Below are 114,280 nucleotides of genomic sequence, written 5' to 3'. Positions count from 1 at the left end.
TGGAAAAGAGGGACGTCGTCCCCTGGGCTGAACCGGCCATAGGCGATCGCGCAGTGCGAGCGGAGGTAGATGCGAATGACCTGGCGCACGTTTTGCGTGGGCTGCCTGATGCCGCTGAAAAACTTCATCACCGGCGCGACCGACTTGTTCACGCAGGTGCGAACCATGGTGACCGTTTCGCTGTCGTAGAAGGTTTCCACCGTCTCGCTGTCCGATCGCTCATCCCCCACGACATCGGCATGAAGGAAATCGGCGTGCGTAAGGTCGATTAGGTTTTCGAGGCTGATCGGTGCAGCGCTCTCAAAGCGTACTGTCGCGGTCATGTGCCGCGGAAGTCCGCCGTCCGGCGGCAGGAACGGCAGGCTCGGAAGGTGTACCGGATCTGCTGCGAGCGGATTGCCGAACCAGACCCACACGACGCCGTAGTGCTCCATCACCGGATAGCACCCGCGGGCGTCGGTATATTCGCTCTTGTCGCGCGCTATCCGCTCGTTCGGATGGAATTCACTGGCGATCACGCTGCCATTCTCGCGCCAGAGAAACACCGGATGGGAATAGACCGCACGTCGGACGGGCTTGGCCGTCACGGAATAATTGTGCGCGACTGGAAACCACGTATCGCGCATGACGATATTGTGCGGCACCCAGCGGTTGATCGCATTCAGCGCGATCTGGCCGGTGCCGGTGCCGGAAGGGGGACTTCCGTCGTGTTCGGCGGAACGATCAGCGACTTCAAGCATCTCTAGGTTCTCCTTCAGGCCGCTTCGGTCTTGTCGCGCACGAGCGGGGTCTGTTCGAGCATTGCGCCGCGCAGGTCCTCGCCGTGCAGTGAGACGGTGGGTTTCGTGGCGCGCAGCCTGGATCCATCTACCGAAGACAGCACCGAAAGCGGATTGATGCCCCGCAGAATTGCGCCGTGCAGGCCGGGTTGGCGCACACCCAGTGCAGATCTCCAACGTACAGCCGTTACGCCCCGCGCCGAGGGAACGGGACACAGCACCGCTCGCACGAGCTCGTTGAATTGATCATCGCGCAGGATGAGCGTGGTTTGACCGGTCTGCGGGTGCGTCCGCGTCAGCAACGTCAGCGGAAATTCTGCCACAAAGTGCGATGGCCAGTGCGGCGTGCTCCACTGACAATTGCGCTCCATCACCAGCATGCCATCTTCTTCATGAAGTTCGGACATGAGATAAGGCGTGAAGCGGACGCCCCTGATCTTGAGGATCAGGCTGGGATCGTCATAGAGCGCATTGAGATACTCCTGATGGCTGCAACTCACGTTTGCAGTGCCGCAGTAGTTATACTTGTCCTCGGCTATTAGTGGAACTTTCGCCTTCGGGTCCAGGCACACACGTACAAAGCCGCCTTGTTCGAACACGCCGAACGCGTTGGCCTTGTAGACCGGCGGAAACTTCTGCTGGTCCTTCATGTTCGGGATTTCCTTCAGGCGCCCGGTCTCGCCGTCATAGCTCCATCCGTGATAGCCGCACTGAATCCAGCCATTGTCGCGGATGCAGCCGAGCGAGAGAGGAGCCCTGCGGTGCGGGCAGCGATCCTCGAGCGCGCGCGCAATGCCCTGGTTATCCCGCCACAGCACGAGCGGCTGATCGCCAATATCGACCGACAGGGGCTTCTGGGAGGTCACTTCCTCGGAACGGGCTACCGCCCACCAGAGATCATTCTCGAGACTCATAACGTCTATCCACTCTCCCTTTTGATTAAATTGACGCGTGACAATTTATAAGTCAATGACTTTTGAATATGGCCTTCCAGATGCTCGATAGACCTCAGCGCGCCCGCGGCCGTCCTGCCCAGAATGCCGACCTGGCGCTGGATGAGGACAAGCTTCTGGGCCTTGCGTTCGCCACATTTGCAGAGCGCGGATACGAGGCAACGACCTTGCGCGACCTCTCGAAGCGGCTGGGCGTCAGCCACAATCTCCTGAATGTACGTTTCGGACGAAAGGAGGATCTGTGGGTCCGTGCGGTCGATTGGCGGATGGCCCAGGCCTCTCCCTTCGTTGAAATTGCTTTCGACGAGCAGGCTGACGCCGAAGTGCGTCTGCGGCACCTGGTGGAGCGGTTCTGTCTGTGGGCGGCGAGAAACGGCGACATAGTCGCGCTTACCAACGTCGAAGGTTGCCGCTCGACCTGGCGACTGGATCACATCGTCGAGCACTTCGTGCGGCCATTCCAGCGCAGGCTGGACGATCTTCTCGATGCGGTTCGGCGCCAGCGGCCCGTCCACGGCCTTTCGACGGCTGCCCTGATGGCCCTGCTTGTGCAGGGCGTTGGATACTATTTCTGCGCGGTCCCGATGCAGCAACGATTGGGCGCCGGGCATGAGGTCGACGCGGACCACGCCGACCAGCAGGCAGCCCATTTGGCCACTTTTCTGCTGGCGGCCTTGCTCCCGCCTGTCGCGTGAACAACGCGGCGGGAGCAAGTGCAAATCACTTGTAGGGGTCGACGGGCTGCGGCACGTCGATCACACCGATGTCCTTGAGCATCGAGAGAACGTCCGAAATGCTGAAGATGCTGACGATCTTTTCGTCCTTGAACTTGACGATCGAGAACCAGTTCACCTGGAACTCGTTGCCGGTCGGTTGCACGCCCATGTACGGGCCGCCTACGTGCTTGCAGTAGTGGGTCGCATAGATCCAGATCTCGTCGTCGCCCTTGCCCACCGCGTCGATTGTCTTGTAGGCGGCGGGAAAGAAGGTCTTGTACAGCGCAACCGGCGAGGTCTTCCACTGATCGTAAGTCCCAAGATCCGGCCGGTTGGGGTTTCCATACCGAAAGTCGGAATGGAAAAAGCGGTCCATGCCATCGAAGTCACCCGCGTTCAGGGTTTCCTGAAGGTCGGTCCAGTGCTTGACCATCTTCTTCTGGGCATCGGTGAGCAACGGGGATGCGGACACGTCCAGTTGTTCGCGAATTGATTCTTTCCAGGCCACGTTTGTCCTCTCTCTCTTTCTCTGTTCAGTCTATTGGTATTATCAATCCTCGGGAGCGATGGTCACGGTAAGACCGGACAACGCATCCGTCATCATCAGCTGACACGACAGTCGTGACCTGTCGCCGCGGTGCGGCGACCCATCCAGCAAGTCGCTTTCATCCTCGGTCACCGGAGGCAGCGTCGCTGCAAACGAGGGATCGACGTAGACATGGCATGTCGCACAGGAGCAGCAGCCGCCGCAAAGAGCCAGAAGTTCGTCGAGGCCGCAATCGCGAATGGCTTCCATTACCGATGCATTCGCGGAAGCCGCGATCGTCTGCTGCGAGCCGTCACGGGTAATGACATTCAATTCAGGCATGGCATTCCTCTGCTGGAGTCTGGTCGATGCATGGCTGTTAGCGAGCGAGCCTCGGCTCACGACCTGCCGAAAGACAGGTCGCGGAAGGAAGTTACGTCACTTCAACCTCGACATCGAAGCGGTCGAAATAGAATCCGAACGGCCGGCGCAGCTCTTCCGCTGTGACAAGGAAATCTCGTTCCAGGTCGTAGACGATCTTTCCTTTCGATTGTTCGCCGTGCTCGGCGAGATAGCGATGGAGTTCAGCCAACGCTTCGTCCGTCAGCTCAACGCCTGCGATGCGATAAATCTCTCTCAGTATCCGGTCCGGGGCTTGCGTCCATTCATCGAAATAGACATCGATTGTCTGGTCCGCTGGCAGGACATCGCGGTCCCTGACGCAGGCACGCAGCAACCTCTGATACCGATCGGGCCAGTAGCCGAGCGGTTCCGCGATATCGACGGTCTTGCGCAGCATCCGGGCAGCGTAAGTGTACATCGTAAGCTGCGAGCGGATTGAGCCGACGGGATCGCGATGGGTCAGCACGAAAGTCGCATCCGGGAATGTCTTGTAGAGGGCCGGTAGCTGTTCCATGTGCTGCGGGCACTTGATGACCCACCGATTAGGGCCGTTAAGAAACGTCAGGATTTGCATGCATTTGCGCAAATAGGCGTAAGTTCCGGACTGATCGTGGCTGAGATAGTAGTCCCGCCAGCGCGGCACGAGGGCAAGCCATTCTATGAGATAGGAGGAGAAATCGACTGCCTGCAGCTCGATGTCCTCGCTGATGTGGTCGGGCGAGAATTCGTGCATGATCGCCATGTAGGGCAGTATCGATTCCATTGTGCGCCAACCTTGTTCGGCCTTTGTCCAGCGCGGGTTGGAATCTTGAGGTGTGGGCGTTTCATCGGGCGCTGCTACCGGCGCGATTGCCTCCCACCAAGGCAGGGAACGGAACCGGCGGTCTGCCGCAAGCAACCCCAGCAAGTGCGTCGTACCGGACCTTGGAAGGCCGGCAACAATGATCGGCCTCTCGATCGGTATTTCGAGAATCTCGGGGTGTCGCTTCACGATATCCTCGACGCGCAGACGTGTTGCTGCATAGCGGATCATCATCTGGAACAGATTTGCCCGTGTCACGGCAGAGGCGTTTTCGTCCTCGTCGATGGACTGGCACCAGACCGCCAGACGTTCCTGAAAGTCCTGGGCGCCGAAATCCGAAAGGCCCGTCTGCGCCATGGCGGCTGCCAGAATGACCTGCGGCTCGAACACAATATGCGCAGCGGCAGCTTCGGCGTCGGCGAGCACCTGCTTCTGGATTTCGTCGAGCACGGGGTGATGAAGGTCGGTGATATCTATAACGTTGGGGCGCGTTGCCCCCTTCTGAGCGGAATCGACCATGTCACTCTCCCTTGGCCTTTGCCGCATTTAAGGAGATGGACCCTGTCCTAGGCAAGGTGATCGGGCATCGCAGCTCTGCCAAATCCTGCTTCATAACGCCAGTCGCCGTGCGCGGCGGGTTTCGGGAAAGGGCGCCTGGGAGAGTTTGATGGACACTGTTTCACAAATCTACGACCTGCCAGCCACTCCGGAGATGGAGTGCAGGATCGAAGGACGCATCGAACTTCCTGGCGTGGTGATGGAACTCCATCGATACCGTTTTTTCGGGCGGCAGGAAGGCATCTTCACTTCGCATCGCGGGTTTCTGGATCTTGCCTTGTCGCCGCGGCCAGGCCGTCCGCGTGGCGGCTTTGAAAGCGGCGGGGAGGGAGCGCTGGGCGAAATTGTCTTCGTTCCTGAGGGAAGCAGGTTGCATACGCGCTGGGGTGACGGTGAGCAGAAATCCATCTGTTGCGGATTTGACGGAGCCGGTTTCGATCTCGCGGACGCGCGCCGTCCAACAGCCGATGTGGGTTTGGCATTGCTCGATGTTCGCAGCGCGGCGGTGCGCGCAGCTCTGAGGCGTATTGCGGGCGAAATTGCACAGCCCGGGTTTTGCAGCGAATTGCTGGTGCAGGCAATGTGGCTCGAGGCGGCTATAGAGTTGCAGCGGTATTTGCGGCTGAATTCGGGGGATCGAAGCGCGCGCAGCGCACTCTCGCGCCGTCAAATGGAGCGAATTAACGAGCGGATCGAAATGCCCGGAAAGCCGCCCTCAATTGCCGAAATGGCAAAAGATTGCGGTCTTTCCACGCGTCATTTCTTCCGATCGTTCCGAGCTGCCACCGGCGAAACGCTCACCAGCTACGTCACCGAGCGCAAAATCTTCAGAGCCAAGGAGAGGCTCAGCCAGACCGAGATGGCTATCAAGGTCATAGCGTGGGAGTGCGGTTTCGATAGTCCCGCCGCGTTCTCCGCCGCATTTCGCAAGGCGACCGGAGTGACCCCGCGGCAGTTCCGGGATGCCCTGATGCACTAAGGCCGTTTGGCGATGGCTTTGGCAGGGCTGCGAAAGTTCCGATTGTTGATGTGAAGGCCGCAACGGGCAATCTTTCGCCGAGCGGGCCAGACTTCAAAGCGGTCACTGGGAGATAGAGCGTGCCGGAGAACCTGTTCGACCTCAGCGGTAAAGTGGCATTGGTCACAGGGGCAAATTCCGGGCTTGGCTTCGGCTTCGCGCGGGGGCTTGCCCGTGCAGGCAGCGACATCGTGATCTGGGGACGCCGGCGGGAGAAGAACGAGGAGGCGGCTGCGGCCCTGCGCGCCTATGGAGTCCGGGTATTTGCTGACAGTGTGGATGTGGCCAGTGAGCCGGCCATCGTCGCCGGGTTCTCACGCGCGCTCGAAGCCATGGGGCGGATCGACACGCTTGTTGCCAACGCAGGCATCGCAAGCCAGGTGCCGTTCACCGAAATGGACGTCACACGGTATCGTCAGCTGATCGACGTCAATCTCGACGGTGCGGTCTTCACGCTGCGCGAAGGTGCACGCCACATGAAGGCCCGCGCTGAGGCTGGCGATCCGGGGGGCTCCCTGATCATTTGCGGCAGCGGCTCGATCTTCCAGGGTGTGCCGACAATGGCGCATTACGGTATCGCCAAGGGGGCGCTCAATGCGCTTGCCAAGGCGCTGGCAGCGGAGCTCGGCCACTTCGGTGTGCGCTGCAATGTCATAGCGCCCGGCTTCATCGAGACGGAAATGACGTTCGCGGACCCGGAGATCGGCCGAAAGATCGCCGATATCGTCGCATCGAAAGCGCCGCTGGGAAGGGCAGGAACCCCGGCCGACCTGGAAGGCGCTGTGGTCTATCTGGCGAGCGACATGGCAGCATACCACACCGGTGACACGCTCGTCGTCGATGGCGGGAAGATGTCGGCCAACTGACCGGACGGCAGGTGCGAGAGGGTATTTCGCCGCCAGTCTGGAGCCTAACATCAGGAGGATTGCATGTTCGCCCGGCCAAACAGCCTGCACAGTCAGGTCGCCTACGTCACCAATGACCTGCCCGCTGCCATGGCGAGGCTCAAGCAGGAATACGGTACGCCCGGCTTCTTCGAGATGTGCAACATCCAACCAGGGGAAGATCCCACAGGCAAGCCGGTGCTCAAGATCGCCATTGCGGTCGTGGGGGGCGTCGAAATCGAACTGATCGAGCCGGTGGGCGACACTGCGCCGCTGTTCAGGGATTTCCTGCCGCAAGGGGATGAGCTTGCTATCCGCTTCCATCATATCGCGACCCGGATCGGCGGGCCAATGGCGAATTGGGAAGCGCATCTGGGCTCGATCGATCAGGATCGCCACCCGGTGGTGTTCGAAGGCGCGGTCGGAGACATGCTGCGCTATGTCTATACCGACGAGCGCCCAACGCTCGGGCATTTCGTTGAACATGTCTGGATGTCTCCAGAATTGCTTGCACAAATGCGAACGCTGATCCCGAGCTTCCCCCCGGTGGAGGGCTGAGACGATGACCCTCGCGCTATCCCGCCTGAACTTTCGCGATATCGGCGGAACGCCTACCTCAGACGGCCGAAGGGTTCGGCACGGCATTCTTTTCCGGTCCGAGGGGCCGGCCAGTTTCGTCGAAGATCACCGCGAAGAACTGGTGAGGCTTGGTTTTCGCAGCGTTGCGGATCTGCGCTCGGACATTGAACGTCAATCGGCACCCCACGATTGGTGCGGACCGGATTGCAGGCTTCTCAATCTCGACATGAATACCGACCTGCGCGCGCAAGGGGAGGATATGTGGGCATCGCTCGGGCAGGAGCCGAGTGCCTCGCGTGCGTCGGAAGTAATGGCGCATAACTATGGCCTGATGCCCCAGGCTTTCCTGCGCCATTTGCCGACAATGGTTGAGGCACTTCTTTCCCGCGAAACACCGATGCTGGTTCATTGTACGGCCGGCAAGGACCGGACCGGGGTCGTCGTGGGACTACTCTTGGAACTGCTGGGCGTTCCGCGAGCGGTGATTGCCGAAGATTACCGCAAGTCCGATGTCTTCGGGGAAAATCTGCGCATGTCGGATCATCTCAAGCGTGACCTTGAAAAGACGTTCGGCTTCGTGCCGCCCGACGAAATGGTCGCAGTGCTGATCGGCGTTCAGGACAGTTTCCTCGCGCGCGCCTTTGACGAGATGGAGAGCCGGTGGGGCGGCGTCGACGGTTATTTTGCCGCTGCCGGAATCGATGAGGAACAGCGCGCGGCGCTGCGCGCGCTGCTTGTCACCGACTAGGCGCGAGGTTTGTGCGGGCATGACGACAATCGCGGCCTTGACGACGATGCCGGGAAGCGGAGCGACCCAAGGTGCAGCATGGATCGGTCGCAGAAAGGTGGAGAGCGATATGAGCGATAACGGCGTATTCGAATGGGAAGACCTTCTCGACCAGCTTCGTCCGCTGGGTCAGCAGATGCGCGATCGCATTCCCGAGCGTCTCCGCAGCGATCCGCATGTCATGCAGGAATCGATGCGGCTCTTGCTCTCCGGAGTGCTCAGGACCGCGAACGATGCAATCATGCACGATCGTAGTCATCCGATCTTCGTCCCCGAACTCAATATCTGCCAGAACATCTTCCAGCCCAACGCAGACACCATTTACAAGGCGGCGCTGATCGAGAAGGGCGGCACTTACCGCATTCGCGGCGATCGCGGCACCACGCGAATGATGATCCTGGCCCAGCTCGGTCCCGACACGCTCCGCACGGGGAAGCATCATCCCGCCCAGGATGCGAATGATTTCGACGACCTGCGGATTGCGCCTGACGGCAGTTTCGACGTTATCCTCTCGCCGCAGCGTCCAGCCGATTATGACGGCGACTGGTGGGAGCTCAAGCCCGAGACGGAAAAGTTGATGGTGAGGATCGTGGCCTGCGACTGGGGTTGTGAGCGCGAGCCTCGCTTCGGCATCGTCCGCCTGGATGCCGAACATGCCGCCAAGGGAAGACCAAGCCTTGCCCAGCTCGCGCACCGGTTCGCGGAGATTCCCATGACGGCGGCGGTATGTGCGATGGCATTTCCCGACAAGGTCCAGAAGCTGCGAGACGAAGGGCTGATCAACACTCTGAAAGTGGCTGATTTCTCGCAGATGACGGGTCTTGCTCGGCAGTCGTACTATGAAGGCGCCTACGAACTCGCCGAGGACGAGGCCCTCATAACCGAAGTGCGGATCCCGAAGGAGGTCGGGTACTGGTCCTTGATCCTGACCAACGAGCTCTACGAAACGACTGACTGGTATCACAATCAGTCCAGCCTCAATGCTGCGCAGGCCGTGGTCGACGTCGACGGCGTCTTTCGGGCTGTTATTTCCGCGCGCGACCCGGGCGTGCACAACTGGCTCGATACCTCGGGCTATTCCAGCGGCGCGGTGCAGGGACGGTGGTTCAACACTGACGAGCGTCCAACCCCCAGCATGAAGAAGGTGAAATTGAACGAGGTCCGCCAGTATTTGCCGGCAGGCACCGTTTTGGTGGCACCGCACGAACGCGCCGAGGCAATCCGCGAGCGGGCGCTGCGAGCGCATACCCGCATCATCTGGTGAAGGACGGACGCGATGAACGACGCACTCTCGATGCTGCTCGATTACGAGGCGATCCGCAACGTCAAGGCGCGCTACTGCCGCATGCTCGATACCAAGGACTGGGAGGGGTTCATCGACCTTTTCACCAGTGACGCGGTGATGGACGTACAGGAGGATACCGGACACGCGCCGATCACCGGCCATGAGGCGATACTCGACCAGGTGCGCTTTGCAGTGGCGGATGCCCGGTCGGCCCATCAGGTTCATTCCTCGGAGATCGATCTCAAAGGGGATGAGGCGAGCGTCGTGACTGCTATGCAGGACCGCGTCGTCTGGGCGCCGGGCAAGAGCCCAATACCCGGCGCGCAATCCATCGCCGGATTTGGTCATTACACAGAGCGTTATGTCCGCCAGGCCGGGTCATGGAAGATCGCCTCGCTCAAGCTGACACGTCTTTATGTCGAGGTTCATCCCGAGCCTGTCTTTTGACAGGTTGCCAATAGACGTCGCGGACGCAAACCTGCGGCGCATAACGAACCGAGAGGATTTCAATGACGCTGGCGGTGGAACCGGGAGCACAGGCGCTTTTCGACAGGTTCGGCACGTATGTTCTGCCGGGGCGTGTCAACGACCCACGGCGCGGCATCGAAGAAGCCCGGGAAGCCGAGCGGATCGGCCTGGGGTGCGTGTGGATCTCCGAACGCTATGCGCTCAAGGAACCGGCTGTGCTCGCGGGCGCTGTGGCTGAGGCCACATCGAAGATCCGCATAACGGGAACCATGTATGCGACGATGCGCCATCCGCTGGTGACTGCAAGCGTTGCGGACATGATGCAGGCGATGAGCGGGGAACGGTTCCGCCTCATGTTCGCCCGCGCGGTGCCGGCCTATATGAAGATGCTCGGATCCCCGCCCATCACGATGGAGCGGCTTGCCGATCTGATCAGGATCTGTCGCCGGCTCTGGGCCGGCGAAAAGGTCGATTACGACGGCATCCTCGGCAAGTTTCCGGCCATCAACCTGACCGATCGCCACGGAGGAACGCCCCCGCCGATCATTTTCACGGCGATCGGGCCAAAAAGCCTCGAATTTGCAGGCGAGCACTGCGACGGCGTGCTGCTTCATCCCTTCGTTTCGGCGCAGGGCGTGAAGAACAGCACCAGGATCGTCCGCGAGGCCGCGGAAAAGGCAGGGCGCGACCCGATGTCAGTGCGCATCTACCATAATATCATTGTCGCTCCCGACCTGCCCAAGGACGAGGAAGAGGCCGTGGTCGGCGGGCGCGCGATCACCTATTTCGAACTCCCCGGTTTTGGCGACCTGATCGTCGACATCAACGGCTGGGACAAGAAGGTGCTCGACGACATTCGCGCCCACCCCAAGATTGCAGGGCTCAATGGAAAGCCCGCCGACCAGGCCTATACGCGTCAGGAGCTGGTCGATGTCAGCCGTCTCATTCCCCAGCAGTGGCTGGACGAGGGGGCTGCAGTGGGAACGGCAGCGCAGTGCGCCGATCAGCTGGTGTCCTTCCTTGATGCAGGCGCCGACGAAATCCTACTGCACGGCTCCTCCCCCAAGGACATGGGTCCTCTCACGAGCGAACTGAAGCGCGCATTGGCTGCAAAGGGACTGTGATCATGGACGTGCTGACCCCCGATCGCATTACCGTCCAGTTGCAGGATTGGCTGGCCGGGCAGAAACCGCAATGGCGCCAGATCCATGTTCGCCCCCTCGACGTGACATTGGGGGCGGGCTTCTCTGCCGACATCTTCTTCGTGGAGGTCGACTATGTCGACGAGGCAGGCCCCCAGGCGCAGACACTTGTAGTGCGCCGCCAGCCGATGGACCTGGAAGTCGTCTTCGGCAGCAGTCTGGCCCTTCAGGGGAAAATGATGGCCGCGCTCGATGCGCGCGGAGATCTCCCCGTTCCGCCATGGATCGGGATGCACCTCGATCCCGAGATTCTCGGCCTGCCTTTCCTCGTGATGGGCAAAGTGGCGGGTGAATGCGCCAAGCAAACCCCGAACTACAATCTTGAAGGCTGGCTGGTCGACATGGCGCCGGAGCAGCGGCGCGCGGCCTTTACCAATGCCATATCGGCGTTTGCCAGCCTGGCGAGTATTGACTGGCGCGACGGGTTCGAATTCCTCGCACAACCCGAAAACGGTGAGCCGGGCCTCGATCAATACGTCGGTGCATTGGAGGCGTGGCACAAGGCCGCAGGACGCGGGCGGGCAATGCCCATTGTCGATACGGCGATGGCTTATGTGCGCGCCAACATGCCGCAAGATGCGGCCGTCAACGTACTGTGGGGCGATCCCACACCGTCCAACGTCATGTTCGCGCCCGATGGCCGCGTCAACGCGCTGATCGACTGGGAACTGGCGGCGTTGGGACCGGCCGAGCTCGACCTTGCATGGTGGCTTTACTTCGACGACCTGTTCGGTCGCCGGTTCGGCATTACCCGGCTTGAAGGGCTGCCCAGCAAGCAAGAAACGATCGCGATCTGGGAGGAGACCACCCGGCAGACGGCGAGAAACCTTGAATACTACGATATCGTCGTCGCACTGCGCATGGCGCTGGTGGCGATCGGCGCGTTCGACCGCCAGGTTGGTATCGGCAATATCCCTGAGACCAACAAGTCGCTGAACGACAACTTCATGACGCTCTACCTCGCGGAACGTCTGGGTTTGCCAATCCCGGAATTGGGTCCGGATTTCGTTGCTTTCATGAAGAACCTGACACCGGTCGAAGACAAGGCCTGAGCGACCGGATTCCATACCGGATCGCGGCACCTGGGAGAAGTACGGCAATGGCGCAGCACCGTGAAAAGCGGCCTGCATGAACGCGGGCGCTTGTGAACCGGCGGTTTTGGAACCGCAAACCCTGATCGCGCGCGCGCGCGATCTCACGGGCCTTACGGATTTCGGAAGCGACCTTTCGTTCATGGCCGGCTTTCACCGTCTGGTCGAGGCGGTGGAGACGATGGATCCGCCGCCGCAACTGCGCCAGACAGCAAGTGAGAAGATTGTCGGCCTGCTGGCGACCCGGCTGCGCTACATCGAGGATGAGAAACGCCACCCGGAGATTACGCAGCAGGATCTCGGCGACCCTCTCATAGTCTGCGGTCTGCCGCGCACAGGGACAACGATCACCTACGATCTGCTCTGTCTCGATCCGTCCGCGAGGGCGCCGCGCGAGTGGGAATGGTATATTCCCTGGCCCGCTCCTGAAGAAGCAAATTTCGAGAGTGATCCGCGCATCGGCCAGGTCCAGGCGATCTACGAGAATTGGCTTAAGCATGCCCCGCAGCTAGCCGACATCCAACGCATGGATTGTACCCAGCCCGGCGAATGCAATCATGGGATGATGCTGCATTTCGCCAGCACCAATTTTCCGGCCGAGCTCGGTGTTCCCGATTTTGCGCGCTGGCTGCAGGAAACCGTGCCCGAGGGACAATATCGCACGCACCGGAGAATGCTGCAGCAATTCCAGTGGAAAGGCCCGAAGGGACGGTGGACGCTGAAGTCGCCGCAGCATCTGATGGACCTGCCTGGCCTGCTGCAGGCCTATCCCGGTGCAATGCTGGTCTGGACCCACCGCGATCCGGTTCTCACCTTCTCCTCGCTCTCGAGCATGATTGCAGGTTTCCTTGCTGCTGTGGGCGGCGCAAACGACCTGGCGGCGATCGGGCGATCGGTCGTCGACACCTGGTGTGCGGCGATGGCGCGCGCGACAGAGGCGCGGTCGGGCGATCCGGCGTTGGAAGGGCGCATCCTTGACCTTGCTCACCGCGATGTCGTCAGCGATCCAATGGCTGCAATCGAACACATCTACAGCCGGTTCGATCTGCCATTTTCGGTGCAGCACCGCGATCGCATCGCCCGCTTTCTTGCCGAGAATCCCGCTGCGAACCGCTTGGGGAGGCATCGGCACAGTCCGGAGCAGTTCGGGATTGATCCGGCCGAGGTACACGCGCGCCTTGCCGGATACTACGCGCGCTACGGCCATCTTTTCGACCATTCATAGGCCTGACCTGGGGAACGAGACCATGGGCATTCTCGACCGTTTCCGCCTTGACGGGCGCACTGCAATCCTGACGGGCGTTGGTCCGGGAGTGGGGGAACATGTTGCACGGGCTTACGCCGAACTGGGGGCGAATGTAGTGATCTCCGCCCGTTCGGGGGATCGTCTCGAACGGCTGGCAGGAGAGATCAATGCGGCCGGCGGCGGCCGCGCTGCCGCCATTGTAGCGGACGCCGGGAAAAGGAGTGATCTTGAGCGGCTCGTGGCCTGCGCACGCGAAGCCTTCGGTCCGATCCACATCATCTTCAACAATGCTGCAGCCGGGGTCGTATATGCCACCGATGGCGGGCTTTGGGCGAACAACGACGAAGTGTGGCGCACCGCATTCGACGTCAACGTCATGGCGACCTGGTGGCTGGCCGAACTGACCGAAGCCGACATGAAGGCACATGGGAAGGGTAGTATCATCTCGGTGCAAAGCTGCGGCGGTTTCACGCCCATCCCGCCGGCTGTCGCCTATGGAGTATCGAAAGCAGCGCTCCACTTTCTGGTGCGGGAACTCGCCAAGTCGCAGGCCCCGCACACGCGCGTGAACTGTCTGTGCGTCGGTTCCATGAGCCCCGATGGCCAGGAAGCGGCCATCCACAAGGGTCTGGGGCTGGCAGAGCGGAACGCCATCAAGCGCTTCGGTGCCGCGGACGAAGCTGTCGGGGCGGCCATCCTGCTTGCTAGCGATGCCTCCAGTTACACTACGGGAAGCACGATCTTCGCTGAAGGCGGTAGAGTGGGAACGATATCATGACGGTCAATCCGCTATGGACGGAAGATCAGGCTTCAGCCGAGCGGCTGGCCCTGCGCCTCATCGAACGGCCTGACGTTCGCGCTGCACGCGAAAGCGCACGGCAGATTCTGCTTGGCGATCCGCTATCAAAGACGCTCGATGGACGAATTGGCCTCGATCGTGCGCTGGATCAATGGGTCCTCGGCCTTGCTATGCGGGAAGCTAACGGCGATCCCGCCGATCCCAAGGTCGTGTGGAATATCAGCAATGCGCCTCGGAATTGGTTCGGTCACATCTTTCCCGGCGCCGCCGTCGCGATCGATAATCCGGATAATATCAATCGCGAGATTCCGATCGACGGCGATGGCGGGTACGCGGTTCAAATCCGCTTCTCGTCTGATCCGCCCCAATTCAGCATCGTTGCAGAGGTCGAGCCCGAACACCATGCCGGCCTCGGTCGAAATCTCGGTGCGCTCACTCTGCAAGACCTGTTGCCGCTCTGCGATTCAAGTCGGCGCGTGACGGTCACGGTGGGGCCTGGGGACGGCGGGCCGGCCCATCTGAAAACCGAGCGCGGTGCGCGCATCCAGGTCTACACGCGCGACAGCCAATGCGGCTGGGAACAGGTACCCGCTGAAGTCAGGGTCAGTCGCCTCGACCAATTGCATGCATCGATACCACGCAGCGAGGAGGATATCGCCCGCATCATCATTGCCGACATGCCAGCCTGGGTGACGTTCTGGTCGCGCTTCAAGGACGACTTTCTCGGGTATCCGCAGCCCAATCGGCTAGTCGGACCTCAGGGGCGGGATGGTGGCTGGGGTTATCTTGCAGGAGGTCGTTTCGCGCTCGGGGACGGCGAGGGGCTGCTCATCACCATTGATCCAGCAGGAAGCCGTTACACGGGTATCCAGGTTGCCGACCCCTGGACAATATCGCCCGATCCAATGCTGCGCACGGTAAGTCTTGCTGGCTCACAGGTTGCGCCCTCCGCCGACGGCACGATCACTTATGTCCTCGCCGGCGTGGATGCCGGTATCGCCAACTGGATCGACACCGCAGGGCTTGGGGAAGGCTGGGTATTGCTGCGGTGGCAAGGCGTGCCGGAGGGAAGCGATCCTGCGGCATTCATCCGCGACGTGCGCGTCGTCGATCTCTCGACGCTTGGGGATGGTGAAGGACGGCTGCCGCCCTCGGATATCGCGCTGCGGCGCAGGCAATTGGTTGACCGGGCCCGCAGTCACGGGCTGCGGACCGCCGCAGCGAAGTGGAGTAAGGGCTGATGCAACCCAATGGCTCGATTCTCGAACTATGCCAGGTCGTACGCGACATGGACCGTGCGCTCGACCACTGGACGAGGGTCATCAAGGCAGGACCTTTTTTTGTCTTCGACGTGCCGGTGTTACCGGGCCAGATCTATCGAGGCGAGCCAACGCAAGTTGCACTGAAGGTCGCCTTCGGATTTTCCGGCGGCCTGCTGATCGAACTTCTTCAGCAGACGAACGAGAGACCATCCGTCTTCACCGAGATGCTGGATCGCAGCGGAGAGGGCTACCATCACGTCATGCTGCGGATTCCCTACGAGGAGGGCGTTCAGCGGCTCTCGGCTGAAGGTCATGAAATCGCTTTCAGCGGCACGATGCCTTCGGGTGAGCGCTTTGCATTGTTCGATACCCTGGCCGCCAACGGGGGGTTCATCGAATTGATGGAACTGTCGGGAGCCATGGAAGCATCGCTTCAGAGGATGCATGCAGCCCATCTCGAATGGGACGGCATCAGCCGGCCCATTCGCGCCATCGCCGATCTTGCGTGAACCTGCTGGCAAGAGCCTCGGCCCGTTCGCCTCAAAAAGTCATGGCTCGCGGCGAGACCGACCGGTAAATCCGCCTAGAGCTTCTTGATGTCGTCGGTCGACATGCTCGTTGTGACGCCCTTTTCACCGGCGGTCAGCGTGGCGACAGGGATCGTGATGAACTTGCCGCGGAAGATGATGCGCACAGCGGTCGCGGTACCGTCGCTATCCGTCAGGACCCGCTCAACTTTGCCGATCCGTGTGCCGTTCGCGGAATAGACCGCGTCGTTCCGCTTTACCGCTGCTCCGTCGGCAAGCGCAGGAACGGACAGGCCAAGTGCCATGAGTGCGATGATTATCTTCTTCATGCAATAAGATCCCCCCAATCAAGGTTGGCGGCGTGGTGGCGCAGGTCTTGCCGTCGATCAAGTGAAAAATGATACACTTGAGAGAAAAAGTGTTCTACCTGTCTCATGCGAGGCAAAAAGTCCGCCTAGGGAGAGCTGCCAAACCTATGCCCAGTTTCACGATGCGTGACCGTTGGTTTCTGCTGCTTCTGGGCGGAATCTACATGCTCAATTTCATCGATCGCACCATCATCGCGGTGGTTGGCGAAGCGATCCGCCGCGATCTCAAGCTCACCGATCTCCAGCTTGGAATGCTTGGAGGATTGGCCTTCTCGCTCTTCTACGCAGTCCTTGGAATTCCACTTGCCCGTCTTGCCGAGCGGTATAGCAGAGTGAAGATCATCGCGGCCGTCACTGTCATCTGGTCGCTGATGACGGCTCTTTCCGGCATGGCGGGGAGCTACGTTCAGCTCCTGATCTGCCGCATGGGAGTAGGGGTAGGAGAGGCAGGATTCACGCCGGCCCTCGTTTCCATGATTTCCGACAGGTTTGAGGCCAGCCGCAGGGCGGTCGTGTTCTCGCTCATTGCGCTGGGGGTCCCTATCGGCGGCGCGGTTGCCGCAATTGCGGGAGGGGCGGTCGCCCAGACATTTGGCTGGCGCCTTGCCCTGGTCTGCGTTGGATTGCCCGGGATTCTTCTGGCGGGCATGCTGATAACGACGATCCCTGAGCCCGCTCGGATTGATGCCGGCAAGAGCGCCGATACGCCAAAATTCGGCGCTGTACTGCGCAGGCTGGGCCGTTCGCCCGCTTTCCTCTTCCTTACCGCCGGGAGCGGATTTGTAGGAATGGTCGGCTTCGGTACCAACCTCTTCCTGATTCCGCTGCTTGTCCGGCGATATGAATTGTCCTTGTCGCAAGCCGGGCTCGTCTTTGCATTGTCGTTCAGCCTTGCCACGATGGTGGGACAGGCAAGCGGCGGATATGTCATCGCGAGCCTTCTTCGCCGCGACCTGCGTTGGGGAGGCTGGGCACCGGCGGCGGCCGTTGCTCTAGCCTTTCCACTCTATCTGCTCGCTATCTACCAGGACGACTGGCGCTGGCTCGTGGGCTTCCTGTTTGGTGCGACGGCCCTGCTTTATGCCTTCACGCCCGCAATCATGACAATAACCCAATCCCTCGTCGAACCCAGGATGCGCGCTTCGGCAGCGGCACTTCATTCCTTCGGCCAGACCGTGGCGGGGCTTGGACTGGGGTCGGTGCTCCTGGGCTATCTCAGCGATCACCTTGCCGCCTGGCGCTATGGGGCCGGTTACGCGAGCGATTGCGTGGACGCCGCGGGAGGTTCGATGACTCGAGCCTGCCTTCAGGCTGCGGCCGGCGGGTTGCAGCTCAGCATGGCGGCAACAGCATTTGTGCTGGTTTTGGCGGTCTTTCTATATTTGCGCGCCGCAACAAACCTCCCCGCCGAAGCAAATGCATCGTGAGAAGCTGTAAATTTGTCGCGTTTCGGCCAACGGGCAGCTGTCAGGATGACGTCGACGGCCCAGCTATGCCACGATTTGAAACATGTCGATCAAGTGGCCGAGGCGCCGCGCATGAGAGGTAGAAAATGGGAAAAGCAGGAGTCATCGGGTTGGGTCAGATCGGTGCCGGCGTTGCCATATGCCTGGCACGATCTAAGCAACTCGCGGCAGTCTACGACATCCGGCCGGATGCATCCGACACGCTGGACGGCGTGCCCGCGGTAGAGAGCTCCCCTGCCGCTGTTGCCGAGCAGGCCGACGTGATCGTCATCGCTGTCGTCGATGCAAAGCAGACGATCAGCGTGCTCACCGGCCCCGATGGAGTGCTTGCGCGGGCGCGTCCGGGCATGACCGTCGTTCTCGTGGCGACCGTCTCGATCGAGGACTTGAACGCCATCCGCAGGCTCACGGAGCAAGCCGGAGTGGAGTTGGTGGATTGCGGCGTGACCGGCGGCCCGAAATCGCGCGAACACGGGCTCGTCTGTCTGGTGGGCGGCAGCGATCAAGTGATTGACCGGGTTCGGCCGGTGCTTGACGGCTTTGCCAAGCACGTTGCCCATATGGGCGGTCCAGGTTCCGGCATGGCTGCAAAGATTGCACGAAACGTCATTGTCTTTGGGGGACTTCGCGCAGGATACGAAGCGTCGATATTGTGCCGCAACGCCGGCGTCGACATCCGTCAGCTCAACGAGGTGATCGAGGCCAGTTCCGACAGTGTAGGGGGGGCGCTGATGCTGGCCATTCGCGACGACCCGTCGTCGAGCAAGAGCGAAGCGGCGGTGCGCGAATATACCCGCTCACTGATGGTGAAGGATCTCGACGCCGCGATCGACCTTGCGCAGAGCTACGGGATTTCGCTTCCGCTTATCGAACTGACCCGCCGCACCGACCTTGCGGTTGTCGGCCTTGAAGCAGTATTGGGAGAAAAGGCATGAGTATCGACGAAACACAGTGGCAAAAGGGTCTCGAAACCTTTGATCAGGTTTATGGGCCGGGTTCCTCGGACATGGTGCTGCCATTCCGGAACTCATCGTTCAACCAGGAGATCGTCGGTAATCAGTTCGCCAACCTTTGGGCAAGCGATGTCCTGTCGATGCGCGAGAAGCGTCTGCTCGTGCTCGGTGCAACAGCCATGCTCGGCCGCACTGATCTCGTCGAAATTCAGATGAACGGCGCCTTGATCAACGGGGAGTTCACCGACGAAGAGCTCGATTTCATTCCCCTTTTCACGCTGTTCTATGCTGGCGCAGGCAATACCACGGCGCTCTTTAGGGGGATCGAGGCCGCCAAGGCCCGGCGCCGCGATCGCGTCGAAGCGGCCCAATAGGGAACAGAGATTTCAAGTTTTCGGGAATGGCCCGGCTCGCACGAGCCGGGCCATAATTCTTTAGGCGATTTGTTTCTTTTGCGCGCGGCGAATGGACCGCGATGCCAGCAACAGCACCAGTCCACCGGCAAAAGTGAACAGCATTGCCGTCCCTATGCCCCATGCGACTCCCACGGTCCCGCCCACGAAGTCGCTGACAGCCCCGATCAGATAGGTCCCGGCGCCAACACCGATCAGATTTGCGCCAAGTTGCACAAGCGATACGGCAAGACCGCGCAGGCGCGGGCCGGCTATCGTGACGATCACCGCATAGATCGGGCCGTTGTAGGAGGCGCTCAGGAAACCGCAGGCCATGAGGAGCGCTTGCATGGGACCAGTTTGTGAAACGACCACCGTGCCGATCCCGGTCAGGGCAGTAAGAATGGGGATCACCGCGCCAAAGAGGGCGGTTCTTGCCGGATCGAAGCCGCCGCGCTGGCGATTTATCTGATCGATTGCCCACCCGGCAAGGAAACCGCCCACCGAGCCGAGGCCGCCGTAGGCAATGGCGATGGTGATGCCCGCGCGCGAGATCGGCATACCATGAACGCGAATGAGGAACGTCGTAAGCCAGGTGCTCATCCCGTAGATGCCGGCCGCAATCAGAATGATGGCGGCTATGCACAAGAACAGTCCCGGCCGCGCGGCGAGTTGAAGGATGCGTTCGGCAAGACCGGGCTGGCCCTCGGCTGGCCGTGCAGGCACCGGATCGTCGTAGGCGCCTCGCTGCGGCTCACGAACGGTCAGGAACAGGATCGGCGCCAAAACAAGGCCGGGCAGTCCAGCTGCGGCAAAAGCCCATCGCCACCCACCGACCTGAACGATGGCCCCTCCAATCAGGAAGGCGAGGGCAAGACCGATGCCCGAACTCAGGTACCATATGCCGATAGCCGTTGCCCGCCGTTCCTCGCCGAAATAGTCGCTAAGGAGTGACATTCCGGTGGGAGAGCCGGCAGCTTCTGCGGTGCCGACCGCGGCCCTGCCGAGAAGCAGCGTCCAGAAACCGGATGCCAGACCGCATAGCGCTGTTGCGCCGCTCCAAAGCGCCAGTGCGATCGCCATCAGGTTGCGCCGGTTCAGGCTGTCCACCGCGATGCCGAAAGGCAGCGCGGCCAATGCGAAGAATATCCCGTATGCAAACCCGGCCAGAATGCCAAGCTGACCATCGGTGAGTGAGAATTCCTTGCCTACCGGTGCGAGCACCAGACCGATGATCGCGCGGTCGATCCCATGGCAAGTCTGCGATAGTGTCAAGATGCCAAGCACATACCAAGGGTAGCGATCGGCGGATTTGACTGGGTCCGGAGCTCTCATCGCACGGACCCGGTTTTGACCGAAAGGTTATGCATAGGTCTCCCCGTTGTGACGAGAACAGCCTAGTCCCCGGGAAACGTTCCGCCATCCACGGCCAATGCCGTCACTCGGCCAGATCGTGTCGCGCATGGGCCAACGGGATAAATTGCCGACAGCACTTTCGGGCATCTTGACGACCTACCCGAAGATAGAGGAATTGGAGGCGGCACAGGTATCTGATGCCCTCATAAAAAAAGAGAAGAGGCAGAGGTAACGATGTTTCGTCCGGAGAGCGATTGGACCGGCCAGGACAGGTTCGGCGTCGATGATTTCTACATCGAAGCGTTGGCATCGGTGAACGATGCCTGCGTCGATATCCGGCACTTCAATTGGGTGCGGCCCTGCAGCGGCGTGTTCAGCCCTGAAAAGCATTACCTCGACTATTCCCTCAATACCCAGCCACGTCGCAGCATGCTTTCGATGGGGCGTTCGGACGGGTTCGTGGCGAGTGGCGACATGCTCTACATGCCGCCTCACCGTCAGTACGTGGGTGAGCCGGCCCTGCAGGAACGTCATCTCGTTTGCGTCGCGCTCGGCGAGGCCTTCCTCGAAGAACTTTTCGATGGCGAACGCCCCTTCCACGGGCTGGAACCTTGTGCCGATGTTCAAAATATCGCGATGCGGCGCTTTTTCGAGGGGCTGGCGGCAGAGCTTCGTGTACCCGGATTCGCAAGCCAGGCCTTGATCGAATCCATGCTCATGGGACTTGCCGTGGAACTGGTTCGGCATGTGAGTCCACAGGAATTCGGCGCCGGCAGCCCACGTAGTACACGGCAAGTGCGCCATATCGTCGACTATGTGATGGATAATCTGGCGGCGCCGCTCGGAGTTGCTGACATCGCTCGTGGTTGCAATATGAGCGTGCGGCACGTGGCGCGCGTGTTCAAGGACGGTACCGGCGTAAGTCTGGGGGAATTCGTTGCGCGCAGCCGGATTGCTCTCGCCAAGGAACTGCTGCGCGGCGACGGCACGCGGATCAAGGAGATCAGCTGGCGCTGCGGCTTCAGCAGCACCTCGGCTTTTTCGGCCGCGTTCCGTGTGGCGACCGGCCAAACGCCCAAGGACTTTCGCTGCCAGCCGCGGCAGGTTCACTGACAGACGCCTGAACATATCGAGCGACGGCCAAAACATGTCGCGCCGCAGTCATTAACTCCGCAACCGCTATGGAGGAAAATCCCCCGCGCTTAGGTTCCTCCCCGCGTCAACGTGCCGAAACAGGCACGGAGCAAAACAAAAACGACGTGGGAGGAACGGATGACCAAGGCTGTCATACTGGCGACTATAGCGACAGGCGCGTTGATTGCTGCGTGGGGGCAACCCGCACACGCGCAGCAAACACAATCAAACGAAACTACCGGGATCCAGGACATCATCGTTACGGCTCGCCGGATCGAGGAGAGTCTTCAGACCACGCCGATTGCCGTAACGGCGCTCAGTTCCCAGGCACTGACGACTGCCAAAGTCGAAAACGTCGTGGATCTTCAACGTACGGCGCCCGGCCTGGTGATCGGCCGCGGTTCGGCGGGCGGCGATGGCATCGTGTTCGTGGCCATTCGCGGACAAGGAAACCTTCAACCGATCCTCGCCAACGATCCGGCAGTGGCGACATACGTCGACGGTGTCTACATTCCGCGCCCTTCGACCGGCATGACCGACATCCAGGATGTCGAGCGCCTTGAGGTGCTGCGTGGACCTCAGGGCACGCTCTTCGGGCGGAACACGACCGGCGGGGCTATCAACATCATCACCAAGGATCCAACCGACCAACGCGAAGGCAGATTCAAGGCGGAGTTTGGAAACTACAACAACCTCGGTGTTCAGTCCACGATCAACCTCCCCTTGGCCGAAGGGCTGGCGATCCGCGTCAGCGGCGCGATCAACGATCGCGATGGCTACGGGAACAATCCACTTACAGGTCGGGATTTTGCTGACAATAACAGCAAATTCCTGCGCGGTAAACTCAAGTACATTGGCAATGGCTGGGACGTCACTCTTTCCGGCGACTGGAACCGCCAGCGAAACAGCGGGCAGCAGATTGCTCTTTGGACCTTCAATCCCGCAATTGTCCCTGCTCCCTTTCAGCCGGGTCTCACCGCAGGTCTGCTGACCAAGGACAACTGGTGGGACAATACCGCTACCGGTACCTCGGTGCCGGCAGGTATTGGCAGACTCACGCCGCAGGCGCAGGCTCTCTATGGGGTGCAGCCGTTCAACACTCTGGAAGTATACGGTTTTTCCGGCACCGTTAATGTCGAACTGGGCCAACTCAATCTGAAGTCCATTACTGGCTATCGTCATTCGATGAACTACGGCCTGAGCGATACCGATAGTACCGCGGTTCCCTTGCTCGGGACCTTCGCTGGATCGGGGTCCTATTACCTTTCCCAGGAACTCCAGGTTTCGGGTAACGTAACGGACGGGCTCAGCTTCATCGCCGGTGCCTACGCCGGGAAAGAAAGCGGCTACGAGTTCAGTCGATCCCAGATCTTCGGCGGCCTCATTCGCGATTCCAATGCGGACGTTACCAACAAGACGTTCGGCTTGTTTGCGCAAGCCTACCTGGAGCTGACCTCGAGCCTGCGCGCCGTCGGTGGCTTCCGCTACACGTGGGACACCAGGGACAGTGTTTTGCACAATGCCCAGGTATATGGCCTGCCCTATGACGTGCCGGTCGCAGGCACGCCCACCGGCATCAATTGCACGGTCACTCCCACCGAACCGGTCACGGCCACGACCTGTAATCAGGACCAGAATGCCAAGTTCCACTATCCTGCATGGAACCTCGGTCTCGACTGGCAGGCAACGGACGATCTCTTCCTGTATGTCGCGACACGCGGCGCGGCGAAGGCCGGCGGCTGGAACCTGCGGGCAGGCGGGCTACCGGCATTCTCGCCGGAAAAAGTGAAGGATGTCGAAGGAGGTCTGAAGGTGGATCTCTTCGATCGGCATCTGCGCTTCAATACGGCGGTCTTCCATACTTGGAAGAGCGACAACCAGGCGATCGTCAACAGCTTCGTTCCCGGGATTGGCGTTACGCAGTATATCCAGAACAACGGCAAGGTGCGGATCTGGGGTGTCGAGGCCGAAGCAACTGCGGTTCCCTGGAAGGGTATGACCGTCAGCCTCAACGGGTCGCTTCAGGACGGCAAGTACGTCAAGGGCACATTTAACGAAATTCAGGTGGTCCCGGGCAGTGGCTGTACCAACGGATCGGGCGTGACAAACGGCTGTGTTGTCGACCTGAGCGGATTGCCGCTGCTGCAGCTGCCCAAGGAGCAGCTCAACGTCAGCGCGACCCAGAAGGTTCCGCTGGGTGCGGGCAGCTTCGCTGTTACGGGCGCCTATTCCTATATTGGGGCTCAGCATTTCGACGCGGTGAGGGCGGCCGATCAGGCATCCGCTGCGACCAAGGCCGCCTACGACACTGAGAACAGCCTCGGACGCGTGCCGGGATATGGTGTCTTCAACGGCCGGATCGCCTACCAGTTCGACAACCCCGACATCGAAATAGCCGTCTACGGACGGAACATCACCAACAACAAGTATCTGCTGCGAAGATTCCCGGATCTCTATCGGACCCTTGGAATTGTCGCAGCCTATGTCGGGCAACCGGCGACCTATGGGGTGGAATTGACGTTCAACTACTGATCGGCCGCGTCGAGGCGAACTATTGAGTAAGCGAGGGGACAACTTGGTCCCCTCGTACACGTCCGGGAGAATTGTGAGAGATGAAACGGCTAGAAAACAAGGTCGCAATTGTGACTGGCGGCGGCGGCGGCATCGGTACGGGTGTTGCGCGGCGGTTCGTTGAGGAAGGCGCGCTGGTCGTCGTCGCAGATGTTTCCGAAGAGGCCGCGGCGCGCACTGCTGCATCTTTGGGAGAAAAGGCGCTCGCCGTACAGTTCGACGCGGCCGCGCCGAAGTCGGTCAAGGCCATGGTCGACAAGACAGTCGCGCACTTTGGCAAGTTGGACATACTTCACAATAATGCGGCCATGACGGATCCGGTCAAAAGCCCGCAGGATACGACCGCAGTCGATATCCCGATCGAGATATGGCGCGAGATCCTCGACATCAATCTCACTGGCTACCTGCTCGGATGCAAATACGCGATTCCGCACATGGTGGCTGGTGGCGGCGGCTCGATCATCAACACCGCCTCGAATTCAGGCTCGGCAGGAGATCTGGCCCGTATCGCCTACGGTTCATCCAAAGCCGGTATCATTGGGCTGACCCGGTACATCGCGACGCAGCACGGACGCGACAACATTCGCTGCAACAGCGTGGCCCCCGGTGTCGTGCTGACCGAAGCGCTGGAAAAGACGGTGCCGGGTCTCAAGGAGATCATCCAGCGGCATATATTGACGCCCAATTTCGGAACACCTGAAGACATCGCTGCGCTTGTGGCGTTCCTGGCGTCCGACGAGGCTCGCTACATTACCGGTGAGAACATCTCCATTTCTGGCGGCGGCCTCGTCCATCAGCCGCATTATGCGGATCTGCTTGCCTTCATGCAGGCAGCGGACTGATCGATGCCCAAAACCCGCATTCGGACCAGGAAGCTTCTACCGGGCAGTCCGATGGAAGTATCTAATAGCCAACCGGCCGCCGGCAACTTTGTAGGTCTCGAGGCTGGTCAATCTGACCGTGCCGCTATCGGTCTGAAGGTGATTGGCGACATAGGCGGCGCCTTCCGTTCCATTGACTATCACATCAAGAAGTTCGGTGGTGCATTTGCCCCCGTATTCCTTCCACATGGCGGCCATCGCGGTGGGGCCGTCGACTGCGGAGGATCCGACATATTCGATCGTGAAACCGTGGGGCCCGAGCGAGCGAAAAAGCGCATCGAGGTCTTCGCGCTTGCCTTCGTTCCACAACCGGTAGTTGTCCCTGATCGCCTGCTCAAGATCCGGAGTGATTGCGTCGCCCATTTGCGTGGCCTCCATTGGCTGCGGATATTCCACCAAGCCGCATTCGCATCCGTGCAGCGGGCGACGCACCCATCTTTGGCAAGGGTTGCCACTTTCCGTTGAGCTCTGGAGAATACCATGACTTCACTCGCCAAATCTTCGCTCCCCGCCCATGTTCCGGCCGAATTGGCGTTCACGTTGCCTCTCTTTGCGCGCAAGGTCGTCTATGAAAATCCGCAGGAAGTTCTGATCCCGGCAATGCACGCCGAGCTTCCGCCCGTCTCTTACGTCACTAACATTTTTCCGGGGGATCAACCCGGCTGGCTGCTGAAAAACGCCGAAGATGTTCAGGCAATGCTCCGCGATCCGGACAACTTCACCAAAAACGGCATGGGAAAATGGGCTCAGAATATTGGTGAAGACTGGCTCGTGATCCCAACGGAAGCCGATCCGCCGATCCATACCCAGTACCGCAAGGCGCTGAACGGCCATTTCGCGCCGCAGAAGATGTTTGCAATGAAGGAACAGGTCCGTGAACGCGCGCGGTCTCTCATCGGCGCCTTGCGAGAGCGGGGACAATGCGACTTCATTGCCGACTTCTCGGAGAAGTTTCCCATCTACATCGTCCTCGACCTTTTGGGCCTGCCGCAGGGACGAATGACCGAGTTCCTGAAATGGGAGAAGGAACTGCTCCATTCCAACGACTGGGAAGTGCGCGGAAATGCCGTGCGAAAGGTAAAGGCCTACCTGCTCGAGGAAATCGCAGCGAGGCGCGAGCAGCCACGCGACGATTACATCACCAAGGTGCTCGACTTCGAAGTAGACGGGCGGCCCTGGAATGATGACGAGGTCTTGGGGCACTGCTTCAATCTCTACATCGGCGGCCTCGATACGGTCACGTCCCTGCTGGGCAACATCTTCAACTATCTGGCATCGCATCCGGAAAAGCAGAACGAACTCCGAGCCGATCCTTCGCTCATCGTTTTGGCTGTTGAGGAGTTCCTGCGCGCCTTCGCACCTGTCACCGTGTTTCGCATCGCGACCAAGGAGATCGAAATTCACGGCCAAAAGATCATGCCTGGAGACTATGTGGCCTTCAGTTCGCCGGTCGTGGGTCGCGATCCGGTATTTTACCATGAACCGCAGGAAATCCGGTTCGACCGCAAGGCGGCGCACATGTCATTGGGGAGCGGCATCCACAAATGCCTGGGCATGCATCTCGCCCGGCTGGAGTTGCAGATAGCAGTGGAGGAGTTTGTGACGACGCTGCCCGAATTCAGAATCAAGGACGGCTTCAAAGTCCCCTATTACGTCGGCAACATCTTGCACGTGCCCGATCTTCATCTTCAATGGGATAGCGCATCGGCCTGACAGCTGAGCGTCCGGGAAGCCTTGTTGGGCCTCCCGGACGCTCAGGAGTATCAGCCATCCAGCCTAATACTCTGCGCGTTCCGATAGCGAATTTTCCAGCCTAGAGTGGTTGATCCGACTGCATCGGATCAACCACTCTAAACTTCTGGTTTGGCGCGTTTTCCGAGTCATCAGGTGGTTCCACCTGATTAGAAAACGCTCTAGCGACCGATTGGGTAGAACACGGATTTCTGGTTCTGGTATTCGTGAAGCCAATCCGGACCATACTCGCGACCGATACCTGACCTTTTGTAACCCCCGATCGGCGCATAGGTCATCCGCCCGGTCCCGCCATTCAGCATGACGCTGCCTGCGCGAATCTGCATTGCCATCTCATACCCTTTGGCAGCGTCAGCCGTCTCGATGCCGCCGTTGAGACCGTATCTGGAATCGTTGGCGATGCGGATGGCCTCGTCATCATTGTCGAAACCGATCACGCAGCCGACGGGCCCGAAGACTTCCTCCTGCGCGATGTTCATCTGGTTGTCGACATCGTCAAAGATCGTGATCTCCGTAAAATAGCCCCTATCGAGCCCCGCCGGCCGTCCGCCGCCGTGAACGAGCCTTGCGCCTTGATCGCGGGCCTGCGCGATCATGCGTTCGACCTTGCTACGCTGGCTCTCGCGGATCAGCGGGCCCATCGTCACCGTTGGATCGCTGGGGTCGCCGATCCTGAACTGGCGGGCGACAGCGCAGACGGCCTCGACGAATTTGGCCCGCACACTGTTGTGCACCAGAAGCCGCGTGAGCAGAGCGCATCCTTGTCCAGCATTGACCGACAAGACAGCGGCGGCCATTGCCGCGGTTCGGCCAATATCGGCATCGTGCCTGACGATCAGCGCCGACTTGCCGCCCAGTTCCAGATGAACGCGCTTCAAGGTCGGGGCCGCCTGCGCCATGATCGCAGCGCCCACGTTTTCTGATCCCGTGAAACTGACAAGATCGACGCGCGGGTCGGTAGTCAACAGCGACCCCACTTCCGGTCCACCGGTAACGATATTCAGCACGCCCTTGGGCAACCCGATTTCTTGCGCGATCTCACCGAACAGCAAAGCGGAAAAGGGCGTAAATGGGGACGGCTTGAGCACCAGCGTGTTGCCTGCCAGCAAGGCAGGTACGATTTTCGCCAGGTTGAGCAGGAAAGGGAAATTGTAGCCGGTAATCCCTGCAACGACGCCAACCGGTTCGCGGACTACCGTCGTGCCGCCGATTTTCTTTGGACCCTGGGGATCAAATGGATCGGCGGTCACGTCGATCGGTAACCGGACACTATCGTCCCGTGCAGAGTGGTTCAGCGCGGCAAGCAAATGGTCGAGCGGGTTGCCGACCTGCATCGTATGGGTGACGCCTTGCGAACAGCCGACCTCTGCCACGATTAGCGTCGCGATCTGGGCTCGACGACCATCCAGTGCGGCATGCATCTTGCGAAGGTATTCCGCGCGCTCGGCCATCGCCATGCGAGGCCAGACACCGTTATCGAATGCATCTCGCGCCGCGGCGATGGCTGCGTGTGCCGCGATGCTATCGCCCACGGGTGCCCGGCCGATTACCGCCTCGGTTGCCGGATTGAGGATGTCGTCCCGATCGCCGGCGGCTTCGGCCCAGGCGCCGTCGATGTAAAGACCATCGAAACTGGTGAAGGGAATAGTCAAAGTCCATCATCCTGCTGGGGCCGCAAAATCATTTCCGCGGCGTTGAGAGCGATCGCCATGGCCGGCGCGTTGGTATTGCCCGACACGATGGTCGGCATGATCGATGTGTCCACGACCCGTAGACCGGTGACGCCGCGAACGCGCAGCTGCGGGTCGAGCACCGCACCCGTATCGCTTCCCATCCGGCAGGTCCCGCAGATGTGGAACGATGTGCCGCCAAGCCCGATGGCATTCGCGAGGATGTCCTCGTCGGTTTCGAGGCCCGCCGTGGCGCCGGTTTCCTCGATAATCCAGTCCCGCAAGGCCGGCTGCCGGGCAAGGTTGCGCAGCCACCTGAACAGAGCCAGGAACCGCTCACGATCGTTGGCGCTCGCAAGGTGATTGGCATCGATGGCAGGCGCAGCATCGGGATCTGCCGAGGTAATCCTCACTTCGCCCAGACTGTCGGGCCTCATGTAGTAGGCGATCACCGTCAGGCCGGGGAATGGGTCGAGAACGACCGCGCCCTTTTCATCGGTATGAAACGAATAGAGACCCATGCCCACTTGTGCGTCGGGTCGCTCGAGCTGCGCTTCTGTCTTGATGAAGCCGCCAACTTCGTGCGCCGAATGGGTGAGGGGACCGCTCGAGGCAAACAGGTAGCGAAGGAACGATGCGACCAGACCAGCGCCCGACAGTCGCTGGTTCAGACTTTGGCCGCGAACCCGGAAAGTGAAACCCAGATATCGGTGCTCCTGCAGGTTGGCGCCCACCCCGGGTGCATCGACTACGACCGGAATACCTAGTCCCTCCAGCAGGCGGCGTGAGCCGATGCCCGAGAGCTGCAGAAGTTTCGGACTCTGGATCGCACCCGCACATACGATTACTTCGCGCCGTGCTTGCACCTCGAAAGTTTGACCGGCCTTGCGCGCGACAATGCCGCAGGCCCGTTTGCCTTCGAACAGGATGCGCAGGACATCGGTGCCGGGCGTAACGTCGAGATTGGATCTCCCACGCACGGGTTTCAGAAATGCGCGCGCAGCCGAAAAGCGTTTGCCATTATGCGTCGTGGTCGGCTGATAGCCCATACCGCCGTCGGTGACCGAAGGGATGTCGTTCATGTCTGCGACCCGAGGAATTCCGGCTTGCTCACTGGCCTCCAGGAACGCTTCGCAAAGTGGATCGCCCGCGGGATGAACACTGACCTTCAGTGGACCGCCGGTGCCGCGCCATTCATTGGCACCAAGCGCGTGGTCCTCGAGTTCGACGAAATGCCGGCCCATTTCCGTCCAGCCCCAGCCATGACAGCCCGCCCGTTCCCACGCGTCGTAGTCGGCCGGAGCGCCCCGGACATAGACCATACCGTTGACGGAACTTGAACCGCCAACCGCTCGGCCCTTGAGCCACACTTCGTGTGACGCGTTCCCGCCCGGGGATACCTGATAGTCCCAGACATGCGGGTTTCCCGGGGCAAGCAGTTTGCCGATGCCGCGCGGCATCTTGATCAGAGGACTCTTGTCGTCAGGGCCCGCCTCGACCAGCAGCACCGAAACGTCGGGATCGGCAGACAGCCTGTTTGCCAGAACGCAGCCGGAGGATCCGGCGCCGACAATGATGTAATCATAGATTTTTTGCTGCATGGCGCGGAGTGAACATGCTGGCACGCTATGCCCACCTGTCTGAAGGAAGGTCGGCGTACCTTCTGTCCAAGAAGCGGAAGATTTGCGGGCCAATTTTTTGGCAGTCGCCATATTGAGGCGGCAGCATTGGCGTAAGCCGCCTCCCGCCGCCAAAGTGGAGAGGGCTGGGCCGGGCAACATGTTCCAGGCCACGATCCTGCGTTGGCATTCGCGGGAAATCTGACGAAATGGGGTGCACACCGATTCCCTGCGCCGGTGCGCAGGTCACGGTCTGAACGGCCCAAGTCTCTGGTTTAAAACGCCTATCAAACACTGACCGGAATGGCACAATAGGCCATTCCGGTTTGCTGCAGTTCGCATGCGGTGCGTCAGCTTGAGGCGGGCTTCGTAACTGGAACGGGTTCCACGCCCCGATAGTGCGTCAAGAACGCACAGCGTCTCTTAGTCCCACTGAAGTTCGAGGCGGGGCACGAAAGTGATATTGCCCACGAAATATTTCGGTTCGAAACCGTCTTTGAATCGAAATTGCGGAATTTCTTTCAGAAACAGTTCCAGGGCAGTCTGCAGTTCGAGCCGGGCGAGATGCATGCCGAGGCACTTGTGGATACCCCCGCCGAGCGCCACATGCGCGGCCTTGCGATCGAAACGGACCTCCGCTGGGTCTTCATGGATCTTCGGATCCTGGTTCACGACGGGCGTGCTGACCGAAACATATTCGCCCGGCATGATCTTCTGCCCGTGAATCTCGATTTCGCGCGAAGCGATACGGAATGCCGTAACTGGCCCGTAGACCCGAAGAAACTCCTCGACCGCCAGGACCATTCGATCCGGATTGTCGCGCAGTTCCTGCTGCTGATCAGGATGGCGTGCGAGATGTGCGAAGATATTGCCCAGCATGGTCGTGACCGTGTCGAGACCGCCGAGAAAAAGATTGAAGCAATGGCCGAGGACCTCTTCGTTATTCCACTTGCGGCCGTCTTCGGCTTCGAAGTCGAATATCTTGGTGATGTAGTCGTCCTGAGGAGTACGGCGGCGAGCATCGATCTCGGACTGCAGATATGCCACGACCTGGCGCACCGCGTTGCTGCGCACCTGCCAGTCATTGGTGTGCAACATCTCCTTTTCCCAGACCAGGAACTCGGCCATCCGTTCCTGCGGAAGTCCCAGGAGGTCGAGAACGATGAAGATCGGGTAGCGTTCGGAAAATTCGTTCACGAAATCGCAGTGGCCGCGGTCTTTGAATGCCGCGATGAGGTCGCTTGCGCGCCGCCGCAGCTCGTCCTTCATCGCGGCCATCTTCTGCGGCGAGAATTGGGGGTTCAGGGCCTTGCGGTAGAAACTGTGCATCGGAGGGTCCACCTCGGTGGGCACGACCAACCAGTCTGCGCCGATGCTCTGGGACCACTGGCCCATGCCGTTCTTGGTGAAATTGTCGGGATCGCGCAGCATGGCCATGGTGTCATCATAGCCGGTGAGCAGCCAGCCGGGCTTGTCTCCGGGGAAGATGTTGGTGACATACGTAATGGGTCCCAGCGTGCGGTGCATCTCGGGAATGAGCGTTTCCTGAGGGCAGTCCTTCACTTCCTCACGAGCGAAATAGGGCAACCACTTTGCCATCTCGGCCGGTACGTGGGGAGGAATTTCCTGTGTGGGTGCGCTCGCCATCAAATCTTCTCCGAATCCTCTTTGCCCCGCTGGCCAGACCGCTCGCCTGTGCGCTGCCGTTCTGGTTTACCGAAGCGTCTAGTCCTGTTTCGCGCTGCGATCAGACGACGGGAAATGCGTCAACGCCTGGCCTGCGCAACCTTCCATAAGATAGGCGCCGGTCCGCCGTTCGCTGCGAACCGGCGCCTTGGCGCGTTGCAGTCCGGTCAAAGCGGTTTGGCCGGTTGTTTAGGAAATACCGGCGGCTCGCATTCACAGGGGTCGTCGATGAAAGACATTGGCCACGCCCTTGGTGGCCGGGAGTACCTGCGCGGCGGCGCCGGACGAAATCTGCGAAAGCATCTCGCTTCACTGCTTCCGGTGCCTTGCGTGTCGGCACTTCGGCTACCCCTATCAGACCGCGCGACGACTATGGCGAATGGGCTGAGCCATATCCGATTGGTCGCCCGCGGCCTGGTTAGGGGCACTCAGGCGCCGATTGGTTGGCCCAGCGGATATTCCAGTCCTGATGTGGAAGCGGCGTTCTCCCGGATCAGTTCTACCATGGGCAGACGGACGCCGAAGCGAGCCGCCTCGGCAATCGCGACCTCCAGATCCTTCACCATGAGCATCTGGAAATATTCGCGAAGCTTTGTCTCGTCGGCATTCCCAGCCGCTTCGGGACGTTTCGCCATGGCAAGGGCGCCCTCAAGCCCGCCGCCAGCGGTCGGGTCGCCTGACAACGCGAGAGTGAGCTGATCGAGGCTGACGCCATAATTGCGCGCAATAACTGCCCCTTCGTAACCCGCTCTCATGCAGCCGAAGTACGTGGTGTTGCGAGCGATCTTGGCGGCCATGCCGGCTCCCGGGCCGCCCATGTGAAGGACCTGCTGCGCGAATCCGTCGAATACGGGTTTGGCGGCCGCCAGATCACCGTCTTCGCCGCCGGCCATACAAATAAGGCCATTTTCGGCAGATTTCGGTCCGTTCGTGACCCCGCAGTCGATGAGAATAACGCCGGCATCCTTGCACATCGCCTGCGCTCCGGCGAGATCTGCCATATTGATCGTCGACAACAGAATGACGGTCTGGCCGGGTTTATTTGCCGCGAGCACTCCGTCCGGTCCGGAGAGGACTGCAAGGGTTTGCTCCCCGTTGAGGACCGCAATCAGCACGCAGTCCGAAGCCTCGGCCAAGGCACGGGGGCTCGAGGAAATTGGGGGCGCACCCTTAACGCGATCCGCGGCTGCCGCCTGGACGTCATAGATTGCTGCAAGCTGGCCGGATCGCTGAAGGCATATGGCGACGCCTCCGCCAATCGATCCCAAACCGATAACGCCGCCGGTCTTCATCACTATTCTCCTGTATCGGAAAAACACTGGTGCTGCCGAGGGGATCTCGACGCTTCCAGGATAATTCAAAGTCAAAAAGGGGCGGATCGCGTCCGCCCCTTCATGGTTGTTCTGGCTATCAGAACCTGTAGGTCGCCTCGACGCCCCAGGTGCGCGGTTGGCCGAGATAGAGGCTGTTGTATGGGGCATTCGGCAAAATGACCGAAACGCCCGCCTGGTATTGAACGTCAAACAGGTTCTTGACGTAGAAGCCCAGGTCCAGCCCCGTGCCGGCAATTCCCTTGACGTCGATACGCCCGTTGGCGAGGGAATAGCCCTTCAGCTGGTAGCCTTGCTGGCCGCCGTAGTCGGCCGTCATGTAAAGATCGCCGCTGATGATGACATCGGCATTTGCCGGATGGACCGGCGTAATCCAGCTGGCCGTGACGGTACCGGAGAATGTCGGTGTCAGCTTGTTGATCTGATCTGCGCCGAAGGATCCGACATTTGGTCCGAGTTCGCCATTGGTATTGATGGGAAGCAGCTTTGCCACGTCCGTTTTTGTGATGGCGCCGTTAAAGCCCAGAGTCAGGTTGCGATCAGGCGACACACTGGCATCGATTTCCACACCATAGATGTTGAGATCGGCCGCATTGATGATGATCGAGGAGGGCGGCGCGTCCAGGGTTCCGCGAGGAAACAGGAAGTTGCCGGAATTCGACAGGAACTGCGTGGCGTTGTCGTAGCGCGAATAGAACGCCGCGACATTGAGCCGCCCTTGCGCACCGGCCACATTGAAGCTGAGCTTTTCACCGATTTCGACGTCGGTTACCCGTTCCTGCTTGATTGTCTGGTACCCGCGCAGATCCACGCAGGACATCGAGTAGGCCTTGGATGGGCAGGTGACCGGGGCGGATTCGAACAGCGGGAAATTGAGGTTCTTGGGGCGAACGCCGCGGCGGCTCGTGATATAGACCATGAAGTCCGGGCTGATCTTGTAGTCAAATCCAACGGTCCAGGTCGGATAGTTGTCCTTGACCGATGCCTGTCCGAAACCGTCGCTGAATTCGGTCGGCGTCCCCACCCGATCGGCGATATTCTGCTTGCACTGCGAGAAGTCAACCGATGCGAAGGTGGCCGTATTGCCAGGATTGTAGCAGAATTCCGACTTGTCCCAGCTGTAGCGACCGCCGATGTTGAAATTCAGCTTATCGGTGAGCGGGATGCCAAATTGCCCGTATACCGCGAGACTCTGGTTTTTCACATGGGTAGTCGTGGGCGGGACGCGGCCAAGCGAAGAGAACACGGTAAATTGGTCGCCGGAGGGTCCTGCTGGGCCGTCGACACTGTAGTAGACGCCGAGAATACCGTTCAGTCCGCCCGAACCCTTGTAGATGAACTGGAAGTCGTTATCGATATAGTCGCGAACATAGCGTTGTTCGGCGTAGTAGGTAATGAACGGCTGGGTAACAAGGCCGCCCAGGAAGGGGTTCGCTACGCCTCCCTGATCCAGCACCGGCACGGCAGCAGTGTTGATCGACTGGTCATTCGTATTCTTGCGATAGCCGAAAATGTTCCGGAGAGAGAAGCTGTCGCTCAGCTCAACGTCGGTCGTGTTGACGACCGCGATCGACTTTCGATAAGCCCGGCCTCCGTCGATCCCGCCGTCGAACGCGCCGCGAGGATGCGCCTGCGCGTAAGCCTCGGCGAGGCTTGCAAGCTGGACGGCGGTGGCAGCCCGACTGGCGCTGCCAAGGAGCGGTAGGAAAACGGCCGACTGGAGCGGCGCGAAATCTGCCTTGTAAAGGTAGAGACCGGATGCCAGTTCGTCGGCCTTGAAATATTCGGCGACCGTCGTGTTCGTGATCCCCTCGGTCGGGGCGATTGTCAGCGACACACGAACGCTGTCGTTCTTGATGTTCTCGAAGCCGGGATAGCTGTTGGCTTTCGGATCCGTAGCGCCCAGGGCCTTCACTTCAGGCAGCGCGAAGAAGTCTGCGTCCAGAGAGCGGATCCTGGGGTCCTGACGCCGGATCTGGCCGGCAATGCGCAACGCGATCTTTTCCGACACGATCGGGACGTTGACCGCCCCTTCGATCGCCCAGTAGTTCCAGCGGCCATACGTGCCTTTCACGTAGCCTCCGAAATCGTACAGGTCCGGTTGAACGGTATTGACGAGGATCGCGCCGCCGAGCGTCGATTTACCGAACAGAGTACCCTGGGGTCCCTTGAGAACCTGCACATTCGCGATGTCGTAGGTAGGAATGCTCGACCCAAGGCTGGGAATCGCGATGTTGTTGAAATAGGTTACAACACCTGGGGTCGTAAGACCGACGGGAAGCTGGCCTACGCCGCGCAAGCTCACATTCGTCGTGCTTTTCCCCCCCTCCGAATTGAAATTCAGGCCGGAGGCGATTGTCCTGACATCCGAGAGTTCCTGTACGGTCGAGCGCTGGAGAGCGCTGCTGTCAAATGCGGCGACCGCAACCGGAACATCCTGCAATCGCTCGGCGGTTCGCCGAGCCGTAACGATAATTTCCCCGGTACTTTGTGCGCCGGCGGTGTTTGCCGGAGCATTGTCTTCTTCCGCCCAGGCCTGGCCCGAACAGATCATCAGGGCGCTCGAGCCGAGCAATACCCTACAAATGCCCTTTTTCATTTCCATCTCCCTGCCGACTCCGATTTTCTTGCAGTCTACTGGTGGTCCGCCGCAGGGCTACCTATCGAAGGGTGGGGCGGTCCTGTTTCCATTTAGGTTGCGCAAGATCTCCGACCTGAAAATACGCAATAGGTGAGGTGTCACTAGACTGCCGCAATGTGTTTGGGAATCCGAAGCGCGGGGCACATTTTCGCTGTTTCCGGCGTGCTAGTCTTCCAGTCGCAAGGCGATCACAGGCCGTGCGTGAGCACGCCGGACAACTGTGTCGAAGCGGTCTCTCTCATACGAATGGTTGAAAACGCCTCGTGTGCAATAAGGCGGATCGATGCTCCGATAGCATTTAGTAAATGGTCCTTCAGAAGCACCGCCTTCCGCAGGTGAAAGCCGTCTCATCCGACAAACCCTATCCTCGGGTGGGTGCTCTTCGCATGGGCGCTACTCACGATCCAGGAGAACAAATCCGGGGAGGGGTGATGGGTAGCCAGAGCACGACAATGAAGCGGTGCACTTACATGGGCGCGATTGCAGGAACAATGATGTTCCTGGGAATCTGGCCGGTTGCACATCTCTTTCCGCCGCTCGCGCCTTCAATGCCACATGCTCAAGTAGCCCAATACTATCGCGAGCATCAGGTCGGGATATTGGTCGGTGGCATTCTTATAACCTCGGCATCGGTCCTGTTTTTCCCATTTCTCGGCGCCTTGGCGACATTCATGAAGAAAATTGAGGGTCCAATGTCTCCGCTGACCTGGTCGTTCGTGATGATCGTTGCTTATGGGTTTGTAACACTGTTTTTCGCGGGGCTTTTCTTCACCGTCGCGGCCTATCGGCTGGATCGACCAGACACCGAAATCGTCATGCTGAGCGACATTGCGTTCTTTCTGTTCGTCATGCCCGCCGTCCCGGCGTTCGTGCAGAACATTGTCACCGGTATCGTGATCCTTCAGGATCGGAAGACGGCCCCGACGCTTCCGCGATGGCTGGGTTACCTGAACCTGTGGACTGGTGTTCTGTTTCTCCCCGGCCTCGCGGTCGGCTTGTTCAAGTCGGGTCCTTTTGCGTGGAACGGCGTTCTTGCTTTTTGGCTTCCAGCTGTCGTTTTCGGCATATGGTTCAATGTGATGATCTTCGCTATGCTGGCGGCGATCAAGCGCGGTGCATTGGCCGGCGAATGACGGACAAGCAACAAACAACACCTGCGATCAAGACGCCCGCCGGTCGTATACCGGGGGAGGAAGGCGTGTGGGTCTTCATTGGCGGCGACCTCATAGTCTTCGCAGTATTTTTTATAACCTACGCTGTCGCACACCGGCAAGAATCGGCCCTCTTCGAGACATCCCAGCGATTGCTTGATCGCCACCTCGGCTTGCTCAACACGCTACTGCTGCTGACCAGCAGTCTTTGCGTAGCGCAGGCCGTCACCGCTGTCCGAAAAGGCGATCGTCGCGCACGCCACTTCCTGCTTGGTGCGATTGCACTCGGTATGGGTTTTGTCGCGGTGAAGGCTGTCGAGTACTCGGCAAAGATCGCTGAGGGGTTTACGCTCAATACCAATGCATTTTCGATATATTATTACATGTTTACCGGTATTCATCTGGTCCACGTCGTGATCGGCATCGGTGTACTGTGTTTGGCCGCGTCGCAGATCGAATCGTCCGGTCAGATGCGCGGGAGCGTGGCCCTCATTGAGGGGAGCGGTGTGTTTTGGCACATGGTCGATCTCCTGTGGATCATTCTCTTCGCGTTGCTCTACTTGTTGTGAGGGGAGCGTTAATGCCTTCAGTTCTGCAAAATCGCGCAATCATTGTCTGGACGATCTTGGTCGCTGCGACGCTCTTTTCGTTCGAAACGATGGTAGTGGGGCGTGATGGAGCCGCCCGCTGCGTGATCCTTATCGTCGCGTTCGCCAAGGTGACTCTGGTCGGGCGTGAGTTCATGGAGCTCAGGCACGCACCGAAGTATCTCCTCTGGCCGTTTCAAATATGGGTTGCGGTCCTCGGCGTGGCGCTCATCGTCTTGTTCCTGGCCTGACCGATATATTAGAACGCGTCGCCTGTTCGTCCGACGACCGTCATCCTCCTTATGCCGCTAGTAAACAAGGTTATGGCGGGGCGCTCATGAGTAATGGTCTCGACGTGACCGTATTGCAGGCGGGCGATCGAATACATCAGGTAGAAAAATAAATTTACTTTAAAAATATAAAAATCGTGGGAAGGATTTTTGTTATGGTGATCGGTCGATTGGGCTTATGTCTTGTTTTGTTGGCCGTTATTCCAAATTCGACGTGTGCTGAACGGTCCGATTTCGTTCTGGCATCGCTTGGGCAGCCGGATTTGCCGCGAGCTTACGCGTCGTACGCACCGACTTGTAATAGCCCGTGTGGTTGGGCGGCGCTCCCCTTCGCGCGCTAAGTTCCATGCACGTCGTCTCCGCCGCATGGAGCGTGTAGAACGCGTTTTGTGCAGATGGGCTGAATGCGCGATGCGCGTGCTTCAACCAGATGGCCATCGCCGGGCGGGAACCGGAGGCGAGTATAGCCATCGGCGAGCGATTCCCCTGGAAGGCGTAAGCGCAGCAGGATCAGGCTGTCATCGTCTCCAGGAACGACGATCATGCCTGCCTCTTCATCGAGGAATCTGCGTCGACCTTCGGCGAGGATTGCGGCCCCGTCGGGGCGGACCGCCAAAATCTGCCCGGCGCCCCGCGGCGTCGTTGCGGCGTCTTTCGTTTCGGCGAGTGATGACCACGGGCGCACCGCCAACAATCTAGCGGTTTGAGCGCCATCATGCTTCCGGTCGCGATGGAAAGTGCAAGCAGCGGTGCGACGACGATTCCCAAGTGGCGATGATAGCGTAACAAGGCGGCACGTGTCAGGCGAGCGGGCCATAGCCGGAAGGCGAAGGCCCGGTGCTGCCGCCACCATAGCAATACCCCGATATCACGAACGTCATCCTGAAAGGCGCGGCGATGTCAGTGATCGTTTCGCCGCATGCGCCCACCAATAGATCACGATGGAGGTTGAAGAGCCAGAGTTCGGACCTTCCCCATCGCGGCGAGGAGGAGGCCGAGGCCCCCCTCCCAACCAGCGACGAAATTGTTTGCTGAACCTTATTCGAACATCGTCGTCAGAAGCTGGTCTGAATGCGCAGGAAGGCTTCGCGCGAGCGGCCAGGATAGACGCTGGCGTAGTTCGCTGCCGACCAATATTGCTTGTTCCCGACATTCTCGATCGTCAGCCGGATCGCCACCGGCCGTCCGGCAACCTGCATCGCATATCGCGCCCCGAGATCAAATCGCGCATAGCCGGGCAGGAATACCGTGTTGACCGGATCCAGCGCGCGTTCGCCCTGGTAATAGAGCCCGGCATTGACACTGAAGCCAGGCAACGGCGTGGTATATTCGACAAACATATTCGCCTGCCAGCGTGGTACGTTGGCGGGGCGCTTTCCTTCCGTTGCCGCATCGCCGGTATCGATCTGCCTGGCATCGAGATAGGAAACGCCTGCGATCAACGCGATATCGGGCGTGACGCGGCCGTTGGCGGTCAGCTCAGCGCCGCGATGGCGTTCCTTGCCCGCCTGGACATAGTAGTTGTCGCTATCGACATATTGCAAAGTGCGATCGATCTGGAAGCCAGCGGTGGCCAAGTTGATGCCGAGAACCTCTGCCTTCGCGCCGACCTCATATTGCTTGCTACGCAGGGGATCGAGATATTGCCCTGCGTTGCGGGTGTTGTAGGGCGCGACGCCGCCCTGCTCGAACCCTTCCGAGTAGCTGCCGTAAACCGAGACGCGCGAAGTGATCTTGTAAACCAGCCCCCCGTAGGGAACGCTGACATCTTTCTGATATCGGCTGCGCGCACCGCTCGCCGGGGTGGAGATGTTGCGATAATCGACAAAGCGATAGCCAGCTATCGCGCTCAGGTGATCGCCGATATCGATCACGTCGCTGACGAAAAGGCTCAGTTGGCGGTTGTCGATCCGGTTCTTGGCCGGAGCGGTGAAGGCTGGTTCGGATGTATAGACCGGACTGAAGATGTTGCCGACCGTGATGTCCTGCCCTGCGGCATCCTTGAGTACGGCGAAACCGCCCTCGCGCGAGTCATATTGCCGCGTCGAGCCACCGATCACGACATGGTGATCGAGCAGTCCCGTCCGCACATTACCCGAAAGGAAGCTGTTGATCGACCATGCCTGATAGGACTGACCGGGCGAGAGATAGATGTCACCGCTCAGGATATTGCCCTTCGCGTCGACCGAATAGACGTCCGGGAAAGCGGCGTCGCGAACATTGCGCGAAAACGAAGCCTGGGTCGTTATACTCCACGTATCCGACAGTTCGTAATCGACCCGTCCGCCGAGGTTGACCGTCTCGGTACGGTAACGAAGCCAGGGTTGGCCGAGCAACGTACGCGGATTGAAATGGGGCGGCAGGCTGCCGTCCGGCTGCGGACCAACCACCGGCTGGGCCGCGAGCGAGCGCCACTGATAGTCGCCATCGAGGCGGATCAGGAGCCGCTCTGTCGGTTTCCAGTCGATTGCGACACCGGCGAAAAATTTGCCGAGATCGCCGGCGTGGGTGAAGTCGCCGACTTTCTCGCCTGCGACATTGATCCGATAGCCGAGCGTTCCGTCGGATGTCAGCGGCCCGCCGCTGTCGATCGCGGCATAATAGCCGTCATGCGTGCGCAATTGCGCCGTGAGTGACGTGAAAGGGTCGGCCGTCGGACGCTTCAAGATATAATTTACGGTGCCACCGGGCGAGTTTACACCATACAGGAAGCCGGACGGCCCCTTCAGCACGTCGATGCGCTCGATATTCTCCAGCGGTACGTCGAAATAAGGTGCGAGCGCGAGGCCATCGCGCCGCATGGTGTTGGTGAAATCGACCGGGAACCCTCGGATACTGATGTTGTCGAATGCGCCGCCAACCGCGTTGTCCTGAACCGAGGGATCATTCTTCATGACGTCGAGCAAGGTCCGTGCGCCCTGCGCATTGATCAGGGCGGATGTATAGGATTGCACCGACAGGGGAAGGTCTTTGGGATCTTTCGCGCCCAGGGCGCCGACATTGACGTCCGCTACCTCATAGAGTGAGCGGCGAGGCGCAGAGACGATGATGTCGGTGTTGCCGCCGCCCGTTGCGCTATCTGGCGCCGCGTTTTGGTCGGCGTTGCCGGCATCGGCGTTCGCTGCCGTGGATGAAATCGCAGCCGAAACCACGAGCGCGACTAGAGACGCCGAGCGGACAAATCCTGCCCGGGATATGAATCCCCCCTGAAAACTCACAAACCATCCTTCTTGCTAATAATAATGAGTCGCATTTGCCTTAGCTAAGGCCGTCGACAATCGTCAAGGTGGGCCCCGCGTTGACGCTAACACCTTGGCAGCCTTTCGCGACCCCTTCGCAACAACGGCAAAGTCCTCCGGAGGCCAAGTTCACAACAGCGCTATTTGCGCGGATAGGCGGCGATTTTAGATGCGCAACGCAACGCTTTGCGATGGTGTTTCAAAGCTCGAATGCGATTGCTTCGCATGACTGGGAATGCGGCCGTCCATTGTTATAAAATCCCAATGTACCTGAACGGTGCGCAAAGAGATTTGTGTCTCGAACCACGACGATGCCGCCTGTAATGTGTCAGGCGCCATGTAAAACTGGTCCCCCGTATTGCCTCACGACGCAATGTTACCAGTCAATATTATGACGTTTCCATCTCGGCCGCACCTTCGCTCCCCGTCGCGGCGGGGAGCGAAGGTGCGGCCGAGATTATCCATTCCCCTTCGAGGATAAGGCTCTTCGCCCGGATAATTCGCCAAGCCTTCACCGACCTCTGAACGGTCCGCAGATGTCTGGCGTTGAAGGTTAGGGGTGCAATTCGGATCAATCGCTCAAGAATCTCCACTGCCGGCAGAGTGGGAGCCGCCGCCAGCCATTCCCGAATTTTCTCGGCGTAGGGATCGAGCATGCTGGGCTTTGGGGTTCGAGCCTTTCGGCGGATGTAGGGTCGTCGATGCGTCGAGCGTTCCTCTCCAGACTTCCAAACGGTCTCCAAACTGCTTGCAAAGCAGGGCAGATCGATTGCTGTTGGCTTTATCGGTTCTCTGGGCAATCCTCGTTGATCAACTCGCCGACCAAGATCCGCTTGAGCCGCGCGCATCGCCGCCAGCAGTACGACTGGATCCGCTGTCATTCGCATTTTTTCGAGCGCGGCTCTCGATAAGCGTGGAAGCTCGGCTTGTTCAAGGACGCGGGACACGGGCGTCACCGGTGGGTGATAACGTTTGGTGACCTTAGCGCCGATACGCTTCTTCTCGAGAAGCTTGAAAGAGGGCTGGAATAGATTCACGTGCAACCGAGATGCTGCGTAAAGTCTGGTCAGAGCCATGACGGCATCTTGCCCTTCGAAGCGACCGTATTCAACCAACCGGCGCACGATCGCACCGTTCTTCTGCTCGACCCATGCCTGATCGTTCTTCTTGTATGCCCGGGAGCGCGTAACCTCGAGGCCTTGGGATCTGCACCAATCGACCACGAGCTCATTCATGAACACCGAGTCATTGTCAAAGTCGACCCCGCGCAAGCGAAATGGAAAGAGCTCTTGCGCCTTGTGAATGGCCTCGATCACCAAGCCGCTTTCTCTCATCAGGACCGGGATACATTCCGTCCAACCTGTGGCGATGTCGGTCAGAACAAGCGTCTGTACAAAGGCGCCACCGGCGCTCACCCCGGAGTGAGCTACGAAATCTGCTTCGACATATCCCGGTAAAGGGGCGTTCCAGTCGTTGAATGTACGAACAGGTACCGCTCGTCGGATCGCTGAGCTGGAGCCAGGCCGTCTGCGTCGCCGGCCTGCAGCCACAATCCTTAATTCTGACAACAGCCGATCTATCGTTGCGGCGCTAACGGTGAGTAACTGCGTCCGGGTCTGTTCATCGATCACCAGACTCCCGTGTCGCTCAAGGGACGGCAGCAAAAGAGGAATCATAACCTTCAGACGCTTTGAGCAAACGCGGTCCGAGGTCTCCCATAGGACTGCCAGCGCGTCGCGTATGAGTGGGCCATATATGGCTCGTGCAACCTTGGGCTTTGGTCGTCCCGCGGGCTCCCGGAGCAACCGGATCGCATGCTTCCGATGATACCCTGTCACCGCGACGAACTCATCGAGGACGCGGCTCTTCTCAGACCAGGAACAAGCCCCGTACCGCAGCCTAATCGATTCCAGCAATTCCTTGCGCGTTGCCATGCTGATCCGCCTCAACATCCCGGGCTCCCTGCCATGCTCGCTCCGGGTTGCACTTTTGCTGAGGCAACGGGCATGGCGGGTAACTATTCAGGTGAGGCAATGCGGGGGACTCTTTCCGATGTCGCTTGATATCATTCGGCCATGCGGTGCTTGAAGATACAATGTTCTTATCGCTGTCAGACCCACCAACCGCAGAACCGACGTCTCTCCTTGTAATGAAACGAGATGACGCAACTCAGTTTGGACTCGGACTGATGCCGTTGCAGTGGGATGGTAAAAGCAAAACTGCGAAGAGGACGGGGTTGTTTTTCCCTAAATGGCCGATGGAGGCCGCAGAAAATGTAAAAGGTTTCGAGTCATTGGATTGTATCGTCGCGCTGGAATGACTTAATATTTAATTTACTCGCAACACAATAAAATTCTAATATCAATGATCGCTGTGCCGTGACAATCGAAGGTTGTGTTGCGTTTCCCAATCAAATGTCGATTGGCCGGCGATGTCCGCTTGCCCCAACAAACCGGAATGGCAGAGTTGCAGCGTTTTAATCCGAATACTGCCTTTCCGGACACGCGGCAGACATTGCGGACTTACGGGAGCCAAGATAGCGGTTACAGATGACCACCCACAAGCATCGAAAAACTTCGTTTGGCCCCGATTGGGTACTCATCAGCATCTGGTTCGTGCTTTTAGGCCTTCCGGTTGCCCTGTCTTTTTTCGATCTCTGGAAGCTAGGTCCTCGGTGCGATCTCGTGCAGATGCTGATCGCTTCTGCGATTCCGCTTTGCGCTGTCGCAGTCTTCGTATTTCGCTTCCGCATCACGTTTTCTGAGACGGATTATACATATCGGCGTTGGGGAAAGACGATTGTCGTTCCCTATGCCGCTATGGAGCGCATTGAGGTGACGAACCGCACGCCGATCGGTAAAGAGCCCGTTGGCGTGTTTGTATTGACCCGAGATGGCTCGCGTTACCCGTTCTGGCCGAAGCTATTCCCCCGACGCGCCATTGATCGCTTCATGGTACTGGCGCCCGTCGCAGGATAACCGAAAGGGTGATTACCGAAACCGCTGCGGTAGAAGCCGACGGTAACCTACCCCCATCAAAGCGGAATTGCGGAATTTCAGAGTGTTAACCGGAAACCTGCCGTTCCGGACACGCCAGCGTTGACGACGTCAGTAGTCGGTGGCTTGATCCGCTAATGGACGAACTGAGCGAAGAAGCAGAAGAGCTTTGGTGCGCGGAGCAACGGCAAATAGTCACTGGCTACCTGTCTCGCGAAGGGCTTATTTCTGCGAACGTAGGGGAATGGCCCGCGTGGCATGCCGCTCCGGTGGTTGCTGTGTGGGCCGTCGAAAGCCAAAGCCGCCCAGGTTGGGTCGGATGGTGGGTAATAACGGGGGATTTGCCAACGGATTACACAACCTGCCAAGCTGAGCGCACTCCTCGTCAAGCTCTGCGCGACATAGGCCAAAAGTGGAGCGATGCCGCGAAATTGTGGGCCAGTGGAAATCGGTGTGAGAGCTTTAGCCTGGGTTCGTCGGAGCAGGAATTTGAACTTGCCCCCATGCTGGCGGCGCGAGCGACAACGCTATTGGAATGGGCATCATACGACGACTTGTGGGATGATTAGCGCGACCGCTTTCCCCAAAATCTGAGCCATTCGGGCCGGAAAGCGTGCTCCCGATTTCCTGCCGTTCAGTCAGGCGCCGTCTAAGCAAAGCTAAAGGTCGGCTTCAGGGATCATCAGAATGGCCGTTGAGCGTCTTGAATGGGCGCATAGTTGAAGTAGCGCACCAGCAGGCCATCTGGCGCTGCGAATCCCATTGACGCTTCTCCGATAGGCGATTAGGCGGCGTTCGCAGACGAAGGGCTGGTTCGCCGCTTTTCGCGTAAGCGTTAACGTCAACCAACGCACGGTATCGCAGCCACCCACGGGTGGGATGCGCGCGTGCAGGGACGTCTACGTGCGAATTAAGTCATTGAAGGCCAATCATTCGGCCGCTCTCTATCTGGGCATTGTCCTGATCGGCGCAAATCTTCGCGCTCCGATCACAAGTCTCGGCCCCGTACTTGAAGAAATCCAACGCGATCTCGGGCTTCGCGCTACCGCTGCGGGTCTCCTGAATGCGCTCCCACTTGCCATCTTCGCGTTGCTTTCACTGATCGCGCCACGGCTTGGCCGGCGACATGGTCTCGAACGAGTCCTAGGCGCATCACTGATGGCCATCCTTATAGGTACCGTCACTCGATCTATGGCTTGGCCTGGCGCAATATGGGCGGGCACGGGCGTGTTGAGCGCGGGGATCGCATTCGGAAACGTCCTCTTGCCCGCATTGGTCAAGCGCGACTTTCCGCACCGCGCTGCTAGTCTTATTGGCCTCTACGCGGCGGCGATGGCCGGTATGGCCGGGCTCTCTGCAGGGTTAGCGGTGCCGATCGCGAACACGCCTGGACTGAGCTGGCGTTGGTCGATCGGTGTCTGGGCACTGCTCACGCTCGTGTCGCTTCTAATCTGGATTCCGCAGTTCAAGCGCGGGAATGACCCGCTCGCCATTTCTTCACCGGCGAGCACGGAGTCGTTATCGCCGTGGCGTCATCCGATCGGGTGGCAGGTATCCCTGTTTTTCGCTCTCCACTCACTCGTCTTCTATTCGATCGTTGACTGGTTCGCCTCCTTTGCAGCGAGCCAAGGAATTACGAATGCGTCCGCAGGACTGATGTTGCTGGTCTATCAGGTCGTCGCTGTCGCCACCAATCTTGGATGTACCCCGCTCATCCGGCGCTTTCGCGATCAGACCGGTCTCGGGCTCGCATGTGGTCTCCTGCTAGTGGTTGGGACCGCCGGCCTCCTCCTGTCACCGGGGCTTTCGCTGCTATGGCTCGCCATCGCGGGGTTGGGTGCCGGTGTCGCGATGGTCACCAGCCTCTCGCTCTTCGGGCTGCGTACACGTGACCACCATCAGGCCGCGTCGCTATCCGGTATGGCGCAGTTCATCGGCTATGCAGGTGCGGCAGCCGGGCCTCTGCTCGTGGGGGTGCTGCACGACATGACCGGCGGTTGGCGCTTGCCGCTGATCTTTCTCGTCGCGGCAGCCGTGCTCGTAACACTGTTTGCAGCTCTTGCTGGGCGAGCGCGAACAATCGAATAAGGATTTCAATCGGACGAGGGCTCGCTGGGAGCGAAAGCGCGGCAATGTTTGTTGCGGTGCCCGGCGACGTCCTGACCAAACCCGCGTGGAGGGGCGATGCGCGGCGGCAAGGCGGCCGGCACGGCTGCCAGACTCGTCGCCAGATTGCTGCGGCCTCGAGTTTCCTTTTCGGCGCGCGGAAGCGTCTCGTGATTCCGAGGCCAATCCAGCGGCTTCCGGGACCGGGATGACACTCAATGCACCGTTTCCTGCGATCGCAGCGGCGGAACTCAACGGCCGGCGGATGCGGCATGCCAATTCGGGGAACATGCCCACCTGTCGCGCTTGGCAATGACCATCGACGCCGCTGCATGATCGCACTTGTATGATGTAGACGGGTGCTGTAAGCGCCTCGCACCGCAAAGCACGTCCGTGCTCGGTCGTAGGCGTTAACGTCAACCAACGCGCCAAACAGACGAGTCAATTTTCCGACTCCGATGATAAGGCGCGACGACGTTCAATGGTCTTTTTCTCACACCATCGCTATCAACACCGCCGATCCGTGCGTTTCGGCGGTTGGAGTCCTGTAATGCCATCTTCCCGCCCAGATCGGGTCGGAGGTGCGCAGAGTCCTGCGCTCGCTTCCGACAACCTCATTTCCATCCTCCATCGCATCGCGTCCGCACTTGAGCGCATTGCCCCACCGGCAGCATCACCTGTCGATTTGGCGAGCTCTCCTGGCTATGTTTGGGCCAGCTCCCCGCCCCGCCTTTCGCCGGTCTCGCGTATCGACTACGTACCTCTGTCCGCGCTTGTCGGCATAGAGCAGCAGAAGGCGGAGATGCTGGCTAACCTGCGCGGATTTGTGGCGGGCTCGGCCGTCAACCATATGCTGCTGTGGGGCGCGCGCGGCACCGGCAAAAGTTCGCTGACAAAGGCCGTTCACGCGGTTGTCCATGCGGAGAGCGGTGGCCGGATCTCTCTCGTCGAGGTGCCAAGGCAAGAAATTGAAACACTGCCGGACCTGCTCGAACGACTAGCCGACATCGATCGGCGCTTCCTCTTGTTCTGCGACGACCTTTCGTTCGACGACGGCGACGCAGGCTATAAGAGCCTCAAGGCGGTGCTGGACGGCGGCATCCGGGGGTGTCCGATCAACATCCTCCTGGCGGTGACTTCCAACCGTCGTCACCTGCTGCGACGCGAAATGATCGACAACGAGCGTTCAACCGCACTTCACGCCGGAGAGGCGATCGAGGAAAAGGTGTCGCTGGCTGATCGCTTCGGCCTGAGTCTGGGATTCCATAATGTCGCGCAGGACGACTATCTGGCAATGGTGGTCGGCCATCTCGGCCCGCTCGCCCACGGTTGGGACACTGATGAGCTCGCGCAACAGGCGGACAACTGGGCCCGGCGACGCGGATCACGGTCCGGACGCGTGGCGGCCCAGTTTGCCCGCCACATCGCTGCACGGCAGGGGCAAGTCGCATGTTGAACGCGACCGAAACCTCGCCGCTCGCGCTGTTCGGAAATTCGCAGGAACGAGCGGCGCGTGCGATCGCGCGCATAGCTGCGGGCCAAGGTGTAATCGTCGTCGATGACGAGGATCGCGAGAACGAGGGCGACCTTATCTATGCTGCCGATGCCCTGACTACGGAGCAAATGGCGCGCATGATCCGAGACGGATCCGGCATCGTCTGCCTGATCCTGACCGCCGCAGCGGCGGATGACCTCGATCTTGCACCAATGGTGACTGACAACACCGCGCGGAACGGAACCGCCTTCACGGTCTCGATCGAAGCGCGGGAGGGCGTGACGACCGGCGTATCGGCTGCGGATCGCGTGCAGACCATTCGAACTGCCATCGCCGCCGATGTGCGCCCCGCAGACCTCGCGCGGCCGGGGCATGTCTTTCCGCTTCGCGCCCATCCTGGGGGCTTGGCTGCGCGTCGCGGCCATACTGAAGCGTCGATCGAGTTGGCCCGCCTGGCGGGACGCGGCACCGCCGGCGTATTGTGCGAGCTGATGAACCCTGACGGCACCATGAAGCGCGTGCCCGAACTCATTCGCTATGCGCTGGAGCACGACTTCCCGATCGTGACGATCGACGATCTTGTGGCCTATCGGTTGTAAGACGTGAGCCGGTGCGCTGGACGGAATCAGGGACGAGACCAACGTCTCATGCAATACATTTCCGGAACCACAGCACCGGCTCAACCCCTTCCGGCTCGCGCGACGGATCACCGAACATCCCTATGAATGATCAATCGCAGCATTGTGGCCAAATATCGTCTCCACTCTCGAAGAGGGCACAGATACCCTTAGACCGGGCATCCAAACTTGCGGGTCTCGATGAAAGGCAGCTTTCAGACTGAGCGATTGAAAGGCTGAACGACAGGGTTCGGGCGATTGCCGTCCTGCTAAGGTGATCGAATACGCCTGTCTGCTTCGGAAAGATACGGTCGGAAAGGCGAGAACGAGTTTCGCGCCTTTCCGTGTGGATGTGATCGAGTCCGGCTGCTGCCACCTCAAGCCGCTGATATTGAATTCGACTGAGCGATCACCTGCTGGAGGCAGTGCTCGATGCGATGGCCGATTGCCGGGCCGGCTCGGGTTCGAGTGCCGGGGAAGGGGGGCTGGTGATCGATGCCTCAGCCCTCATGACGCTGGGCGATCACGAAGTGAGCTTGCGGGAACGCGCGACACCGTGCGTGATCACGCCGCACATCGGCGAGATGGCGGCCTTACTGGAGCGCGAAGCAGCCAATGTCGAGCGTGACAGGGTCGCTGCCGCACGCGAGGCAGCGGCTCGCTTCAATGCCGTCGTCGTATTAAAGGGCGCCACCACGCTGATCGTGGACCCAGCCGGCCCATGTTTCGTGTACAGCGGCGGGAATGTCGGCCTTGCGACCGGCGGATCCGGCGATGTGCTTGCAGGAATTGCAGGCGCGTTGCTTTCTCGGGGGCTGCCCCCGCTGGAAGCCGCGCTCTGGGCAGTCTGGGTTCATGGAGAGGCCGGCCGACACTGTGCGGAGGCGACCGGGCCGGTGGGCTACCTCGCCCGCGAACTGTTGACTGCAATACCTCGGCTAATGGCATCAGCGCCGAGCGCAAGAGGCGTTCCGAACGATGCAAATCGCCCCAATGACGACGCATCCAAGTCGAAAGCAACGTCCAGAGCCAGATGACTTCTGTCCGGACCATCTATTTTCCGCAGTTGACGCGCCTGAAATGAGACCAACGAAAATGAATGGTCGCCGTTTCAGCACCGGATAACCTCGGGTGGAAGATAAGCTTCTATTTCTCCAGACAATGCCGAGGCGAGGAAGCAGATGGGTATCCCACTCTCGAAACCTCCGGAACGACGCGGCGGCCCGCGAATTAAAGGAGTCTGCCTGAAGGAGAGGACAGATGGCTGCACGTCCATACTGGAAAGGCCAGATCCGCCTGGCGCTCGTTTCGATCCCTGTCGAGATATATTCCGCCACCAGGAGCGGAGCCACGATCGCCTTCAATCAGATTCACGAGCCCTCGGGCCAGCGCATCAAATACGAAAAGGTCGTGCCCGGCATCGGTCCCGTGGACGTCGAGGACATCGTCAAAGGGTTCGAGTATGCCAAGGGAGAATATGTCTTGCTCGACGAGAAGGAGATCGAGGGCGTTAAGCTCGAGAGCAAGAAGACGCTCGAGCTGACCCAGTTCGTCGATGCGCATGATGTCGACATGATCTATTTCGATAAGCCCTTTTACGTCGTGCCGGCCGACGACCTGGCAGAGGAGGCGTTCATCGTTCTTCGCGAAGCGCTGCGGCGCACCCGTAAGATAGGGTTGGGGCAACTCGCCATGCGCGGCCGGGAGTACGTCGTCAGCATCAAGGCCTGCGGGCGCGGCATGGTGATGGAGACGCTGCGCTACGCCGACGAGGTCAACAAGGCGACGAGCTATTTCCGCGACATCGGCGATGCGGATCCCGACGAGGAGTTGCTCGACCTGGCTACCACGCTGATCGACAAAAAGACCGGCAAGTTCGACGCGGCCGAATTTCACGATCGCTATGCCGATGCCCTCAAAGAGCTCATCGAGCGCAAAAAGAAGGGCAAGACCCTCAACATCGATTCCGACGACGGCGGCAAGGATCCGCGCGGCTCGAACGTCGTCGATCTGATGGCGGCGCTCAAAAACTCGCTCGGCAGCACGGGCAGGGCGGCGCCCAAAACGACTGCCAAGAAGCCAGCCGCTAAGAAAGCTGCGAAGCCCGCCGCCAAGAAGCCGGCCACCAAATCGGCTGCGAAGCCATCGACGCGCAAGCGGGCCTGAGCCGTGAGGGAAAGCCTAGATCATCCCGCCCCAGGGCTTGGGGACGATGATGCCGCTTTCGCCGAAGGGGCGATAACGCTTTGGGCCAACCTCCTGACACTGATCGGAACGCATCTTCGCGAGACAGGCATGCCGCGACAGGAGGTGCTCGACATGCTCGCTATGCTGCACGAGACAAATGAGGAGACCATCCGCTCGCCACGCGCCCGCGCAGTGGCGTCGCGGCACCTGATGTCGGTTTATCGTGCTCTCGGTGAAGCCTGATTGCTCAGCCATTTGGCCCAAAGCGCCGGCGCCCGGGATTTCGCAGGTGCCGGAAATGGTCCTTGATACGCGCGTTGAAGAACGTCCCTGCAGAAGGTGCTCTGCGGAAGGCCTCAAAGAGGGACGCAGGCACGTCATAGTAGAGATAGTCGCCGGTCTGGTAGAAAGAGATCCTGAGGGTCCCGGCCTCGTCATCGTAGGCGATGTGATCGATCATCGAGGAGTGAGCGAAGCGGTGCGTGCGCATATCCTACCGATCGCACGGAGCAGCGGCTCGTTCCCGGCTCAGACTCGATCCGACTGCATCTTAGGGAAGATGGCCAATGCTGAGTTCGATAACCCGCGAAAATCCGACTTCGGGTCAGTAGCCCCGGATTTCCACTAAATGGCGCTGGCAAGCGACGATCAGCTGCGCGAGATGGCCCAGCATCGCGGGCTCAAGCTGCTGCGCTCCCGGCGGCGCAAGCCCGGCGTCGGTGACTACGGCAAGTATGGGCTGACGGATGAAAGTGGCAAGGCCCTTCTTGGTGTCGGCGAAAACGGGCTAACCGCCAACGCGCAGGATATCGAGGATTTTCTGCGTGCAAGCGAGCTTGGCACATGGAAGCAATCCGCCGAGGCGACGCCGCAGCGTTCACAACAGCCGAAAAAGCCTCCAGCGCCCGAGCCCGACGATGAAGATGCACCTGTTCGGCGGCGCTCCGGGCAGCGCCCGCGCCGCCGAACGGCGTCTGGTGCGGATAATCCGTCGCCTGGCAAAAAGGAACTAGCAGGTGGAACCCGCTCAAAACCGGCTTTGAGGCTCGTTCCCCAATCCAGACCGGCGCAGGAGAAACTATCCCGGCCCACCGAAAAGCCCAGATCAAGGAACGAGTCCTCGCCGGAACCCGTACCCGACCCAGTGCTGGTTGTCCGTCCAGCCGCCACCGCCGATAGCGAGGAGCTGGCGGCGCTGCTCAATCAGCTTTCCGGCGTGGCGATTGAGCCAAGCGAGGTGGAAACAAATCTGGCCATCGTCCGAAAGGCGAAGGCCGGGTTGATCGTGGCCGAGCTCGGTGGGCTCGTGGGTTGCTGTGAGTGGTCGATCATTCCGTCTGTCCATCACGGTGCGCTGGGCCGCCTGATCGTGCTTGTCGTCGATAAAGCGCATCGGCGGCGGGGCATCGCAACGGTCATGCTGGCTGAGGCGCAGAAGGCGCTGGCGAAGGCTGGATGCATGCAGGTCGAGGCGCTGAGCGATATCACGATCGATAACAGTCATAATTTCTTTCGCTCGCTCGGCTTTGAACAAACAAGCTATCGTTTCATCCGCGACCTCGGAGAATAGGGAAAGGCGGCGAGGGAACGAGTTCGGCTCAGCATCGATTAACTGGCATATCGATCGGAACCGACATGGCACGAGCCCTCAAGACAAAGCATACGCAGGCGGAGGAGCGTCTCGGAAAATATCGCGAGAAACGTGATTTTTCGCGTACCGCAGAGCCTTCCGGTGCGACCGGCCCCACAACCGGCAACGGTTTTGTCGTTCAAAAGCATGCGGCATCGCGCCTTCATTTTGATTTTCGGCTCGAGCTGGACGGCGTGCTGGTAAGTTGGGCCGTTACCCGGGGGCCGAGCAACAATCCCGACGACAAGCGTCTCGCAGTCCGCACTGAGGACCATCCGCTCGATTACGCGCGCTTCGAAGGCACGATCCCCAAAGGCGAGTATGGCGGCGGGACCGTGATGCTATGGGACAATGGCACGTGGGAAACGATTCCAGGTAAGGATCCCCGCAAGACCCTGACCGAAGGCCACCTCCATTTCGTCCTTCATGGTCGCCGCATGCAGGGCGAATGGATCCTCTTCCGCCTCAAGCCGCGCGGCAAGGAGAAGGGAGAAAACTGGATATTGCGCAAGGTGCACGATGAATTTGCAGGCGGGTCGGATGAGCTGACCGGCGCCAATCTCTCAAGCATCGATACCGGCCGCACCATGGAGGAGATAGCTGCGGGCAAAGCGGTCCCGAAGCGTAAGGCGAGAAATGGGAAACCCGTCACGGCTCCCAATCGGGATAGTGCCGGGCCGGGCCGAGGCAGGAAAGCGAGCTCGCCCCCGCCCTTCCAACCCGTGCAACTCGCCGCCTTGGTCGACTGTGTTCCACCTGGCGATCGCTGGCTCCATGAACTCAAGTATGACGGATACCGCACGCTTCTCGCCGTCGGCGGAAGTGAAGGGCGGGCCTACACCCGATCGGGCCTGGACTGGTCGGACCGTTTCGCAGCGCTCATTGCCGAGGCGCAGAAGCTTGGAGCCCGCAGCGCGCTCATAGACGGCGAGGCGGTCGTTACCCTTCCCGATGGCCGTACCAGCTTTCAGGCCCTGCAAACGGCGCTCAAGGCAAATCCCGAGGCCATCGACTATTTCGCGTTCGATCTTCTCGAACTCGATGGGGAGGATCTGACCGGTCTCCCGCTCATTGAACGTAAGGAAAAGCTCGCCGCCTTGATCAGCAAGGAAGGAGGCCGAATTCGCTATTCGGACCATATTGTCGGTAGTGGCGAGAAGCTCCTTGCCAGCTTCTGCGGCGCTGGGCTCGAAGGCGTCATCTCGAAGCGAGTGGATGCGCGGTATAGCGGTTCGCGCAGCGGCACCTGGGTCAAGACCAAGTGTATTCGCCGCCAGGAGTTCGTGATCGTGGGTTGGACACCGTCCGACAAACGGCGCGGATTTCGCTCGCTGTTGTTGGGGGTCAACGAAAATGGCAAACTGCGCTACGCAGGCAAGGTCGGCACCGGCTTTACCGGCGATGAGATCGAGCGATTGATGAAGATCATGTCGCCGCTCGAACGCGATGAAGCAACGGTCGAAGCGCCGCGCGCCGCCGTTCGCGCCGCACGCTGGATCGCGCCCAAGCTGGTTGCCGAGATCGCGTACATCGAATTTACCGATGAAGGCGTCCTTCGGCATCCAAGCTACCTTGGACTGCGCGAAGACAAGAAGCCCGAGGCAATCGTGCTGGAGGCAGCGACGCCTGTGGACCTCGCGATCGCTCCGGCCTCAGATGCCGTGCAGATCAGCAACCGCGGCCGGGTTATCTACCCGGAGGGAAAACTCACCAAAGGCCAACTCGCGGATTATTACGAGACCGTCGCGCCAATCATGCTCTCCTGGGCGGGAAGCCGGCCAATAAGCCTGGTTCGCTGCCCGCAGGGCCGCGCCAACAAATGCTTTTTTCAGAAGCATGATGCCGGGAGCTTTGGCAGCGCGGTCAAGCAAATCGGTATTCGCGAGAAGGACGGCCACGAAGAAGCGTACTTGTTTGTCGATACGCCAGCGGGCCTTCTCACGTGTGTTCAGATGGGTACCATCGAGTTCCATGGCTGGGGTGCGCGGATCGAGGATATCGAGAAAGCCGATAGACTTGTATTCGATCTCGATCCCGACGAGGGGCTGGACTTCAAGGACGTCGTCTCGGCCGCACTTCACGTCCGGGACATGCTCGCGCAGATGGGGCTGACGACCTTTCCGATGGTCACGGGCGGGAAGGGCGTCCATGTCATCGCTCCGCTCATTCCGTCGGCGGAATGGGCGGATGTGAAGGACTTCGCTCGCCGCTTTGCCCTGGCGCTTTCTCAGGCAGAACCCGAACGCTTCACGGCCGCTCTCGCAAAAGCCAGGCGCACTGGGCGGATCTTCGTCGATTACCTGCGCAACCAGCGCGGCGCGACAGCGGTCATGCCCTATAGTGCGCGCAGCCGCGAATTCGCGCCGATCGCGGTGCCGGTGACCTGGGAGGAATTGCGGGACATCGAAAAACCTTCGTATTGGCACATCGGCGACGGCGCCGAGATGGTGAAGCGCGCCGGGTCGAAGAATCTCGCCCACTGGGGGCGCGCGGACCAGATCCTTCCCGACCTGTGAAGGTCGCTGCCAGACGACCTGAAGCCGGACTTTGCTGTTCATGCGCTGCGCGATCATCCGCCAATAACAGGATCTCGCTTTGCGGCCCCCATCGTCTGGATGCGTTCGAGTGCCTCCTTCGATGGCGGGTCCTGGCAAATGTCCCACTTCTTTCCCCGAGGGTAAGCGCCAACGGCCAGGAAATCATCGCTCGCTTCGATCAGGCAATGGCCGGTGCCGACGGGCAATACGAGTGCGTCGCCCGCGTCAACGCTCACGATCAGGGCGCCTGGCCCGCCCAATACCAGCGAGGCGCGGCCGCTCGCGACGCCCAATGCCTCATGGGTGGTCGAGTGATAATGATGAAAGCCGAATATGGTGTCCCGCCATTTCGGCGGCCAGCCATGCCCTGCGAAGCGCTTCTCAAAGGCGTCGGCGATTTGTTCTCGCTCACCTCTTTCCACACTTCGGTAGACCAGTACCGGGAAACGCTGATTGTTGGGCACCCAGCCATGTGGATCGAGGAGGAATTTCTCTGGGGCCATGGGATGCTCCTAAGCTTTGCCCCGAACCCTGCGAGCGGGCTTATTGCTCAACTCGATCCACACGGGCGCATGATCACTGGTCTTTTCCCAGCCGCGTGCTCGCCGGTCCACCTTGGCCGCCACCAGAAGCCTGGCTGCACTCGGGTTGAGCAGGACGTGATCGATCCTGAGGCCCGCGTCGCGCTCGAAGGCGCCGCGCCAGTATTTCCAGAACGTGTATATGGCCTCATGCGGATGAAGATGCCGGAGCGCGTCGGTCCATCCCTGCTGGAGCAACCCGGCGTAAGCCGCTCTCACTTCCGGTGCGAAGAGAGCATCGTCGCGCCAGCGTTCGGGTGCGTAGACGTCGAGATCCGTGGGCATGACGTTGAAGTCTCCTGCAACGATCACCGGAGCGTCCAGCGCTACAAGCTCCGCAAGACGATCGCGCAGTCGTTCAAACCATCTCAGTTTGAATTCGAACTTGGCGCTCGGCCGCGGATTGCCATTGGGAAGATAGAGCCCGGCAATGAGCGCTCCGTTGATAGCCGCTTCGATGTAGCGGCTCTGCATATCCTGTGAGTCGCCAGGAAGCCCGCGGCGGGTCTCGTGAATCTCACCGACCCTGCTGAGAATCGCGACACCGTTCCAGCGGCTCTGTCCATGCCAGATGGCCTGATAGCCTGCCGCCGCGATTGCAGCTTCTGGAAACCTGTCCTGCGGCGCCTTCAGTTCCTGCAGGCAGACGATGTCCGGCTCGGCAAGCTCAAGCCAGCGCAAGAGCACTGGAAGACGCCCATTGATGCCGTTGACGTTGTAAGTTGCAATTTTCACAGGGTCTGGCCGCTCCTGCCCTACGGCGGAAAACTGGAAGATGGCATCAACCCCGCTCGCTCCCAACGTGAGAGCGTCGGCGGCCGAAAAAGCGGGGCCTTGTCAATTGACTGCATTTCCGCCCGGCTCGTGCGCGCGGCGAACAGCGCGCGGGTTGGCCACCCTTGCTGCCTGGTGCAAAGGCTCTTCCGCGGCATCGCTTCCGGTCCTTTTCGGGGTTATGCCGCCGACCTGATGCACGCGAAATCGTTGCCGTAAAGGTCACGCATCCAACTCTGGATTTGGTCATTCACGGCACGGTGCAGGGCCTTAAGCCGGCGCACGTCCGGCTTGCCACCTTCACCCCGAACTTCAGCTTGCTGGATTGCGAGCTCAAGACGTTCTCGTTCTTTGCGCAGCAGGCTGAACAGTGTGTCTGCCATGATCATGCCTCGCGATTATCAAGTGTGCGCATGACAGCCATAATGTCGTCGAACCGAAGTGGTTCCGAAGCGCCTGGCGGTCGCCTCAGATCCCGATTGACCTTCCACGGCAGAGGCGTCCCATGCCCACGATGAAAAGATCGCGCGCCTTACCTCGGGTGCAACCTGGGGATGTTCCATGAATTCAAAGAGATGAAAAATTTGGAGAGGACATTGTGTTGCCTCCTTTCTTCCAACTCTCCTCGCTGCGACGGGCCTGACCTGTCGGATGAAAAAATCTTCTGATTCGCGATTTGATTCAAGACTCAAGTGAGGGTGTATTAGGGTTAGTCGCCGGCGCTCGGAAAAACCCCCGCTCGCTCTTCGACTGCGCAAGAGCTCGGGTTGCTCGTCGATCAGTGACGTCATGTTCTCCCTCCACGGACGGCATTGATGCGTGCGCGCTTCCGCGCTTCCACCCATGGGACGCATCCAAGTCACATCCGTTAGCTGGAAAAAGCAGATGAATCGGCAATTGAATAAGGCTGCGCCCTCATCGAGCGGCCAGCCTGCAACAGTAGAATTGCTGGGACATGGACCGCATGGGAAGGTGGCTAGCTCAACAGGTCCGAGGTCATGAGCGGTATTTTTGATGAGATGAAGGTCTCATTCTGCCTAAGTCAATCTACGTGAGGTTCGCTTCTGTACGCTTGAACCACCGCACATCGGCGCAGTCGTTAGCTAGGCAGCCGTATGTCTTTTAGCGCCGGGGCACGCCGGGATGTGGAGGATCAGTTTTTCCGGCGCCAGCGACATTGGCAAATGAAAGACCGCAACACGCGGATGCACCGTCTGATCTCGGGGAACGCGATCCGGCTTCGTGCGATTCAAGCGGTATGAAAACGCAAGAGGACGCGCTGGCCCATTCCGGCGAGGCAGGAATAATAGTCGATGCGCAGGAGGCGGCGGAAAACGCGGGCCTTGTCTATGTCAGTGATGACAGTCCGGGGATCAGCCGCCAAACTTATCGTGGCAAGTTTCGCTACCGCGATCCGCGCGGTAACGTCGTCAAGGACGATAAGACCCTGAAGCGCATTGCATCGCTGGTAATCCCCCCGGCCTATGCCGACGTCTGGATTTGCGCGAAACCGAACGGCCATATCCAGGCGACTGGCCGCGACGCCAAGGGCCGCAAACAGTATCGCTACCATGCCAAGTTTCGCGAGGTGCGCGACAGCACGAAGTACGAGCACATGCTCGATTTCGCCAAAGCCTTGCCAGCCGTGCGCGGGCGGATCGACGCCGATCTCCAGAAGCGCGGCCTACCACGCGAGAAGGTTCTGGCTGCGGTCGTCCATCTGCTCGAGACCACGATGATCCGCGTCGGCAACGCGGACTATGTCAAGCAGAACAGGAGCTACGGGCTTACGACGTTGCAGGACCGCCATGTCGCGATTGAAGGATCAGAGCTTCGCTTCAACTTCAAGGGCAAGAGCGGCAAGCAGTGGAAGCTCAGGCTCAGGGACCGGCGCATCGCGAAGATTGTGAAGGCGAGCCAAGATCTGCCGGGTCAGCATCTCTTCCAATATATCGGCGAGGACGGCGCGCAGTACGAAGTCACTTCGAACGACATCAACACCTACCTGAAAGAGATCTCGGGGGCGGACATCACCGCGAAGGATTTCCGTACCTGGAATGGTACGGTGCTCGCTGCGCTGGCACTTGCCGAATACGAAAAGGTGGATAACGAGGCCGCCGCCAAGCGAAACGTGCGCGCGGCTATCGAAGCGGTGGCCTCGCGCCTGGGCAACACGCCGACGGTCTGCCGAAAATGCTACATTCACCCTGAGGTGTTTGACAGCTACTTGAGCGACGAACTCGTGCTTGAGGCACGGGACGCGGTCGAAAAAGAGCTGCGGGACGAATTGTCTCGGCTTCGCCCCGAGGAGGCAGTGGTCCTCGCTTTTCTGCAACGTCGCCTGGCGGACAAGGCCAAGATCCCCGCACTTTGAAACGCGGCGGGGTCGTGGAACGCGCTCCTGCCTCGTCCGTTAATTGTTCGAACCCTCTATCACGGTGACGGCATGATTAATTCGCAGAACGCTTTCTCTCAGCTCGTCCCATTCACATCTTTGGGCCCGAAATCGTTCTTGCCGAAACCCGACAACAGAAGCTTCAATGTTGCCGTGATTGGCACATACGCGCCGCGTAAATGCGGCATTGCGACATTTACCGAAGATCTCCAGACGAAGGTCGAGACTTTTTATCCTCGCACGAGTTTCGAGGTTTATGCACTCGACCTGCACGAGGCGGCGCCGCTCTACGGCGATCGCGTCAACATCATTAACGTTGACGAACCGGAGAGTTACCGGGAAGCGGCCCGGCAGATCAACCGTTCCGGCGTCGATGCTGTATGGCTTCAACACGAGTACGGCATCTTCGGCGGGCCCGATGGAACTCTCGTTACCGAACTGGTCGACAGGATCGAGGTACCTCTCATCGTCACCTTCCATACGATACTCTCACAGCCATCCGCTGGTCAGCGTGAAATCCTCGGACATATTCTGGCGCGTACTGATCAAGCCATGGTCATGTCAGAGCATGGCCGCGGCCTTCTCACTGAGCTGTATGGTTTTTCGCCGGATCGTATCACGGTGATTCCCCACGGAGCTCCCGACCGACCGTTCGGCCGCGAGGCGGGCTTCAAAGCGCGCCTCGGCATAGCGGGGCGCCCTGTTCTCATGACATTCGGCCTATTGGGTCCGGGCAAGGGCCTCGAGCAAGCGATCGAGGCGTTGCCCGCGATTACTGCCAAACATCCCGATGTGCTCTACCGGATTGTCGGTGCCACGCATCCCAATCTCGTCCGCGAGCAGGGCGAGGCATACCGAAAACTGCTCGAAACGAGGGTCTTGGCGCTCGGGGTCGAAGATAATGTGCAATGGGACAATCGCTTTGTCGGCACTGAGGAACTGCTCGATCAGATCGAGGCCTGCGACATTTATCTCACCCCTTATCCAAACCTCCAGCAGTCGACGTCCGGCACGCTGAGCTACGCTGTGGCTCTAGGCAAGGCTGTTGTTTCCACACCGTATATCCACGCCCGTGAGCTGCTCGCCGATGGTGTTGGCTGCCTCGTCCCGCCAGAAAAACCATCAGCTATCTCGGCGGCGGTCAACGACCTTCTCGATCGGCCAGATTTTCTGGCCGGCTTGAAGGGACGCGCCTATGCGCGCGGCCGGTCGACAATATGGTCGCGCTTCGCGCAGGCGAGTTCAGACCTTATCAGCAAGGCGGTTAAGGAACAGGCTTCCGGGTTCGGTGCCTGTGGCAGCCGGACGCCTAAGACAAAGGATTGCGGTAGTATCCGGCTCATAGGCTCCGCTGCGACCGCCCTGTCCAGTCCATGAAGGCAAAAACGCAGCATTCCGCAAGGTCGGGTTGAAGCGCAACAAGCGGGAGCGCATTGCAGCGCGTAGCGTTGCTAAAGGTTTTGCCTCGCACCGATGATGACAGGTTCCAATGATCTGCTTGCACGGTGAGCGGGGACGATGGCCCTCGTTCGCGTCATTTCTGCGCGATCGAAACAATCATCGGTGCAGGCAGGGTGATCGAAGCCCGGCTGCCGATCCAGCTTGATGCTGCCCGGAAAGCTTTGTCGGCCGATTGAGGCTAGAAGAAGCGGAGTGATCGATGAGTAGGGCGTCGCTTTCAGCCTGTCCAAGCCGCGCGGTAGACGCCGCGATGCAAATTCGAGGATGCGGTGGCCGTGACGCGCGCGATCTCGGGCGCGGAAACCTGGCTCTTCGACTTGCTCGAACGTAAGACGAAGGACCCCGGTCTGCTGTGGCTACGGCATGATCCCTGTCGGTTCGCTTCCGACGTAGCTGCCCGGTTAGCCGACTCCGAATAACCTGGCGGATTCGTTTAAATCTCAGATTAAGAGTGCTTCGTTGTTACCCAGTCAGCTGCCGGCGTAATTATGGAGAGAAGACTGTTTTCGGTATATGGGTGATGCGGCATGCGAGATCGGCTTCTCCAGAGGCGACGACGTAGTAGCTTCCAGCATCTACAATCCCGGTGGTGAAAACGACATCTCGCAAATACATTTGATGCTCTATCGGTTTGGTGAGTTCCGGACTAGGTTCTATGAGCGGTTCGTGGCTCGAACGAACAGTAATGCTGGGGTCGTCACTGGCCAGTATTGACCAATAGGTTCGATAAATTCCAACCAGTTCTTTCGGTTCGACGCCGTGCCAGAGAGACAACCATCCACCATCCTCGATGCCGTTTGTCAGCAGGGGAGGGCTTCCCCCGCCCATTCGCGCGGTGGCCAGGGTTGCGGCATGTGGCCGAATTCCAGGTTTAGGGAATGGCTTCCAAAACCGTCCGTCTGGCGAATGAGCGAGATTTATCGATGGTCCCGCGCGCCATTCGCTACCAGGCGGGTACGCAAAATACGCATCGCCAAGGGGGCGGGTCTGTGCCCAGTATTCATTATTGATCAGGCCCTCGAACAGCAGCATGTCCTTGTTCTGATGGTCCAGGAGGATGTCAGCGAATGTCCAATCCAACCCGTCGCTCGAGGTGTACAGCGTAGTGCACTGCCGCTCGGGACCGATCGAGCAGGTTGTCATGAGCCATTGACCTTCCACGTAGCTGATGCGCGGATCTTCCACGCCGTAGCATTGCAAGCCGTTTATTGGCGCAATCGCCTTATCGTAGTGAAACGCTAAAGGCTTCAACCCGTCCGGGGTCAGTTCGACAGGCAGTAGCCATGAGAGCGAAGTCAGGACCATGATATTCCAGCCGCCTCCACGAAGTCGGACTGTGCGGGGATCCGATGTGTCTACAAGCTCCAATGGCCACGCGTCGGTGACAAAACGGCCCCCGCTCGCGGCCTCCCAGCGAATCGTGTGCAGGTGGCCGTCAGCTATCGGATTGCGCAGTGCCTCTGCAACGCGCACCATCAACAGCAAATTGCCATTGGGCAATCTGGTCAGCCCCGGATTGAAAGCACCCAGCACGAACGTTTCTGCTTCGATGTGGCTTGCGAGCGGTGAGCGAGCCAGATCGATGTCGTCCGGGAGAACCACCAAGGCGTCGACGTCATATTTCATTGCTTTTACCCCCGACAATTTGGCCGTGGCGTCGGTCTACGCCGCCGGCGGGACCGACCGCCGGGCATCTGTCATGATTTCGGAACCCGGGGCCAGTCCGCCGGTCGAACGACGCGGCGCACTGGGTCAGTGCGAGACGGCCGAGCCCGGTTGGGGTTGCGCACCGCGCAAGGTCGCTCCCCGATGTCCGCGAACTTAAACTGGAGAAATCCGCGGGATCGTCAGTAGCTGCCTGGAGGATCACTGGCAGGAAAACTCCCGTCGACTTGTTCGTCCACGGCATCCCAATCGTCGTTGCGGATGCCCGATTGCTCCTCTGGTCCCGCATTGCGAACAATGCCCGACGAGCCCACGGGGCCGCGGTCATCGTCATCCAGCCGTTGCGATGCTGCGAACTTTGAGTAGAGGAAGTAACCAACTCCGGCGAGGATTCCTAATCTCAGCAGTGCACGCATTGTTTTTCTCCATTTTGGAAGTAATTGGCGAGAGCTTGGTGCCTTTGCCAGCAACCGCGTTCCGCATAATGCAACCAGCGAGATGAAATCTGGCCAAATCGAAAGGTGATTTGAGCTGGATATCTTGGACGAAGAAGCCGAAGTTGCCCTATCTCGCTATGGTGCTTTTTCTTTGGAAACGTCGCATCGGCTTCAGCCCGCTCCTCCGGTCGCTCCAGTGTTCTGGCCCGGGTTGAGCCGCTCATCCTCTTTGTCGGGATGAAGTTCGGCTTCGTTGACGCGGGCCGAGTGAGCTTGCGAAACGCCCTTGGATGGCTTGCCTTCGGTTTTTGTCCCACGCCCGTCGGGCGTGGATGCAATTCCGGTGACGTTTCGCGGATCCTCGGCGTCGTATTCGGCCATGGCATTTCTCCTCTCCTGTCATAAGGCCGGCACAGGCAAAGTCGTTCCCGGCGAACGGCGAAGGGAGTTGGTCATCCGGGTTGCTGCAGGGAGAACCGCGCAGGCTTTGCCGCCGCAGTCCGAAAAATCGTCATGATATACGTTAAGGCGGAACCCCCGGCCCGGTTGGCGAATCGTGCCGCAGAACCCGAGATCCGACCGAGGGGATAAATGGCACCTGCGAAAGTCATTCCATCTCCCTGTAGAGTTCTGTCCATCGTTTTGGCCGGCGGCAAAGGAAGCCGTCTTCAAGATCTGACAAACGATGAAGCGAAACCCGCCATTCCGATCGGCCCGGATTTCCGGCTCATCGATTTCACTCTAGCAAACGTGGTCAATTCGGGTTTGCGCAAGGCAATGGTGCTGACGCAGCATGCGCCTGCGACACTGCACGAGCATCTCGAGCAGGCCTGGCATTTCGACCGTTCGCCTTGCGCGTTCAAGGTGCTTGACGGTGCCGACCATGGGCCCTTCGCCGGCATCGCCCAGGCCGTCGCCGGCGTGATGGAAGCGATCGATAGCTAAGCACCTGATCACGTCGTCGTGCTGGCAGGAGACCACCTCTATCAGATGGACTATCGTCCGCTGATCGCGCGTCACCGCGATCGGGCGGCCTCGGTCACGGTAGGCGTCGTTCATGTACCGGTCGCACAGGCCAGCGAATTCGGTATTTTGGCCGCCGATCCTGGCAATCCTAAAATGCAACTGTTTGCTCCGCGCTGAGTTCACGAGAGGGTAATGCAAAATGAGGATTGCAGAATGGCTGAACCCAACCACACGACCACCATTGTCGAAGGCCGCCGGAGCTCTGCCGCTGGATTAATAATTGCAGTGGCTATTTTGATAGCCGTGATTGCTGGCGTGTATTTCTTCAGCCAGACGACGACGAGCGAAGCCCGCAAGGACAACGCGGTCGAGAATGCCGCAAACAGCGTCAGCAACGCCGCTGAGAAGGCTGGCGACGCTGCTCAGGATGCGTCTAAGCATTAATCCAAGCGCGAGCTTGCGCCGGAGATCACAATGATGACCGATCTCACCTTCACATCCGCCGTTCGAAAATGGGTACCGGATCGCCACGCGGTGCAGTTGGATGGCCAATGGGAGGCGAAGCAATACAAATTCTATATCGCGGGCGAAGTGCTGGAGGACATAGCCAGACTCGGCCGCAGAGTGGACGCCGAAACCGCTATTGCGATCTTCGACGACAACTTGGGTATCCTGCTTTCGGCGGCTGACCGGATTTGGGCTAGCGGAGACAAGATGCAGGATACCTACCTGATCACGTCGGAATATCTGGAAGAACTTAAGATCTTCGACCCTCGGCTCTTCGATAATCGTTTTGACGGTTGAGGGTTGCGCTGGGCTTTCTCAAGCTCCGATCAGGGTGCCTTACATCGAGAAGTGGTCGTCCGAGGGCGGCTCCCGCACCGCGCGGTTGCCTTATGATAGCGGGCAGAAACTGGGCGACGAAAGCGGACCACCGTCTCGCGATTCTTGGTTGCGACCGTCACATCTAGATTAGCGCCTCCATACCTCGATCGCCTCGTCGACTATCGCGCGGATTGCAAGCAGCGGATGGACCGCAGGCACACGAGTTTCGCAGTCCACGTAAGAAAACAGCCCCTTGGCTCGCCGATGCATGGACACGAATAAAATTGAGCCAGATCGGTCGGGTGTACCAGCTTCGTGACCACATCGTTAGTTCAGCAGATCGACTGCTTTTTATTTCGCCATCAAATCACAGCGCTGCCGACACCGCAGATCACGGGACATGAGGCTCGAAAACGAGCGCTTTAGGTGTGACCAATCGGTGACTGGCCATCTTGCATTGAGAAGGGCCGAGCTTGGAGAAATCTCGGTTGCAGAAAGCTAGGCGATGACCTCATTTGGTTTGCGCCTCTTTCCCATTTCCAAACTCCTTCATGGTCCCAAATAACAGAGATTTTGGACCACTCAGTGAACCGCGCCGGGATTGCCGGAGGCCAGTTTTCTTAAATTAGGCGGCCAGTGGGACGTCGTCCAGCATGGCATAGTAGCGTTGCTCGGCTTCGACCGGCGGAATGTTTCCGATCGGCTCCAGCAGGCGCCTGTTGTTGAACCAATCGACCCATTCCAAGGTAGCGTATTCGACGGCTTCGAACGAGCGCCAAGGGCCTCGACGGTGGATCACCTCGGCCTTGTAAAGGCCGTTGATCGTTTCGGCCAAAGCGTTGTCGTAGCTGTCGCCTACGCTGCCGACGGATGGCTCGATGCCGGCTTCAGCAAGGCGCTCAGTATACTTGATGGACACGTATTGCGATCCGCGGTCGCTATGATGAATTAAGCCGCCGCGGTGAACAGGGCGTCGATCATGGATCGCCTGCTCCAATGCATCCAGCACAAAGCTGGCGTGCGCCGTCCTGCTAACGCGCCAGCCCACAATGTAACGGGCGTAGACGTCGATCACGAAGGCAACGTAGACGAAACCCGTCCAGGTAGCGACATACGTGAAGTCGGAAACCCAGAGCATGTTCGGCGCCGGAGCATGGAACTGGCGGTTGACCTGATCGAGCGGGCACGGCGCCGCCTTGTCCGAGACCGTGGTGCGCACCGGCTTGCCTCGGATCACCCCTTGCAGGCCAAGATCTCGCATCAACCGCTGGACGGTGCAGCGTGCAATATCGAAGCCTTCGCGCTTCATCTGCCGCCATACCTTGCGCACACCGTAGACGCCGAAGTTCTCGGCAAAGACACGCAGAACTTCGGGCTTCAGCTCTTCATCCCGCCGGACGCGAGCGGATTGCAAAGCCGGGTCTCGCCGCTTGGCAAGGCGCTCGTGATAGGTGGATGGGGCGATCGGCAGAACCCGGCAGATCGGCTCGACCCCATAGGCATCGCGATGCTCGTCGATAAAGGCAATCATCGTTTGAACGGGCGGTCGAGCTCCGCCTGGGCAAAATATGCCGACGCCTTGCGCAGGATCTCATTGGCTTGCCGCAGTTCGCGGACTTCACGCTCCAATGCCTTGAGCTTCTCGGCGGTCTCCGTCGGCACGCCACTGCGCTTGCCGCTGTCCACTTCGGACTTCTTCACCCATTTGTAGCGCGACAAACTGGATGATGATTGCGCGTCAATCAGGATGAGAATGTGATTGTCGCAGCGCGTCGATCAGTGCCCGTTTAGATTGTCGCTGGCAAGTTCGTCGTTCTCATCCTGATTGTCGCGGATGGTCTCGAGAACCTTTGGCGTGGTGTATGCGGCGGGCCGCCCGGCACCGGTGCGTCTGGCCTGAGCGGTGCGCCGCCGGTAACTTTCGACGTTCATCTCGAAGATGGTGGCGTGGTGGACGAGCCTGTCGACAGCGGCGAGCGTCATCGCGGGATCGGGGAAGACCCTGTTCCACTCGCCGAAGGGCTGGTTGGCGGTGATCAGCAACGACCGTCGCTCGTAGCGCGCGCTGATCAACTCGAAGAGCACCGATGTCTCGGCTTGGTCGCGCGAGATGTAGGCGAAGTCGTCGAGAACCAGCAGGTGGTATTTGTCGAGCTTGGCCATCGCGGATTCGAGCGCGAGTTCGCGCCGCGCGACCTGCAGGCGTTGCACGAGGTCGGAGGTCCGGGTGAACAAAACCCTCCAGCCCCGCTCTACCAGCGCCAGGCCGATAGCTGCGGCGAGGTGGGTTTTGCCGCCGCCGGGCGGACCGAACAGGATGAGGTTGGCACCTTGCTCGAGCCAACCATCGCCAGCGCACAGGGCCATGACCTGGGCCTTGGAGATCATCGGCACGGCATCGAAGGCGAAGCAGTCGAGGGTCTTGCCTGCGGGTAGATGTGCCTCTGCCAGGTGGCGTTCGATCCGACGCCGATCGCGTTCGGCAAGTTCGTGCTCGGCCAGCGCGGCGAGGAATCTGCTGGCGGGCCATCCTTCCTTGTCTGCCTGGGCGGCGAAGTCCCCCCAGATGTGCTTGATGGTGGGCAAGCGCAGTTCGTTGAGCATGAGGCTGAGACGCTGTGCATCAATCATGGGAGTTGCGTTCATGCGGCTTCTCCCTGTTCGATAAGTCCGTCGTAGATCGAGAGCGGCACCAGTTCGACCACGACTTCGGGCAGATCGGCAGGGTCCGGACAGAACCGGGCCCGCAAGGTTGTCAGGCACGGCGTTCGGCGCGCCGCCAGGTCCTCGGTCAGGAGCCCCGCGAGTTCGGCCTCGCATGCACGCTCGTGAGCCATGGCCAGAAGTTCGACGGTGGTGCGGCAGGCTTCCCGCTCGCCCTGAAATTCCAGCAGGTGGTCGAACATCAGGCGATAGGCCTCTCGCGGGAACAGGCTATCGCGATAGACCAGCCCTAACAGTGCCATGGGCTTACGGCGCAGGGAATGGATCACGTGCCGGTAATCAACAACGTGGCCGTGCTTCCCGTTCATGCCTGCGCGTCCGCGCGGCAGGGTCATGAGTCTCGTGCCGCCGATGAAGAGGTCGAGGCGGTCATCATAAAGGCGAGCCCGCAAACGGTGCCCGATCAGGCGGGATGGGACCGTGTAGAACACCTTGCGCAACGTGAAGCCGCCCGAGGATGTGACCGTCACGAGGATCTCCTCGTAGTCGGTGGTGCGCACGTCCGGCAGCGGCTGCAGGAACTTGCGTTCGGCATCGATCCCGGGGCCGTGCCGCCGGTTGCGCGCATTCACGACCTCGTCGATGAAGCGGCGATAGTCGGCAAGGTCGGAGAAGTCGGCGCTCCCGCGCAGCAGCAGCGCATCCCTAATGGCAGCCTTGATATGGCCATGGGCACTTTCGATCGCGCCGTTCTCATGGGCAACGCCCCGGTTGTTCCTCGTGGGCTCCATTCCATAATGGTCACAGAGCGCGTCATAACGCTTGGTCAGGTCGACCCTGGCATCCGCGTCCAGATTGCGGAAGGCGGCCGAGAGGCTGTCGGTACGATGAAGCTTCGGCGCGCCGCCTGCGGACCAGAGCGCGTTCTGCAGCCCTTCGGCCAAGGCGACAAAGCTCTCGCCGCCCAGGATGATGTGCCCGTGTTCGAAGCCGCCACATGGAAGCCGGAAGTGATAGAGCAGATGGTCCAGGGGCTGTCCGGCGATGGAAACTCCCAGATCGTCCATGCACGTAAAATCGGACAGGCCGAGCCGCCCGGCCTCGTGCACTTGCCGGAAAATGACTTCGCGATCTTGCCCGTTGACGGCGCGCCAGTCGCGAATGCGCCTCTCCAGGGTTCGCCGGGAGCCGAACTCCGTCTCGGGATATCGGCGCCGCAGCTCCTCGAAGATCGCTATGGGCCGAAGGCCCGGGGCAGCCTCTAACATCGGCACGACAACTTCATCGAAAATACCGGCAAGGGGATCGGGTCGGCGCCGGCTGCGCGGTGTTTGCCGCTGCGATGGCAGCTGGGTGGCCTGCAGAACCCGATAGCCCGTCGCCGGACTGAACCCGGCCTTCGCCGCCGCCAAGGCGACGGGGTCATAACGTCTGTTGGTCATGAAAAGTCTCACTTGATGATCGTTGATGTGTCGGCCGGCCACACGTCAGGTCCTCCTCCCCGGAAAACCCGATGCATAGCGGCCACCACGACCATCACAGGCACCCGGCAAAGAGTGCCTCCGGTGTGTCGGGACCGGCTACGGGCTACGCCCTACGCCGATCCCGACACACCGGATTCTCATCTTGATTGTCGCGCTTTCTCGTCCAGATCGCCGCGCAACACCCATTCCAGCAGCGTGTGCCCCGAACACCCGATCTTCTCAGCAACCGATGTGATCGCAGCCCAGCGAGAGGGATAATCGCCTTCGTGATCCAGAACCATCCGGATCGCCCGCTGCCGAACCTCAGGGGCAAACTTGTTCGTCGTCTTGCTCATCGTAGACCCTTCCTCTCAGGAGTTGGGGCCTCCGGCAATCCCGGCGCGGTTCACTGCAGTGCTCGCGATGACTGGACGAGAGGTTCAATTGCGACGTTTCATCACCGTGTTTGCCATGAGTTTGGGGGTTACCGTTTGCCTTTCCGTGGCCTTCCCAGCCGTAACGCCACTCCTCTACTTAGTGGGGCATTCCCCCCCGTACGTTCCAGCCTCCGGCACTGAGTATGCGACGGTGCTCGAGGCGCTGCGCTCGGGCGAACCTATGGACATCCGTCTTGATCGGCTATTCGGGATCCTGAGCTTTCCCAGCTTCCATGCAGCCAGCGCAGTGATTTTCGTTTGGGCAGTATGGCCTGCCGTTTGGCTTCGCTGGCCCATACTTGCTCTTTCGGCGGGCATGTTCGTTGCGACACCAATCGAGGGAGCCCACTACCTAATCGACGTTATTGCAGGCGTCTTGGTTGCTGGAGTCTCCGTCAGCACGATCATGGCACTGGAGAAGGCGCATGCTGCAAAGTGGCAATTTTCGAGCGGTGAGAGCGCGGAGACCGCGTAAGGAGCCGGCACCTTACCTCACGCGGGGAAGCGAGAAGCCGCAATATGCCTGAGGTCACTTGCAGACGAGAATTCGTCAGACAATAATCTGCCACCCTCCACGCTCAAGCGGTCACGGAAGCGTACGCCGGCCCGATCGAATGTCGGCTACCCCCAACATCCCGGTCACTCGAGAGGATGGCAGCGCTTCCGTGAGCGGAATGGCCGATTTTCAGAGTTTTAACCGGAAACTTGCCGTTCCGGACCCGCTGACATTGCGGGCATTGAAAGATCGTGGGAAGGCGACGAAATGAGCTATCGGGTCTTCCCCGCCCTGAGTGCCACGTTTTTCGTGTCGATGCTTGCTTGGTCGTTCTGGTCTGGTCAAATTTCACTGATGTGGGGCTCATATCGCCGTGACAAGAGCCCGATCATGTTTTGGTTTATAGCTACCGTAATCGTCGCATACGCTGTGCTCTCGGTACTGGCTGTGATTGCATGATGGTAATGTCCGCTCCCCCCAACAAAGCGGAATGGCAGATTTTCAGCATTTTAACCGGAAAGCTGCCGTTTCAGACACGCCGACTTTGCTGACGTTTGCAAACTGTGCCAGAGTTGCGTTTACTATGGGGGGCGGATGAAGACGATACTCTGGCTGGCAATTCTGGCATCGCCTCAAGTTGCTCTAGCAGAACCGCTTGAGTGTTGGAAAACCGTCGCGCTTTATCAGCCTAAGGCTGGGGTAATTCCCACAGGTGCAGTCGCCAAAGAAATCGCAACCATCTACCTTCGCCAGATATATGGGGCAGAGCAAATCCGGAATGAATCTCCAATTATCGCGACGCTCCGTGACGGCGTGTGGACAGTGGAGGGTAGTGTCCCGCCCGGCGCGGACGGTGGCGCTGCCATCATCCGCCTCTGTCGTCGTAATGGGATGGTCCTGAGCATCATTCACGAAAAGTGATGACCACTTCCCCCGACGAAGCGGAATGACGGATTTTCAGAGTTTTAATCTGATACCTGCCGTTCCGGACACGCCAACATTGCGGCCATATAATGGGCATGCGATACCAGCGTCATGATCTGGTGGGGATGGAAATCAAGGCAGCGCTTAGCTCTCATGACCGGGATGTGCTGCGTAGCCGCAACCCCGTGGCTTGCCCTTGGCTGGTCCACGCAAGACAGGCGGGCATTGATTGGTGGCACCGCATTCTTGTTCATCCCACTGATTGTCGGATGGTTGCTCTACGTAGGCCTTGCGACCGGCCGCATGCCGTCAGCTTATGGTCGGTCAGAAATGCGCGATACATCCCCAACCTGGTTCTGGCTTACGGGGAGCCTCTACGCGGGGCTGCTGGTCCTTTGGCTCTACATTATTCTGACGTCGTGGTCAGTGGCACCGTTCGGGGCTTCTGATGTCCGCTTCCCCCGACTATCCGGAAGGTCTGCTCTGGAGTGAGTTGTCCCTAAGCAGACTGACGGATTGCAAGGCGTCCAATCGTTCTCGACTGAAAGTCATTTGAACAATCATCTTTTTGATAAAATCAAAGATTTTTTAAGATAACTATCAATAGTAAAATCGCCACTTTTAGAGTACCGTGCATAAATGCACATATTGATTCGAATCGCCTTACCAATCGCAATGATTGCGGCGCCCCCGGTCATGGCATTTGCCGACAGTGGGAGCCCGGTCTTGGCGTTCGATTATGATCCTGATGTAAATTTCGCAAAATTTCACACCTATAGTTGGCTGCCTCGACGGGACGATAACGCAGACCAAGCTGATTACGATAGGGTCAAAGCATCAATGGACAGGGCGCTTAGCGCGCGTTTCAAGCGAGCTGCGCCGAACGAAGTAGGCGATTTCGCGATTGCGATTTCGGGAGTGTCAGGAAAGCAGGGGGAGTATCAGGGCGCATATAGCAGTAGTTACGGTGATCGGACGTCGTTTCTCGTGGCCGATATTTACGACACTGCGACCAAGCGTCCATTCTGGCACGGCGTGGTCCGCTCTACACCAGGCAGCCTGGACTCGGCCGTCGATGCTCTCGTGAAACTCTTCCCGCCTCCGCCAAGTTGCGACTTGAAATCGCCTTGGTGCCGCGCTCCAGCCCAAAGGAAATGAGGCGAAGGAATTGGTGGCTGCAAATGTTCGGCGTCTGCCATCTTAGCGAACTTCCGTCGATGCTTCCCGCCCCTCCATTCATGTCCGCTTCCCCTGACAAAGCGGAATGGCAGAGTTGCAGGGTTTTAACCCGAAACCTGCCTTTCCGGACACGCCGACATTGCGGACGTTAAGCGCGGCGAGGAATTAAATCGAAACACGTCAGCGATGAACCTTCGGCAACAAAGGTGCAGCGAGGTTGGAGAGCATCCGGACCAGCATCGCCGAGAGCGATGGTAAAGCTGTCTTTGTAGCCTTGAGAATTGATGCCGATCCACGCCCATCCAATGGTCTTGGCAATCGCAAACTCAAATGAAGGGACGTGCTTCCAACCCAGGTCAGAAGGCAAGTTTTCGCGAGTGATAATTACTTGATCTGTGTCTGGCTCTACTGTCACAACGATAGCTGTGGATCCCGTACATATTGCAACCGCGTCCCAGCGCGCAGACCCTTCGTTAATGACTGAGGGGTTCAGGCCGAGTACGTCAGTAACTATTTCACCTGAGGCCGCATCCCAATCGAAGCGCAACGAAAAATGCTCTGTCATACGAAATATTAGCTCGTGGTGCGTCCACATTCCACCCATGCCGGTCATGGAAATGGCATCACGGATGCCCCGAACCGGAACGGCCGGATTGCGCGACTTTAATCCGAAATCCGCCTTTCCGGACACGCCGACCTTGCAGACCTTTGGGTGGCCGGTAAGAAGCACATTTGAGCTTGATCGATGAGCCTTCTGGGACGGCACGAGATTATGCGACTAACTTTGGAGAAGTCACATTGATAAAGGTGGTGACAGCCTTCGCTGGGATCACTGTGATCGTGTTCGGCATTATCTCTGCCTACGCGCTATTCGTTGGCCTGACGTTTGGCTTTTCGTTGTGGGACCCTGCCAATCTCACGATTACTTGGCTTTGGCTTGGTGTCGTTTGCGCCCCTTTGCCTATCGCTATTGCACTGAGATGGTGGCGAACATCGTTGCCCCTTATGTGTCTCTCATTAGCCGCAGCTTGCGCCCTGTTCGCACCTTATGTGCTGGCCTTCATATACCGCTGGTAGCGTTATTCCAAAACTCGATTTTCAACGGCCGCTTCCCCCAACATTGCTGTCGTTTTGGGTGGATCATTCCTCGCCTCAAAGCCGTCATATTTTCAGGAAGGATGGAGGCGGACGGAATGGAGAAATTCGTCCGATGGGAATTCATCGAACGCTGGCACGTCGGGCGGAAGCACCAGCCAACGCTGTTTCCGCTTTGTAAATATATGGGCGGAGGGGATGATGGACTGGCTTTCGTCAAGCGTTCCAGCTCGTAAGAGGACGGCTTGAGGAACGTGGGGATGGAGGTTGAAAATTTCGGTGTAGCATTTGGCGCAAAAGCTAGCGGTCACGGCCGCAGCGCTCGGCTCCAGTCTAGTGGCGACGACTAGCGAGCCGGTTACGACAATCTCGCTCGGTTCGACAAAGGCCGTTTGATCAAACGCAGCCCCGGAACGCGTCTGGCAGTCAAGGCAATGGCAACATAGTATTAGGAGGAAATCATCGCGAGACAGAAGGTAACGCACTGTTGAAGCGCCCCGCGAGCGTGGAGGAGCAGGCACATGCCGCACTTTTCCTGCTCGACAATGCTAACATGACCGGAAGCACCCTTTACTGCGATGGCGGATACAGCTTGCGCTGAATCGCCTTTGGACGATCAGATCCAAAGCGACGGTGATGGAAGGAATATGCTTGATAGCGATGTGATCGGCGAAGTGTTGTATTCACAGCAAAATCGACACTCAGTCCGGATGATTGTGGCCGACAATCAGCAAACGCGCAGTCTTAAACGCAGAAAAACCCGAAAATTTGGGTTGGCACAGTTCTTGATAGAGGCCCCTCGACCAAACGTTCGAGGGTTCCATGACCAAGTTCTTGAATACCGCTGCCACCATCACGCTCTGTGGTTTCTCTATCGTCGGTTATGTGCCGCAGGCGATCGCTGCGGACAGTGCAGCCGAAGCTACTCCGGCGGAAAGCGCAGGCGTCTCAGGTAGTGAAATCGTAGTCACTGCGCTCAAGCGCGAGATCAAGTTGCAGGATGCGCCTGCCAGCATCACGGCGATTTCCGGAGACGCGTTGCGCATGGGGAGCATAGATTCCGCCAACGATCTTGCCCGCGCAGTTCCAAGTCTGACCATCACCGATGCCGGTCCGGGACAGCGCCGTATCACCTTGCGCGGTATCCGCAGTGCCGGCGACGCACAGGTCGGCATTTACTACGACGAGACGCCAGTCGCAGGCCCGCCAGGCACCACCAGCGACCCGGGCGGGAGCCAGTCCGATTTCAAGTTGTTTGATCTGGAACGCGTCGAAGTGCTTCGCGGGCCGCAAGGCACGCTGTACGGCGCGGGATCAGTAGGCGGCACGATCCGCCTTGTCACTCATAAGCCTGAATTCGAATACGGCGGTGTCGTCGATGTTTCGGGGACTGCGACTGAGGGGGGCGGTCTGGGATATCAGCTCAATGCCGCACTGAACGTTCCGATCGTGAAGGACGTGCTGGCCGTGCGCGGCGTTTACTTTCGGCGCTACAGCGATGGTTGGGTGGACAACCCCGGTCTTGGCCTTGAGGGGATCAATTCCGAGCATAGCGATGGAGGCCGCGTTCTTGTGCGCTTCGTCCCGGCATCCTGGCTGACAATCGACGGTGCCGCGCATTTCCTGTTTTCCGAGGGCGGAGCCAGTACCTGGTCGCCAAGCGCCGGGAAGTACAACGCCGTTAATGCTTCCCAAGTGCCCTATTCGGACAAGCAACGACTTTACAGTCTTTCGGCACGCGCGGAACTGGGTTTTGCCGATCTTGTCGCGACAACCAGCTATCAGGATCGCGATACACTCGTGACGCGCGACCCTACTCCGCTGTTTCGCAGCTTGAAAACCCGCGCGACGTGCGCCACCCACTTCACTTCGGCGGTTTGCGCGACCAATACCGGTTTCGCGGCCTACAACGCCTATGTCGATGGATTGCTGCCGGTCATCTACTACCAGCCGCAGTCGGTTACCGACTGGACGAACGAACTACGCCTGCAATCCAATGGAAATTCCTGGTACCAGTGGACCCTCGGGGGCTTTTACGAGGATCGCGATTCCAAGGTTCTTTCCGAGGCGCGCCGCACGGACGCTTCCGACGGCTCGCAGGCTGCCGGGGCCGCGCCGCTATTGCAGCGGCATGTTGTTGATTATCTGAAGCAAAAGGCGGCTTTCGGCGAAGTGGCGGTCACACCGTTGCGGGGGGTCACTCTGACGGGCGGCCTGCGGTATTACAGTTATGACAAGACCGTGGGCGGGGACACCACAATCGGGCTGGATATCCTGCGCACGTCCGTCACGCCTTGGGCGCTGTACAAGACCAAGAACACCGGTTGGCTCTACAAGGGCAATGCAAGCTGGAAAGTGACCGACGACATTCTGGTCTACGGTCAGGTGGCAACCGGCTATCGGCCCGGCGGCGTCAATCAGGTACTTGGGCTTGCGCAGGCGCTGTCTTACAAGCCGGACAAGCTGACCACTTATGAAGGCGGCATCAAGACTTCGTTCGGCGGAGATGCCCTGATCCTGAATCTGGGCGCCTATCTGACCGACTGGTCGGATATGCAGGTAAGCATCAACAGCGGCAGTTTCCTTTATCTCGGCAACGCGGGCGCGGCGCGGATCAAGGGGGTCGAAGCGGAAGCCACGCTGAATCCGACGCGCGGGTTGACGTTTAACATCAACGCCGCGTTCACCGATGCGAAGCTGACGCAAGACCAGATTCCGGACGGCGTTACGCCGCTGGCGACCACGGCCCGAAAGGGTGACAAGATTCCGTTCATTGCTCCGCAGACCATCTACTTCGCGGGCCAGTACGAATGGGGGCTTGGCTCGGGTGGTTGGACCGCCCTGGTACGCGGTGACCTCAGCTATACCGGCGCTTCACGGGCCGACTTCCGCCCCACTTCGACCAGCTACCGCAAGGTGGGTGACTACACGCTGGCCAACGCGCGCATCGGCGTGCGCAACGATCGTTACGGCGTGTTCTTCTACGTCAATAATTTGACGAACACGGTGGCCCGTACTTCCGCCGGCAATACGCTGGGCGGCACGACGGAGATCGTCACCACCGTTCCGCCGCGCACTTACGGCATCAATCTCACTGGCACGTTCTGACGCAAGCGAAAGAGCAGATATCATGAAGCACTATTACCATGTGCGCGCCGCTATCGGCGCGCTTGTCCTTGTGTCAGGACCGGCCGCCCATGCGGACAGCCTTTCCGAAAAGGACTCTGCCGCCATCATCGCGGGGATCGACGCCCGCAAGGCGCAGCTTGCCGCCAATGCCCGCAAGATCTGGGAATGGGGCGAAGTGGGCTTTCATGAAGAGCAGAGTTCCGCTCTGCTCCAGCAGCAGCTCAAGGCCGCCGGTTTCACGGTGACGGCAGGGACCGATGCAATCCCTACCGCGTTTACGGCCACTTATGGCAGCTCGGGCCCGGTCATCGCGCTGCTTGCGGAATATGACGCCCTGCCGGGCCTGTCGCAGACGGATCAGCCGGTGGAACAGTCGCGCGGCGGCGTGGCCGGCCATGCCTGCGGCCACAATCTGCTGGGAACCGCTTCGGTTGAGGCTGCCATCGCGCTGGCCCGCTGGCTGAAGGCGAGCGGCACCCCCGGCACCGTGCGCCTCTACGGTACGCCTGCGGAAGAGGGCGGTTTCGCCAAGGTCTATCTGGTGCGCGACGGCTTCTTCAAGGACGTGGACGCCGTGCTCAGTTGGCACCCCAGCAGTTCTAACGGCGCATTGCAGGGACAACTGCTGTCGATGGTCACGGCCAAATTCCGGTTCACCGGCGTCGCCTCCCACGCCGCGGTTGCGCCAGAGCGTGGGCGATCCGCGCTTGACGGTGTGGAGATCCAGAACGTGGCGGTGAACTACCTGCGCGAGCATGTGCCGTCGGACGCGCGTATCCATTACACGATCACCGACGGCGGCGACCAGCCCAACATCGTGCCGGCCCATGCGGAGAGCTTCTATTATGTCCGCCACTATGACCCGCAGGTGGTGCGCGACGTGTTCGACCGTGTGGTGAAGGCGGGCGAGGGCGCGGCGCTCGCCACCGGAACCAAGTTCGAATACGAGATCATCGGTGGCAGTTTCGGCACTTTGCCGAACGATACGTTGGGGCGCGTGGTCGATGCCAGCCTGCGCCAAGTGGGCGGCTATAGCTATACGCCCGATCAGCAGCGCTATGCCGATGCGATCGCCAAGACGCTGCCGAAGGGGGCGGCAAAGGATGGCCCCTCGGTGATCGGCGCCTACGATTTCGGGCGCAAGAGCCCGGCGTCGTCCGACGTGGGCGATATCAGCTGGGTGGTGCCGACGGCCAGCCTTGGCACGGCGACCTGGGTTTCCGGGACCGCGCCGCATAGCTGGCAGGCGGCTTCGGCCAGCGGCACGTCCATCGGCGTGGAGGGCGCGGAAGTGGCGGCCAAGACGCTGGCAATTTCGGGCGCGCAGTTGTTCCTGAACCCCGAAACGCTGCGCGCGGCCAAGGCCGAGCTGCAGCGCAGCCAAGGCGCCGATTTCCACTATGCGCCGCTGCTGGGCGATCGCAAGCCGCCGCTGGACTATGCACGCGCCAGTCTGCCGGAGGGGCGATCCGGCAAGTAATCGCCCGGTCCGGTTGACGAAAAACCCGCCGTCGCAAGACGGCGGGTTTTCTGTTTCCAACTTTCGCCCTTCGCCTTGAAATGCGCCTTAGGGCGTATTTCAAGGCCGACTTCATCGATTGCGTTCGAGCCGCTCGTATGCCGCTTCCAGCGGGCGCGGATCGACCCAGTCGGACAGGGCGAAATCCCGTTCGAGGAAGCCGAACAGGCCCAGCGCCTTCTTCTGCTGGTCGAACAGGGCCAGCCGTTCGGCATCCAGCGTGGGGTGCAGCGTCTTGTGGAAGTCCGCGCCGTAGGCCTGTGCTACCGCCTCCACGCTGCCGCGCGTTTCGAATTGCAGGATCTCGTGGACTTTGGCGACATTCTGCGCGGCCCAGTCGGCGGCGCGCAGCGTGGTTTCCAGAAAGCGGACGAGATAGTCGAAATGATTGTCGATCAGGCTCTGGTGAACCGTGATCGGCCGCGGCGTACCGTTGTTCACGCGCGAACTGCGGTTGGGCAGCGCGTCGAGATCGATGCCCACGACCACGCCCGCCTCGCGCGCGCCGTCGAGTGCGGAGGCACCCTTGACATAGACCGCGTCCACCGTGCCGGCGGCCAGTGCGTCGATCGCCCAGAGCCTGTTGAGCCCGCCCCGGTCCTGTCCGCCCGATGCAGGACGGTTATCGCGGCCGGCCCCGCCGATATTGCGGATGGTGCCGCCCACTTCGACCAGCTCGACATCGTCGAACGTCAGCCCCGCTGTATGAAGCGCACCCTTGTAGCCAAGCAGCGACATGCCGCGGGCGATGCTGGTGCCGCGAAGATGGCTGGGTATTTCATGATCGGTCCAGCCGGGCAGCGCCAGACGGTGACCCTTGAGATGGGCCGGTTCGGTGATGCCGGAATCCGGCCGTACGAGGATGAGCTGGCTTTCCTCGATCCAGGTCAGGCCCACCAGCTTGGTCGGTTCGCCCTGCGCGCGCGCGGCGAAGGCGAGGATGTTGCCGCCCTCGCGGATCAGCGTCGGCAGGCGGTGGTCGTAATGGCGAAGGGCGATTTCCGGCGTCGATTCCTGCAAGGTGCGCACCGGGATGCTTTCACCGGCGAATTCCTCGGTCAGCCAGCCCAGCTTGTATGCAAGGCCGGTCGCGGTGGGCACCGGGCAGCGGGTGAACCAGATTTCCTCCGGCGCGGCTGATGCGGCTTGCAGCGTTTCGGTTTGGGTAGCCATTTCACGGGTCCTTTCGTTTCACGACACGGCTGCGGCAGGCGTGCGGTGATGCTGGTTGACGGGACGGTCGAGGCCGAGGTGATCGCGCAGGGTGCGGCCTTCGTATTCCCTGCGGAAAATCCCGCGCTTCTGGAGTTCGGGGACGACGAGATCGACGAAGTCCTCCAAGAAGCCCGGATTGAGCGGTGGGATCAGGTTGAATCCGTCGACGACGCCCTGCGTGAACCAGTCCTCGATCTGGTCGGCCACTTGCGTGGGCGTGCCGATGGCGATGCGGTGGCCGCGCACGACGTTGTAGCGCAGTACCAACTGGCGCAGCGTCAGGTTCTCCCGCTTGCCGAGGCGGACGATCTGTTCCCAGCGGCCCTTGCCGTTTTCCGGCACCGGATAGTCGTCGGGGATCGGGCGATCGAGCGGTAGATGGCTGACGTCCTCGCCGATCAGCTCGATCGGGCCGGTGAGGTCCACCTTGGCCTGCAAGGACTCGAACTTTTCGCGCGCCTCCGATTCGGTCTCGCCGATCGCGAAGGAGAGGCCGGGGGTGACTTTCAGCTGGTCGCGCGCGCGGCCATAGGAAGCCAGCCGGCCTTTCACATCGTCATAGTATTCGCGCGCATCCTCCACGAACTGGGCGGCGGCATAGATCATCTCGGCGTGCCGGGCGGCGAAGTCGCGCCCGGTGTCCGAATTGCCGGCCTGCACGAAGACGGGATAGCCTTGCACCGGCCGCGCCACGTCCAGAATCGCTTCGGATCGGAAGTGCGGGCCCCGGTGCGAAACCGGATGGACGCTCTCCGGATCGAGGTAGTGGCCAGATGCCTTGTCGGGATGATCGAAGGCGTGATCGTCCCAACTGTCCCACAGGGACTTGGCCAGGGCAATGAATTCGGCCGCGCGTTCGTAGCGTTCGGCATGGCCGAGCGGATCTTCCACGCCGAAAGTGCGGATGGATCCGGGCGAGAGCGAGGAAACCACGTTCCAGCCCACGCGCCCGCCGCTCAGGTGATCGATCGATGCCATCTGCCGCGCCAGCGTATAGGGATGGGCGAAGTTGGTGTTCACGGTTGCGATCAGGCCGATGGAGCGGGTCGAGACGGCGAGGGCCGAAATCAGGCTGAGCGGCTCGAACCCTCCCCCTGCGGGACGGCGGCCGATCCCGCGCAAGTCGTCCGCGCCCATGCCGACGAAATCGGCGAAGAACACGCTGTCCAGCTTGCCGCGCTCCGCCGTCCGGGCGAGGTGCAGCCAGTACGCGAAGTCCGGATCGCCGCCGCCCGGCGATCCCGGCAGGCGCCAGGATCCCGGATGATGGCCGTGGCGCGTCAGGAACACGCCGAGGGCGAGCTGGCGCTTGCGGCCGGGCTCCCGTTCCTGCCCGCCCATCAGAACGACACCGACACGGCGCCGCCCCAGACGCGCGGCTCGATGATGTACTTGATGTAACCGAAGTTCGCAGAGGGGATGATCGTCGATGCCGCGTGGCTGTTGGTCACGTTGCGGGCAAAGACCGAAAGTTTGATATCGCTCGGCAGCTTCCACGAGAGCGAGGCATTGCCCAGCCACTTGGCCCCCTGTTCCAGCGGGGCGGTCTGCGTGCCCGCGTTGAAATAGAGGTGGGATCGGTACGACCAGTTGGTTTCGGCGACGATCTGGTGTCCGTTGCCAAGTTCGAACGTGTAATCGCCGGCAACGCTGGCAGTGACGTGCGGCGCCCGCACAAACTGGTTGCCCGAACAGTCCACGCCGGCCTTGCAGTTCGGGAACTCGGTATACTTGGTATCCAGCAGGCCAAGCGTTCCCGACAGGTGCAGCGCGTCGATCGGGCGGGCCGTGATCACGGCTTCCGCGCCCTTCGACCAGCCCTTGCCGGCATTGGAAAGCTGGCTGAGCGGCAGTTGGATGACGGTGACCTGGATGTCGGTATAGTCGTTGTAGAACGCGGCGAGATTGGCGGTCAGGCGGCCGTTCAACCATTCGGACTTGAGGCCGATCTCATAGCTTTTCACGTATTCGGGATCGACGGTAGCCACCTGGGTCTGCACCGTCGCGCCGGTGTTGAAGCCGCCCGAACGGAAGCCCTTGGCATAGCGGGCGTAGACGTTGAGATCCCGGGTGAAATTGTACTTTGCCGTCGCATCATAAGTGAAGGCGTTCCAATTGCGCTTTTCGTCCTGCACGGCGCGTGTCGCGATGCCGGTCCCGGTGACGGAATTGCGCGACCAGAAGGCGACCGTGTCGAGATAGGTGAGCGTGCCGTTGCCGCCGGTGGCCGTGCCGATCGTGTCTAGATCGATCGCCTTGTCCTCCCAGGTGTAGCGGCCGCCAACAATAATTTCGAGATTGTCGATCGGCTCGTAAGTCACGTTGGCGAAGAGGGCGTAACTGTTGTTGCTCTGGGTGAACTGTGTGTTAGTCCAGCTGGTGCGCAGGCCCACGGTGTTCGGCAGTACGGCGGTAACCGCCTCGGAATCGAGCTTTTCGTAGTAATAGTGGGCGCCGGCGATCCACTTCAGCCTGCCCGTATCGGGCGAAGCCAGCCGCAGTTCCTGACTGAAGACCTTGGCATCTAGACTGCTGTAGGTATGAGTTCCTTCGTGATTGACCTGGGTGCCCAGTTCGGATCGGTGCTTGAATTCGTTGTAAGCAGTAATCGAAGTCAGATGAAGGTCGCCGACATCCCAATCAAGATTGAGTTGAGCACCGCGCTGGCGCAAATCCTGCCCGCTGTTACCGAATGAGAAATTGTTCTTGTAACCCTGAGGGACTGGAAACCCTGCAGGGTCTGTCGAACCCAGACCCTGATAGATGATATCGCCGACGTTTTTGTAATCGCGGTACTGCAAGCGCAGCAAGGCTTCGAACGTGTCGGTCGGTTTCGCCAGTACGGAGAAGCGCGCGGCCGCCTCGCGGTTCTTGCCCATCGGCGTGCCGTCATGCTGATTGGTGGCGAAGCCGTCATCGTCGCGAAAATGTCCGGCGAAGCGCACCGCGACCTTGTCGTTCAGTGGTCCGCCCCAGGCGCCTTCCAGAAGAGCGGAGCCGTAGCTGCCGTACTCGGCGCGGGCATAGCCGCTGGCATCGAAGGAGGGCTTGCGGGAAATGAAGTTTACCGCGCCGGCCGTCGTGTTCTTGCCCCAAAGCGTGCCCTGCGGGCCGCTCAGCACTTCGACGCGTTCCAGGTCGAAGATGGGGAACGCCTGCGCCATCGGAATGCCGATATAGACTTCGTCCTGATAGACGCCGAGTGGGCTGGTCTGGCCGTTGCCGGGCACCGAGTTGCCGATCCCGCGCAAATACCAGCGCGGGGTGAGGTTACCGACCGAGGTATCGGCGCTGAAGTTGGGCACGAAGCGCGAAACGTCGCTGGCGCGGGTAATCAGCCGGTCGCGCAGCGTGTCGCCGCTCAGCGCGACGACCGATGCGGGCACGTCCTGCACGCTCTGCGTACGTTTTTGCGCGGTGACCAGAATGGCACCGTCGCCCCCCCCCGAAGGGTTTTCGTCCGGCGTAGTTTCGGCTTGGGCCTGCGATGAGAATGCCAAGGCCAGCGCCAGCGCGCTTGCCACGCCGATGCTGCGCGCGAGAGGAGATTGGAAAGGCGCCCTGAATGCCATGACTTACTGATTCCTCGTTTGCGGGATCTGGATGACGCAGTGGCCGGGGGGGCCGGCACCACGGTTCGCAAACAGAAGAGCAAGTGGCGTGCCACTTGAGAAAATGGCTATTTTTCTGGTGTTATCGGCAGCGTTTCGATCCCTGCTGCGCAGAACGGCGCATGGGGTGTGCGAATTTGGATGGTATTCTGCGTGATAGGATGCAGCGGTCAGATCAGGCCGAAGTTCCTGAGGTGGGTGCGCAATACGCTGCGTGTAACGCCAAGCGCGGCAGCGGTTCGGATCTGGTTGCTCTCGAAGCGGGCGAAAGCCGTGCGCACCACGTTCTCCACCGTACGGTCAAGCAGTGCGTCCTGCTTCTCTTCCAGACACCGTTCGACCAACTGCGTGAGATGTTCGTCCAGCAAGATATCTGCGGAAGCAGCCGGGCGTGTCTGCATTTGGGGCGTGTGTTCGAACAGGGAGACGGGTCTTCTTGGTTCCACCGGTTGCAGCGCAAGGTCGTCCGGAGTGATCTGACCATCGGTGCAGGTAAGCGCACCGCGCAGGACGGCATTTTCCAGTTCACGAATGTTTCCGGGCCAGGAATGCTTGAAGATTGCCTCTTCCGCGCCGGCCGTAAGCTCCAGGCGGCCCGCGCCGATTTTCGATCCGTGCCGCTCAAGGAAGTGGCGCGCCAAGGGGAGAATGTCGGCGCGGCGTTCGCGCAGTGGCAGCAACGGCAGCGGGACAACGTTGAGGCGATAGAACAGGTCTTCGCGGAACCGCCCTGCGGCCACAGCGCGGACCAGATCCACATTGGTGGCGGCGATCAACCGCACGTCGAGCGCGATCGGCTTGCGCGATCCTAATCGCACCACCTCCCGTTCCTGCAATATGCGCAGAAGTTTAACCTGCAATGCCGTCGGCAAATCAGCCACTTCGTCAAGGAACAGGGTGCCGCCGTTCGCGGCCTCGAACCAGCCCGCGCGCGCGTCGGTCGCGCCGGTGAAGGCACCTTTTTCGTGGCCGAATAATTCGGATTCGATCAGGGTTTCGGAAAAAGCGCCGCAGTTCACGGCAATGAAGGGGCCGTGCCGGCGGTTGCTCAGAGCATGGACGTAGCGCGCGACGAGTTCCTTGCCAGTTCCGGTTTCTCCCGCGATCAGCACGGTTGCCTCGCTTGGCGCCGTGCGCTCGATGAGCGGCACAAGCGTGCGCGATCGTGGATCGGAAAACACGAAAGCGCGCGCCCGGATGGCGGGAATGGCGGGATCGTTCGGATCGAGCGACAGGATCGTACTGCCCGAATTCACCTCGCCGGAACGGGGCTTACGGTCTTGCGCTAAAGCCATGGGACGCACCTTCCACGGTTTCGTATCGTGTTGATCGGTATTCTCTATTGATTTAGTCGAGAATGCAATTAAACGAACCCGTCCGTCATTTCTGCCGTGGTTTTTTCACGTCAGGCTGCGCGATCGGCCGAACGCAGCGCGAGCGCCGCTGTCAGCGGGCGGGAGTCGACCCACACATCGATGTCGACGGCGTTTTCCAGAAAGCCATACAGTCGCAGGAACTGTTCCTGCAGGCGCAGCATGTCGATCCGTTCGGGGGATAGGTTCGGATGTAAGGCGCGGTGAAAGCCTTCCCGATAGGCCGCCTCGACACCGAACGGGCCGGAAAAGGTCTCGCGCGCCAGGATGTGCCGCAGTTCGGAAAGATGGCCTGCTGCCCAGTCGGCGGCGCGAAGGCTGCACAGCAGGAAGCGTACGACGACGTCAAAATGCTCTTCGATCATGCGGCGGTGGGTCACGATCGGGCGCGGGGTGCCGTTGTTCACCCGTGTCATCCGGCTGGGATAGGCGTCGAGATCGATGCCTACCTCCAGCCCCAGTGCCTGTGCGGCTTCCGCTGCGGCGGCGCCTTTGACGTAGACGGCATCCACCTGCCCATCGGCGAGTGCCTGCAGGCCGGACCACATGCGATGCATCATCTGCGGTTCGGAGAAATCGACCAGCGGCGTGGGCACGTCCACGAAGTGCACGTCTTCAAGGCAAAGGCCGCCAAGGCGCAAAGCACTCTTGATCCCATGTAGTGACATGCCCCGCACGACCGAGGCTCCCCGCGTCGAGACATAGCTCGGCAAGGCGAAGCGCAGTCCCTTCAACTGCGCAGGCTCCAGCACGTTCTCGCCGGGGCGTACCATGATCGCCTGGCGCTCGTCGATCCAGGTCAGGCCGATCACGCGCGTTTCCGCGCCCAGAGCTCGCGCGGCAAGTGCCGGAATGTTGCCGCCTTCGCGAAACAGGCTGCGGATCATGCTGTCGTGATCCCGCTCTGCGATGCGCAACCGATCTTCGCGCAGCCAGTCGACGGCGATGCCGTCAGGCCCGAATTCCTGATCCATCCAGCCGAGTGACCAGGCGATCGACGATGCGGCCGGCACTGGGGAGCGGACCAGCCAGATGCGGTCCAGTAAATCGGTTTCGCTCACGCCCTTCGGCCCCATTGGCTTTCTATCTCCATCCGCAAGATCATGAGACTTGGCAAAGCAAGGCCCATGCCACTCGAATTGCCGACGAGGCTCTCGCCCGGCCGGCGGCAAGACGGCGAACGGTATCCGGCCCGTCGCTGTTCAGATCGCTACGGCTGCTGCGCAATTTTGCGCAGTGGGCAGGAGTTTCCGCGCAGAGCTTTACGATTTCAAGCAGGTTTACCGCGGGTGGCATGGTCCGTGCTTCAGCCGACTTCGAAATGCGTTGTCTTCGAAACGCGAGTATCACCGAAGGAGGTTCTGGAATGGCGCTCAGCTTCTACTGGCATCTGTCGACAGCGGCGTCGGCCGATCGCGGGCGCGGCGAATGGGGGGAGGGCGACCGGCCCTGGGTTCCGGCCCGCGATGCCGGCAGCCGCCGCTTGCAGATCAACCATTACGACTATCTGACCCAGATCGCCCGCGCCGCCGAATTGACCGGCTTCGACGGCATTGTCATTCCCGACGAGCCGGAAGGTGAGGAGCCCTGGATCGTGACCGGTGCGTTGCTACGCGAAACGCGGCGCCTGAAGATCGTTACCGCCGTCGCGCCCGGATCGGCCTCGGGCGTCTACCACGCCAAGATGGCGTCCAGCGTCCAGCGCTTTTCTGACGACCGGCAGGCATGGTTGATCGAGCCCGGACAAGGTCTGCAGGCGGGTGACGGGGTCGCAGTGGCGGATCGTTCCGCCCGCACGGTCGAGCTGTTGACGCTGCTGGAAGGGGTGTGGAGCGATGGACCGTTCGACCTCGAAGGGCGTTACTTCGTCGTCGAAAAGGGCGGTCTCGGCGGTCTCGTTCAGAGGCGAAGCAGGCCGCCTATATGGCTGCACGGCGCGGACGCGCCGGGCGCAGAATTGCTGGACCATGCGCAAGTGCTGCTGATCGACACGGCGCCCTCGTTGGAGGTTCTGGCCGATCTCATTGCCGACGCGCGCCGTGCCAATCCAGTGCTGCGCGTTGCCGCGCATATGCCGCTGCTGGCCCGCGCAGAGGAGCCGGACGTGGCGGTCGAGCGCGATCGCCGTCATCTGCCCCCTTCGGCGCTGGTCGGAACGTACGACGCGGTTGCCGCGGCTCTGGCGACGCTTGCCCGCGCCGGGCTCGACATCGCCGTACTGTCGGCGCCCGACCAGATTCAGGAAGTCCATATCGCGGGCGAGCAGGTCATCGGCCGTTTTCGCGCCGCTGCGGCCATCGCGGCCTGAAGGAGAATCCCGACATGAGCATCGATTTCTACTGGCGCATTCCCACTCACGGATGCAGCAGTTCCATTCGCGAACGCAATTCGAACCGCGGCGACTGGTCGCCGCTGGCGCCGGGCAATCAAACACCCGGGCTGGTCGATGGTGGGCCCGACGGCACCAGCTATCTCGATCATATGGCGGAGATTGCCCGAGCGGCCGAGATTTCCGGATTTGCCGGCGGCCTCCTGCCCTCGTTCCCGGTTACCGATGATCCCTGGGTGATCTCGGCTGCTCTGGCGCGGGCGACCAAGGCGTTCCGTTTCATGATTGCGTTCCAGCCCGGCTTCCTCAGCCCGGTACGTGCCGCGCGCATGTCGGCCAGCCTTCAGCGGGCGACCAACGGGCGAGTGGTCTACAATATCATTACCGGCGGCGGTGGACCTGGACAGCGCTGGTGGGGAGATCCGTTCGATCACGACGATCGCTACGGCCGTACCACCGAGTTTCTCGACGTGATGAAAGGCGTGTGGAAGCATGGGCCGTTTACCCACAAGGGTCGCTTTTACGAAGTGGCGGATGCCGCGCTTTCGCCTGCTTTGGCGCGGGAGGATTTGCCGACGGTCTACTTTTCCGGATCGTCCGAGGCGGCCTTGCAGTCGGCCGCGCGCCATGCGGACTATTACCTTTCGTGGCTGGAGCCGTTTCAGCAGCTTGCGCAAAAATTCGATGCGGTAAAGGCGCGCACAGCCGAACTGGGGCGGGGCATCAAGTGCGCGATCCGGGTCGAGGTCGTTGCGCGCCGTACGGAAGAGGAGGCCTGGCGAGAGATCGAGGTCGGTTTTGCCAATGTGAAGGCGGCGAGCCGGGATGCTCTCGGCGGACAACGCGGCGATTCAGTGGGAGTGCGCCGGTTGGCTGGGCTGGGCGTGGCAGACGCGCGCGACTATCGCGACCTTATCGTCTCGCCCAATGTCTGGGGCGGTTTCAGTCTGCTGCGACCTGGCCCGGCGCTCGGCATCGTCGGCAGCTATGAGAACGTCGCCGCGCGGCTAGATGAACTGATCGCCCTGGGCGCGGATTCGTTCATTCTGGCAGCCACGCCGCACCTCGAAGAAGCCTACCGCGTGGGCGAGGAAGTACTGCCGTTGCTGGGCCATCAAGCGGTCCAACGGCTGGAAGCGGCGGAATAGGTTAAGGCAGCAAAAAAGGGCCCGGCGCGACCAGATCGTCGCGCCGGGCCCTTTTTCTCGTCAGGTCAGGATGGGAGCGGATCCCACCAGCCTTCGAGCTTAAGATCCTTGATAGCCTGGTCGACGTACTGCCGGTCGATCAGATGGGAGACGTCAACTTTGGTCCGCGTCAGCCCGGTGCGGAAAGCATAGTCGGATACGAAGTCGAAGTGTTCCTGGATCGCCGGGCTCGGCAGCGGTGAAAAGCGTTGGCGCCAGGGCAACTGGTTGTTGTCGGCATCCTTGACCACTGCGGCCAGCGGACTGCCGCCCAGTGTGCCCCATGACAGCACGGTATCGCGGTTTTGCTCCTGGCTCGACCAGTAAGCCTGCCGGACGAAAGCCGTCACCACCGTCTGCACGATGTCGGGATGCGCCGCGAGGAAATCCTTCCGGGCGAAAGTGCCGGCGGCCATCTTCCAGCTTTCCGGCGCATTGCTGGTGGACCAGAGGATGCGTGCAAGTCCCTTGTCTTGCAGCACGTAGGCTTCGGCCTGGATGAGCACGATGGCGTCCACCTTGCCGCTGGTCAGCGCGGCCTGGCCTGCCACTGCGTTGACGTTGATGATCTTGAAATCGTCCAGCGTCATTCCTTGCGACTGGACGTAGCGCGCAAAGCCGGCCTCCCACGGACGGCCGCGATGGAGTGCGATCCGTTTGCCCTTGAGATCGCGCAGGGTGCGGGCGGTGGAATCCTTGCTGACTGCAAGATAGATGTTCGTGCTGCTTCGGCTGGGCACGACAAGGCGCAGATCCACTCCGCCTGCCATTGCGATGACGGAGGGCAGGTCGCCATAGGCGGCCATGTCGATGGTCTTGGCCGCAAAACCTTCGTTTACCACCGGCCCGCCGACCGAGGCGGGAACCGGCACCCAGCGCGCCTTCCAACCTTTCTTCGCCAGTTCGGCGTCCAGCCAGCCATCCTCCTGAATGCGGGCGAGGCCGCCTATGAATTCGTTCTTGCCGTCCTTCGGGGTGACGATGCCGGCGATATCGACGATCTTCTCGTCCGCTTCCTTGCCCGATGGCGAGCAGGCGCTGGCCAGGGCGAAAAGCGGCAGCAGCAATGCCAGTAGCTTGCGACCTTTTATCATGATGGGAATGCTCCGGGAAAAGCGATCAAACGTGTTGTTCAGGGCCGAGATTCAGGGGCGGGTCCTGGCGGGAAAAGTGACCAGCGTGCCGTCCTCATCCCCGCGCGGTTCGTAGGTGAGTTCGGCCAGAATCTCGTCCTTCAGGCGATGCAGCAGTGGCGAGGCGCGGTCGCGCGGGTGGGGCAGGTCGACATCCACGATCCGGGCGATGCGCCCGGGGCGTGAAGACATGACCACCACGCGGTCGCCAAGGAACAGTGCCTCGTCCACGTCGTGGGTCACCATGATCATGGTGGTGCCGGCCTCCATCCAGATGCGCTGCAATTCGGCCTGCACTTTCACGCGGGTGAGCGCGTCGAGTGCGCCCAGCGGCTCGTCCAGCGCCAGCACCTTGGGCTCGTTGACCAGCGCGCGGGCGATAGCGGCGCGCTGGGCCATGCCGCCGGAAAGCTGGTGCGGATAGGCATCTCCGAAATCGGAAAGGCCAACGAGGGCAAGGTGCTCGGCCACCAGCCTGTCCCGCCGCTCGCGCGGGAGTTTCTGATTGAGGAGCGCGACTTCGACGTTCTTCGCCACCGTCATCCACGGGAACAGGCGGTGGTCCTGAAAAACCAGCCCGCGCTCCAGCCCGGTTCCGGCAACGCGCGTATCGTCGAGCCGGATCTCGCCGTCGTAGTCGGTATCCAGACCGACGATCAGGCGCAGCAGGGTGGACTTGCCGCAGCCGGAAGGCCCGACGATGCTGACGAACTCACCCGGCCGGATCGCCAGATCGATGCCGTCCAGCACGGTCAGGGCCTTGCCACCCATGGCATATTGCTTGGAAAGGCCGGAAATGCGCACCGCGCCGGTGCCGGTGTGGGCTGGGCGTTCAAGCGGATCGCGGACGGTTCTGGGGTCGGTCATGGCTGAATCCTGATCTTTCGGCACGCTCGTCGGGGGGCGGGAGGGGGCGGAGGGAGCGAGCGGGTGGGGGGCCTAGTTTGCAGTAGGGGCGGGCTGCCAGCGCAGCAGGCGCGCGCGCAGCCATGCGAACAACTGGTTAAGCGCAAAGCCCATCACGCCGACGCAGGCGACGCAGACCAGCACCACGTCCGTGCGGGCGGCAACTTGCGCGGCCATCATCACGGTGCCGAGGCCGGCCGTGGCGCTGAACAGCAGCTCCACGCCGATGGTCGCGATCCATGAAAAGGCCAGCGCCTGCGATATGCCGGTGAAGATCAGCGGCAGGGCGCTGGGCAGGGCGATCAGGCGCAGGGCCTGCATCCGGGTGAAGCCGTAGAGCCGGCCCACTTCGGCATGGCGGCGCTCGATCGCCTGCATGCCTTTCTGGGTATTGAGGACTGTGGGATAGAACGCCGAAAGCGATACCAGCAGCAGCTTGGCCCCGTCACCATTGCCGAACCAAAGGGCGACGAGCGGCAGCCAGCCAAGGATCGGCACTTGTCGCAAGGTGGTGATCAGCGGCGATGCGGTGCGATCCAGAATGCGCGAAAGCCCGGTCGCGATGCCTGCCGCAATGCCGATGGACCCGCCGATCAGCAGCGCCGTCAGCGCGCGTTGCAAGCTGGCCCCGGCCTGAAGCAGCAGCGTCCCATCGCTCAGCATGTCCACGAAGCTGCGCGCGATCTGTTCGATCGGAGCGAAGGCATAGGCGTGGCCGGCGCTCTGCCGCGATTCCCATTCCCACCAGCCGAGTACCAGCGCCGGGAACAGCAGCGCCAGAGCGGCGGGCCTGAGGCGTACCAGAAGGGGCTTCATGCCTGCCTCCAGCAGGTAAGCCGGCGTTCCAGACGCACTACTGAACCGTCGAGCAGGAAGCCGATCGTTCCGGCGACGATCACGCCGCAGAGCACCACGTCGATCTGAAAGAGCTGGCGGCCCATTTCCATCATCTGGCCAAGGCCGCTGTCCGCCGCGAGCAGTTCGGCGGCGACCAGCGAGAGCCAGCCGCGCGCCAGGCCGAGGCGCAGGCCGGTCAGCACTTGCGGCACGGTGGCGGGCAGGATCACCAGCCGCAGAAATGGAGCCAGCGGCAGGCGATAGAGGCGGGCCACTTCGCGGTGGCTGGCGGGAATGTCGCGCACTGCGTCATGGGTGGCCAGCGCGGTGGGGAAGAAGCTGGCAATCGCGACGATCACGATCTTGAAGCTGTCTTCCACGTCGAAGAACAGGATCAGCAGCGGGATGAAGGCGATGACCGGCACCTGTCGGATGCAGGTGAACGTGGGCCAGAGCAGCCGGCGCACGCTGTACGACAGCGCCATGGCGACCCCGCCGGCAAGTCCGAACGCGCTTCCGATCAGGAAGCCGCAGGCGAGCCGGTAGAGGCTGGCGGAAACATGGCGCTCCAGTTCGCCGCTGGAAACAAGGTCGAGCAGCGTGGCGCCCACCTGTTCGAGCGGCACCAGCACTTGCCGGGGCCAGATACCGCTGAGCGCGGCGATCTCCCACAGGAGCAGGATGGCGGCCAAGGGGGCGAACCGAAGCAGCGCGGCGGAAAGGGACCGCGACGTTCGGGAACTTTCTGCTGGCACGGCGGTGCTTCTCCTTCGGCCTTTGCGGCCCTTGTGAAGATCAGCAAGGTCCGTGCCAGTCTCGCACCCGTACCGCGCCCGTGCGGGAACCAGCGCGAACGCAGGCGGAAGCGGTTGCCCGGTTTCGCGCAACTGTCGAAAATTGCGCAGCGCCCTGCGTGGATACGACCAGTTCGCGGTTGGTGTCCGGCGCTGCGCATATCCGCGAGGCGCTGCGCAGTTCGGGCCAATCGAGATGCCGGGTCGATGGGGTGAGAGCGCGGTGTTTCGGGAGTTTCGTACCGGTTCGCGCCGATCGGCACGCTTGTTGCTTTTCGCTGTGTTCCCAAACCGATGCGAAAGGTCCGCAACGATGCCGACATCCGATTTGCCGCAATCTCCGGCCCGCCGTTTCAGCGATAGTCGTTTCGCCCGGGCAGCGCTTGCAGGGGCGGCGATGATGATGGTGGCCGCTACGACCTCCGCGCCGGCTTTTGCAGAGCTGGCACCGCCGCCCAACCCGGAGCAGGGCGATGGCCGGGTATCTCCGTTCTACGAATGGAAGCAGACGATCCCCGCTACCCCGGGCAAGTTGCTGCGCAGCGAACTTTTGCCCGAGACGATCGGGCTTGCCAGCGCGGGGCGGCAGCTTCGCATCCTCTACAGCTCCACCAGCGGGTTCGACAGCAAGACGCCGATCGCCGTATCCGGCGCGCTGTTCCTGCCCAAGGGCAAGCCGCCCAAAGGGGGCTGGCCGGTGATCGCCTGGGCCCACGGCACGGTAGGGCTTGCCGATATCTGCGCGCCTTCATGGGCGGGGCGGTCCTATCGCGATACCGTCTATCTCAATCGCTGGCTGGATGAGGGTTATGCCGTCGTCGCCACTGATTACGAAGGACTGGGTGTGCCGGGGCCGCACCCGCTGATCAACATTCCGGCGATCTCTTACGGCGTGCTGGACAGTATCCGCGCGGTTGTGAGCGGTGTGCCGGATCTTGCCAACAATGCGGTGATCGTCGGCCAGTCGCAAGGCGGTGCGGCAGCGTTCGGCGCGGCGTCCTATGCGCCCACTTATGCGCCGGACATTCACCTGAAGGGCGCGGTCGGCACCGGCGTTATCTACAACCGCTCGCCCGATCTGGGGCCGCTTCCGCCGCCGCCGGTGAAGGCCAACCCCAACGTGTTCGATGAGGCGATCGTCTACAGCCTGTTCGGCTTCGTGGTGGCGCAGCAGTTCGATCCGGCGCTGCAATTTTCGGATGTGTTCAGCGCCAAGGGTATCCCCCTTGCCGTAAAAGCCCGGACAAGCTGCCTTGCGGCGGTGGAGGCCGATGCCGAGTTCGGTGCCTTCACCCGCGCCGAGACGATTCTGGAAACGCCGGGCGAACGCTATCGCCGCTATCTGGCCACGGCCGATGACAGGGCGGCGCGTTACGGCCGCTATCCCACGCTGCGGCTGCAAGTGCCGATCTTCATCGGCACGGGCGCTTCAGACCTTACGCCCTCCGCGCTCAACCAGTTGACCCTGATGAAGGATGCCTGCGCGGCGGGTTCGGTGGTGGAGGGGCACGTCTATGCGGGACTGGGCCACAGCGCGACGGTGAATGCGTCGCTACGCGATTCCATCCCCTTCGTGAAGAAGCTTTTCGCCGGAGAGAAGATCACGCCGATCTGCGAGCCCCGTCTGCAATAGCGTGGCTCGGCCGCGCTGCTGCAAACCGTGCGGCGGGCGGGAGAGATGCTGCGAAAGCACCACCCGCTCCTACCGTAGGCACCGGCGCATATCCGCGGGAATTCCCGTTTTTCCGGGACGGTGGATGGTCTGGCACCCTTGTTGCTTAAGGCAAGCGATGAACCGCCGGGCAGTGCTGCCGGGCGGGGCCGCTAAGGATGGAGTGATCGATGCCAGTCGAATTCGTAGGCGGACTGTTTCCGCGCAATCAGCTCAATCCCTTCGGCGCTTACGGTCAGGCGCCGGATCTCGAATACTTGCGCGACCTTGCCCGCGCGCATGAGCATGCCGGGTTCGACCGGGTGCTGATCGCCAATGGCGGAGCGGACCCGATCTTCCTTGCCGCCCATGCCGCTGCCCATACCGAGCGGCTGGGTTTCATGATCGCGCATCGCCCCGGCCTTGTCGCGCCCACCGTCGCGGCCCGGGCTTTCGCCACGCTGGATCACACGACCGGTGGGCGCGTGCGGCTTCACGCGATCACCGGCTTCGCGGCCGAGCCGGAGCATGGCGAAACCTTGGTCGACAAGAACGAGCGCTATGCCCGGGCCGATGAATATCTCGAAATCATCCGCCGCTCCTGGACCGCGACCGAGCCTTTCGACTTTTCCGGCAAGTACTACACAGTGAAGGGGGCGTTCCTGCCGGTCAAACCCCTGAGCAAACCCTATGTCCCTATCTCGGTCGGCGGATCATCTGACGCGGCCTATCATGTCGCGGTCAGGCATTCGGATCTCTATGCCCTGTGGGCGGAGCCGCTGGCGGACACGGCGCAGCGCATCGCCAAGCTACACGTGGTCGCTGGCCAGCAGGGGCTAAGCGCGCCGCGCGTCAGCCTGTCGGTGCGCCTGATCCTTGGCGAGACGGACGAGCTGGCCTGGGCCAAGGCCCGCCGTATCGAAGCGCAGCTACGGGCCAACCACGGCGGTTCGCTACGCGGCGATCGCGGCCAGAGCGGCGGAGGGCAGCGCCAGCTTGCCTTCGCCCAGCAGGCTGAACGGTTCGACCGTGCGCTGTTCCTCGGCACCTCGACGGCGATCGGTGGGGGCACGGATTCCACGTCGCTGGTCGGCACGCCCGATACGGTCGTGGCAGCGCTGCTCGACTACTACGATCTGGGAGTCACGACGTTTCTGAGCCGGGGCTACGATCCCTATCACGATGCCGTTGAATACGGCCGCACCATCATTCCGGCGGTGCGGGAAGCGGTGCGCCGGCGCGACGACGAGGCAGCGATCCGGCTTCGCGCCTGATCGCATCGATTGATAGATCCTGACCCTGGCCATTGCGGACAAGGGCAAGGCGGCGTCCGCGGTGTACAACCCGGACTACCGCATCATCCAGAGTGAGAAGGGTCTACCCCATCGCGACTGGATGGCGCGCGGCGCAGCGCAGGTACGGCCGTCAATCCCTGTGCGGCCGGCACGCTGCGCCGCTTGGCGGCTGCCCGTCAGCCGGCTTGCGCCTCCGCGATCACGATGGCCAGCAGGCCGGGAAATCGCTCTTCCAGATCGTCACGCCGCAAGGTTGCCGCGCGGCTGTTGCCCCGATCGACCTGACGGATCAGGCCAGCATGGCGCAGCACCTTGAAATGATGCGTGAGCGAGGCCTTGCTGACCGGAAAGCCAAAGGACGCGCAAGTCCGCTCGGCGCCGTCCGGCAGAAGAGCCAGCGTGGCGACCACATGACGGCGCAAGGGATCGGCAATTGCCGAGAGAACCGTGCCCAGTTCCAATTCCTGCGCGGAAGGATGCCCGTCGCTATCAGGCATCAAGGTAAGCCTTCCATATTACCTTCTCCATAGGTATGCTTATGATCATACCTATGGAGATTGTCATGTCCAAGACCGGAATCGACCTGCCGCTGCCCCAGCCTGGTGAAACCGGACCATACGCCCTGACCGGCACCGCGCGGGCCAAGACGGGCCGAGCCGATGCGCTGGAGGAACGTCTGGTGGCGTTGGTGGCCCCGACCCGGCTGGAAGAAGGCGCTCTGGCCTATCACGTCCACCGGGACCGAGGGGACCCGCTGCAGTTCCACTTTTACGAAGTGTGGCGTTCGCGCGCGGATCTGCAGGAGCACCTTGCCATGCCCTATGTCGCTGCGTTCCTTGCCGACAGGGCCGATTATCTCGATGGCGATCTGGATATTATCTGGCTTCGGATGGCCAGCCCCTATCCGGCAGAAGGCGTTCGCACCCTATCGTGATGGACCGGCAAGCGGATCAGTCGGTCAGTTTGCCGTGCGAATCCGCCTCGCCCTTTCGCCAATAGCCCGCGGCCTTGGTCCATTCGCGCGGATGGCCGCGCTCGGCGGCGAGGTAGTCGCGCACGACCCTGGCCACGGACGTTTCCGCCGCGATCCAGACGAAGCCGTCGCCTGTCGGCAGCGCGATATTGCGCAGGGCGGAGAGCAGCGCTGTGGGATCGTCTGCCTGATCGCTGGGCCGGTGTACCCAGATCGCGCTGTGCCGTGTGGCGGTAGTGAGGGTCTGCTCCTCCTCCGCCGAAGTCACGGCGACGACGCTGATCGCCTCGACGCCAGCTGGCAGTTCCTCGATACGGCGGGCGATGGCAGGCAGCGCGGTCGCGTCGCCGATCAGCAGCCACCAGTCGAACGTCGGCGAGACGACCGCCGAACCGCGCGGACCGCCGATTTCGATTTCGTCTCCGGTCTGGGCCGCAATGGCCCAGCGGGTGGCCGGGCCGGCTTCGTGGACGGCGAAATCGATGGTCAGTCGCCGGGCATCGCGGTCGTAGGCGCGGGGTGTGTAATCGCGCTTTTCCTGCCGGTCACCTTCTTCGGCGGGAAGGAACAGCTTGATATGATCGTCTGCGCCCAGGCTGACGAAATCCGCCAGTTCCTCGCCCGTCAGCACGATGCGGATCATGGCTGGGGTGAGGTGGGCCTTCTCGGCCACGGTAAGGCGCCGGCGGCGGGTTTCGTGACGGTGACGGATAATTTCATGCTTCATGCGGCGGTGCTCCGAAAGGCTCATGCAGGGAGGTAGCGGCTGACCTCGATACCCGTGCCCACGGGCAGCAGGATGCTGGACATGCCGGGCAGGGCGCGCACGGCGTCAGCATAGCGCTGCACGTTTTCGCCGCCGGGACGGATCATGTTGTCGGCAACCACGATCGCGCCGGGATTGAGCTTGGGATAGAACGCTTCGAGGCAGGGGACGTAGAGGTCCTTCCAGAGATCGAGCAGCACGAAATCGATCTTTATGTCGAGCGCCGTGATCAGTTGCACGGCATCGCCGACGCGGAAGTCGATGAAGTCCGCCAGCCCCGCTTCCTGTGCTTTTTCTCGGGCATGGGCGGACTTGTAATCCTGAAGCTCAAGCGTGATCAGCCTGCCGCCAGAGGCACGGGCCGCGTCCGCCAGCCAGATGCCCGAATAGCCGTAGGAGGTGCCTATCTCGAGTATCGTCGGCGCTTCCTGACTGCGGGCGAGGATGTTGATCAGGCGGCCCGTTTCCGGCCCGACAGCCAGCAGGCGCTCGTCGATATCGGCGCGGGAATCCGGACGCGGCAGGGTACGCTCCCGTTCGATACGGGCGTGATACCCATCCAGCACTGCCGAGACGTTTGCATCCATATTTCTGTTCTCCGGCCGGGACCTTGCGGTCGTTTGACGATTGGGCGCGCATGGCTTGGCTACGCACCCCGCCGGTAGAACCTATCGCCATCCAAGATGGCGTCAAGATATATCGCAATATTATTTTATGATGCGTCCAGTGCAGCATCACCGGGGGGAGGATGGCCTGGTGATGCTGCGCTGCACGACATCCGTGGCGCTGCTGCCGAAAGTGGGAGATCAGAAATTGACGCCGAATTGCGCCATGATCGATCGTCCGCGCGTGGGCTGCAGGAAGGTGTTGGTCGATCCGGCTAGGCCGCTCACGAAGTTCAGCTGGTTGGTCAGGTTCTGCACCTGGATCGCCGCGTTCCAGCGCGGCTGGCGATAGAACAGACCAAGGTCGAGGTTGTAGCTGGTGGGAACGCGTACCGTCTTGCTAAGATTGAGCCACCAGGGGCTGGTCAGCCACCCTGAAAGCTCTGCGCCGAAGCCTGAAGGATGGCGCCAGTCGATATAGCCGCTGAGGTTGTATTTTGGGATCTGCACGGCATCGTAGCGGCCGGCGGGAAGCTGGTTCAGCACGTTGTTGTCGCTGAACACGGTGCCGTTGTCGGGCACGAAACCGCGCGGGGCGAAGCCGATTTGCGTTGTATATTCGTTGTAGGCGGTCAGGTAGTTGAAGTTGATGCCGGTACGCCAGGCTTCGCTGGGCTGATAACGCAGGGTCGTTTCGATGCCCTTCACGATAAGACGGGCGATGTTGTTGAACTGGTCCGGGCTCTGGTCGCGCGCCTGCCGGAAGCCGGCCAGCGTGAAGAACAGCTGGTTCGCGATTGGCTCGGCCTTCAGACCAACCTCGTAGAGTTCGCTCAGGCTATCGAACTGGAGCGGATTGAGCAGATTAGCAGTGGCGCCGCTGCCCCAGCTTAGCCCGTTCGCAAAGCCGCCGGTATTGATTGCGATGGAGCGGTCGTAGGTGAAGTAGATGGTCGAATTTGCGGTAGGCTTCACGTAAGGGCTGACCTGAACCGAATAGAGCTTGTATAGCCCGCTGTCCGCACGGTCACTCCCGCCCGGCTGAACGAAGGGGTTCTTGATCGAGGCATCGACCCAGCTGTGACTCGCCCCGGCGTTGAGGCCGGCAAAGCTCCCAAACTTGAGGTTGTGCTGGGTGAAGATCGTGGTCGTGCTCCATTTCGATTGCGACGTGTAGGATGCCACCGATTCCGCGTAGAAGCCGTTCCCCGCATAGTACATCGGGGGCAGGTTGAGCCAGCCGAGCGAGCTGGAATACTGCGGTACGCCGGCCGTTCCGATCCATGCCGCGTTGCCGCCATTGGGGTTGGACGCGGTAAGCCCCAGAAGATCGCCCGGATTCTTGGTGGAGGGATCGAGCGTCAGATCGTAGGCGTAGATCGTCGTGCCGAAACTGTTGTTCGCGGCGATCGAACGGTTGGTTTCGTGACGGTAGATCACACCGGTATTGCTGTCGTCGTCGATGCCGAGGCCGAACAGATTTGTGAAACGGTGGCGCAGTTCGAGGCGGTTGTCGAAGATGCGATCGCGCGATTGTACCTGAAAAGATCCGACGGCGTCGGTGGTATCGTTCGAGCGCTGGTAGAAGGTGCTGTTGACCAGGCTGGTATTCTCGTTGAATTCGTAGTTCAGGTGCAGCTGGGCGGTGATGCGCTTGGCGGTGTTCTGGTCTTCAGCGCGCTGCGAGCGCTGGGGTGACAGCTTGACCAGTTCGTTGCCCGCCAGCGTTGGGTCGTAGACCCAGCCGCGCACAGTGCCGGGGCGGCTCTGGGTATTAGGCGAGCCGGACTGGAACGAGCCGGGGACGACGACATACTGACCGTTGGCGTTGCGGGCACGCTGCACCCACCCCAAAGTCGCCGAATCCGCGGCGCCAGACGCTAAGACGGGCGACCAGTAAGTCGCGCCGTTCTGGATGATCGGTGTCGCACGGCCGGCATGGTAGAGACCGTTGTCGACCAGTTCCTGCGTGGCGCGGTTCCAGCCGTGGGTAACGTTCCAGTCGTAATAGTTGTCGTAGGAGAGGTTCAGGTCCGCGTGGAACTGACTGGTCGGCCGCCAGGCGAGAGCGCCGTAGAACGCGTAGTAGTTGTTCTTGACGTTGTCGTAGTAGTCGTCCTGCTTCTGGACGGTCACACTGGTACGATAGGCCAGAGTATCGCTGATCGGGCCGGTATCGTCACCCGTAATGGTGAAGGCGAACTTGCTGTCGCCATCGGGAATGAGCGTGCCGATGCGCGTTGTCAGGCTGGAACGGCGCTGATCGAAATCCGGCTTCTTGGTGATGTAGTTGATATAGCCGCCGCTGCCCGTCACCGATCCGAAGATCACCGAGGACGGCCCGGCGACGATGTCTGCCCCTTCGTAGGCATTGAAGTTGGCCGGGTGACGCACGGAGTAGCCGCGCTGCCCGTCCTGGAAGATCTCAGTGGCCTGCCCGCGCAATTGTGGCGCGATGCCCGCGTTCTGGCCGCCGCCACGGGTGATTCCAGGCGTATACTTGGCGAGATCGTCGGAACTAAGGATGATATCCTTGGTCAACTGTTCGGCGTTGATTTGCGTAACCGAGCGCGGCGTATCGAGGATGCTTTCGCTGGTGCCGTAGATCGATATCGGCGCGCGTGTCGGCAGGATCGAGGTGTCCTTCTTCAGCCGATCGCCGTTGACCGTAATCGCGTTGTCCGAACCTTCCGCGCCATTTTCCGGCGCGCTTTCCATTTCTTCGCCGCCCGCTGCAGCCACATCACGGCCGTTTGTTGCGCTCGCCCCCGCTACTCCCGGAGCGGCGAGGCCGAGAACGCTGATGCCGAGAAGATACTTGGTGACGCGCATTAACTGCTCCTGCTTCAAGCCGGTCGACCCGGTGCTTTTTGCGGGTGAAGCCGAACGCCCCTGTTGCGCGTCCTTGTGGATGGCCACCCCCTTGCAGCTCTCAAAGCAAAGCGCGTGCCAGAGCGATTTTATGCGAAATATCAATGGAATCGATTGTGATATCTGGTGAATTGCGCGCAACAATGCTGCGCTTTGAACAGTCGAGCGGGCGCCGCGGCGACGCCATCGCCCAGTAAACAAGGTGCAATGAGCAATATAGGGTCTGGCCCGGGTCTTGCTTCTCGTCAGGCAATGGCGGGCAATGCGCGCGAAATGCAGCAGTTCGCCATGGCAGCAACGGCAGCGCCGTCACGATCGAAAGGATGAACGCACATGGCAGTCAAGATTCTGTGGTATCTCACCGCGCCCGATGGCGTAGTCCCGTGGGAGGAGAAGGGGCGCTGGGATACCGGCTTCGATCATCTCCAGCAACTTGCCGCAACGATAGACAAGCTGGGCTTTTACGGCGCCCTGCTGGCGACGGGATATGGCGGCAACGACGTGCTGACGGTGGCGGCCGCTACCCTGGCGGCAACCCGGCGCATGACATTTCTGGGCGCGGTGCATCCGGGGCTAATGTCGCCTGCGAAACTTGCGCAGATCGCGCTGACCATCAACAATTTCTCGGGTGGTCGGCTGGCACTCAATGCCGTCAACGGAAATGACGCAACCCAGCAGGCCTATGGCATGCATCTCGCCCATGACGAGCGCTACGATTACAGCCTCGAATACTGGCGCGCATTCAAGCATGCCTATTCCGGCGCGCCCGAGGGATTTCATGGCAAGTACATCCAGCTCGCGCCGCCGCCGGGCCGTGGCTATCGCCCCGCACATGAAGGATCGGAGCGCGATCCGGTGCCGCTTTGGGGCGCTGGCACATCGGCGCCCGGCGTGGCGCATTCGGTGCAACTGCTCGACACCTATCTCAGCTTTGCGGATACGCCGCAGCGACTGGGCGACAAGTTCCGCCGGGTCGGGGCCGAGGCGGCCAAACTGGACCGCACGCTCGATTACGGTACCCGCCTCCAGATCATCGTGCGCGAGACCGAGGAGGAAGCCTGGGACTATGCACAGTGGCTGGTCGATCAGACCTCGCTCGATTACGCGCTGCAGTCGCTGAAGCGTCAGTTGCCGCCGGGCGAAACGCTGGAAACCTATCGCAGCGCGGACGATCGGGTGAACCGCAACCTCGACGCGATCCGCAGCGGCCGGCTGCCCAAGGCGCGCGATTACGAGATCTATCCGAATATCTGGACGGGCCCTGCTCTGCACGGTTTCGGCCTGCTGGGGCCGGGCGCCGGCACTACGCTGGTCGGCAGTGCGGAAAACGTCGCCGCCCGCATTCGCGAGTTCGAGGCGCAGGGGGCGAAGTCCTTCATCCTGTCCGGCTGGCCGTTGATCGAGGAGGCTCACCGCGTCGCGCACTTGCTGTTCCCGCTGCTGGAACTCGATCACGGTTTCGAAGTGTCGCTGCTCAATGCCCGCCGCGCGTCCGCGCTCGCACCGGTCGTCTGAAGGAGAACGCAAGATGACGATTACTTCGACAGCCCCGGCGGCCACCCCGTCTGCCGGAACCCTGACGGCGGAAGCGCTCGACCAGATTTTCACGCAGGCCCGCAGCAACCACAGTTTTGTCGACCGTCCGGTCGATGACGCAACGCTGCACGCGCTCTATGACCTGACCAAGCTGGCGCCGACCGGCTTCAACGCGCAGCCGGCACGCTATGTCTTCGTGCGCAGCGATACGGCAAGGCAGCGGTTGGCACCCGCGCTGTCGGGCAGCAACCGGGAGAAGACGCTGGCGGCACCGCTGAATGTCATCGTCGCCTGGGACAGCCGCTTCTTCGAGCATTTGCCCGCGCTACTGCCCGGGAGGGACGTGTCCGCCTTCTTCGTGGAAGAGGAGCGCATCCGTTCGGCGGGGGTATTCAATGCGGCCTTGCAGGCGGCGTTTCTGATCGTGGCGGCGCGTTCGCTGGGCCTTGATGCGGGACCGATGACCGGGTTCGATGCCGCCGCGCTGGACCGCGAATTCTTTCCCGATGGACGCTGGCGATCTCTGCTGCTGCTCAACCTGGGATATGGAGACCGCAGCGCGATCGGTGAACGCGGGCCCCGCCTCGCTTTCGAGGAGGCGGTGCAGATACTGTGACTTAAGCCGGAAGGGCCGCGCACCGTTTCGCGGCCCTTCCGGCAGCCACCGTCCTGCTGCCCCCAGTCAGGACGGTGCGAAGTTCAGGACGGTGCGAAGTTCAGGACGGGGCGAAGATCAGGCGGGCGCGAATTCGCGGGTGTATGAACGCCCCTGTTCCAGTAACCCGGTGCGCTTCCATTGGAGGTCCAGAGCGCCTTCGGTATACGCCTGCGCGCCGCCAATCTGGGCTGCGATGGCCTGCAGACGCGCAGATTCCTCGATCAGCAGGATAAGCTGCGCGGTTTCGGCAATCCCCTTGCCCCAGAAGTTCGCGCCGCCATTGCTTTCCAGAAGGCCCGGTGGCGGCGCCAGATCGGGATAGGCGTCCAGCCGCGCGCGGATCGTGTCAAGCACGCTGACCCGGCGTTCGAGATGATTGGGGATTTCGCGTGCCAGCAAGTGGCGCTGGGCGGCGACGTAAAGGATCGGGAACGGCTTGTGCGCCAGCGACCATGCGGCAAGATGCGGGGTATGCGCATGGATCAGCGTGTTCGCGCCCAACCGGTCTTCGTTCAGCACGGATTCGGGATGATCCGAGAAGCGCGAGGTGGCGACCTTGATGCCGTTTTCGCGCGACCATGGTGCGGGGAAACGCAGGGAAAGCAGCAGGTCGCGTCCCGGCACGCGTTGGGCGATGTTGAAGATGAGGCTGGCGGTCAGCGTGCCGCTGTCCTTCAGGAACCGGAACGCGTGGGCGGCCTCGTCCGCGGCGCGGGCGATATAGTCGGCCAGTTCGGCATCGTCGGCATGATTGTCGGCATGGCTCATGGGTCGATCTCCCTTATTCGGCAGGAATGTGGTTTGCAGCACGGTTTTCGGCGGCGACCAGTGCAGTAGCTTCTTCCAGCGGACCGCGATCGATCCACGCCTCGACATCGAAATCGGCGGCAAGGAAGCCCCAGGCGAGCAGGAAGTCCTTCTGCGCCGAAAGGCCTGCGATATACGCATCGGTCAGTTTCGGGTGCAGGCTGGTGGCGTAGTGCGGGAAAGTGGCGGCAATGGTTCGGCGGTCTGATCGGCCGTCCTCGCGGGTGAGGGCATCGAGCGCTTCGCCGGGATTGGCCTCTGCCCAGTCCGCCGCGCGGATCAGCGCGGCAATGTAGCGCACCACCAGATCGCGGTGCTCGGCCAGGAAGCTGCGATGCACGGTGAGCGGGCGCGGGGTGCCGTTGTTGATCCGGCGCAGCGGATCGGGCTGGTCGGTCAGCCGCACCAGTTCGCGCAGGCGCTCGGCGTGTTCGTTGTAGAGCCGCAGCCCCGAGGACTGGCGCAGGAACACGGCGTCCACGCGCCCGTCGAACAGGGCATCGAGTTCCGCCGCGCCGGAACCGCGCGCCTGATCGGTGCCCGGCCCAGACCTCTGTGCCGCCGTCTGTACCGATGTCCGTTCCACCGGCACATCCACGAAGGTGACGTCCTCCGCCCCCAGGCCGGCGATGGCAAGGGCGTTGGCGAAGCCGTGGAAGTTCGCGCCGCGCTGAAAGTCGATGGAGATGCCGGCGTAAAGCGGAACCGCCAGTCGCTTGCCCCTGAGTTCGGCCAGCGAGCGGATGCCGCTGTCCGTCCGCGTTACGATCGACTGGAACTCGTCGACCCAGCTGATCGCCAGCACGACGGTATCGGCGCCGTTGGCCCGTGCCCAGATCGGGGGAATGTTGCCGCCTTCGCGGAACATCGCGGGAATGGAATGGTCGAAGTGGCTTTCCCGCACTGTGCTGTCACGGGATTCCTGAAGCGAGCGGAGCACGGCACCGCCGGCCGCGAATTCATCGTGCAGGAAGTTCTGCTGGATCGCGATGGTGGATGCCGTCGCGCCGCCGCAGCGGGTGAACCAGATTTCGGTATCGCTCATCAAGGTCTCCTGTGGTGGTATCGGAATGGGATCAGGCGCGGCGCCACAGCGCGTCTGTGCGCCACGCGGAAAATGCGGTGCGGTCGGGCGTGACGCCGCCGATCGGACGGGCGCTTGCGTCCTGGTTGTTGGCGAAGCCCCAGATCAGCAGGCCGCCGCGATCGTGCTGGATGCGCTGCGCCTCGCCGACGAGGGCCTTGCGCTTGCCGGCATCGGGCTGCGCGGCGGCTGCGGTGACGAGGCGGGTGAATTCGGGATCGTCGAAATGGGTCCGGTTCCCGGCCGATCGCGGGCCGTCGTGCTGTTGCAGCGTCAGCAGGACCGGGCGCGAGACGCCGACGACGGTGCTGAAAGTCCACGCATTCTTGTCGGGGCCGTTGAAGATGGAATCGTCCACCAGCCTGATCTTCACATCGACCCCGGCCTCACGCGCCTGCTGGGCAAAGACGATGGCCGCGTTTCCGCCCGCGCCCGCCGTGGTGACGAGTTCGACGGCAAGGCCGCCGCCGTGCCCGGCCGAGCGCAGCAGGCTGCGGGCCTCGGCAAGGTCGCGCCGGCGCTGGGGAATGGCGTGGTCAAAGGTGGGATCGCTGGGCGAATAGAGGTCGTTGGCGACGCGGCCCTGGCCGTGTAGCACGCGGTCCACCAGTTCCTGCCGGTCGGCGATCAGGCGGAAGGCTTTCGCCACGCGCGGATCGTCGAACGGGGCCCTCGACAGGTTCATGGCGAAGCCGTGCCAGGCGTCGGTTTCGGACGAAACCACCCGGAACTGGTCGGACGATTTGAAGAAGGCAAGCTGTTCGAAGCCGATCGTCGGTGCGACGTCCACCTGGCCCGTCTGCATCGCCTGCAGCCGTGCGATGGGGTCTTTGAAGTCGATGATCTCGACTTCGTCCAGATAGGGCTGGCCGGGCTTGTAGTAGTTCTCGAACCGGCTGAACACCGATCGCTGTCCGGGCGTGAAGCTCTTCAGGCGATAGGGGCCAGCGCCGACCGGATTGTTCACCGGGTCGTAGTCGATCGGTACGATCCCGCCCCAGCTCATCCACAGTTCGGGCAGGGCGGCAAGGCCGTGGCCCGGATCGAAGGGAATCCGCACGGTCAGCGGGTCCAGCGCGCGGACCTCTTGGCGGCGGAGCGAGGGCAGGTAGGATCCGTAGGGAGAGGCGAGCTGCGGATCGGTGAGCCGCCGGATGGAGAACACCACGTCCTCGGCCGTGATCGATTTGCCGTGATGGAATTCCAGTCCCTTCTTTAGGCGGATCGTCCATTCGGTGGCGTCGTTGTTCACTTCGGCGAAATCGGCAAGGGCAAGGCCGGGATTGGCCTGCCGGTTCCATTCCCACAGCTTGCTGTAAAGCGCCCAGCCACGGAATGAACCGGTGCCGAGCGGCTTGTGCGCGTCAAGGTTGCCGGTCTGCGCGCCGGAAATGATGGCGATGCGCGCCTTTCCGCCGCGCCGCGGAGGCCCCTCGGCAGAACCGGTGTCGGCCTTGTCGGTCCCGCAGCCGGAAAGCAGCCCTGTGCCCAGCATCAGTCCGCCCGACAGCACGGCGCCACTGGCCAGAAATGAACGGCGAGACGATCCGGTCATTGCGCGGCTGTTCGCAGGCAATGGGCGGTTTCGGGCAGGGGTAGGGACACGGACGCTCTCCTCGAATGACGGTACGAAGGGGAGGAGCAAGGGGCGTGCCAAGCACGAAAATCGGAGGTTTCCGGGGCGTGATGCGAGAGGAGGAGCCGATGCGAGCTGTGGGTTTCGCACCTTCCCTGCTGGGTTTGAAACACCCACGCCAGAGCGAATTGGAGGGCGGTTCATCGGGTCGGAGTCATGGGGCGGAACGTGGCGGAGACCGCGATCGCGCAACCCGCGCGTCTAGTGTGCCTGGACCTTTTCATCTCGGCTCCGGCCCGGTTCTTCCCCCTCAGTCGGTCGGGCCTTCCCGCAAGTCCCCTGGCCTATGCCCATCGCCATCCGGCTATTCGCATGGGACGAGGGACAACCACGCCTAGTTCCGCAAGGACGCCCTCGACGCCGGCCCGATACTTTTGTTCGGCTGCGTTTCTCCTCCGGCGTAATCCCGCGCTCGCCAGCGGGGGCGGTACTATATCTGCTGCGATCGTGCTTCGCGGACCGCCCTGCGGGAGCTTGCGCAGAACCGCCCGCATGCTGGTGATTTCTGCGCAAGGTGGGCACGCTGGCAGGACGGTCCGCGCCAGCGAGATCGGGAAAATTCGTCAGGTTCGCGATGCTGGCACGGTTGCTGCTTTGGAAAGCGGTGAACCATCTGGAGTGCCGTCATGACCATCGAGTTCTTCGCCCGCCTGCCTCTGCACGGCGAGACGCAGTACATTCCGGGAGACAATCGCAATCGCGGCGACTGGAACCGTCAACCGCAAGCCAGCACCGGCGCGGTGTCCTCGTCCGAAGTGGGCGACGATTTCGCCTATATCGACTATCTTTCGCAAGTCGCCCGCGCCGCCGAGATCAATGGCTTTTCAGGCGCGCTGCTGGTCAATGCGCCGTTTGGGGACGAGCCGTGGATCGTTTCGGCGGCACTAGCGCGCGAGACGAAGCGGCTGCGCTTCGTGGATGCCTTCCACCCGGGCCATTTCAGCCCCTGGCAAGCGACGCAAATGGCCGCGAGCTTTCAACGGATCAGCGGCGGGCGTCTTGTCTGGAACGTGATCCAAGGCGGTTCGGACGGCGTGCTGCGCGCCAATGGCGAACCGCTGCCCCATGACGAGCGCTATGCCCGCGCCATCGAATTCCTCGATCTGGTGAAGGGGTTCTGGACCAGCGAGAGCTTCCACTACAAGGGCCGCTATTACGAGGCGAACGGCGGCGGGCTGCGCGGCCCGCTGGCGCGTGCGCCGATCCCTGCGATCTGCTCGGCAGGCACCTCCGACGGCGCCAAGGAACTGGCCGCCAAGCATGCCGATTACTACCTCGTTCTGGCGGAATCGCCTGAACATGTTGCCCGCAACATCGCCGATGTGAAGGAACGTGCCGCAAAGTACGGCCGTGCCGATCAGATACGTTTCGGGGTTTCGGTCGATGCCATCGCCCGCGAGACCGACGAACTTGCCTATGCCGAGGCCAAGCGCTTCTTCGACGAGGGCGTGCGCGCTGGGACCGTAAAGGCAGCGGCGGAACGCTCCACCCAGATGTCGGACACCAACCGCGCCCGGTTCGAACGCTATAACGGGCGGGAGGTGAACGACTTCGACGATCTGTTCGTGGAGCCGCACTTGTGGGGCGGGTTCGGATATATCGGCATTCCGCCGGGCTTCGCATTCGTTGGCAGTTACGAGAATGTCGCCGCCAAGATCCGCCAGTTCGCCGATCTCGGCCTCTCGTGGTTCTTCCTCAACGGCTATCCGCATCTGGAAGAGATCTACCGGCTGGGTGAGCATGTCCTGCCGCGTTTCCGCGCGCCCCGGCTGGCTCTGGCGGAATCGGACGGCGGCGAGCAGGAAGTGCCGCTGGTGTCGGGCGGCGGCCTTGCCGCGCGCGGCAACGGTTGAGGGGCGGGGCAATGAGCAGCGTTATGGACGACCTCAGCCAAACCGGCCTAACCCGTCGCAGCCTGATCGGCGGCGCGGCGGGTGCGGCGCTACTGCTGTCCGGCTGCGGCCGCAGCGGCGAGAGCGCCAGCGAAGCGCCTGCGCAGCCCCGGCGCGGGGGGAGGCTGCGGCTCGGCATTCTCGATGGTGAGCGATCGGGCAATCTCGATGCGCACAAGCCGCTCGGCCTTGGCAGCACGATCCGCGGCTTTGCCATGTATGCGAAGCTGTGGGAGTGGAGCGACGAAATGCTTCCTCAGTTGGCGCTGGCGGAATCGGTGGAGCCGAACCGCAACGCCAGCGCCTGGGACGTGCGCCTGAGGCCCGGGCTGGAGTTCCATAACGGCAAGACGATCACCGCCGAAGACGTGGCCTTCTCGATCCGGCGCATCACCGATCCGCAACTGGCCTCTCCTTACGGCGCGCTGGTCTCGCCGGTGGACCGGGACGGGGTGAAGACGCTCGACGAGCGGACCGTGCGCATTCCCATCCGCGAGGGCCATGGCTTCGTCGCGCTGCCGGAAACCTGGACCAATTTCGGCGGCATCGTACCCGTGGACTATCATGCGGTCACCAACCCGGTGGGCGCGGGGCCCTACCGGATCGACAAGTTCGAACCGGGTCAGCGCGCCACGTTCAAGCGATTCGACAATTACTTCAAGCCGGGCAAACCCTATCCTGACGAACTGGAGATCATCGAATTCAAGGACCAGACCGCGCGCATCGCCGCGCTGCTGGCAGGGCAGATCGATCTGGCCAATGCCATCCTGCCCGAACAGGCCGGACTGATCCGGCGGGACAGTCGGGCCCGCATCCTCGTTTCGCAGACCAACGGCTGGCAGTCCTTCGACATGAACACGAAGGAGGGACCTTTCGCGGATGTCCGCGTGCGGCAGGCGTTTCGCCTGCTGGCCGATAGGGATGAACTGGTCCGCCGCGCGCTGCAGGGCGAAGGACGGGTGGCCAATGATCTCTACGCGCCGCAGGATCCGACCTTCGACCATGCTATTGCGCAGCGCCGGCAGGATCTCGATCAGGCGCGCAGCTTGCTGCGGCAGGCCGGGCAGGATGGGTTGCGCTCCGATTTGGTGGTCGGCCCGACTTATGTCGCCTCTGCGCTGGTGTTGGCCGAACAGGCGAAGCGGATCGGCGTGGACTTGCGGCCGAGGCAGGTGGACGCGGCGACGTTCGCAGGCCCAGCCCGGCGCGGCTGGCAGATCAGCACGGGGGGGACGCTGGGCGTGCCATGGCTGTCCACCGCGTTGCACATCGATGCGCCGACATCGGTGGGGAACAAGACCAACTTCAACGATCCGGCGTTCACGCAGCTGTTCGGGCAGGCGCTGGCCGAGCCGGACCTCGCGGCGCGTTCGGAGCTGGTTCACCGCATGCAGCGGATCCAGCACGATAGCGGCGGTCTGCTGATCTGGGGGTTCGCCAATACGCTGGACGGCGTGGGGCCGCGCGTCGGCGGGATAAGGGCGGAACGCTCGCACTTCCCGACCTGGCGCTTCGACCGGATGTGGGTGTGAGCATAACCCGACAGTGATCGTACCGTGGCTGCGCAGATTTGCGCAGATTTGCGCAGCCACGGCACAGCGCCTGCCAAAAGCAGCGGATCAGCGCGCTTGGCACGGCCCTTGCTCTGCTGGAGGCATAGTGGAGTTCCAATGACCGACAACGTTCACACGATCGGCGAGACCGCAACGGCGCGTAACCTCGACCGCATTCTTTTTACGCGCTGCCCGGTGCCAACCGCGTCGGGGATCGCCCATTCGCTCGGCTGGCTGGAAGAGGAGTTCGCGCGCGACGGACTGCGCGTCGAAGCCCTTCAGGACAAGCCGCGCGCCATGCGGGCGCATCATAACGAGCATGATCTGCACGGTCTGTTCCGCGAAGGGGGCAATATTCCCGCGCTCGCCACCCGGGCCAGGGGCACCCAGACGCGGGTGATCGGCCTAACTTGGATCGATGAGTGGCAGGCGATCCTTGTCCGCCGTGAGACCGGCCCGATCGAGCCCGCGCAGTTGGCGGGCATGCGGATCGCCCTTCCGGCCTGGAACGTTACACGCGGCGGCAGTATCGCGCGAGGCATGTCGCTCGCCGGCATCAAGGGGGCTCTGGGTATCGCCGGGCTGACGCTGGAGGATGTGACTTTCGTCGACGTACCGCTGGCGTCGCCTTCTGAGGATTCGGCCGTCAACCTTGCCCGCATGTGGTCGGGCATTGAGGCGCTGGCGGCGGGCAAGGTGGATGCGGTCTACGTCAAGGGCGCATCAGCGGTCGACGCGGCGCGGCGGGCCGGTGTTGTCGTAGGCATCGATCTCGATGGCTATCCGAGCCGCCATACCCGCGTGAACAACGGCACGCCGCGCCCGATTACGGTGAGCCGCGATCTGCTGGACAACCATTTCGATCTGGTCGTGCGCTTCCTTGAACAGACGCTGCGCGCGGCCGACTGGGCGGAGCACAATCTGCCGGCGCTGCGCGGCATCCTCCAGAGGGAGACGTATGCGGGTGCCGCCGATGTGGAGGCGGCCTACCGCAACAATTTCCACCGCGCGCTGCACCCGGACTTATCCGAGGAACGCGTCGCCCTGCTGAAGCAGCAGGCCAACTTCCTGTGGCTCCACGGCTTCCTCGAGCACGACGTCGATGTCGATGCGTGGATCGACCGCAGACCGCTGGCACTCGCTCTCGAACGGCGCGCCCGCGCGCATGCCGCCTGATTTACCTGAGGAGAAACACCATGGCTTCCACAGTTCAGACTCCCTCTGCTTCGGCCCCCTCCGCTCCAACCGGGGAAAAGCTCAATTCGGTCGTTCTCGATTTCGCCAACGATGTGGTGGCCCAGTCCGCCGAAATCTTCCGCGCCTATCGTGAGACCGGCACGATCACCGCCAACGGCACCGTCGGTTTCATCGAACGCGTGCCCGGCGAGGACAAGATCGTCACCGTCAACCTGCCGCATCCTTTCGACCGCAGCATTCACAGTGACAAGCCGCTGAATTTCTCGGTCACCGGGCTAGACGGTTCGGCGTGGAAGGGCCGTCCGAACGGGCGCTACCTCAAGGTGTTCAACCAGAACCCGACGATCACCTCGCTCAGCCACGTCCATTCGCCCAACCTTGGGGCGTGGGCCCAGACCCATCGCACTCTGCCGATCAGCTACGTGCCGGTGCAGCGCTTCCACCTTGCCCGCGAACTGCCGGTCTATATCGATCGCCGGCAGGACGAATCCGATTTCATCAACGAAACGCTGGCCGAGAACCCGTTCACGCCCGCGATCATCGAAGCCAATGGCGGCGCCACCGTCTGGGGCTGGAAGGGGCTGCGCGATCTGGCCGAATTCATTCTGCTGCTGGAAGAAGGCGCCGATATCCAGATCAAGGCGCAGGCCCTCGGCGGCTCGCGCACTTATGGGCCTGGCGTACTGCGCCAGCAGTGGAAGATGAGCAACCGCTACGAAGAGGCGCGTTCGCTCGGTCTCCTGCCTGTCACCGACCTCGACTGAACCAGGAGGCGCCCCCCATGATTTCCCCCCCGTCCCCCGCCGCCCGGCCTCGGCCCGTTAAGCTGCTATGGTATCTGACGGCTCCCGACGGCCCATATCCCTGGGCCGAGGAAGGGCGCTGGCAAACCGGCTTCGACCATCTCGAACAGCTTGCCGTTACCATCGACAGGCTGGGCTTTTACGGGGCGCTGCTGGGGTCGAGCGCGTATGAGAGCCTTGCCGTCGCCGCCGCGATGATCCCGGCGACCGAGCGGATGAAGTTCCTCGTCGCCCAGCACCCCGGCGAGCTTTCGCCGGCGGTGCTGGCGAAATACGCGCAGACTTTCGATCATTTTTCGAACGGGCGCCTGCTGTTCAACGTGGTCAACGGCAACGATGCCGGTCTGGCCGCGCTGGGCGTGCACTATCCGCATGACGAGCGGTATGACTTTAGCTTCGAATACTGGGATGCCTTCCGCAAGGTCTATGCCGGGGACCGGGCCGGTTACGAAGGACAGTTCGTCAAGCTGGCCCCGCGCGCCGAAGGCGGCGCGCCGATGAGCGTCTGGTCGGGCCCCTATCAGCCAGCCGGCGTGCCGCTGTGGGGCGCTGGCACCTCGGCGCCGGGGGTGGCGCATTCGGTGAAGCTGCTGGACGTCTATCTTAGCTTTGCGAACACGCCGCCGCTGCTGGGCGACAAGTTCCGCCGCGTCGGCGCGGAAGCGGCCAAAGTCGGCCGAACTTTGGAATATGGCACGCGCCTTCAGGTGATCGTGCGCGAGACCGAGGAAGAGGCCTGGGCCCATGCCGAATGGCTGCTCCAACGTTCGTCGGTGGAACATGCCCTGCGCTCCATCCGCATGCGGTTGCCGTTCGGCGAGACGCTGGAAACCTATCGCAGTCCAGACCCGCAGGTGCAGCGCAATATCGACCTTGTGAAATCGGGCCGCCTCCCAAGCGCGCGCGATCTGGAGGTCTATCCCAATGTCTGGGTGGGGCCGGCCTGGTTCGGGTTCGACATCATGGGGCCGGCAGCGGGGACCACGCTGGTCGGCAGCGCCGAGAACGTCGCCGCGCGCATCCGCGAATATGCCGAGCAGGGGACCGGTGCCTTCATTCTTTCCGGATTTCCGTTGATTTCCGAGGCGCACCGGGTGGCGGAACTGCTGTTCCCGCTGCTCGATCTCGATCACGGTTTCGATGTGCCCGCGCTGCGCGTTGGTCAGCCCCGTGCAGCCGCAAACGGTGCGCTAGCTCAGGCAATCCCGGTCCCGGAGCCGGAAAAGGCGCCGGCCTGACGCGGCGCGGCACGCGCGAGCCTGAAAAAGCGAAGATCCAGCAACGGGTGAATGCGATGGCGACGATCTATTCTTCCCCGGCCCTACAAGAGGCCGAACGACGCGAGGCGGAACCTGTCATCAAGGATGCCGGAGCGGCGCGCGCGCGGCTTGCGCTCCCGGCCTGGCTCCCCTGGCTGGGCGGGCGGATTCTCTCGGGGCTGGCGACCTCCTTCGTCATTTCCGTGCTGGTTTTCGCGGCCACGCAGGCGCTGCCTTCCGATCCGGCCCGCGTGATCCTTGGCCCCGATGCCACTGAAGACAGCATTCGCGTTTTGCGCCACCAACTGGGGCTCGATCAGCCTATATCGATCCAGTATGCGAGATGGGCCGGCAACACGCTGACGGGCGAGTTTGGCGAGTCTCTCGATTCCAGCGTGCCGGCGGGCAAGATCGTCGGGGACCGCTTCGAGAATTCGGCAGCACTGATGGCGGTCGTGCTGGTCCTTGCAGTGCCTCTGGCGTTTCTTGGCGGTGTGGCTCTGGCGATCCGGCGGGATAGCCGGTTCGATCGCTGGACGATGAACGCGATCATCCTGTTCAAGGCGCTGCCAGCCTTCGTGCTGGCAATCGGACTTATCCTGCTACTGTCGACCACGGTGTTTCCCATCCTGCCGGCGGTGTCATTGCTCGATCCCGGCGTCTCGCCTTTTTTTCAGCCTGCCTATCTGGCGTTGCCGGCGCTGACGTTGATCCTGACCGTTGCGCCGTTCCTGCTACGGCTGGTGCGTTCGGCCATGATCGAGACGCTGGAGGCCGAATACGTGGCCGCCGCCAGGCTGCGCGGTATCCCTGAATGGCGCATCATCTGGGCCCATGCGGTGCCGAATGCGCTGGTGCCGGTGATCCAGGGCATTGCGCTCACGAGCCGACTGCTGCTGGGCGGCGGGCTGATCGTGGAAGTGGTGTTCAGTTATCCCGGCATCGGCAACGCCCTCAACGCCGCAATCGACACGCGTGACGTTCCGGTGATCCAGGCGATCACGCTGACCATGGCGGTGGGCGTTGTCGTGATCAACCTCCTTGCCGATGTTGCGACGGTGCTGGTGACACCGAAACTGCGCACTTCTCCGCGTCCACGTCTGCGCGCGGGCACGCGGGCAAAGCTCAAACTGAAGGCAGGCGGCGTATGACTTCGGGGCTTTCTTCCTTACGCCACGATCCGCAGGCGCGTCTTGGTTTCACGTTTGCCGCGATCGTGCTGGTGATTGCTCTGCTGGGCCCGCAGGTCGCGCCGCAATCGCCGCTGGCGCTGGTCGGCCCGACCTATGGCCTGCCCGGCGGGGGAGCGCTCTTGGGCTACGACTATCTCGGCCGGGACGTCCTTTCGCGCTTGCTGGCCGGCGGGCGCTCGGTCTTGTGGATGAGCTTTGCGGCATCCGCGATCGCGCTGGCTTTCGGCGCAGTCATCGGCATTGCGGCGGGGCTGTCGCGGCGTCGCATCGACCATGCGGTGGTCTGGGCAACCGACGTGCTGCTGGCCTTTCCCGATCTGATCCTGGTGCTGCTGGTAGTATCCATGCTGGGCCGCGCGCCCTGGCTGATCGTGCTGACGGTGGCGGTTTCCTTCGTGCCCGGCGTGATCCGGCTCGCCCGCGGCGTGACGCTGGGCGTGGCATCGCAGGAATATGTCGAAGCCGCCAAGTTGATGGGCTATCCATGGTGGCGGGTGGTCCTGCTGGAAATCCTTCCGAATATCGGGACACCGCTGCTCGTCCATCTCGGCATCATGCTGACCTGGGCGGTCGGCGTGCTCTCCGGCCTCAGCTTTCTGGGTTACGGCGTCGCGCCGCCGGCAGCCGATTGGGGCCTCATGATCAACGAGAACCGAGCCGGGCTGATGATCCAGCCGTGGGCCGTGCTGGCCCCGGTAGCAATGATCGCCTTCTTCGCGCTGGGCACCAATTTGCTTGCCGAAAGCGTCGCACGGGCCGGAGCACGGATCCCTTCCCGTCGCGGCCTGAAATCACGAGCACGCACGCAGATGCGCGGAATCAAACGTCGCCAACGGGAGAACCGGGCATGAGCGTCGTCCCCTTCGTGAAGACCTTGCTCCAGGTGCGGGACCTTGCCGTCTCGCTGGAGGATGGCACGCCGATCGTCGAAGATATCAACTTTTCCGTCGCACCGGGTGAGATCGTCGGGGTGGTGGGCGAAAGCGGCTCCGGCAAGAGCAGCATTGCCACGGCCCTGCTTGGCGATGCGCGGGCGGGGGCGGTAGTATCGGGCGGTTCGGTGATGGTGGATGGGCGGGATATCGTCTCGCTGGACGCTGCGGGGCGCCGCCGGATGCGGGGTTCCGTGATCGCGCACGTGGCGCAGGATCCCGCGCTGGCGCTCAATCCCATGCGCCGGATCGGATCGTTGCTCGATGAGGAACTGCGGGTTCACCAGCGCGAACTCGGCCGGCCCGAGCGGGAGCAGCGGATTGCGGAGGCTGCCGCCGATGTCGGTCTGCCGGCCAACGCGGAATTCCTTCGCCGCTTTCCGCATCAACTTTCCGGGGGACAGCAGCAGCGGGTCCTGCTGGCGCTAGCCGTCCTGCTGCGGCCAAGGCTGATCGTCCTCGATGAGCCGACCACTGCTCTCGACGTCAGCACGCAGGCGCGTGTGCTTGCGACGATCCGTGACCTGTGCCGCACGCGCGAAATTGGCGCAGTCTATGTTTCGCACGATCTGGCCGTAGTACGCGAACTGGTGGACCGGGTAGTCGTACTCTACGCCGGGCAGATCGTCGAAAGCGGATCGCGCGACCAGATCTTTGATGCGCCGACGCATCCTTATACGCGCGGTTTACTGGATGCCGTTCCGGACATTTCCGGAAGGCACTCGGTTCGGGCCATTCCCGGTCATGCGCCGGCGCTGACGGAGCGCGGTGAAGGGTGCGCCTTCGCACCGCGCTGTATCTTGCGCAGCGCGAGTTGTAACTCGCGGCCGGTGCTGCGCGATTTCGGCGACAGGCGGCTGGCGGCCTGCCACCATCCGATCCGTGCGAAGCGGGACGAGGCGCCCGTTTCCCTTCAAAACGGGGGGGCGGGAGGTGGCTCGACGCCGCCGGTGCTCGCGGTCATCGACGGCATTTCTGCAAGCTATGGGGATAATCAGGTCCTGTTCGATGCCAGCCTCGTGCTGCCCAGGGGCCAATGCACGGCACTGGTGGGCGAGAGCGGTTCAGGAAAGACCACTTTCGCGCGCGCGCTGGTGGGCGCCGTGGAAGACGTCGACGGCGTGTTCACCTATGATGGGCAACCGGTTCCGCTCTCTGACGAACGCAGCAAGGAACTGCGGCGGCGGATCCAGTATATCTTCCAGAACCCGTTCCGCGCGCTCAATCCGCGCCAGACCGTGGGGCAGATCCTGCGCACGGCGGCGCTGCACTTCTTTCCGATCCGTTCCGCGGATGCCGACAAGGAAGTCGCGCAGGTTCTGGAGCGCGTGGCATTACCGCCCGACCTGGCGGGTCGCTATCCGCGCGACCTGTCGGGGGGAGAGCGACAGCGGGTGGCGATCGCGCGCGCCCTCATCTGCCAGCCCGAACTGCTGATCTGCGACGAGGTTACCTCCGCGCTCGACGTATCGGTACAGGCCGCGATCATCGACCTGCTTCGCCGTCTTCAAAAGGAGTCTGGGCTGACGATCCTGTTCGTGACCCACGATCTGGGGGTAGTACGGGCGGTCTCTGATTTCGTGGCGGTCCTGCGCCATGGCCGCATCGTCGAGCACGGGGAAAGCGAGCGCGTGC

Annotated in this window: 100 protein-coding genes, 2 pseudogenes and 1 other annotated feature (2 of these 103 only partly in view); of the genes and pseudogenes, 57 read left to right on the top strand and 45 right to left on the bottom strand. The window is 61.3% G+C overall.

The features are described 5' to 3' along the window. Both AC1VVM_RS22985 and AC1VVM_RS22980 read right to left on the bottom strand, forming a co-directional pair. On the bottom strand, window positions 1-740 hold the 5' portion of the coding sequence (locus AC1VVM_RS22985; protein ID WP_482956638.1) for an aromatic ring-hydroxylating oxygenase subunit alpha. The gene continues 334 nt to the left of window position 1, outside the view; 740 of the gene's 1,074 nt are visible here — the first part of the coding sequence; its start codon is at window positions 738-740; the stop codon falls past the left edge of the window. Between the two features lie 14 nt (window positions 741-754). Then, window positions 755-1,693: a Rieske 2Fe-2S domain-containing protein gene (locus AC1VVM_RS22980; protein WP_482956637.1), complete on the bottom strand. Its 939-nt coding sequence runs from the start codon at window positions 1,691-1,693 to the stop codon at window positions 755-757. A gap of 80 nt (window positions 1,694-1,773) precedes the next feature. On the opposite strand from AC1VVM_RS22980, the gene AC1VVM_RS22975 reads away from it, so the two are divergent. Beyond that, window positions 1,774-2,427, top strand: coding sequence for a TetR/AcrR family transcriptional regulator (locus AC1VVM_RS22975; RefSeq protein WP_482956636.1), 654 nt, complete (start codon window positions 1,774-1,776; stop codon window positions 2,425-2,427). 25 nt (window positions 2,428-2,452) lie between these two features. Here the strand turns inward: AC1VVM_RS22975 and AC1VVM_RS22970 are convergent, their stop codons facing one another. From AC1VVM_RS22970 to AC1VVM_RS22960, 3 genes are all read right to left on the bottom strand, one after another. Next, window positions 2,453-2,956 (bottom strand): ester cyclase, encoded by a 504-nt coding sequence (locus AC1VVM_RS22970; RefSeq protein ID WP_133085070.1) that lies wholly within the window; start codon window positions 2,954-2,956, stop codon window positions 2,453-2,455. Between the two features lie 42 nt (window positions 2,957-2,998). Then, window positions 2,999-3,316, bottom strand: coding sequence for a 2Fe-2S iron-sulfur cluster-binding protein (locus tag AC1VVM_RS22965; RefSeq protein WP_482956635.1), 318 nt, complete (start codon window positions 3,314-3,316; stop codon window positions 2,999-3,001). A gap of 91 nt (window positions 3,317-3,407) precedes the next feature. After that, window positions 3,408-4,697: a sulfotransferase family protein gene (locus tag AC1VVM_RS22960; RefSeq protein WP_482956634.1), complete on the bottom strand. Its 1,290-nt coding sequence runs from the start codon at window positions 4,695-4,697 to the stop codon at window positions 3,408-3,410. Window positions 4,698-4,845: 148 nt separating this feature from the next. Between AC1VVM_RS22960 and AC1VVM_RS22955 the strand changes: the two genes are divergently transcribed. The 12 genes from AC1VVM_RS22955 (at window position 4,846) to AC1VVM_RS22900 (ending at window position 15,866) form a co-directional block, all read left to right on the top strand. After that, window positions 4,846-5,715 carry a helix-turn-helix transcriptional regulator gene (locus AC1VVM_RS22955; protein WP_482956633.1) on the top strand — a complete coding sequence of 290 codons (870 nt, stop codon included), beginning with the start codon at window positions 4,846-4,848 and terminating at the stop codon, window positions 5,713-5,715. A 119-nt stretch (window positions 5,716-5,834) separates the two neighbouring features. Then, the gene (locus AC1VVM_RS22950; RefSeq protein ID WP_133085074.1) at window positions 5,835-6,620 is read left to right on the top strand and encodes an SDR family NAD(P)-dependent oxidoreductase; all 786 of its coding nucleotides are present in this window, start codon (window positions 5,835-5,837) and stop codon (window positions 6,618-6,620) included. A gap of 63 nt (window positions 6,621-6,683) precedes the next feature. Further along, a complete protein-coding gene (locus tag AC1VVM_RS22945) occupies window positions 6,684-7,196 on the top strand; it encodes a VOC family protein (protein ID WP_482956632.1) in 513 nt (170 codons plus the stop codon). Window positions 7,197-7,200: 4 nt separating this feature from the next. Then, window positions 7,201-7,965: a tyrosine-protein phosphatase gene (locus AC1VVM_RS22940; RefSeq protein ID WP_133085076.1), complete on the top strand. Its 765-nt coding sequence runs from the start codon at window positions 7,201-7,203 to the stop codon at window positions 7,963-7,965. Window positions 7,966-8,011: 46 nt separating this feature from the next. Beyond that, window positions 8,012-9,268 carry a DUF1214 domain-containing protein gene (locus AC1VVM_RS22935; protein ID WP_482957367.1) on the top strand — a complete coding sequence of 419 codons (1,257 nt, stop codon included), beginning with the start codon at window positions 8,012-8,014 and terminating at the stop codon, window positions 9,266-9,268. 12 nt (window positions 9,269-9,280) lie between these two features. Further along, window positions 9,281-9,736: a nuclear transport factor 2 family protein gene (locus tag AC1VVM_RS22930; RefSeq protein ID WP_482956631.1), complete on the top strand. Its 456-nt coding sequence runs from the start codon at window positions 9,281-9,283 to the stop codon at window positions 9,734-9,736. A 62-nt stretch (window positions 9,737-9,798) separates the two neighbouring features. Then, window positions 9,799-10,881, top strand: a complete 1,083-nt coding sequence (locus tag AC1VVM_RS22925) for a TIGR03857 family LLM class F420-dependent oxidoreductase (protein ID WP_482956630.1) — start codon at window positions 9,799-9,801, stop codon at window positions 10,879-10,881. A 2-nt stretch (window positions 10,882-10,883) separates the two neighbouring features. Further along, on the top strand, window positions 10,884-12,011 hold the full coding sequence (locus AC1VVM_RS22920) for a phosphotransferase family protein (RefSeq protein ID WP_133085080.1): 1,128 nt from the start codon (window positions 10,884-10,886) through the stop codon (window positions 12,009-12,011). A 76-nt stretch (window positions 12,012-12,087) separates the two neighbouring features. Continuing rightward, window positions 12,088-13,275: a sulfotransferase family protein gene (locus tag AC1VVM_RS22915; protein ID WP_482956629.1), complete on the top strand. Its 1,188-nt coding sequence runs from the start codon at window positions 12,088-12,090 to the stop codon at window positions 13,273-13,275. 22 nt (window positions 13,276-13,297) lie between these two features. Next, window positions 13,298-14,074: an SDR family NAD(P)-dependent oxidoreductase gene (locus AC1VVM_RS22910; protein ID WP_482956628.1), complete on the top strand. Its 777-nt coding sequence runs from the start codon at window positions 13,298-13,300 to the stop codon at window positions 14,072-14,074. After that, window positions 14,071-15,336, top strand: coding sequence for a hypothetical protein (locus tag AC1VVM_RS22905; protein ID WP_482956627.1), 1,266 nt, complete (start codon window positions 14,071-14,073; stop codon window positions 15,334-15,336). The genes AC1VVM_RS22910 and AC1VVM_RS22905 overlap by 4 nt, the downstream gene beginning before the upstream one ends. Then, a complete protein-coding gene (locus tag AC1VVM_RS22900) occupies window positions 15,336-15,866 on the top strand; it encodes a VOC family protein (RefSeq protein ID WP_255490519.1) in 531 nt (176 codons plus the stop codon). Before AC1VVM_RS22905 ends, AC1VVM_RS22900 begins: the two co-directional genes overlap by 1 nt. A 74-nt stretch (window positions 15,867-15,940) precedes the next feature. On the opposite strand, the gene AC1VVM_RS22895 is transcribed toward AC1VVM_RS22900, so the two are convergent. Further along, entirely contained in the window at window positions 15,941-16,213 is a 273-nt protein-coding gene (locus AC1VVM_RS22895; RefSeq protein ID WP_133085085.1) for a PRC-barrel domain-containing protein, read from the bottom strand. Between the two features lie 146 nt (window positions 16,214-16,359). Here AC1VVM_RS22895 and AC1VVM_RS22890 point away from each other — a divergent pair, with 146 nt between their 5' ends. The 3 genes from AC1VVM_RS22890 (at window position 16,360) to AC1VVM_RS22880 (ending at window position 19,045) form a co-directional block, all read left to right on the top strand. Beyond that, window positions 16,360-17,679, top strand: a complete 1,320-nt coding sequence (locus AC1VVM_RS22890; RefSeq protein WP_482956626.1) for an MFS transporter — start codon at window positions 16,360-16,362, stop codon at window positions 17,677-17,679. Window positions 17,680-17,804: 125 nt separating this feature from the next. Continuing rightward, a complete protein-coding gene (locus AC1VVM_RS22885) occupies window positions 17,805-18,653 on the top strand; it encodes an NAD(P)-dependent oxidoreductase (RefSeq protein WP_482956625.1) in 849 nt (282 codons plus the stop codon). Continuing rightward, window positions 18,650-19,045, top strand: a complete 396-nt coding sequence (locus tag AC1VVM_RS22880; RefSeq protein WP_133085088.1) for a carboxymuconolactone decarboxylase family protein — start codon at window positions 18,650-18,652, stop codon at window positions 19,043-19,045. Before AC1VVM_RS22885 ends, AC1VVM_RS22880 begins: the two co-directional genes overlap by 4 nt. 60 nt (window positions 19,046-19,105) lie before the next feature. Here AC1VVM_RS22880 and AC1VVM_RS22875 read toward each other — a convergent pair whose 3' ends face one another. After that, window positions 19,106-20,338, bottom strand: coding sequence for a spinster family MFS transporter (locus AC1VVM_RS22875; protein WP_482956624.1), 1,233 nt, complete (start codon window positions 20,336-20,338; stop codon window positions 19,106-19,108). Between the two features lie 315 nt (window positions 20,339-20,653). On the opposite strand from AC1VVM_RS22875, the gene AC1VVM_RS22870 reads away from it, so the two are divergent. The 3 genes from AC1VVM_RS22870 (at window position 20,654) to AC1VVM_RS22860 (ending at window position 24,966) form a co-directional block, all read left to right on the top strand. Beyond that, window positions 20,654-21,532 (top strand): helix-turn-helix domain-containing protein, encoded by an 879-nt coding sequence (locus AC1VVM_RS22870; protein WP_482956623.1) that lies wholly within the window; start codon window positions 20,654-20,656, stop codon window positions 21,530-21,532. 159 nt (window positions 21,533-21,691) lie between these two features. Beyond that, window positions 21,692-24,085, top strand: coding sequence for a TonB-dependent receptor (locus AC1VVM_RS22865; protein ID WP_482956622.1), 2,394 nt, complete (start codon window positions 21,692-21,694; stop codon window positions 24,083-24,085). An 80-nt stretch (window positions 24,086-24,165) separates the two neighbouring features. Beyond that, window positions 24,166-24,966, top strand: coding sequence for an SDR family NAD(P)-dependent oxidoreductase (locus tag AC1VVM_RS22860; protein ID WP_482956621.1), 801 nt, complete (start codon window positions 24,166-24,168; stop codon window positions 24,964-24,966). 36 nt (window positions 24,967-25,002) lie between these two features. Here the strand turns inward: AC1VVM_RS22860 and AC1VVM_RS22855 are convergent, their stop codons facing one another. After that, complete coding sequence (locus tag AC1VVM_RS22855) at window positions 25,003-25,368, bottom strand: hypothetical protein (protein ID WP_482956620.1); 366 nt, start codon at window positions 25,366-25,368, stop codon at window positions 25,003-25,005. Between the two features lie 117 nt (window positions 25,369-25,485). Here AC1VVM_RS22855 and AC1VVM_RS22850 point away from each other — a divergent pair, with 117 nt between their 5' ends. Beyond that, window positions 25,486-26,718 carry a cytochrome P450 gene (locus AC1VVM_RS22850; protein WP_482956619.1) on the top strand — a complete coding sequence of 411 codons (1,233 nt, stop codon included), beginning with the start codon at window positions 25,486-25,488 and terminating at the stop codon, window positions 26,716-26,718. A 200-nt stretch (window positions 26,719-26,918) separates the two neighbouring features. Here AC1VVM_RS22850 and AC1VVM_RS22845 read toward each other — a convergent pair whose 3' ends face one another. From AC1VVM_RS22845 to AC1VVM_RS22825, 5 genes are all read right to left on the bottom strand, one after another. Next, the gene (locus AC1VVM_RS22845) at window positions 26,919-28,409 is read right to left on the bottom strand and encodes an aldehyde dehydrogenase family protein (RefSeq protein ID WP_482956618.1); all 1,491 of its coding nucleotides are present in this window, start codon (window positions 28,407-28,409) and stop codon (window positions 26,919-26,921) included. After that, a complete protein-coding gene (locus tag AC1VVM_RS22840) occupies window positions 28,406-30,139 on the bottom strand; it encodes a GMC family oxidoreductase (protein WP_482956617.1) in 1,734 nt (577 codons plus the stop codon). Before AC1VVM_RS22840 ends, AC1VVM_RS22845 begins: the two co-directional genes overlap by 4 nt. A 330-nt stretch (window positions 30,140-30,469) precedes the next feature. Next, window positions 30,470-31,693: a cytochrome P450 gene (locus AC1VVM_RS22835; protein WP_482906077.1), complete on the bottom strand. Its 1,224-nt coding sequence runs from the start codon at window positions 31,691-31,693 to the stop codon at window positions 30,470-30,472. Between the two features lie 467 nt (window positions 31,694-32,160). Next, entirely contained in the window at window positions 32,161-33,024 is an 864-nt protein-coding gene (locus tag AC1VVM_RS22830) for an NAD(P)-dependent oxidoreductase (RefSeq protein WP_443478741.1), read from the bottom strand. 118 nt (window positions 33,025-33,142) lie between these two features. Further along, window positions 33,143-35,662 (bottom strand): TonB-dependent receptor, encoded by a 2,520-nt coding sequence (locus AC1VVM_RS22825; RefSeq protein ID WP_482956616.1) that lies wholly within the window; start codon window positions 35,660-35,662, stop codon window positions 33,143-33,145. A gap of 347 nt (window positions 35,663-36,009) precedes the next feature. On the opposite strand from AC1VVM_RS22825, the gene AC1VVM_RS22820 reads away from it, so the two are divergent. The 3 genes from AC1VVM_RS22820 to AC1VVM_RS22810 are packed head-to-tail and all read left to right on the top strand — an operon-like array spanning window position 36,010 to window position 37,693. Then, entirely contained in the window at window positions 36,010-36,837 is an 828-nt protein-coding gene (locus AC1VVM_RS22820; RefSeq protein WP_482956615.1) for a hypothetical protein, read from the top strand. Beyond that, on the top strand, window positions 36,834-37,424 hold the full coding sequence (locus AC1VVM_RS22815) for a cytochrome c oxidase subunit 3 (protein WP_482956614.1): 591 nt from the start codon (window positions 36,834-36,836) through the stop codon (window positions 37,422-37,424). The genes AC1VVM_RS22820 and AC1VVM_RS22815 overlap by 4 nt, the downstream gene beginning before the upstream one ends. A gap of 11 nt (window positions 37,425-37,435) precedes the next feature. Next, the gene (locus tag AC1VVM_RS22810) at window positions 37,436-37,693 is read left to right on the top strand and encodes a cytochrome C oxidase subunit IV family protein (RefSeq protein WP_482956613.1); all 258 of its coding nucleotides are present in this window, start codon (window positions 37,436-37,438) and stop codon (window positions 37,691-37,693) included. Window positions 37,694-38,272: 579 nt separating this feature from the next. On the opposite strand, the gene AC1VVM_RS22805 is transcribed toward AC1VVM_RS22810, so the two are convergent. The 3 genes from AC1VVM_RS22805 to AC1VVM_RS22795 form a co-directional block, all read right to left on the bottom strand. After that, window positions 38,273-38,590 carry a hypothetical protein gene (locus AC1VVM_RS22805; protein WP_482956612.1) on the bottom strand — a complete coding sequence of 106 codons (318 nt, stop codon included), beginning with the start codon at window positions 38,588-38,590 and terminating at the stop codon, window positions 38,273-38,275. 197 nt (window positions 38,591-38,787) lie between these two features. Next, window positions 38,788-40,950 (bottom strand): TonB-dependent siderophore receptor, encoded by a 2,163-nt coding sequence (locus tag AC1VVM_RS22800; protein ID WP_482956611.1) that lies wholly within the window; start codon window positions 40,948-40,950, stop codon window positions 38,788-38,790. Window positions 40,951-41,360: 410 nt separating this feature from the next. Further along, window positions 41,361-42,602, bottom strand: coding sequence for an integrase catalytic domain-containing protein (locus AC1VVM_RS22795; RefSeq protein WP_482956610.1), 1,242 nt, complete (start codon window positions 42,600-42,602; stop codon window positions 41,361-41,363). 918 nt (window positions 42,603-43,520) lie between these two features. Between AC1VVM_RS22795 and AC1VVM_RS22790 the strand changes: the two genes are divergently transcribed. From AC1VVM_RS22790 to ku, 7 genes are all read left to right on the top strand, one after another. After that, complete coding sequence (locus AC1VVM_RS22790; protein ID WP_482956609.1) at window positions 43,521-43,949, top strand: hypothetical protein; 429 nt, start codon at window positions 43,521-43,523, stop codon at window positions 43,947-43,949. Between the two features lie 155 nt (window positions 43,950-44,104). Further along, window positions 44,105-44,536 carry a DUF4826 family protein gene (locus tag AC1VVM_RS22785; protein WP_482956608.1) on the top strand — a complete coding sequence of 144 codons (432 nt, stop codon included), beginning with the start codon at window positions 44,105-44,107 and terminating at the stop codon, window positions 44,534-44,536. Window positions 44,537-44,885: 349 nt separating this feature from the next. Next, window positions 44,886-46,055 (top strand): CynX/NimT family MFS transporter, encoded by a 1,170-nt coding sequence (locus AC1VVM_RS22780; protein ID WP_482956607.1) that lies wholly within the window; start codon window positions 44,886-44,888, stop codon window positions 46,053-46,055. A 499-nt stretch (window positions 46,056-46,554) separates the two neighbouring features. Next, window positions 46,555-47,529, top strand: coding sequence for an ATP-binding protein (locus AC1VVM_RS22775; RefSeq protein WP_482956606.1), 975 nt, complete (start codon window positions 46,555-46,557; stop codon window positions 47,527-47,529). Further along, complete coding sequence (gene ribB / locus AC1VVM_RS22770; protein WP_482956605.1) at window positions 47,523-48,167, top strand: 3,4-dihydroxy-2-butanone-4-phosphate synthase; 645 nt, start codon at window positions 47,523-47,525, stop codon at window positions 48,165-48,167. The genes AC1VVM_RS22775 and ribB overlap by 7 nt, the downstream gene beginning before the upstream one ends. A 443-nt stretch (window positions 48,168-48,610) precedes the next feature. Further along, window positions 48,611-49,222, top strand: a complete 612-nt coding sequence (locus AC1VVM_RS22765) for an ADP-dependent NAD(P)H-hydrate dehydratase (RefSeq protein ID WP_482956604.1) — start codon at window positions 48,611-48,613, stop codon at window positions 49,220-49,222. A gap of 223 nt (window positions 49,223-49,445) precedes the next feature. Continuing rightward, window positions 49,446-50,351 (top strand): non-homologous end joining protein Ku, encoded by a 906-nt coding sequence (gene ku / locus AC1VVM_RS22760; protein ID WP_482956603.1) that lies wholly within the window; start codon window positions 49,446-49,448, stop codon window positions 50,349-50,351. A 268-nt stretch (window positions 50,352-50,619) separates the two neighbouring features. Here ku and AC1VVM_RS22755 read toward each other — a convergent pair whose 3' ends face one another. Then, entirely contained in the window at window positions 50,620-50,862 is a 243-nt protein-coding gene (locus tag AC1VVM_RS22755; protein ID WP_482956602.1) for a KTSC domain-containing protein, read from the bottom strand. Window positions 50,863-51,000: 138 nt separating this feature from the next. Here AC1VVM_RS22755 and AC1VVM_RS22750 point away from each other — a divergent pair, with 138 nt between their 5' ends. Then, window positions 51,001-51,942, top strand: a complete 942-nt coding sequence (locus AC1VVM_RS22750) for a GNAT family N-acetyltransferase (protein WP_482956601.1) — start codon at window positions 51,001-51,003, stop codon at window positions 51,940-51,942. Between the two features lie 65 nt (window positions 51,943-52,007). Beyond that, window positions 52,008-54,518, top strand: a complete 2,511-nt coding sequence (ligD, locus tag AC1VVM_RS22745; protein WP_482956600.1) for a DNA ligase D — start codon at window positions 52,008-52,010, stop codon at window positions 54,516-54,518. A gap of 53 nt (window positions 54,519-54,571) precedes the next feature. Here the strand turns inward: ligD and AC1VVM_RS22740 are convergent, their stop codons facing one another. From AC1VVM_RS22740 to AC1VVM_RS22730, 3 genes are all read right to left on the bottom strand, one after another. Further along, window positions 54,572-55,042, bottom strand: coding sequence for a cupin (locus AC1VVM_RS22740; protein WP_482956599.1), 471 nt, complete (start codon window positions 55,040-55,042; stop codon window positions 54,572-54,574). 9 nt (window positions 55,043-55,051) lie between these two features. After that, window positions 55,052-55,855: an exodeoxyribonuclease III gene (gene xth, locus AC1VVM_RS22735; protein ID WP_482956598.1), complete on the bottom strand. Its 804-nt coding sequence runs from the start codon at window positions 55,853-55,855 to the stop codon at window positions 55,052-55,054. A gap of 218 nt (window positions 55,856-56,073) precedes the next feature. Further along, a complete protein-coding gene (locus AC1VVM_RS22730) occupies window positions 56,074-56,277 on the bottom strand; it encodes a hypothetical protein (RefSeq protein WP_482905989.1) in 204 nt (67 codons plus the stop codon). Between the two features lie 875 nt (window positions 56,278-57,152). Between AC1VVM_RS22730 and AC1VVM_RS22725 the strand changes: the two genes are divergently transcribed. Next, window positions 57,153-58,268 (top strand): DNA topoisomerase IB, encoded by a 1,116-nt coding sequence (locus AC1VVM_RS22725; RefSeq protein ID WP_482905988.1) that lies wholly within the window; start codon window positions 57,153-57,155, stop codon window positions 58,266-58,268. Between the two features lie 72 nt (window positions 58,269-58,340). Next, window positions 58,341-59,666, top strand: coding sequence for a glycosyltransferase family 4 protein (locus tag AC1VVM_RS22720; protein ID WP_482956597.1), 1,326 nt, complete (start codon window positions 58,341-58,343; stop codon window positions 59,664-59,666). A 570-nt stretch (window positions 59,667-60,236) separates the two neighbouring features. Here AC1VVM_RS22720 and AC1VVM_RS22715 read toward each other — a convergent pair. The 3 genes from AC1VVM_RS22715 to AC1VVM_RS22705 all read right to left on the bottom strand — a co-directional run bounded on the left by AC1VVM_RS22715 (window position 60,237) and on the right by AC1VVM_RS22705 (window position 62,233). Continuing rightward, on the bottom strand, window positions 60,237-61,376 hold the full coding sequence (locus tag AC1VVM_RS22715; RefSeq protein WP_482956596.1) for a glycoside hydrolase family 130 protein: 1,140 nt from the start codon (window positions 61,374-61,376) through the stop codon (window positions 60,237-60,239). 221 nt (window positions 61,377-61,597) lie between these two features. After that, window positions 61,598-61,831 carry a hypothetical protein gene (locus AC1VVM_RS22710; protein ID WP_482956595.1) on the bottom strand — a complete coding sequence of 78 codons (234 nt, stop codon included), beginning with the start codon at window positions 61,829-61,831 and terminating at the stop codon, window positions 61,598-61,600. A 192-nt stretch (window positions 61,832-62,023) separates the two neighbouring features. Then, complete coding sequence (locus tag AC1VVM_RS22705) at window positions 62,024-62,233, bottom strand: hypothetical protein (RefSeq protein ID WP_482905984.1); 210 nt, start codon at window positions 62,231-62,233, stop codon at window positions 62,024-62,026. 210 nt (window positions 62,234-62,443) lie between these two features. Here AC1VVM_RS22705 and AC1VVM_RS22700 point away from each other — a divergent pair. The 3 genes and pseudogenes from AC1VVM_RS22700 to AC1VVM_RS22690 all read left to right on the top strand — a co-directional run bounded on the left by AC1VVM_RS22700 (window position 62,444) and on the right by AC1VVM_RS22690 (window position 63,622). Further along, window positions 62,444-62,995, top strand: a pseudogene (locus AC1VVM_RS22700) (sugar phosphate nucleotidyltransferase). Window positions 62,996-63,031: 36 nt separating this feature from the next. Further along, on the top strand, window positions 63,032-63,262 hold the full coding sequence (locus AC1VVM_RS22695) for a hypothetical protein (RefSeq protein ID WP_482905983.1): 231 nt from the start codon (window positions 63,032-63,034) through the stop codon (window positions 63,260-63,262). Window positions 63,263-63,292: 30 nt separating this feature from the next. Next, on the top strand, window positions 63,293-63,622 hold the full coding sequence (locus AC1VVM_RS22690; protein WP_482905982.1) for a DUF1488 family protein: 330 nt from the start codon (window positions 63,293-63,295) through the stop codon (window positions 63,620-63,622). A gap of 646 nt (window positions 63,623-64,268) precedes the next feature. On the opposite strand, the gene AC1VVM_RS22685 is transcribed toward AC1VVM_RS22690, so the two are convergent. The 4 genes and pseudogenes from AC1VVM_RS22685 to AC1VVM_RS22670 all read right to left on the bottom strand — a co-directional run. Then, a protein-coding gene (locus tag AC1VVM_RS22685; protein WP_482957366.1) for an IS3 family transposase occupies window positions 64,269-65,398 on the bottom strand; the annotation gives its coding sequence in 2 pieces (ribosomal slippage) (window positions 64,269-65,209 and window positions 65,209-65,398; 1,131 coding nt in all). Beyond that, window positions 65,100-65,216, bottom strand: a sequence feature (AL1L pseudoknot). It overlaps the preceding gene by 117 nt. 21 nt (window positions 65,399-65,419) lie before the next feature. Continuing rightward, complete coding sequence (gene istB, locus AC1VVM_RS22680; protein WP_482955270.1) at window positions 65,420-66,289, bottom strand: IS21-like element helper ATPase IstB; 870 nt, start codon at window positions 66,287-66,289, stop codon at window positions 65,420-65,422. Further along, window positions 66,286-67,791 carry an IS21 family transposase gene (gene istA / locus AC1VVM_RS22675; RefSeq protein WP_482955271.1) on the bottom strand — a complete coding sequence of 502 codons (1,506 nt, stop codon included), beginning with the start codon at window positions 67,789-67,791 and terminating at the stop codon, window positions 66,286-66,288. The genes istB and istA overlap by 4 nt, the downstream gene beginning before the upstream one ends. A 149-nt stretch (window positions 67,792-67,940) precedes the next feature. Continuing rightward, window positions 67,941-68,126 (bottom strand): annotated as a pseudogene (locus AC1VVM_RS22670) (IS3 family transposase); the annotation flags it as partial. A gap of 58 nt (window positions 68,127-68,184) precedes the next feature. On the opposite strand from AC1VVM_RS22670, the gene AC1VVM_RS22665 reads away from it, so the two are divergent. The 3 genes from AC1VVM_RS22665 (at window position 68,185) to AC1VVM_RS22655 (ending at window position 70,785) form a co-directional block, all read left to right on the top strand. Continuing rightward, window positions 68,185-68,682, top strand: a complete 498-nt coding sequence (locus AC1VVM_RS22665; RefSeq protein WP_482956594.1) for a phosphatase PAP2 family protein — start codon at window positions 68,185-68,187, stop codon at window positions 68,680-68,682. Between the two features lie 615 nt (window positions 68,683-69,297). Next, window positions 69,298-69,624, top strand: a complete 327-nt coding sequence (locus AC1VVM_RS22660; RefSeq protein ID WP_482956593.1) for an NTF2 fold immunity protein — start codon at window positions 69,298-69,300, stop codon at window positions 69,622-69,624. A 642-nt stretch (window positions 69,625-70,266) separates the two neighbouring features. Beyond that, entirely contained in the window at window positions 70,267-70,785 is a 519-nt protein-coding gene (locus AC1VVM_RS22655) for a DUF4136 domain-containing protein (protein WP_482956592.1), read from the top strand. 169 nt (window positions 70,786-70,954) lie between these two features. Here the strand turns inward: AC1VVM_RS22655 and AC1VVM_RS22650 are convergent, their stop codons facing one another. Together AC1VVM_RS22650 and AC1VVM_RS22645 are read right to left on the bottom strand one after the other, a co-directional pair. After that, entirely contained in the window at window positions 70,955-71,536 is a 582-nt protein-coding gene (locus AC1VVM_RS22650) for a DUF6334 family protein (RefSeq protein WP_482956591.1), read from the bottom strand. A gap of 439 nt (window positions 71,537-71,975) precedes the next feature. After that, on the bottom strand, window positions 71,976-72,386 hold the full coding sequence (locus AC1VVM_RS22645) for a GFA family protein (RefSeq protein ID WP_482956590.1): 411 nt from the start codon (window positions 72,384-72,386) through the stop codon (window positions 71,976-71,978). 337 nt (window positions 72,387-72,723) lie between these two features. Between AC1VVM_RS22645 and AC1VVM_RS22640 the strand changes: the two genes are divergently transcribed. Both AC1VVM_RS22640 and AC1VVM_RS22635 read left to right on the top strand, forming a co-directional pair. Then, window positions 72,724-75,009 (top strand): TonB-dependent receptor, encoded by a 2,286-nt coding sequence (locus AC1VVM_RS22640; RefSeq protein WP_482956589.1) that lies wholly within the window; start codon window positions 72,724-72,726, stop codon window positions 75,007-75,009. Window positions 75,010-75,031: 22 nt separating this feature from the next. Then, window positions 75,032-76,510: an amidohydrolase gene (locus AC1VVM_RS22635; protein ID WP_482956588.1), complete on the top strand. Its 1,479-nt coding sequence runs from the start codon at window positions 75,032-75,034 to the stop codon at window positions 76,508-76,510. Window positions 76,511-76,621: 111 nt separating this feature from the next. On the opposite strand, the gene AC1VVM_RS22630 is transcribed toward AC1VVM_RS22635, so the two are convergent. From AC1VVM_RS22630 to AC1VVM_RS22610, 5 genes are all read right to left on the bottom strand, one after another. Continuing rightward, a complete protein-coding gene (locus AC1VVM_RS22630; RefSeq protein WP_482956587.1) occupies window positions 76,622-77,722 on the bottom strand; it encodes an ABC transporter substrate-binding protein in 1,101 nt (366 codons plus the stop codon). 18 nt (window positions 77,723-77,740) lie between these two features. Further along, entirely contained in the window at window positions 77,741-79,105 is a 1,365-nt protein-coding gene (locus AC1VVM_RS22625; protein ID WP_482905968.1) for an LLM class flavin-dependent oxidoreductase, read from the bottom strand. Next, window positions 79,105-81,336, bottom strand: a complete 2,232-nt coding sequence (locus AC1VVM_RS22620; protein ID WP_482956586.1) for a TonB-dependent receptor — start codon at window positions 81,334-81,336, stop codon at window positions 79,105-79,107. The genes AC1VVM_RS22625 and AC1VVM_RS22620 overlap by 1 nt, the downstream gene beginning before the upstream one ends. A 209-nt stretch (window positions 81,337-81,545) precedes the next feature. After that, window positions 81,546-82,670, bottom strand: coding sequence for a sigma-54 interaction domain-containing protein (locus AC1VVM_RS22615; RefSeq protein WP_482956585.1), 1,125 nt, complete (start codon window positions 82,668-82,670; stop codon window positions 81,546-81,548). 110 nt (window positions 82,671-82,780) lie between these two features. Next, window positions 82,781-83,809, bottom strand: coding sequence for an ABC transporter substrate-binding protein (locus AC1VVM_RS22610; RefSeq protein ID WP_482956584.1), 1,029 nt, complete (start codon window positions 83,807-83,809; stop codon window positions 82,781-82,783). Between the two features lie 305 nt (window positions 83,810-84,114). On the opposite strand from AC1VVM_RS22610, the gene AC1VVM_RS22605 reads away from it, so the two are divergent. Both AC1VVM_RS22605 and AC1VVM_RS22600 read left to right on the top strand, forming a co-directional pair. Then, complete coding sequence (locus AC1VVM_RS22605; protein WP_482956583.1) at window positions 84,115-85,056, top strand: LLM class flavin-dependent oxidoreductase; 942 nt, start codon at window positions 84,115-84,117, stop codon at window positions 85,054-85,056. A 14-nt stretch (window positions 85,057-85,070) separates the two neighbouring features. Next, the gene (locus tag AC1VVM_RS22600) at window positions 85,071-86,225 is read left to right on the top strand and encodes an LLM class flavin-dependent oxidoreductase (RefSeq protein WP_482905963.1); all 1,155 of its coding nucleotides are present in this window, start codon (window positions 85,071-85,073) and stop codon (window positions 86,223-86,225) included. A 65-nt stretch (window positions 86,226-86,290) separates the two neighbouring features. Here the strand turns inward: AC1VVM_RS22600 and AC1VVM_RS22595 are convergent, their stop codons facing one another. The 4 genes from AC1VVM_RS22595 to AC1VVM_RS22580 all read right to left on the bottom strand — a co-directional run bounded on the left by AC1VVM_RS22595 (window position 86,291) and on the right by AC1VVM_RS22580 (window position 89,832). Further along, a complete protein-coding gene (locus AC1VVM_RS22595) occupies window positions 86,291-87,358 on the bottom strand; it encodes an ABC transporter substrate-binding protein (protein ID WP_482956582.1) in 1,068 nt (355 codons plus the stop codon). 51 nt (window positions 87,359-87,409) lie between these two features. Continuing rightward, on the bottom strand, window positions 87,410-88,264 hold the full coding sequence (locus AC1VVM_RS22590; protein WP_482905961.1) for an ABC transporter ATP-binding protein: 855 nt from the start codon (window positions 88,262-88,264) through the stop codon (window positions 87,410-87,412). A 72-nt stretch (window positions 88,265-88,336) separates the two neighbouring features. After that, window positions 88,337-89,119, bottom strand: a complete 783-nt coding sequence (locus AC1VVM_RS22585; protein WP_482956581.1) for an ABC transporter permease — start codon at window positions 89,117-89,119, stop codon at window positions 88,337-88,339. Then, window positions 89,116-89,832: an ABC transporter permease gene (locus tag AC1VVM_RS22580; protein WP_482956580.1), complete on the bottom strand. Its 717-nt coding sequence runs from the start codon at window positions 89,830-89,832 to the stop codon at window positions 89,116-89,118. Before AC1VVM_RS22580 ends, AC1VVM_RS22585 begins: the two co-directional genes overlap by 4 nt. Window positions 89,833-90,247: 415 nt before the next feature. Here AC1VVM_RS22580 and AC1VVM_RS22575 point away from each other — a divergent pair, with 415 nt between their 5' ends. Beyond that, window positions 90,248-91,567 carry a lipase family protein gene (locus AC1VVM_RS22575; protein WP_482956579.1) on the top strand — a complete coding sequence of 440 codons (1,320 nt, stop codon included), beginning with the start codon at window positions 90,248-90,250 and terminating at the stop codon, window positions 91,565-91,567. A gap of 209 nt (window positions 91,568-91,776) precedes the next feature. Next, a complete protein-coding gene (locus AC1VVM_RS22570) occupies window positions 91,777-92,859 on the top strand; it encodes an LLM class flavin-dependent oxidoreductase (RefSeq protein ID WP_482956578.1) in 1,083 nt (360 codons plus the stop codon). Window positions 92,860-93,056: 197 nt separating this feature from the next. Here AC1VVM_RS22570 and AC1VVM_RS22565 read toward each other — a convergent pair whose 3' ends face one another. After that, on the bottom strand, window positions 93,057-93,377 hold the full coding sequence (locus tag AC1VVM_RS22565; RefSeq protein ID WP_482956577.1) for an ArsR/SmtB family transcription factor: 321 nt from the start codon (window positions 93,375-93,377) through the stop codon (window positions 93,057-93,059). A 65-nt stretch (window positions 93,378-93,442) separates the two neighbouring features. On the opposite strand from AC1VVM_RS22565, the gene AC1VVM_RS22560 reads away from it, so the two are divergent. After that, on the top strand, window positions 93,443-93,814 hold the full coding sequence (locus tag AC1VVM_RS22560) for a putative quinol monooxygenase (RefSeq protein ID WP_482956576.1): 372 nt from the start codon (window positions 93,443-93,445) through the stop codon (window positions 93,812-93,814). Between the two features lie 16 nt (window positions 93,815-93,830). On the opposite strand, the gene AC1VVM_RS22555 is transcribed toward AC1VVM_RS22560, so the two are convergent. From AC1VVM_RS22555 to AC1VVM_RS22545, 3 genes are all read right to left on the bottom strand, one after another. Beyond that, on the bottom strand, window positions 93,831-94,580 hold the full coding sequence (locus AC1VVM_RS22555) for a siderophore-interacting protein (protein ID WP_482956575.1): 750 nt from the start codon (window positions 94,578-94,580) through the stop codon (window positions 93,831-93,833). A 20-nt stretch (window positions 94,581-94,600) separates the two neighbouring features. Beyond that, entirely contained in the window at window positions 94,601-95,206 is a 606-nt protein-coding gene (locus AC1VVM_RS22550) for an O-methyltransferase (RefSeq protein ID WP_482905953.1), read from the bottom strand. A gap of 219 nt (window positions 95,207-95,425) precedes the next feature. Next, entirely contained in the window at window positions 95,426-98,056 is a 2,631-nt protein-coding gene (locus tag AC1VVM_RS22545; RefSeq protein ID WP_482956574.1) for a TonB-dependent receptor, read from the bottom strand. Window positions 98,057-98,428: 372 nt separating this feature from the next. Here AC1VVM_RS22545 and AC1VVM_RS22540 point away from each other — a divergent pair, with 372 nt between their 5' ends. Continuing rightward, window positions 98,429-99,610, top strand: coding sequence for an LLM class flavin-dependent oxidoreductase (locus AC1VVM_RS22540; protein WP_482956573.1), 1,182 nt, complete (start codon window positions 98,429-98,431; stop codon window positions 99,608-99,610). 13 nt (window positions 99,611-99,623) lie between these two features. Further along, the gene (locus tag AC1VVM_RS22535) at window positions 99,624-100,247 is read left to right on the top strand and encodes a malonic semialdehyde reductase (RefSeq protein WP_482956572.1); all 624 of its coding nucleotides are present in this window, start codon (window positions 99,624-99,626) and stop codon (window positions 100,245-100,247) included. 117 nt (window positions 100,248-100,364) lie between these two features. On the opposite strand, the gene AC1VVM_RS22530 is transcribed toward AC1VVM_RS22535, so the two are convergent. The 3 genes from AC1VVM_RS22530 to AC1VVM_RS22520 are packed head-to-tail and all read right to left on the bottom strand — an operon-like array spanning window position 100,365 to window position 103,735. Further along, window positions 100,365-101,057 carry a class II aldolase/adducin family protein gene (locus AC1VVM_RS22530; RefSeq protein ID WP_482956571.1) on the bottom strand — a complete coding sequence of 231 codons (693 nt, stop codon included), beginning with the start codon at window positions 101,055-101,057 and terminating at the stop codon, window positions 100,365-100,367. A 13-nt stretch (window positions 101,058-101,070) separates the two neighbouring features. Beyond that, window positions 101,071-102,141 (bottom strand): aliphatic sulfonate ABC transporter substrate-binding protein, encoded by a 1,071-nt coding sequence (locus AC1VVM_RS22525; RefSeq protein ID WP_482956570.1) that lies wholly within the window; start codon window positions 102,139-102,141, stop codon window positions 101,071-101,073. Window positions 102,142-102,172: 31 nt separating this feature from the next. Continuing rightward, entirely contained in the window at window positions 102,173-103,735 is a 1,563-nt protein-coding gene (locus AC1VVM_RS22520; RefSeq protein WP_482956569.1) for an ABC transporter substrate-binding protein, read from the bottom strand. A gap of 707 nt (window positions 103,736-104,442) precedes the next feature. On the opposite strand from AC1VVM_RS22520, the gene AC1VVM_RS22515 reads away from it, so the two are divergent. The 8 genes from AC1VVM_RS22515 to AC1VVM_RS22480 all read left to right on the top strand — a co-directional run. Further along, on the top strand, window positions 104,443-105,669 hold the full coding sequence (locus tag AC1VVM_RS22515) for an LLM class flavin-dependent oxidoreductase (RefSeq protein WP_482956568.1): 1,227 nt from the start codon (window positions 104,443-104,445) through the stop codon (window positions 105,667-105,669). Between the two features lie 11 nt (window positions 105,670-105,680). After that, window positions 105,681-107,240 (top strand): ABC transporter substrate-binding protein, encoded by a 1,560-nt coding sequence (locus tag AC1VVM_RS22510; protein WP_482956567.1) that lies wholly within the window; start codon window positions 105,681-105,683, stop codon window positions 107,238-107,240. 138 nt (window positions 107,241-107,378) lie between these two features. Continuing rightward, window positions 107,379-108,437 carry an ABC transporter substrate-binding protein gene (locus tag AC1VVM_RS22505; RefSeq protein WP_482956566.1) on the top strand — a complete coding sequence of 353 codons (1,059 nt, stop codon included), beginning with the start codon at window positions 107,379-107,381 and terminating at the stop codon, window positions 108,435-108,437. Window positions 108,438-108,457: 20 nt separating this feature from the next. Continuing rightward, window positions 108,458-109,222: a class II aldolase/adducin family protein gene (locus AC1VVM_RS22500; protein ID WP_482905943.1), complete on the top strand. Its 765-nt coding sequence runs from the start codon at window positions 108,458-108,460 to the stop codon at window positions 109,220-109,222. Window positions 109,223-109,239: 17 nt separating this feature from the next. Beyond that, window positions 109,240-110,499, top strand: a complete 1,260-nt coding sequence (locus AC1VVM_RS22495) for an LLM class flavin-dependent oxidoreductase (protein WP_482905942.1) — start codon at window positions 109,240-109,242, stop codon at window positions 110,497-110,499. A 56-nt stretch (window positions 110,500-110,555) separates the two neighbouring features. Continuing rightward, a complete protein-coding gene (locus AC1VVM_RS22490) occupies window positions 110,556-111,671 on the top strand; it encodes an ABC transporter permease (protein ID WP_482905941.1) in 1,116 nt (371 codons plus the stop codon). Next, window positions 111,668-112,564, top strand: coding sequence for an ABC transporter permease (locus tag AC1VVM_RS22485; RefSeq protein WP_482905940.1), 897 nt, complete (start codon window positions 111,668-111,670; stop codon window positions 112,562-112,564). Before AC1VVM_RS22490 ends, AC1VVM_RS22485 begins: the two co-directional genes overlap by 4 nt. Further along, window positions 112,561-114,280, top strand: partial view of a dipeptide ABC transporter ATP-binding protein gene (locus AC1VVM_RS22480; RefSeq protein ID WP_482956565.1) — the 5' portion only. It continues 74 nt past the right edge of the window; 1,720 of the gene's 1,794 nt are visible here — the first part of the coding sequence; it begins with the start codon at window positions 112,561-112,563; the stop codon falls past the right edge of the window. Before AC1VVM_RS22485 ends, AC1VVM_RS22480 begins: the two co-directional genes overlap by 4 nt.

The organism is Novosphingobium sp. BL-S-33 (assembly GCF_056857025.1).
Note: the sequence above shows the minus strand (reverse complement) of the source record. Positions and strands in the feature narration are given on the sequence as shown.

What these genes read in the sequence shown, in the direction of transcription:
- AC1VVM_RS22980 (WP_482956637.1), bottom strand. Translation starts at nt 1,693, where the DNA reads ATGAGTCTCGAGAATGATCTCTGGTGGGCGGTAGCCCGTTCCGAGGAA.
- AC1VVM_RS22975 (WP_482956636.1), top strand. Translation starts at nt 1,774, where the DNA reads ATGCTCGATAGACCTCAGCGCGCCCGCGGCCGTCCTGCCCAGAATGCC.
- AC1VVM_RS22965 (WP_482956635.1), bottom strand. Translation starts at nt 3,316, where the DNA reads ATGCCTGAATTGAATGTCATTACCCGTGACGGCTCGCAGCAGACGATC.
- AC1VVM_RS22960 (WP_482956634.1), bottom strand. Translation starts at nt 4,697, where the DNA reads ATGGTCGATTCCGCTCAGAAGGGGGCAACGCGCCCCAACGTTATAGAT.
- AC1VVM_RS22955 (WP_482956633.1), top strand. Translation starts at nt 4,846, where the DNA reads ATGGACACTGTTTCACAAATCTACGACCTGCCAGCCACTCCGGAGATG.
- AC1VVM_RS22945 (WP_482956632.1), top strand. Translation starts at nt 6,684, where the DNA reads ATGTTCGCCCGGCCAAACAGCCTGCACAGTCAGGTCGCCTACGTCACC.
- AC1VVM_RS22940 (WP_133085076.1), top strand. Translation starts at nt 7,201, where the DNA reads ATGACCCTCGCGCTATCCCGCCTGAACTTTCGCGATATCGGCGGAACG.
- AC1VVM_RS22935 (WP_482957367.1), top strand. Translation starts at nt 8,012, where the DNA reads ATGCCGGGAAGCGGAGCGACCCAAGGTGCAGCATGGATCGGTCGCAGA.
- AC1VVM_RS22930 (WP_482956631.1), top strand. Translation starts at nt 9,281, where the DNA reads ATGAACGACGCACTCTCGATGCTGCTCGATTACGAGGCGATCCGCAAC.
- AC1VVM_RS22925 (WP_482956630.1), top strand. Translation starts at nt 9,799, where the DNA reads ATGACGCTGGCGGTGGAACCGGGAGCACAGGCGCTTTTCGACAGGTTC.
- AC1VVM_RS22920 (WP_133085080.1), top strand. Translation starts at nt 10,884, where the DNA reads ATGGACGTGCTGACCCCCGATCGCATTACCGTCCAGTTGCAGGATTGG.
- AC1VVM_RS22915 (WP_482956629.1), top strand. Translation starts at nt 12,088, where the DNA reads ATGAACGCGGGCGCTTGTGAACCGGCGGTTTTGGAACCGCAAACCCTG.
- AC1VVM_RS22910 (WP_482956628.1), top strand. Translation starts at nt 13,298, where the DNA reads ATGGGCATTCTCGACCGTTTCCGCCTTGACGGGCGCACTGCAATCCTG.
- AC1VVM_RS22905 (WP_482956627.1), top strand. Translation starts at nt 14,071, where the DNA reads ATGACGGTCAATCCGCTATGGACGGAAGATCAGGCTTCAGCCGAGCGG.
- AC1VVM_RS22900 (WP_255490519.1), top strand. Translation starts at nt 15,336, where the DNA reads ATGCAACCCAATGGCTCGATTCTCGAACTATGCCAGGTCGTACGCGAC.
- AC1VVM_RS22895 (WP_133085085.1), bottom strand. Translation starts at nt 16,213, where the DNA reads ATGAAGAAGATAATCATCGCACTCATGGCACTTGGCCTGTCCGTTCCT.
- AC1VVM_RS22890 (WP_482956626.1), top strand. Translation starts at nt 16,360, where the DNA reads ATGCCCAGTTTCACGATGCGTGACCGTTGGTTTCTGCTGCTTCTGGGC.
- AC1VVM_RS22885 (WP_482956625.1), top strand. Translation starts at nt 17,805, where the DNA reads ATGGGAAAAGCAGGAGTCATCGGGTTGGGTCAGATCGGTGCCGGCGTT.
- AC1VVM_RS22880 (WP_133085088.1), top strand. Translation starts at nt 18,650, where the DNA reads ATGAGTATCGACGAAACACAGTGGCAAAAGGGTCTCGAAACCTTTGAT.
- AC1VVM_RS22870 (WP_482956623.1), top strand. Translation starts at nt 20,654, where the DNA reads ATGTTTCGTCCGGAGAGCGATTGGACCGGCCAGGACAGGTTCGGCGTC.
- AC1VVM_RS22865 (WP_482956622.1), top strand. Translation starts at nt 21,692, where the DNA reads ATGACCAAGGCTGTCATACTGGCGACTATAGCGACAGGCGCGTTGATT.
- AC1VVM_RS22860 (WP_482956621.1), top strand. Translation starts at nt 24,166, where the DNA reads ATGAAACGGCTAGAAAACAAGGTCGCAATTGTGACTGGCGGCGGCGGC.
- AC1VVM_RS22855 (WP_482956620.1), bottom strand. Translation starts at nt 25,368, where the DNA reads ATGGGCGACGCAATCACTCCGGATCTTGAGCAGGCGATCAGGGACAAC.
- AC1VVM_RS22850 (WP_482956619.1), top strand. Translation starts at nt 25,486, where the DNA reads ATGACTTCACTCGCCAAATCTTCGCTCCCCGCCCATGTTCCGGCCGAA.
- AC1VVM_RS22840 (WP_482956617.1), bottom strand. Translation starts at nt 30,139, where the DNA reads ATGGCGACTGCCAAAAAATTGGCCCGCAAATCTTCCGCTTCTTGGACA.
- AC1VVM_RS22835 (WP_482906077.1), bottom strand. Translation starts at nt 31,693, where the DNA reads ATGGCGAGCGCACCCACACAGGAAATTCCTCCCCACGTACCGGCCGAG.
- AC1VVM_RS22830 (WP_443478741.1), bottom strand. Translation starts at nt 33,024, where the DNA reads ATGAAGACCGGCGGCGTTATCGGTTTGGGATCGATTGGCGGAGGCGTC.
- AC1VVM_RS22825 (WP_482956616.1), bottom strand. Translation starts at nt 35,662, where the DNA reads ATGAAAAAGGGCATTTGTAGGGTATTGCTCGGCTCGAGCGCCCTGATG.
- AC1VVM_RS22820 (WP_482956615.1), top strand. Translation starts at nt 36,010, where the DNA reads ATGGTCCTTCAGAAGCACCGCCTTCCGCAGGTGAAAGCCGTCTCATCC.
- AC1VVM_RS22815 (WP_482956614.1), top strand. Translation starts at nt 36,834, where the DNA reads ATGACGGACAAGCAACAAACAACACCTGCGATCAAGACGCCCGCCGGT.
- AC1VVM_RS22810 (WP_482956613.1), top strand. Translation starts at nt 37,436, where the DNA reads ATGCCTTCAGTTCTGCAAAATCGCGCAATCATTGTCTGGACGATCTTG.
- AC1VVM_RS22790 (WP_482956609.1), top strand. Translation starts at nt 43,521, where the DNA reads ATGACCACCCACAAGCATCGAAAAACTTCGTTTGGCCCCGATTGGGTA.
- AC1VVM_RS22785 (WP_482956608.1), top strand. Translation starts at nt 44,105, where the DNA reads ATGGACGAACTGAGCGAAGAAGCAGAAGAGCTTTGGTGCGCGGAGCAA.
- AC1VVM_RS22775 (WP_482956606.1), top strand. Translation starts at nt 46,555, where the DNA reads ATGGTCTTTTTCTCACACCATCGCTATCAACACCGCCGATCCGTGCGT.
- ribB (WP_482956605.1), top strand. Translation starts at nt 47,523, where the DNA reads ATGTTGAACGCGACCGAAACCTCGCCGCTCGCGCTGTTCGGAAATTCG.
- ku (WP_482956603.1), top strand. Translation starts at nt 49,446, where the DNA reads ATGGCTGCACGTCCATACTGGAAAGGCCAGATCCGCCTGGCGCTCGTT.
- AC1VVM_RS22755 (WP_482956602.1), bottom strand. Translation starts at nt 50,862, where the DNA reads ATGCGCACGCACCGCTTCGCTCACTCCTCGATGATCGATCACATCGCC.
- AC1VVM_RS22750 (WP_482956601.1), top strand. Translation starts at nt 51,001, where the DNA reads ATGGCGCTGGCAAGCGACGATCAGCTGCGCGAGATGGCCCAGCATCGC.
- ligD (WP_482956600.1), top strand. Translation starts at nt 52,008, where the DNA reads ATGGCACGAGCCCTCAAGACAAAGCATACGCAGGCGGAGGAGCGTCTC.
- AC1VVM_RS22740 (WP_482956599.1), bottom strand. Translation starts at nt 55,042, where the DNA reads ATGGCCCCAGAGAAATTCCTCCTCGATCCACATGGCTGGGTGCCCAAC.
- AC1VVM_RS22730 (WP_482905989.1), bottom strand. Translation starts at nt 56,277, where the DNA reads ATGGCAGACACACTGTTCAGCCTGCTGCGCAAAGAACGAGAACGTCTT.
- AC1VVM_RS22725 (WP_482905988.1), top strand. Translation starts at nt 57,153, where the DNA reads ATGAAAACGCAAGAGGACGCGCTGGCCCATTCCGGCGAGGCAGGAATA.
- AC1VVM_RS22720 (WP_482956597.1), top strand. Translation starts at nt 58,341, where the DNA reads ATGATTAATTCGCAGAACGCTTTCTCTCAGCTCGTCCCATTCACATCT.
- AC1VVM_RS22715 (WP_482956596.1), bottom strand. Translation starts at nt 61,376, where the DNA reads ATGAAATATGACGTCGACGCCTTGGTGGTTCTCCCGGACGACATCGAT.
- AC1VVM_RS22710 (WP_482956595.1), bottom strand. Translation starts at nt 61,831, where the DNA reads ATGCGTGCACTGCTGAGATTAGGAATCCTCGCCGGAGTTGGTTACTTC.
- AC1VVM_RS22705 (WP_482905984.1), bottom strand. Translation starts at nt 62,233, where the DNA reads ATGGCCGAATACGACGCCGAGGATCCGCGAAACGTCACCGGAATTGCA.
- AC1VVM_RS22695 (WP_482905983.1), top strand. Translation starts at nt 63,032, where the DNA reads ATGGCTGAACCCAACCACACGACCACCATTGTCGAAGGCCGCCGGAGC.
- AC1VVM_RS22690 (WP_482905982.1), top strand. Translation starts at nt 63,293, where the DNA reads ATGATGACCGATCTCACCTTCACATCCGCCGTTCGAAAATGGGTACCG.
- istB (WP_482955270.1), bottom strand. Translation starts at nt 66,289, where the DNA reads ATGAACGCAACTCCCATGATTGATGCACAGCGTCTCAGCCTCATGCTC.
- AC1VVM_RS22660 (WP_482956593.1), top strand. Translation starts at nt 69,298, where the DNA reads ATGAAGACGATACTCTGGCTGGCAATTCTGGCATCGCCTCAAGTTGCT.
- AC1VVM_RS22655 (WP_482956592.1), top strand. Translation starts at nt 70,267, where the DNA reads ATGCACATATTGATTCGAATCGCCTTACCAATCGCAATGATTGCGGCG.
- AC1VVM_RS22640 (WP_482956589.1), top strand. Translation starts at nt 72,724, where the DNA reads ATGACCAAGTTCTTGAATACCGCTGCCACCATCACGCTCTGTGGTTTC.
- AC1VVM_RS22635 (WP_482956588.1), top strand. Translation starts at nt 75,032, where the DNA reads ATGAAGCACTATTACCATGTGCGCGCCGCTATCGGCGCGCTTGTCCTT.
- AC1VVM_RS22630 (WP_482956587.1), bottom strand. Translation starts at nt 77,722, where the DNA reads ATGGCTACCCAAACCGAAACGCTGCAAGCCGCATCAGCCGCGCCGGAG.
- AC1VVM_RS22625 (WP_482905968.1), bottom strand. Translation starts at nt 79,105, where the DNA reads ATGGGCGGGCAGGAACGGGAGCCCGGCCGCAAGCGCCAGCTCGCCCTC.
- AC1VVM_RS22620 (WP_482956586.1), bottom strand. Translation starts at nt 81,336, where the DNA reads ATGGCATTCAGGGCGCCTTTCCAATCTCCTCTCGCGCGCAGCATCGGC.
- AC1VVM_RS22615 (WP_482956585.1), bottom strand. Translation starts at nt 82,670, where the DNA reads ATGGCTTTAGCGCAAGACCGTAAGCCCCGTTCCGGCGAGGTGAATTCG.
- AC1VVM_RS22605 (WP_482956583.1), top strand. Translation starts at nt 84,115, where the DNA reads ATGGCGCTCAGCTTCTACTGGCATCTGTCGACAGCGGCGTCGGCCGAT.
- AC1VVM_RS22600 (WP_482905963.1), top strand. Translation starts at nt 85,071, where the DNA reads ATGAGCATCGATTTCTACTGGCGCATTCCCACTCACGGATGCAGCAGT.
- AC1VVM_RS22595 (WP_482956582.1), bottom strand. Translation starts at nt 87,358, where the DNA reads ATGATAAAAGGTCGCAAGCTACTGGCATTGCTGCTGCCGCTTTTCGCC.
- AC1VVM_RS22590 (WP_482905961.1), bottom strand. Translation starts at nt 88,264, where the DNA reads ATGACCGACCCCAGAACCGTCCGCGATCCGCTTGAACGCCCAGCCCAC.
- AC1VVM_RS22585 (WP_482956581.1), bottom strand. Translation starts at nt 89,119, where the DNA reads ATGAAGCCCCTTCTGGTACGCCTCAGGCCCGCCGCTCTGGCGCTGCTG.
- AC1VVM_RS22575 (WP_482956579.1), top strand. Translation starts at nt 90,248, where the DNA reads ATGCCGACATCCGATTTGCCGCAATCTCCGGCCCGCCGTTTCAGCGAT.
- AC1VVM_RS22570 (WP_482956578.1), top strand. Translation starts at nt 91,777, where the DNA reads ATGCCAGTCGAATTCGTAGGCGGACTGTTTCCGCGCAATCAGCTCAAT.
- AC1VVM_RS22565 (WP_482956577.1), bottom strand. Translation starts at nt 93,377, where the DNA reads ATGCCTGATAGCGACGGGCATCCTTCCGCGCAGGAATTGGAACTGGGC.
- AC1VVM_RS22560 (WP_482956576.1), top strand. Translation starts at nt 93,443, where the DNA reads ATGTCCAAGACCGGAATCGACCTGCCGCTGCCCCAGCCTGGTGAAACC.
- AC1VVM_RS22555 (WP_482956575.1), bottom strand. Translation starts at nt 94,580, where the DNA reads ATGAAGCATGAAATTATCCGTCACCGTCACGAAACCCGCCGCCGGCGC.
- AC1VVM_RS22550 (WP_482905953.1), bottom strand. Translation starts at nt 95,206, where the DNA reads ATGGATGCAAACGTCTCGGCAGTGCTGGATGGGTATCACGCCCGTATC.
- AC1VVM_RS22545 (WP_482956574.1), bottom strand. Translation starts at nt 98,056, where the DNA reads ATGCGCGTCACCAAGTATCTTCTCGGCATCAGCGTTCTCGGCCTCGCC.
- AC1VVM_RS22540 (WP_482956573.1), top strand. Translation starts at nt 98,429, where the DNA reads ATGGCAGTCAAGATTCTGTGGTATCTCACCGCGCCCGATGGCGTAGTC.
- AC1VVM_RS22535 (WP_482956572.1), top strand. Translation starts at nt 99,624, where the DNA reads ATGACGATTACTTCGACAGCCCCGGCGGCCACCCCGTCTGCCGGAACC.
- AC1VVM_RS22530 (WP_482956571.1), bottom strand. Translation starts at nt 101,057, where the DNA reads ATGAGCCATGCCGACAATCATGCCGACGATGCCGAACTGGCCGACTAT.
- AC1VVM_RS22525 (WP_482956570.1), bottom strand. Translation starts at nt 102,141, where the DNA reads ATGAGCGATACCGAAATCTGGTTCACCCGCTGCGGCGGCGCGACGGCA.
- AC1VVM_RS22520 (WP_482956569.1), bottom strand. Translation starts at nt 103,735, where the DNA reads ATGACCGGATCGTCTCGCCGTTCATTTCTGGCCAGTGGCGCCGTGCTG.
- AC1VVM_RS22515 (WP_482956568.1), top strand. Translation starts at nt 104,443, where the DNA reads ATGACCATCGAGTTCTTCGCCCGCCTGCCTCTGCACGGCGAGACGCAG.
- AC1VVM_RS22510 (WP_482956567.1), top strand. Translation starts at nt 105,681, where the DNA reads ATGAGCAGCGTTATGGACGACCTCAGCCAAACCGGCCTAACCCGTCGC.
- AC1VVM_RS22505 (WP_482956566.1), top strand. Translation starts at nt 107,379, where the DNA reads ATGACCGACAACGTTCACACGATCGGCGAGACCGCAACGGCGCGTAAC.
- AC1VVM_RS22500 (WP_482905943.1), top strand. Translation starts at nt 108,458, where the DNA reads ATGGCTTCCACAGTTCAGACTCCCTCTGCTTCGGCCCCCTCCGCTCCA.
- AC1VVM_RS22495 (WP_482905942.1), top strand. Translation starts at nt 109,240, where the DNA reads ATGATTTCCCCCCCGTCCCCCGCCGCCCGGCCTCGGCCCGTTAAGCTG.
- AC1VVM_RS22490 (WP_482905941.1), top strand. Translation starts at nt 110,556, where the DNA reads ATGGCGACGATCTATTCTTCCCCGGCCCTACAAGAGGCCGAACGACGC.
- AC1VVM_RS22485 (WP_482905940.1), top strand. Translation starts at nt 111,668, where the DNA reads ATGACTTCGGGGCTTTCTTCCTTACGCCACGATCCGCAGGCGCGTCTT.